The 99,342-nt window shown below is 68.5% G+C and carries 94 protein-coding genes; 50 read left to right on the top strand and 44 right to left on the bottom strand.

Going from position 1 to position 99,342, the window contains the following annotated elements:
• Window positions 1-175: 175 nt before the first annotated feature.
• The 7 genes from ACFXK0_RS14765 to ACFXK0_RS14735 all read right to left on the bottom strand — a co-directional run bounded on the left by ACFXK0_RS14765 (window position 176) and on the right by ACFXK0_RS14735 (window position 7,723).
• Window positions 176-2,425, bottom strand: coding sequence for an MMPL family transporter (locus tag ACFXK0_RS14765; RefSeq protein ID WP_379410683.1), 2,250 nt, complete (start codon window positions 2,423-2,425; stop codon window positions 176-178).
• A gap of 134 nt (window positions 2,426-2,559) precedes the next feature.
• Window positions 2,560-2,736: a hypothetical protein gene (locus ACFXK0_RS14760; RefSeq protein WP_379410682.1), complete on the bottom strand. Its 177-nt coding sequence runs from the start codon at window positions 2,734-2,736 to the stop codon at window positions 2,560-2,562.
• Between the two features lie 53 nt (window positions 2,737-2,789).
• Window positions 2,790-3,977: a fumarylacetoacetase gene (gene fahA / locus ACFXK0_RS14755; protein WP_379410680.1), complete on the bottom strand. Its 1,188-nt coding sequence runs from the start codon at window positions 3,975-3,977 to the stop codon at window positions 2,790-2,792.
• Window positions 3,974-5,176 carry a homogentisate 1,2-dioxygenase gene (locus ACFXK0_RS14750; protein ID WP_379410679.1) on the bottom strand — a complete coding sequence of 401 codons (1,203 nt, stop codon included), beginning with the start codon at window positions 5,174-5,176 and terminating at the stop codon, window positions 3,974-3,976. The genes fahA and ACFXK0_RS14750 overlap by 4 nt, the downstream gene beginning before the upstream one ends.
• A 63-nt stretch (window positions 5,177-5,239) precedes the next feature.
• Window positions 5,240-6,055, bottom strand: a complete 816-nt coding sequence (locus ACFXK0_RS14745; protein ID WP_379410678.1) for an exodeoxyribonuclease III — start codon at window positions 6,053-6,055, stop codon at window positions 5,240-5,242.
• A gap of 3 nt (window positions 6,056-6,058) precedes the next feature.
• Window positions 6,059-7,024, bottom strand: coding sequence for a GNAT family N-acetyltransferase (locus ACFXK0_RS14740; protein ID WP_379410676.1), 966 nt, complete (start codon window positions 7,022-7,024; stop codon window positions 6,059-6,061).
• A gap of 111 nt (window positions 7,025-7,135) precedes the next feature.
• Window positions 7,136-7,723, bottom strand: a complete 588-nt coding sequence (locus tag ACFXK0_RS14735; RefSeq protein ID WP_379410674.1) for a peptide deformylase — start codon at window positions 7,721-7,723, stop codon at window positions 7,136-7,138.
• Between the two features lie 182 nt (window positions 7,724-7,905).
• Here ACFXK0_RS14735 and ACFXK0_RS14730 point away from each other — a divergent pair, with 182 nt between their 5' ends.
• From ACFXK0_RS14730 to ACFXK0_RS14710, 5 genes are all read left to right on the top strand, one after another.
• Entirely contained in the window at window positions 7,906-8,208 is a 303-nt protein-coding gene (locus ACFXK0_RS14730; RefSeq protein ID WP_379410673.1) for a DUF3263 domain-containing protein, read from the top strand.
• A 42-nt stretch (window positions 8,209-8,250) separates the two neighbouring features.
• On the top strand, window positions 8,251-8,820 hold the full coding sequence (locus ACFXK0_RS14725) for a LytR C-terminal domain-containing protein (protein ID WP_379410672.1): 570 nt from the start codon (window positions 8,251-8,253) through the stop codon (window positions 8,818-8,820).
• A 90-nt stretch (window positions 8,821-8,910) separates the two neighbouring features.
• On the top strand, window positions 8,911-9,597 hold the full coding sequence (locus tag ACFXK0_RS14720; protein ID WP_379410671.1) for a superoxide dismutase family protein: 687 nt from the start codon (window positions 8,911-8,913) through the stop codon (window positions 9,595-9,597).
• Between the two features lie 10 nt (window positions 9,598-9,607).
• Window positions 9,608-10,750, top strand: coding sequence for a glutamate--cysteine ligase (locus tag ACFXK0_RS14715; RefSeq protein ID WP_379410670.1), 1,143 nt, complete (start codon window positions 9,608-9,610; stop codon window positions 10,748-10,750).
• A gap of 137 nt (window positions 10,751-10,887) precedes the next feature.
• A complete protein-coding gene (locus ACFXK0_RS14710; RefSeq protein WP_379410711.1) occupies window positions 10,888-12,165 on the top strand; it encodes a DUF5933 domain-containing protein in 1,278 nt (425 codons plus the stop codon).
• An 81-nt stretch (window positions 12,166-12,246) separates the two neighbouring features.
• Here ACFXK0_RS14710 and mnhG read toward each other — a convergent pair whose 3' ends face one another.
• The 8 genes from mnhG to ACFXK0_RS14670 all read right to left on the bottom strand — a co-directional run bounded on the left by mnhG (window position 12,247) and on the right by ACFXK0_RS14670 (window position 21,786).
• On the bottom strand, window positions 12,247-12,570 hold the full coding sequence (mnhG, locus tag ACFXK0_RS14705) for a monovalent cation/H(+) antiporter subunit G (RefSeq protein WP_379410669.1): 324 nt from the start codon (window positions 12,568-12,570) through the stop codon (window positions 12,247-12,249).
• Entirely contained in the window at window positions 12,567-12,827 is a 261-nt protein-coding gene (locus ACFXK0_RS14700) for a monovalent cation/H+ antiporter complex subunit F (protein ID WP_379410667.1), read from the bottom strand. The genes mnhG and ACFXK0_RS14700 overlap by 4 nt, the downstream gene beginning before the upstream one ends.
• Complete coding sequence (locus ACFXK0_RS14695; RefSeq protein ID WP_379410710.1) at window positions 12,824-13,357, bottom strand: Na+/H+ antiporter subunit E; 534 nt, start codon at window positions 13,355-13,357, stop codon at window positions 12,824-12,826. Before ACFXK0_RS14695 ends, ACFXK0_RS14700 begins: the two co-directional genes overlap by 4 nt.
• A gap of 8 nt (window positions 13,358-13,365) precedes the next feature.
• Window positions 13,366-14,961 carry a Na+/H+ antiporter subunit D gene (locus ACFXK0_RS14690; RefSeq protein WP_379410666.1) on the bottom strand — a complete coding sequence of 532 codons (1,596 nt, stop codon included), beginning with the start codon at window positions 14,959-14,961 and terminating at the stop codon, window positions 13,366-13,368.
• Window positions 14,958-15,338, bottom strand: coding sequence for a Na(+)/H(+) antiporter subunit C (locus ACFXK0_RS14685; RefSeq protein ID WP_379410664.1), 381 nt, complete (start codon window positions 15,336-15,338; stop codon window positions 14,958-14,960). Before ACFXK0_RS14685 ends, ACFXK0_RS14690 begins: the two co-directional genes overlap by 4 nt.
• Window positions 15,335-18,121: a Na+/H+ antiporter subunit A gene (locus ACFXK0_RS14680; protein ID WP_379410663.1), complete on the bottom strand. Its 2,787-nt coding sequence runs from the start codon at window positions 18,119-18,121 to the stop codon at window positions 15,335-15,337. The genes ACFXK0_RS14685 and ACFXK0_RS14680 overlap by 4 nt, the downstream gene beginning before the upstream one ends.
• A 116-nt stretch (window positions 18,122-18,237) precedes the next feature.
• A complete protein-coding gene (locus tag ACFXK0_RS14675) occupies window positions 18,238-19,512 on the bottom strand; it encodes a hypothetical protein (protein WP_379410662.1) in 1,275 nt (424 codons plus the stop codon).
• Between the two features lie 54 nt (window positions 19,513-19,566).
• Window positions 19,567-21,786: an AAA family ATPase gene (locus tag ACFXK0_RS14670; protein WP_379410661.1), complete on the bottom strand. Its 2,220-nt coding sequence runs from the start codon at window positions 21,784-21,786 to the stop codon at window positions 19,567-19,569.
• A gap of 95 nt (window positions 21,787-21,881) precedes the next feature.
• Here ACFXK0_RS14670 and ACFXK0_RS14665 point away from each other — a divergent pair, with 95 nt between their 5' ends.
• Entirely contained in the window at window positions 21,882-22,256 is a 375-nt protein-coding gene (locus tag ACFXK0_RS14665) for a hypothetical protein (RefSeq protein ID WP_379410659.1), read from the top strand.
• A gap of 3 nt (window positions 22,257-22,259) precedes the next feature.
• Here the strand turns inward: ACFXK0_RS14665 and ACFXK0_RS14660 are convergent, their stop codons facing one another.
• From ACFXK0_RS14660 to ACFXK0_RS14640, 5 genes are all read right to left on the bottom strand, one after another.
• Entirely contained in the window at window positions 22,260-22,607 is a 348-nt protein-coding gene (locus ACFXK0_RS14660; RefSeq protein WP_379410658.1) for a UBP-type zinc finger domain-containing protein, read from the bottom strand.
• 187 nt (window positions 22,608-22,794) lie between these two features.
• Window positions 22,795-24,231 carry an ATP-binding protein gene (locus tag ACFXK0_RS14655; RefSeq protein WP_379410656.1) on the bottom strand — a complete coding sequence of 479 codons (1,437 nt, stop codon included), beginning with the start codon at window positions 24,229-24,231 and terminating at the stop codon, window positions 22,795-22,797.
• An 8-nt stretch (window positions 24,232-24,239) separates the two neighbouring features.
• Entirely contained in the window at window positions 24,240-25,907 is a 1,668-nt protein-coding gene (locus ACFXK0_RS14650) for an FAD-dependent oxidoreductase (protein ID WP_379410655.1), read from the bottom strand.
• 30 nt (window positions 25,908-25,937) lie between these two features.
• The gene (locus tag ACFXK0_RS14645; protein WP_379410653.1) at window positions 25,938-26,129 is read right to left on the bottom strand and encodes a hypothetical protein; all 192 of its coding nucleotides are present in this window, start codon (window positions 26,127-26,129) and stop codon (window positions 25,938-25,940) included.
• Window positions 26,130-26,316: 187 nt separating this feature from the next.
• On the bottom strand, window positions 26,317-27,345 hold the full coding sequence (locus ACFXK0_RS14640) for a beta-ketoacyl-ACP synthase III (RefSeq protein ID WP_379410652.1): 1,029 nt from the start codon (window positions 27,343-27,345) through the stop codon (window positions 26,317-26,319).
• Between the two features lie 238 nt (window positions 27,346-27,583).
• On the opposite strand from ACFXK0_RS14640, the gene ACFXK0_RS14635 reads away from it, so the two are divergent.
• From ACFXK0_RS14635 to ACFXK0_RS14615, 5 genes are all read left to right on the top strand, one after another.
• Window positions 27,584-27,856, top strand: a complete 273-nt coding sequence (locus ACFXK0_RS14635; protein WP_379410650.1) for a GlsB/YeaQ/YmgE family stress response membrane protein — start codon at window positions 27,584-27,586, stop codon at window positions 27,854-27,856.
• Window positions 27,857-27,926: 70 nt separating this feature from the next.
• Complete coding sequence (locus tag ACFXK0_RS14630) at window positions 27,927-28,640, top strand: phosphatidylserine decarboxylase (protein ID WP_379410649.1); 714 nt, start codon at window positions 27,927-27,929, stop codon at window positions 28,638-28,640.
• Window positions 28,637-29,512: a CDP-alcohol phosphatidyltransferase family protein gene (locus ACFXK0_RS14625; protein ID WP_379410648.1), complete on the top strand. Its 876-nt coding sequence runs from the start codon at window positions 28,637-28,639 to the stop codon at window positions 29,510-29,512. Before ACFXK0_RS14630 ends, ACFXK0_RS14625 begins: the two co-directional genes overlap by 4 nt.
• A 14-nt stretch (window positions 29,513-29,526) precedes the next feature.
• Entirely contained in the window at window positions 29,527-30,402 is an 876-nt protein-coding gene (locus ACFXK0_RS14620) for an RNA polymerase sigma-70 factor (protein ID WP_379410646.1), read from the top strand.
• Window positions 30,403-30,486: 84 nt separating this feature from the next.
• On the top strand, window positions 30,487-31,569 hold the full coding sequence (locus ACFXK0_RS14615) for an NAD(P)/FAD-dependent oxidoreductase (protein ID WP_379410645.1): 1,083 nt from the start codon (window positions 30,487-30,489) through the stop codon (window positions 31,567-31,569).
• A 208-nt stretch (window positions 31,570-31,777) separates the two neighbouring features.
• On the opposite strand, the gene ACFXK0_RS14610 is transcribed toward ACFXK0_RS14615, so the two are convergent.
• Window positions 31,778-32,866 (bottom strand): hypothetical protein, encoded by a 1,089-nt coding sequence (locus ACFXK0_RS14610; protein ID WP_379410643.1) that lies wholly within the window; start codon window positions 32,864-32,866, stop codon window positions 31,778-31,780.
• Window positions 32,867-32,937: 71 nt separating this feature from the next.
• Here ACFXK0_RS14610 and ACFXK0_RS14605 point away from each other — a divergent pair, with 71 nt between their 5' ends.
• The 4 genes from ACFXK0_RS14605 (at window position 32,938) to ACFXK0_RS14590 (ending at window position 36,319) form a co-directional block, all read left to right on the top strand.
• A complete protein-coding gene (locus ACFXK0_RS14605; protein ID WP_379410642.1) occupies window positions 32,938-33,669 on the top strand; it encodes a Clp protease N-terminal domain-containing protein in 732 nt (243 codons plus the stop codon).
• A gap of 243 nt (window positions 33,670-33,912) precedes the next feature.
• Window positions 33,913-35,538 (top strand): chaperonin GroEL, encoded by a 1,626-nt coding sequence (gene groL, locus ACFXK0_RS14600; RefSeq protein ID WP_379410640.1) that lies wholly within the window; start codon window positions 33,913-33,915, stop codon window positions 35,536-35,538.
• 107 nt (window positions 35,539-35,645) lie between these two features.
• Complete coding sequence (locus ACFXK0_RS14595; protein WP_379410639.1) at window positions 35,646-35,984, top strand: hypothetical protein; 339 nt, start codon at window positions 35,646-35,648, stop codon at window positions 35,982-35,984.
• Window positions 35,978-36,319: a type II toxin-antitoxin system PemK/MazF family toxin gene (locus ACFXK0_RS14590; protein WP_379410637.1), complete on the top strand. Its 342-nt coding sequence runs from the start codon at window positions 35,978-35,980 to the stop codon at window positions 36,317-36,319. Before ACFXK0_RS14595 ends, ACFXK0_RS14590 begins: the two co-directional genes overlap by 7 nt.
• A 15-nt stretch (window positions 36,320-36,334) precedes the next feature.
• On the opposite strand, the gene ACFXK0_RS14585 is transcribed toward ACFXK0_RS14590, so the two are convergent.
• Window positions 36,335-37,132, bottom strand: coding sequence for a DUF6585 family protein (locus ACFXK0_RS14585; protein ID WP_379410636.1), 798 nt, complete (start codon window positions 37,130-37,132; stop codon window positions 36,335-36,337).
• A gap of 150 nt (window positions 37,133-37,282) precedes the next feature.
• On the bottom strand, window positions 37,283-38,251 hold the full coding sequence (locus ACFXK0_RS14580) for an SMP-30/gluconolactonase/LRE family protein (protein WP_379410634.1): 969 nt from the start codon (window positions 38,249-38,251) through the stop codon (window positions 37,283-37,285).
• 114 nt (window positions 38,252-38,365) lie between these two features.
• Between ACFXK0_RS14580 and ACFXK0_RS14575 the strand changes: the two genes are divergently transcribed.
• On the top strand, window positions 38,366-38,815 hold the full coding sequence (locus ACFXK0_RS14575) for a MarR family winged helix-turn-helix transcriptional regulator (protein WP_379410633.1): 450 nt from the start codon (window positions 38,366-38,368) through the stop codon (window positions 38,813-38,815).
• A 54-nt stretch (window positions 38,816-38,869) separates the two neighbouring features.
• On the opposite strand, the gene ACFXK0_RS14570 is transcribed toward ACFXK0_RS14575, so the two are convergent.
• A complete protein-coding gene (locus tag ACFXK0_RS14570; protein WP_379410709.1) occupies window positions 38,870-39,322 on the bottom strand; it encodes an SRPBCC family protein in 453 nt (150 codons plus the stop codon).
• A gap of 306 nt (window positions 39,323-39,628) precedes the next feature.
• On the opposite strand from ACFXK0_RS14570, the gene ACFXK0_RS14565 reads away from it, so the two are divergent.
• From ACFXK0_RS14565 to ACFXK0_RS14555, 3 genes are all read left to right on the top strand, one after another.
• Entirely contained in the window at window positions 39,629-39,751 is a 123-nt protein-coding gene (locus ACFXK0_RS14565) for a hypothetical protein (protein WP_379410632.1), read from the top strand.
• Between the two features lie 104 nt (window positions 39,752-39,855).
• Window positions 39,856-40,488 (top strand): TetR/AcrR family transcriptional regulator, encoded by a 633-nt coding sequence (locus ACFXK0_RS14560; RefSeq protein WP_379410630.1) that lies wholly within the window; start codon window positions 39,856-39,858, stop codon window positions 40,486-40,488.
• Window positions 40,488-41,354 (top strand): alpha/beta fold hydrolase, encoded by an 867-nt coding sequence (locus tag ACFXK0_RS14555; protein ID WP_379410629.1) that lies wholly within the window; start codon window positions 40,488-40,490, stop codon window positions 41,352-41,354. The genes ACFXK0_RS14560 and ACFXK0_RS14555 overlap by 1 nt, the downstream gene beginning before the upstream one ends.
• On the opposite strand, the gene ACFXK0_RS14550 is transcribed toward ACFXK0_RS14555, so the two are convergent.
• The gene (locus tag ACFXK0_RS14550; RefSeq protein ID WP_379410708.1) at window positions 41,355-43,508 is read right to left on the bottom strand and encodes a prolyl oligopeptidase family protein; all 2,154 of its coding nucleotides are present in this window, start codon (window positions 43,506-43,508) and stop codon (window positions 41,355-41,357) included.
• 170 nt (window positions 43,509-43,678) lie between these two features.
• Between ACFXK0_RS14550 and ACFXK0_RS14545 the strand changes: the two genes are divergently transcribed.
• The 5 genes from ACFXK0_RS14545 to narI are packed head-to-tail and all read left to right on the top strand — an operon-like array spanning window position 43,679 to window position 51,635.
• Window positions 43,679-44,875, top strand: coding sequence for an MFS transporter (locus ACFXK0_RS14545; RefSeq protein WP_379410627.1), 1,197 nt, complete (start codon window positions 43,679-43,681; stop codon window positions 44,873-44,875).
• 11 nt (window positions 44,876-44,886) lie between these two features.
• Window positions 44,887-48,573: a nitrate reductase subunit alpha gene (locus tag ACFXK0_RS14540; protein WP_379410626.1), complete on the top strand. Its 3,687-nt coding sequence runs from the start codon at window positions 44,887-44,889 to the stop codon at window positions 48,571-48,573.
• A complete protein-coding gene (gene narH, locus ACFXK0_RS14535) occupies window positions 48,573-50,216 on the top strand; it encodes a nitrate reductase subunit beta (RefSeq protein WP_379410625.1) in 1,644 nt (547 codons plus the stop codon). Before ACFXK0_RS14540 ends, narH begins: the two co-directional genes overlap by 1 nt.
• Complete coding sequence (gene narJ / locus ACFXK0_RS14530; RefSeq protein ID WP_379410624.1) at window positions 50,213-50,887, top strand: nitrate reductase molybdenum cofactor assembly chaperone; 675 nt, start codon at window positions 50,213-50,215, stop codon at window positions 50,885-50,887. The genes narH and narJ overlap by 4 nt, the downstream gene beginning before the upstream one ends.
• Window position 50,888: 1 nt before the next feature.
• Window positions 50,889-51,635, top strand: a complete 747-nt coding sequence (gene narI / locus ACFXK0_RS14525; RefSeq protein ID WP_379410622.1) for a respiratory nitrate reductase subunit gamma — start codon at window positions 50,889-50,891, stop codon at window positions 51,633-51,635.
• Window position 51,636: 1 nt separating this feature from the next.
• Here the strand turns inward: narI and ACFXK0_RS14520 are convergent, their stop codons facing one another.
• Window positions 51,637-52,167 (bottom strand): hypothetical protein, encoded by a 531-nt coding sequence (locus ACFXK0_RS14520; RefSeq protein WP_379410621.1) that lies wholly within the window; start codon window positions 52,165-52,167, stop codon window positions 51,637-51,639.
• Window positions 52,168-52,303: 136 nt separating this feature from the next.
• On the opposite strand from ACFXK0_RS14520, the gene ACFXK0_RS14515 reads away from it, so the two are divergent.
• Window positions 52,304-53,272, top strand: a complete 969-nt coding sequence (locus ACFXK0_RS14515) for a dipeptidase (protein WP_379410620.1) — start codon at window positions 52,304-52,306, stop codon at window positions 53,270-53,272.
• Between the two features lie 80 nt (window positions 53,273-53,352).
• Here the strand turns inward: ACFXK0_RS14515 and ACFXK0_RS14510 are convergent, their stop codons facing one another.
• Both ACFXK0_RS14510 and ACFXK0_RS14505 read right to left on the bottom strand, forming a co-directional pair.
• A complete protein-coding gene (locus ACFXK0_RS14510) occupies window positions 53,353-54,372 on the bottom strand; it encodes an NADP-dependent oxidoreductase (RefSeq protein ID WP_379410618.1) in 1,020 nt (339 codons plus the stop codon).
• Between the two features lie 193 nt (window positions 54,373-54,565).
• Window positions 54,566-55,678: an AraC family transcriptional regulator ligand-binding domain-containing protein gene (locus ACFXK0_RS14505; protein ID WP_379410617.1), complete on the bottom strand. Its 1,113-nt coding sequence runs from the start codon at window positions 55,676-55,678 to the stop codon at window positions 54,566-54,568.
• 130 nt (window positions 55,679-55,808) lie between these two features.
• Here ACFXK0_RS14505 and lpdA point away from each other — a divergent pair, with 130 nt between their 5' ends.
• The 4 genes from lpdA to ACFXK0_RS14485 all read left to right on the top strand — a co-directional run bounded on the left by lpdA (window position 55,809) and on the right by ACFXK0_RS14485 (window position 59,462).
• A complete protein-coding gene (gene lpdA, locus ACFXK0_RS14500) occupies window positions 55,809-57,212 on the top strand; it encodes a dihydrolipoyl dehydrogenase (protein WP_379410616.1) in 1,404 nt (467 codons plus the stop codon).
• 431 nt (window positions 57,213-57,643) lie between these two features.
• A complete protein-coding gene (locus tag ACFXK0_RS14495; protein ID WP_379410615.1) occupies window positions 57,644-58,138 on the top strand; it encodes a L,D-transpeptidase in 495 nt (164 codons plus the stop codon).
• 58 nt (window positions 58,139-58,196) lie between these two features.
• The gene (locus tag ACFXK0_RS14490) at window positions 58,197-58,901 is read left to right on the top strand and encodes a polysaccharide deacetylase family protein (protein WP_379410614.1); all 705 of its coding nucleotides are present in this window, start codon (window positions 58,197-58,199) and stop codon (window positions 58,899-58,901) included.
• A 174-nt stretch (window positions 58,902-59,075) separates the two neighbouring features.
• Window positions 59,076-59,462: a hypothetical protein gene (locus ACFXK0_RS14485; protein ID WP_379410613.1), complete on the top strand. Its 387-nt coding sequence runs from the start codon at window positions 59,076-59,078 to the stop codon at window positions 59,460-59,462.
• A 3-nt stretch (window positions 59,463-59,465) separates the two neighbouring features.
• Here the strand turns inward: ACFXK0_RS14485 and ACFXK0_RS14480 are convergent, their stop codons facing one another.
• Entirely contained in the window at window positions 59,466-59,843 is a 378-nt protein-coding gene (locus ACFXK0_RS14480) for a VOC family protein (protein WP_379410612.1), read from the bottom strand.
• Between the two features lie 89 nt (window positions 59,844-59,932).
• Entirely contained in the window at window positions 59,933-60,478 is a 546-nt protein-coding gene (locus ACFXK0_RS14475; RefSeq protein ID WP_379410611.1) for a carboxymuconolactone decarboxylase family protein, read from the bottom strand.
• A 203-nt stretch (window positions 60,479-60,681) separates the two neighbouring features.
• Between ACFXK0_RS14475 and ACFXK0_RS14470 the strand changes: the two genes are divergently transcribed.
• Window positions 60,682-61,560 (top strand): nuclease-related domain-containing protein, encoded by an 879-nt coding sequence (locus ACFXK0_RS14470; protein WP_379410610.1) that lies wholly within the window; start codon window positions 60,682-60,684, stop codon window positions 61,558-61,560.
• Window positions 61,561-61,564: 4 nt separating this feature from the next.
• Here the strand turns inward: ACFXK0_RS14470 and urtE are convergent, their stop codons facing one another.
• The 5 genes from urtE to urtA all read right to left on the bottom strand — a co-directional run bounded on the left by urtE (window position 61,565) and on the right by urtA (window position 66,388).
• On the bottom strand, window positions 61,565-62,257 hold the full coding sequence (gene urtE / locus ACFXK0_RS14465; RefSeq protein ID WP_379410609.1) for an urea ABC transporter ATP-binding subunit UrtE: 693 nt from the start codon (window positions 62,255-62,257) through the stop codon (window positions 61,565-61,567).
• Window positions 62,250-63,056 (bottom strand): urea ABC transporter ATP-binding protein UrtD, encoded by an 807-nt coding sequence (gene urtD / locus ACFXK0_RS14460; protein WP_379410608.1) that lies wholly within the window; start codon window positions 63,054-63,056, stop codon window positions 62,250-62,252. Before urtD ends, urtE begins: the two co-directional genes overlap by 8 nt.
• Window positions 63,053-64,192: an urea ABC transporter permease subunit UrtC gene (urtC, locus tag ACFXK0_RS14455; RefSeq protein ID WP_379410607.1), complete on the bottom strand. Its 1,140-nt coding sequence runs from the start codon at window positions 64,190-64,192 to the stop codon at window positions 63,053-63,055. Before urtC ends, urtD begins: the two co-directional genes overlap by 4 nt.
• Window positions 64,189-65,073: an urea ABC transporter permease subunit UrtB gene (gene urtB / locus ACFXK0_RS14450; protein ID WP_379410606.1), complete on the bottom strand. Its 885-nt coding sequence runs from the start codon at window positions 65,071-65,073 to the stop codon at window positions 64,189-64,191. Before urtB ends, urtC begins: the two co-directional genes overlap by 4 nt.
• 64 nt (window positions 65,074-65,137) lie before the next feature.
• Window positions 65,138-66,388 carry an urea ABC transporter substrate-binding protein gene (gene urtA, locus ACFXK0_RS14445; RefSeq protein WP_379410605.1) on the bottom strand — a complete coding sequence of 417 codons (1,251 nt, stop codon included), beginning with the start codon at window positions 66,386-66,388 and terminating at the stop codon, window positions 65,138-65,140.
• A gap of 353 nt (window positions 66,389-66,741) precedes the next feature.
• Between urtA and ACFXK0_RS14440 the strand changes: the two genes are divergently transcribed.
• A complete protein-coding gene (locus ACFXK0_RS14440) occupies window positions 66,742-68,571 on the top strand; it encodes an acyl-CoA dehydrogenase (RefSeq protein ID WP_379410604.1) in 1,830 nt (609 codons plus the stop codon).
• Between the two features lie 148 nt (window positions 68,572-68,719).
• On the top strand, window positions 68,720-68,998 hold the full coding sequence (locus tag ACFXK0_RS14435) for a CopG family ribbon-helix-helix protein (protein ID WP_379410603.1): 279 nt from the start codon (window positions 68,720-68,722) through the stop codon (window positions 68,996-68,998).
• Between the two features lie 13 nt (window positions 68,999-69,011).
• On the opposite strand, the gene ramB is transcribed toward ACFXK0_RS14435, so the two are convergent.
• Window positions 69,012-70,418 carry an acetate metabolism transcriptional regulator RamB gene (ramB, locus tag ACFXK0_RS14430; RefSeq protein ID WP_379410602.1) on the bottom strand — a complete coding sequence of 469 codons (1,407 nt, stop codon included), beginning with the start codon at window positions 70,416-70,418 and terminating at the stop codon, window positions 69,012-69,014.
• Between the two features lie 94 nt (window positions 70,419-70,512).
• On the opposite strand from ramB, the gene ACFXK0_RS14425 reads away from it, so the two are divergent.
• Genes ACFXK0_RS14425 through ACFXK0_RS14405 form a run of 5 tightly spaced genes read left to right on the top strand, consistent with a single transcriptional unit; the run spans window position 70,513 to window position 74,644 of the window.
• A complete protein-coding gene (locus ACFXK0_RS14425) occupies window positions 70,513-72,027 on the top strand; it encodes an ATP-dependent DNA ligase (RefSeq protein ID WP_379410601.1) in 1,515 nt (504 codons plus the stop codon).
• A gap of 54 nt (window positions 72,028-72,081) precedes the next feature.
• Window positions 72,082-73,266 carry an anion permease gene (locus ACFXK0_RS14420; RefSeq protein WP_379410600.1) on the top strand — a complete coding sequence of 395 codons (1,185 nt, stop codon included), beginning with the start codon at window positions 72,082-72,084 and terminating at the stop codon, window positions 73,264-73,266.
• A 21-nt stretch (window positions 73,267-73,287) separates the two neighbouring features.
• Window positions 73,288-73,560 (top strand): hypothetical protein, encoded by a 273-nt coding sequence (locus ACFXK0_RS14415; protein ID WP_379410599.1) that lies wholly within the window; start codon window positions 73,288-73,290, stop codon window positions 73,558-73,560.
• Window positions 73,561-73,571: 11 nt separating this feature from the next.
• Window positions 73,572-73,928 (top strand): DUF3349 domain-containing protein, encoded by a 357-nt coding sequence (locus ACFXK0_RS14410; protein WP_379410598.1) that lies wholly within the window; start codon window positions 73,572-73,574, stop codon window positions 73,926-73,928.
• 56 nt (window positions 73,929-73,984) lie between these two features.
• Entirely contained in the window at window positions 73,985-74,644 is a 660-nt protein-coding gene (locus ACFXK0_RS14405; RefSeq protein ID WP_379410597.1) for a TetR/AcrR family transcriptional regulator, read from the top strand.
• A gap of 72 nt (window positions 74,645-74,716) precedes the next feature.
• Here the strand turns inward: ACFXK0_RS14405 and ACFXK0_RS14400 are convergent, their stop codons facing one another.
• The 3 genes from ACFXK0_RS14400 to ACFXK0_RS14390 form a co-directional block, all read right to left on the bottom strand.
• Window positions 74,717-75,733, bottom strand: a complete 1,017-nt coding sequence (locus ACFXK0_RS14400) for an alpha/beta hydrolase (protein ID WP_379410596.1) — start codon at window positions 75,731-75,733, stop codon at window positions 74,717-74,719.
• Between the two features lie 268 nt (window positions 75,734-76,001).
• Window positions 76,002-77,015 carry an XdhC family protein gene (locus ACFXK0_RS14395; protein WP_379410595.1) on the bottom strand — a complete coding sequence of 338 codons (1,014 nt, stop codon included), beginning with the start codon at window positions 77,013-77,015 and terminating at the stop codon, window positions 76,002-76,004.
• A 14-nt stretch (window positions 77,016-77,029) separates the two neighbouring features.
• Complete coding sequence (locus ACFXK0_RS14390; RefSeq protein WP_379410594.1) at window positions 77,030-77,626, bottom strand: NTP transferase domain-containing protein; 597 nt, start codon at window positions 77,624-77,626, stop codon at window positions 77,030-77,032.
• Between the two features lie 126 nt (window positions 77,627-77,752).
• Between ACFXK0_RS14390 and uraD the strand changes: the two genes are divergently transcribed.
• The 9 genes from uraD to puuE all read left to right on the top strand — a co-directional run bounded on the left by uraD (window position 77,753) and on the right by puuE (window position 88,199).
• The gene (gene uraD, locus ACFXK0_RS14385) at window positions 77,753-78,244 is read left to right on the top strand and encodes a 2-oxo-4-hydroxy-4-carboxy-5-ureidoimidazoline decarboxylase (protein WP_379410593.1); all 492 of its coding nucleotides are present in this window, start codon (window positions 77,753-77,755) and stop codon (window positions 78,242-78,244) included.
• Window positions 78,241-78,558: a hydroxyisourate hydrolase gene (gene uraH, locus ACFXK0_RS14380; RefSeq protein WP_379410592.1), complete on the top strand. Its 318-nt coding sequence runs from the start codon at window positions 78,241-78,243 to the stop codon at window positions 78,556-78,558. The genes uraD and uraH overlap by 4 nt, the downstream gene beginning before the upstream one ends.
• A gap of 7 nt (window positions 78,559-78,565) precedes the next feature.
• Window positions 78,566-79,459 carry a factor-independent urate hydroxylase gene (gene pucL, locus ACFXK0_RS14375; RefSeq protein ID WP_379410591.1) on the top strand — a complete coding sequence of 298 codons (894 nt, stop codon included), beginning with the start codon at window positions 78,566-78,568 and terminating at the stop codon, window positions 79,457-79,459.
• On the top strand, window positions 79,447-80,817 hold the full coding sequence (locus tag ACFXK0_RS14370) for an 8-oxoguanine deaminase (RefSeq protein WP_379410590.1): 1,371 nt from the start codon (window positions 79,447-79,449) through the stop codon (window positions 80,815-80,817). Before pucL ends, ACFXK0_RS14370 begins: the two co-directional genes overlap by 13 nt.
• A 157-nt stretch (window positions 80,818-80,974) precedes the next feature.
• The gene (locus ACFXK0_RS14365) at window positions 80,975-81,820 is read left to right on the top strand and encodes an FAD binding domain-containing protein (RefSeq protein WP_379410707.1); all 846 of its coding nucleotides are present in this window, start codon (window positions 80,975-80,977) and stop codon (window positions 81,818-81,820) included.
• Window positions 81,821-82,007: 187 nt separating this feature from the next.
• The gene (locus ACFXK0_RS14360) at window positions 82,008-85,082 is read left to right on the top strand and encodes a molybdopterin-dependent oxidoreductase (protein WP_379410589.1); all 3,075 of its coding nucleotides are present in this window, start codon (window positions 82,008-82,010) and stop codon (window positions 85,080-85,082) included.
• On the top strand, window positions 85,079-86,329 hold the full coding sequence (locus ACFXK0_RS14355; protein WP_379410588.1) for a DUF6986 family protein: 1,251 nt from the start codon (window positions 85,079-85,081) through the stop codon (window positions 86,327-86,329). Before ACFXK0_RS14360 ends, ACFXK0_RS14355 begins: the two co-directional genes overlap by 4 nt.
• Window positions 86,326-87,297 carry an allantoicase gene (gene alc / locus ACFXK0_RS14350; protein WP_379410587.1) on the top strand — a complete coding sequence of 324 codons (972 nt, stop codon included), beginning with the start codon at window positions 86,326-86,328 and terminating at the stop codon, window positions 87,295-87,297. Before ACFXK0_RS14355 ends, alc begins: the two co-directional genes overlap by 4 nt.
• Entirely contained in the window at window positions 87,294-88,199 is a 906-nt protein-coding gene (gene puuE, locus ACFXK0_RS14345; RefSeq protein ID WP_379410586.1) for an allantoinase PuuE, read from the top strand. The genes alc and puuE overlap by 4 nt, the downstream gene beginning before the upstream one ends.
• A 34-nt stretch (window positions 88,200-88,233) precedes the next feature.
• Here the strand turns inward: puuE and ACFXK0_RS14340 are convergent, their stop codons facing one another.
• Together ACFXK0_RS14340 and ACFXK0_RS14335 are read right to left on the bottom strand one after the other, a co-directional pair.
• Window positions 88,234-88,521 (bottom strand): hypothetical protein, encoded by a 288-nt coding sequence (locus tag ACFXK0_RS14340; RefSeq protein WP_379410585.1) that lies wholly within the window; start codon window positions 88,519-88,521, stop codon window positions 88,234-88,236.
• Between the two features lie 37 nt (window positions 88,522-88,558).
• A complete protein-coding gene (locus ACFXK0_RS14335) occupies window positions 88,559-88,996 on the bottom strand; it encodes a MarR family winged helix-turn-helix transcriptional regulator (protein WP_379410584.1) in 438 nt (145 codons plus the stop codon).
• A 70-nt stretch (window positions 88,997-89,066) separates the two neighbouring features.
• Here ACFXK0_RS14335 and ACFXK0_RS14330 point away from each other — a divergent pair, with 70 nt between their 5' ends.
• The gene (locus ACFXK0_RS14330) at window positions 89,067-89,894 is read left to right on the top strand and encodes an alpha/beta fold hydrolase (protein WP_379410582.1); all 828 of its coding nucleotides are present in this window, start codon (window positions 89,067-89,069) and stop codon (window positions 89,892-89,894) included.
• Window positions 89,895-90,078: 184 nt separating this feature from the next.
• On the opposite strand, the gene ACFXK0_RS14325 is transcribed toward ACFXK0_RS14330, so the two are convergent.
• The gene (locus ACFXK0_RS14325) at window positions 90,079-91,233 is read right to left on the bottom strand and encodes an alpha/beta hydrolase family protein (RefSeq protein WP_379410706.1); all 1,155 of its coding nucleotides are present in this window, start codon (window positions 91,231-91,233) and stop codon (window positions 90,079-90,081) included.
• Between the two features lie 491 nt (window positions 91,234-91,724).
• Here ACFXK0_RS14325 and aceA point away from each other — a divergent pair, with 491 nt between their 5' ends.
• The 3 genes from aceA (at window position 91,725) to metE (ending at window position 96,918) form a co-directional block, all read left to right on the top strand.
• Complete coding sequence (gene aceA, locus ACFXK0_RS14320) at window positions 91,725-93,014, top strand: isocitrate lyase (protein WP_379410581.1); 1,290 nt, start codon at window positions 91,725-91,727, stop codon at window positions 93,012-93,014.
• Window positions 93,015-93,198: 184 nt separating this feature from the next.
• Entirely contained in the window at window positions 93,199-94,059 is an 861-nt protein-coding gene (locus tag ACFXK0_RS14315) for a 3-hydroxybutyryl-CoA dehydrogenase (protein ID WP_336087620.1), read from the top strand.
• Window positions 94,060-94,614: 555 nt separating this feature from the next.
• Complete coding sequence (gene metE, locus ACFXK0_RS14310) at window positions 94,615-96,918, top strand: 5-methyltetrahydropteroyltriglutamate--homocysteine S-methyltransferase (protein WP_379410580.1); 2,304 nt, start codon at window positions 94,615-94,617, stop codon at window positions 96,916-96,918.
• A gap of 156 nt (window positions 96,919-97,074) precedes the next feature.
• Here the strand turns inward: metE and ACFXK0_RS14305 are convergent, their stop codons facing one another.
• Both ACFXK0_RS14305 and ACFXK0_RS14300 read right to left on the bottom strand, forming a co-directional pair.
• Window positions 97,075-97,806, bottom strand: coding sequence for a ZIP family metal transporter (locus ACFXK0_RS14305; RefSeq protein ID WP_379410579.1), 732 nt, complete (start codon window positions 97,804-97,806; stop codon window positions 97,075-97,077).
• A gap of 3 nt (window positions 97,807-97,809) precedes the next feature.
• Complete coding sequence (locus ACFXK0_RS14300; RefSeq protein ID WP_379410578.1) at window positions 97,810-98,994, bottom strand: AI-2E family transporter; 1,185 nt, start codon at window positions 98,992-98,994, stop codon at window positions 97,810-97,812.
• Window positions 98,995-99,342 lie beyond the last annotated feature (348 nt).

Raw genomic sequence — 99,342 nt, 5'->3', positions numbered from 1 at the left:
CGCGCCCCCCGGTTGGGGAGCGGGTGTGGGGTGCGTTCTGAGCCCTCTGGCCCCCCCCCCCTCCCCCCCTCCCATCGGCGGGACGGCCGCGAACCGCCGCTGCGCGGCGGGCCCCTCCTCGTGGTCGGGGCGTGCGTGGACCGTTAGCAGTGTAGGGCGTCGGAGCAGTCCGGCACTACCGCGCGTTGACCTTTTCCCGTTCCGGCGTCGGGTGCGGTTCCTCGGATTCAGACAGCCCGAACCGGTTGTGCAGGGCGACCAGTGGCTTGGGCGCCCACCAGTTCCAGCGGCCCATCATCCGCATGAGTGCCGGCGCGAGCAGCCCGCGGATGACGGTCGCGTCGCTGATCACCGCCAGCGCGCAGCCGAGGCCGAACAGCTTCATCATCGACACGCCGGAGGTCGCCACGCCGAGGAACACGATGCTCATCAGCAGCGCGGCGGCGGTGAAGATGCGGCCGGTGCGGGCCACGCCCATCGCGACGGCCTCGGTATTGCCGTCGGTCGTCTTGGGGCCGGCCAGCCATTCCTCGCGGATACGCGAGAGCAGGAACACCTCGTAGTCCATCGAGGCGCCGAAGGCGAGGCTGAACATCAGGATCGGCATGGCCAGGTTGAGCGTGCCGGTGGCGGTGAAGCCGAGCAGGCCGGACAGGTGGCCTTCCTGGAAGATCCACACCATCGCGCCGAAGGTGGCCGCCAGCGACAGCATGTTCAGCGCCAGCGCCTTCACCGGCAGCACCACACTGCCGGTGAACAGGAACAGCAGCACCAGCGTGGTGATCGCGATGAGCGCGCCGGCCAGCGGCAGTTTGCCGACGATCGCGTCGACGGAGTCCTGGTTCAGCGCGGCGGGGCCGGTGATCAGGGCTTTCGACGGCGCGGGGACGGCACGCAGGGTGTCGAGCTGGTCGGCGCCGGCATCGGAGTAGGGGTCGAGGGTGGTGCCGACCGACAGGAACGATCCGGCCTGCGCGTCCGACATCTCGGGCACGCCTGCGGCGATCCGCAGCCCGTTGCGATAGACGGCCGCGCTGCTGAGCACCGCGGGCACATCGGGCACCTTGGACAGCTCGCGGGCGTAGGCGTCCAGCTCGGCCGGGGTGCCACGGAACTCGGGCAGCACGATGGTCGCGCTCGAAGCCATATCGGCGTCGAACTGGGTGCGCAGCACATCGCCGACCTCGCGACTGGCCACCTCGGTGGGCAGCGAGCGGTCGTCCGGATAGCCGAACTGGACACCGAGGAACGGCGAGCCGAGCAGCAGCAGGAACGCGGTGGTCGCCAGTGCGATCGGCAGCGGCCGCTTCATCACCGCGACGACGAGCCGGTACCAGAACGTCTGCTGCGGTTCCTTTTCCTGGCGGGCAGGCCGCCGCAGCAGCTTGCGCAGCGGGGCGCGCAGGTCACCGGCGTTGATCCGGTCACCGACCAGGATGAGCAGCGCGGGCAGCACGATCACCGCGGCCGCGGTGGCCGCCGCGACGACCGCGATCCCGGCATAGGCGAACGACTTGAAGAAGTACTGCGGGAACACCAGCAGCGCCGACAGCGACAGCGCCACCACCAGCGCGGAGTACACCACCGTGCGCCCGGCGGTCTGGATGGACCGGATCACCGCCGCGGTCGGGGTGGCCCCGGCCGCGAGTTCCTCGCGATACCGGCTGACGATGAACAGGCTGTAGTCGATGGCCAGCGCCAGGCCGAGCGCGGTGGTCATGTTCAGCGCGAAGATCGACACGTCAGCCACCGAGGTCAGCACCCGCAGGATGCCGAGCGCGGCTGCGATCGCGAACAGGCCGATGGCGATCGGCAGGGCGGCCGCGACGACGCTGCCGAACACCAGCGCCAGCAGCAGGCCGGTCACCGGGATGGCGATCGCCTCGGCGATGACCAGGTCCTTGCTGATCTGGGTGTTGATATCGGCGAACGAGGCGGCCAGACCGCCCGCGCGAATCGTCACCGGCCCGTCGACCTGGATCTGTTCGGTGAGCTCGGCCGCGCGCACCGGCAGCTCGGCGTCGTCGCCTTCGATGCTGGCCAGGATGAGCGCCTGCTGGTTGTCATTGCTGACCAGCGCCTGCCGCAGATCGGGCCGCGCCTCCCAGTACGACTGGACGCCGCTGACCCAGTCGTGGGTGCGCAACTCGGCGATGGCCTGGTCGGCGGCCGCGCGGGCGGCGGGCGAATCGGGCCCGTCCGGGGCGGTGACCAGCAGGACGTAGTTGGGCTCGCTGCCCGGGAAATGCTCGCTCAGATACTGGCTGGCCTGCACCGAATCGAGATCCGCGGTGACGAATCCGCCCGATTTCATGTGCGAGTGCACGGTGGCGCCGATCGCGCCGCTCAACACCATCAGCAACAACGCCACCGCGACCACCAGGCGTGGCCGGGCCACGGCGGCGTGGGCGATTCTCGTCAACATCGTCGGGCTCTCTCTCGGTGAACGTCGAACGTCACCGTAGCCCGCCACGGAATCTCGCCGATACCACCTCGGGGCGGAGGTAGGCCGAGTACTATCTCCGCCCCTGGGTGGATGCCGGACCGGGCCGGGCCCGGCTACCGGGTGGACGTTCCGTCGAACGGTGCCTGCCCGGACCTGGCCGGGACAGGGTCGCCCGATTCGGTCGCGCACGGCACCGGACGCGGTCCGCATTCCGCCCCGGCGGGCGTGGTCATCGGGAGCTGCGCGAGTGCGAGGGCGATACCGCCGAGGACGGCCAGGCGATAGGTCATGCGGTCACCATAAGGCGCGCCATGGTGGCGGGGCAGACCGGAGTTCTTGGGGGCTAGGTGTTGTGGGCAGCGAGAATACGGCCACGGACCTCGCCGAGACCGATCGGTCGACCCGCTGTTCCGGGGGCGGTCGCGGTGATCGTCACCTCGTCGCCGTCGGCGAGGAAGGTCCTGGAATCATCGCCGACGACAACGGGTTCGGCTCCACCCCAGGATAATTCGATGAACGAGCCGCGCTGGTCCGGCTCGGGACCGGAGATGGTGCCCGAGGCGTAGAGGTCGCCGGTGCGGATCGAGGCGCCGTTGGCGGTGAGGTGGGCGAGCATCTGCGCGGGTGACCAGTACATGCGCGCATAGGGCGGCCGCGTGACGACCTCGCCGTTCCAGGCGACCGTCAGGTCGATATCCAGGCCCGCGTCGTCGGTTCCGTGCAGGTAGGGCAGCGGCACGGGGTCCTGGTCGGGCAGCGGCACCCGGGCGTGCGCGAGCGCTTCCAGCGGGGTGATCCACGCCGACAGCGAAGTGGCGAAGGACTTTCCGAGGAACGGCCCGAGCGGCTGGTACTCCCAGGCTTGGATATCGCGGGCGGACCAGTCGTTGACCAGGGCCACGCCGAATACGTGCTCGGCGAACGCTTCGACACCGACGGGTTCGCCCTGGCGTGACGGCGCACCGACGACGAAACCCAGCTCGGCTTCGATATCGAGCCGCTGCGACGGCCCGAACTCCGGTGGTGCCGTACCGATTCGGCGCTGTCCACTGGGCCGGATCACCGAGGTGCCGGAGACGACGATCGTGCCTGCCCTGCCGTGATATCCCACCGGCAGATGCCGCCAATTCGGCAGCAGTGGTTCGCTGTCGGGCCGAAAGAGCCTGCCCAGGTTGCTCGCGTGATCGATGCTCGCGTAGAAGTCGACGTAGTCGCCGATCTGTACCGGAAGTACTGTGCGGACCGAGTCCAGGTCGTGCACGGCATCGGTGGGCAGCGGAGTTTCAGCGAGTTCACGTAGCCGGTCACGCACCGCGCGCCAGCGGCTCGGCCCCTGGGCGAGAAAGGAATTCAGCTCACCGCGCGCGAACACCGGATCATCCAGTAGCACCGCCAGGTCGAGGACGGAATCAGCCAGCCGCACGCCGACGCGGAATTCGCCACCGGGCGGCGCGAAAACACCGTAGGGCATGTTCTCCGGCCCGAACAACGAGTCCGCCGCGACCTCGACGCGCACCGTCGCGCCGCTCATCGAGCGCTCTCCGGGCCGCGGCCCGACCAAGTCCAGGCATAATCGGGATCCTCGCAGGCCAGCGCCCCTTCGCCGAGCAGCAGCGGCCGGAAGGTATCCACCATCACCGCCAGCTCGTCGAAGAATTCCGCCCCGATACTGCGCTCGTAGGCGCCCGGCTGCGGTCCGTGCGCGTAACCGCCCGGATGCACCGACACCGACCCCTGCGTGATGCCCGAACCCTTGCGGGCCGCGTAATCACCGCCGCAATAGAACATGATCTCGTCGGAATCCACATTGGAGTGGTAATAGGGCACCGGGATCGAAAGCGGGTGATAGTCGACCTTGCGCGGCACGAAATCGCAGATCACGAAATTGACCGCCTCGAAAGCTTGATGCGCCGGCGGTGGCTGGTGCACGCGGCCGGTGATCGGCTCGAAATCGCCGATATCGAAACGGTACGGATACAGGCAGCCGTCCCAGCCGACCACATCGAAAGGATGTGTCGCGTACAGCATTCGGGTGCCGACCACTTCGCTGCCCGGCCGGTGTTTCACCAGAACTTCGATATCGGTGCCGTCGGCGAGCAGCGGCTCGGTGGGGCCGTGCAGGTCCCGTTCGCAATAGGGCGCGTTCTCCAGCAGTTGCCCGAATTTCGACAGATAGCGTTTCGGTGGCGTGATGTGACTGGACGCCTCGATCACATACGTGCGCAGGGGTTCTTCGCCCACCGGCAACCAGCGGTGCGTGGTGGCGCGCGGCATGATCACCTGATCGCCCTGGCCGACCGTGAGCGCACCGAACACGCTTTCCACCACGGCCGCACCGGATTCCACATAGACCAGCTCGTCGCCGATCGCATTGCGGTACAGCGGTGACGCGCCCTTGGCGACCACATACGAGATCCGCACATCGGCATTGCCGAGCAGCAGCCTGCGACCGGTCACCGGGTCGGACGCGGCCGCGGTATCGCCGGGGAACAGTTCGGGCAACCGCAGATGCCGGTGGTGCAGTGGATGATTCGGGGTCAGGGTTTGGTCGGGGAGTTTCCACACCGTCGCGTCGACGATCGCAGGTGGCAGGCCGCGGTGATAGAGCAGCGAGGAATCACCGGAGAACCCCTCCTCGCCCATCAGCTCCTCGTAATAGAGGTGGCCGCGATCATCGCGGTGTTGCGTGTGCCGTTTCGGTGGCACCGCTCCCACGCGCCGATAGAACATAGCGCACACCTCCCGCTGAGCAGGGCGGATAGTCCTGCCACCACGGTACCGCTGTGGGGGTGGTCAGTCGGTGAACTCGGCGATGACCGGGGCGTGGTCGCTGGCGCCTTTGCCTTTGCGTTCCTCGCGGTCGACGTGGGCGTCGGTGACCTGGTCGGCCAGGGCGGGGGAGGCCAGGACGAAGTCGATGCGCATGCCCTCCTTGCGGGGGAAACGCAGCTGGGTGTAGTCCCAGTAGGTGTAGACGCCGGGGCCGGGGGCGAAGGGGCGCATCACGTCGCGGTAGCCGGTGTCGAGCATCGCCTGGAAGGCGGCGCGCTCCGGGGCCGAGGTGTGGGTCTTGCCCTCGAACAGTTCCGGTGCCCACACATCGTCGTCGGTGGGGGCGATGTTCCAGTCGCCGACCAGGGCGATCTTCGCCGCCGGGTCCTCGGTCAGCCAGCCGCTCGCCTGCGCACGCAGGGTCGAGAGCCAGGCCAGCTTGTAGGTGTAGTGCGGGTCGTCGAGCGCGCGGCCGTTGGGCACGTACAGGCTCCACACCCGCACCCCACCGCAGGTCGCGCCGATCGCCCTGGCCTCGACCACTGGTGAATCGAGCAGCGAAGCTCCGGCGTTCTTGTCGAAACCGGGCTGCTCGGGAAAGGCGGTCTCGACGTCGTCGAGGCCGACCCGCGAGGCGATGGCGACCCCGTTCCACTGGTTGAGCCCCACATGCGCCACCTCGTAGCCCGCGGCGTCGAACTGCTCGAACGGGAACTGGTCATCGCGGCACTTGGTTTCCTGGATGGCCAGCACGTCGATGTCGTGCCGGTCCAGAAACGCCGTCACCCGGTCGACGCGGGAGCGGATCGAATTGACGTTCCACGTGGCCAGACGCATGGGTCAGGTCCTTTCCGGTCCAACACTGGGCGGGGCGGTGTAGCGGTAGGTGTGGTGTTCGAGGAAACCCAGGTCGCGGTACAGGGCGAGGCCGGCGGCATTGCCTACCTCCACCTGGACGTAGGCGTGGGTGGCGCCGTGGTCGGCGCCCCAGCGCAGCAGTTCGGCGCACAGCAGCGCGGCCAGGCCGTTGCGGCGGTGCGCGGCCGCCACCGCGACACAGGTGAGGCCGACCCAGCGGCGGCCGTCGGGGGCAGTGGTCACCGCGCCGCGGCCGATCGCCAGTGGTTCGGGCAGGCCGAGGGCGGCGAAGCCGAGGGCGCCGTCCTGGACCGCGGTGAGGACCGAGCGGTCCGGCACGCGCACCGCCGGGTCGACCGGGATCTCGCCGCGATAGCGGTGCGCCGTCAGCCAGCCGTCATCGGGGGCATCGCTGATCCGCACCATCGACGGGCCTTGCGGCAGCACGAAATTCGCGATGTCGAGCCCGAGGACGACGGTCTCGCTCCAGGTGTTCCAGCCCGGCGGGACCGGTGCGAGCCGGTCCGGCAGTTGCAGCAGCAGCGGCAGCCCGTGCTCGGTGTACCAGTCCGCGATCTTGTGCATGGTGTCGATGGAGAGCACCGCGGGCATGCCGGACTCACCCAGTGGCACCGCCGAATTCGCGCGCCCGGTGTAACCGTTGCCCGCGCGCACGAGCCAGCCGTCGATCCACCCGTGCGTGTGCCCCGGCCAGGCCGCGGCCGCCGCCGCCTCCAGGTACCTGATCTCCTTGGTCCGGATCGGCCTGGGCCCCAATGCTTTCAGCGCGACGACCTTCTCCGCGGCGACCGTCACCAGCTCCCCGTCGGCGGTCCGCACCGACGGCGGGGTCATCGAGACCAGTTCGCCGATCACATCGGTGAGCGGCTGGGGATAGCCCTCGGGGAGCTGGTACCGCATGACTACGCGGCGACCGAGTGGGATCATCGTTCCCGGCCGCCTCGGCCTGGACTGAGCGGAGGGTGCGACGAAGGAGTGCCCGGAGGGAGGGAAGGCCGAGGGAACAGGCCGGGAACGCGCGGCGCCAGCCGCCATGTCTCAGTCATGGCCGAAGGGGTCGGGGACGGTGCCGGGGATCCAGCTCAGGCCCGGTGTGCCCCAGCCGTTTCGCTTGATGGCCTTCTTGGCGGCGCGGGCGTTGCGGCCGATCAGCACGTCGACGTAGAGGAAGCCGTCGAGATGGCCGACCTCGTGCTGCAGCATCCTGGCGAAGAAGCCGGTGCCCTCGAGTTCGACCGGCTCGCCGTTCTCGTCGGTGCCGGTGACCTTGGCCCAGTCCGCGCGGCCGGTGGGGAACTGCTCGCCCGGCACGGACAGGCAGCCTTCCTCGTCGTCGTCGGGATCGGGCATGGTCTCGGGGATCGCCGAGGTCTCCAGCACCGGGTTGACCACCACACCCTTGCGGCGGATCGGCGTGCCCGCGGCATCGAAGTCGGGGCAGTCGTAGACGAACAGCCGCTTGCCGACGCCGACCTGGTTGGCCGCGAGGCCGACACCTTTGGACTCGGCGAGCGTGTCGTACATGTCCGCGATCAGCGGGGCCAGCTCCGCGGGCGTCTCCGTCACCTTGGCGGTGGGGTTGTGGAGAACGGGGTCACCGACGATCACGATCGGGAGAATTGCCATGACGGCCATTATCGCCGGTTGCGCGTCCGCGCGAGCGGCGGCCCCTGGTGGCCCGCGACACCCTGCTGGCCGCCGGTCAACACGCCGGGACATCACTCGGACGATCCGGTAGCCGCATGGTTGAATGATCCGCGACGTGCAAGCGTCATTTTTCATCTCGTGATACTCGGCGAGGGAGCAAGATGGACGGCGCAGCGGCTCGCAATATCGAGGAATCGTCGGTCGAGGACGAGACCGGCCTGAGTCGCCGTGAGCTCGACATCCTGGACTTCGAACGCAAGTGGTGGAAGTACGCGGGCGCCAAGGAAGACGCGATCCGCGAACTGTTCGCCATGTCGGCCACCCGGTACTACCAGGTGCTCAACGCGGTCGTGGACAAGGAAGAAGCGCTGGCGGCCGACCCGATGCTGGTCAAGCGTCTGCGCAGGCTGCGGGCCAGCAGGCAGAAGGCCCGCGCCGCCCGCCGACTCGGTTTCCAGGTCTGACATGAACCTCACGCACTCGACGATGCGACTAGGGTTGCGCGGGTGAGCAACCCGAATCCCACCCCCGGCGGCCCACCGCTGCGCGCGCTGGCGATGGTGTTGATCGCGCTGGCCATCGTTTTCGCCGGCCTGGGTGCGATGTCGCTGTCGAACTCCGAATCCGGCGCCACCGACGCGGCCGAGCAGACCGAGACCACCACCTCCAGCGCGGTCGCGCAGGCGCCGGTCAGCTCCGCGGCCCCCACGACCACCAGCACGGCGGAATCGACGACGACTTCCGTCGCGCCGACCACCACCACCTCGGCCACGCCGACCACCACGCCGACCACCGCGGACGGCGTGGACCAGAGCGTCCCGGTGCGGGTACTGAACAACAGCCTGGTGGCCGGTCTGGCCGCGCGCACCGCGAGCGAACTGACCTCCGCGGGCTGGAGCAATGTCAGCACCGGCAACTACAGCGGCGCCAACCTGACCACCACCACCGTCTTCTACGGCGGCGGCAGTGGCGACCGGGCCGCGGCCACCGAGATCGCGCAGGAGATCGGCGCCACGGTGGCACCCAAGGAAGGCGACACGTCGCCGGGTGTCGTGGTGGTACTGACCGGTCGCTGAACAAGGCTCGGCACGCGGTGCCGGGTGCGGTCCCGGCGCTGTGGCATCATCTTGAGCGGTACAGCCCTGTCCACGAAGGAGAGTTTCCCGATGGCCACGTCGACCACTCGTCGCCCGTCCTGGCGCACTGTGACCCCGGTTCTCGCGGTCGCCGTGTTCGGGCTCGCTGCCTGCACCAACAGCCAGGAGTCGACCGACGTCAAGGGGACCACGCCGCCGGTGTGGACCAGCTCGCCCGCCCCCGCGGGCAGCGCCGAAGGCGGTCACGGCGGCGGCCACGGCGCGCCGACCACCGAGGCCGAGGACCACGGCACGCCTGCCGCGGGTGGCCTGAAGGCCGAGCTGAAGAACGGTTCCGGCGCCTCCGTCGGCACCGCGACCATCGCCTCCGAGGGCGGCCACCTGGTCGTCACCGTCGAGGCGCACGGCCTGCAGCCCGGCTTCCACGGCCTGCACTTCCACCAGAACGGCACCTGCGAGGGCGATTTCAGCTCCGCCGGTGGTCACCTGCAGGTCGGCGCCGCCAACGCGCATCCGTCCAGCGGCGACCTGGCCTCGCTGCAGGTGCTCGGCGACGGCACCGCCAAGCTGGTCACCCAGACCGACGCGATCACCCTGGACCAGGTCAAGGGCAAGGCGCTGATCGTGCACTCCGGTCCCGACAACTTCGGCAACATCCCGCCGCGCTACACCCGCGAGGGTGGCACCGGCCCGGACGAGACCACATTGTCCACCGGTGACGCCGGCTCGCGCGTCGCCTGCGGCGTCGTCGGTTAGCGAGACGCGAATGGCCGGGGCGATCCCATCGGTGGCGTTCCACGGATCGCCTCGGCCCACGATCGGGATCGAATGGGAGATCGCGCTCGTCGACAAAGTGTCGCGCGATCTGTCCAATACCGCGTCGGCGGTCTTCGATGCCGTCGGTGATCGGCGGGCCCACGACGGGACGCCGCAGGTCACCAAGGAATTGTTGCGCAACACCGTCGAATTGGTGACCGGTGTGCACGACACGGTCGGCGGGGCGGTCGAGGATCTGCGCGACACCATGGACGCGGTGCGCCGGGCCGCCGACCCGCTCGGCGTCGACCTGTTCTGCGCGGGCACCCATCCCTTCGCGCCGTGGTCGACCCAGCAGCTCACCCGCTCACCGCATTACGACGAGCTGATCGAGCGCACCCAGTGGTGGGGCCGCCAGATGCTGATCTGGGGCGTGCATGTGCACGTGGGAGTCTCGCACCGGGACAAGGTCTTTCCGATCCTGAACTCGTTGCTGCTGTCGTATCCGCATCTGCTCGCGCTCTCGGCGTCCTCGCCGATGTGGTCCGGTGACGACACCGGTTACGCCAGCAATCGCGCGCTGATGTTCCAGCAGTTGCCGACCGCCGGGCTGCCGTTCCAGTTCGAGAACTGGGGCCAGTTCGAGGGTTTCGTGCACGACCAGCTCAAGACCGGGGTGTTCGAGCAGCTCGGCGGCATGCACTGGGACATCAGGCCCGCGCCCAAGTGGGGCACGATCGAGGTGCGCGTCTGCGACGGGCTGTCCAGCCGGGCCGAACTGGCCTCGGTGGCCGCGCTGATCCACTGTCTCATCGTCGATCTGGAGCGCAGGCTCGACAACGGCGAGGTCCTGCCGACACTGCCGCCGTGGCATGTGCAGGAGAACAAATGGCGGGCCGCGCGCTACGGGCTCGACGCCATCGTGATCGTCGACGACGACAGCAATGAGCGTTTGGTCACAGACGATTTGATGGATCTGCTGACCAGGCTGGAGCCGACCGCCAAACGGCTGGGCTGCGTCGACGAACTCGCCGCGGTCGCCGATATCCCGCGCAATGGTGCCTCCTACCAGCGGCAACGTCAGGTCGCGGCGCGATCACAGGGCGATCTCGTCGCCGTGGTCGACGCGCTGGTTCGGGAGCTCGATCAGTAGCGTTCAGCTACTCGGCGGGCCGGTGTTCACCGGCCGTTTACGATGTTTGGATGCTTGTCGAACATCCGCGCATCGTGGCGGGGGATGGGTCCCTGCGCTCGCGGTTGCGCGAACCACGCACACTCGCGGTGCTCGCGATGTGCTCGGTGCTGGCGCTGCTGATCGCCCTGCAGGTCGCGGCCTGGATCAACGACTTCGACGGACCGCTGGCCAGCCTGGCCCGCGACTACATCGGCACCCCGAAATCGATGTCGGTGCCGTGGGCTGGTCTGCTGCTGGCGCTGGTCGGGGTGAACGCGCGACGCCGGCTGTTCGCGCTGGCGGCCGCGATCGGGATCGACGCGGTGTGGGGCGCGCTGCGGCTGCTCGACGGCAATCCGTTCACCGTCGGCAACGGGCCGACCATCGTGCTGACCGCGCTCGCGGTGACCGCGGCGGTGCGCTGGCAGGGCCGCGAACGCAGTGACGCGCTGAAGGCCGCGGCGCTGGGCGCGCTGCTGGTGCTGGCCACCAAGGTCGGCGATGTGTGGTTGCACGTCACCTCGGCGGTGCACCCCTCCGTACTCGACGAATATCTGGTGCTCGCCGATCACGCGCTCGGTGACCCGTCCTGGGTGCTCGGGCGGGTGCTCGATGTGCTCGGGCCCGAGGTGTACGCGGTGCTGCACTGGGTTTATATCGAGCTGCCGGTGGCGGCGATCGTGGTCGCGGTCTGGCAGTTGCGCCGGGTGGTGCCGAGCGGGCAGTGGCCCACCCATTACCTGGTCCGTACCTTCCTGGTGCTCGGGCTGGTCGGGCCGGTGTTCTATGTGCTGTTCCCGGTGGTCGGCCCGATGTTCGCCTTTGGCGCGGCGGGCGGCGGTTTCCAGGTGGGCGATTTCTGGCCGTCGATGCTGCCGCCGATCAACCACAGCCCGGCCGCGCTGCCCTTCGACGCGTTCACCCCGCGCAACTGCATGCCGTCGATGCACACGGCGTGGGCGCTGTCACTGTTCATCCACACCCGCCGCGATGTCGACGGGTCGCGGGCGCCGGCCTGGCTGCGCTGGGGCGGCGCGTTCTGGCTGGCCGCGACGGTGGCGGCGACGCTCGGATTCGGCTACCACTACGGCGTCGACCTGGTGGCCGGTGCGGTGCTGTGCCTGACCGTGGAGTCGGCGCTGCGGGCGCCCGAACGCGGCTGGGGGATGTTCCGGGTGCGGCTGGTGGCCTTCGGCGCGGTGGTGTTCGCGGGCCTGCTGCTGGCTTACCGCTATCTCGCGGTGCCGATGGCGGAGTATCCGGTGGTGGCGGGCGCGATCGTGATCGGGCTGCTCACCGCCGTCGCGGTCGCCTTCCACGCCACCTGGTTCGCCACCGCCCCGGCCACTGCGGCACACCCCAACACCTCGACCGAACCCGCTCCAGCTACCTGACGACGGATTCCCGGCCGCCTCGCATCCGAGGGGCGAGACGTAACGGCGAAGCCGGAGTATCGCCCCTCGGATGTGAGGCCCTCAGGGCCGGGAATCCCGCGGCCCCGGCCGCAAATCAACCCTGCGCTGTTCGCGGTAAGCCGTGCGGCCGATGAGGTGGGCGATGACGGGGGCGGTGATGATGGTGAACAGGCCGGTGAGGACCAGCATCCAGACGTTCACGTCGTCGCGGATGTCGATGCCGGTGCCGACCAACACCAGCATCAGCCCCACCACCTGCGGTTTGGTCGCGGCGTGCATGCGGGTGAGGGTGTCGGGGAAGCGCACTATGCCCAGGGCCGCGGTGAACGCGAACGCGCAACCGGTGAGGATCAGGACCGCGGAGACCCACTCCCAGAAGCTCATCGGTCGTCCCTGACGCGGAAGCGCGAGACCGCGGCCGACCCGAGGAACCCGACCAGCGCCAGTGCCACGATCGCCGGGATGACGGTGGTGTCGTCGCTGTAGGCGGCCCAGACCGCCAGCCCGGAGGCGGCGATGGCCATCAGCGAGTCGATCCCGACCACCCGGTCCAGGGTGCTCGGGCCTGCCAGCACCCGGTAGCTGGTGATCACGGCGGCGGCGATGAGCAGGATGCCGGCGAGTACGGCGACGACGGTCACGACTGCACCTCCGGGGCGGGATGACGTTCGCCGGGGCGTTCGAAGGCGTTGATCATCAGGCGCTCCAACCGGCGGGTGACACGATAGAACTTCTCGACGGCCTCGTCGCTGCCGACATCGAGGACGTGCACGTAGACGACATTGCGTGGCCGATCCAGCTCCAGCACCATCGTGCCGGGAATGAGATTGAGTAGATCGGCACACATCACCAGCACCAGATCGGACTGGATGTCCAGGTGCACTCGCAGCACGCCGGAGACCGGTGGGCCGGCCCGGCGGATACCGAACCAGGCCACCTGCAGACTCGACTCGAGCGCGTAATAGGTACCGACGACGATCAATTCGAGAAACGACAGCGGATGGAAGCGCCCGGTCACCGGCACCAGCGGCAGCGGCAGCGCGAACACCACCACCAGCGCGACCACCAGTCCGGCGACCAGATTGGCGATGGACAGATCGCCCCACAGCGCCACCCACACGGCGGTCAGCCAGATCAGCACACCGACGCGAAGTGCGTTGTCACGGGTGATCAAGGTGCTCATCGCGGCTCCGGTCCCAGTACCGAGTCGATGTAGACGGCCGGATCGTGCAGGTCGTCGGCCGCGCGTTCGGCGATGCCGAGCACCGGCCCGGCCAGCACGGTGAGCGCGAGCCCGGCCACGATCAGGCTGATGGTGGCGACCGTCATCAGGACCGGCATACGGCCGGGATCGGTGCGGTCCTCGTAGTGCACATCGGTCGAATCCTCCACCAGCGTAGGCAGATTCGCGGCCGTGAGATGACCCTCCGGCGCCTCCTCGCGGGGCCGCCAGAACGCCTTGCTCCACACCCTGGCCACCGCGTACAGCGTCAGCAGGCTGGTGACCACCGAGCCGCCGACCAGCGTCCAGGCCAGCACGCTGCCGTCGGCCGCGCCCGCCTCCAGCAACGCCACCTTGCCGATGAATCCCGAGAACGGTGGGATACCACCGAGATTCAGTGCCGGGATCAGGAACAGGATGGCCAGCAGCGGACTGGCCGCGGCGAGCCCGCCGATGCGGCGCAACGACACCGACCCGGCCTGGCGTTCGATCAGGCCGACGACCAGGAACAGCGCGGTCTGCACCAGGATGTGGTGGGCCACGTAGAACACCGCGCCGGTGAGCCCGGCGGTGGTGGCCAGCCCGATTCCGAACACCATGTAGCCGATATGGCTGACCAGGGTGAACGAGAGCAGCCGCCGGATATCGGACTGCGCGATCGCGCCCAGGATGCCGACCAGCATCGTCACCAGGCCGCTCACCAGCAGGATGTCGTCGAAGGCGCCGTCGGGGAACCACAGACTGTGCGTGCGGACGATCGCGTACACGCCGACCTTGGTGAGCAGACCGGCGAACACCGCGGTCACCGGCGCGGGCGCGGTGGGATAGGAGTCGGGCAGCCAGCTCGACAGCGGGAACACCGCCGCCTTGATCCCGAAGGCCACCAGCAGCACCGCGTAGCAGGCGTTGCGCACGCCGTCGGGGGTGGCGTCCAGGCGCACCGCGAGCTGCGCGAGATTCAGAGTGCCGGTGGCGGCGTAGGTGACGGCGATGCCGATCAGGAAGATCAGCGAGGACACCATCGACACCATCACGTACGCGATGCCGGTGCGGATGCGCGCCTCGGTCGCGCCCACGGTGAGCAGCACGAAAGAGGCCACCAGTAGCACTTCGAAGCCGACGAACAGGTTGAACAGGTCACCGGCCAGGAACGCCTGCGCGACCCCGGCGGTCAGGATCAGGTAGGTGGGCCGGTAGATCGAGGTGGGCTGGTGCTCGTCGCCGTCGGAGATGTTCTGGCCTGCACCGTAGATCGACACCACCAGCAGCACGAACGCCGACACCAGCAGCATCGCGGCGCTGAGCCGGTCGACCACCAGGGTGATCCCGATCGGTGTCGGCCAGCCACCCACCTGTATCGCGGTGGTGCCGTCGCGGTCGGCCAGATACAGCAGCAGCGCGCTGATCACCAGCACGCTCGACAGCGCCAGATGCGAGATCAGCGACTGCAAGCGGGGGCGGCGGCCGAAGACCAGGGTGGCCGCGGCGCCGAGCAGCGGCACCAGCACCGGCAGGGCGGCGATGGCTCCCAGCAGCTCGGGGGACAGGGTCACTGTTCGGGATCCTCGCGTTCGCGGGCGGTGATCTGGGTGTCCTCGGGGTCGTTGCTGACGTCCTCGGTGGTGGTCAGCATGTAGGAGCGGTAGGCCAGCGCGAGCACGAAAGCGGCCAGGCCCATGGTGATCACGATGGCGGTGAGCACCATCGCCTGGGCCAGCGGGTCGGCCATGCCGGTGGGGTCGGTGTCGGAACTGCCCAGGACCGGCGGTTTCCCGTCGGGGCCGCCCATGGTGAGGATCAGCAGGTTCACCGCGTTGCCGAGCAGGATCATCCCGAGCAGCATCTTCGACACCACCCGCTCGAGCAGCAGATACACCCCGCACGCGGTGAGCACACCGATGACGATCAGCAGAATCAGGTTGGCAGTCATGACAATTCCTTGTCCAAGCGGGCGCCGAGGCTGCGCAGCACGTCGAGGACCAGCCCGACGACGACCAGGTAGACGCCGAGGTCGAAGAACGTCGCGGTGACGAGCTTGAGGTGGCCCAGCAGCGGCAGCGTGACCTCGACGATCGCCGAGGACAGCGGCGGCGCGCCCAGCAGCAGCGAGGCGGTCGCGGTGCCCGCGGCGAGGGTCAGGCCGGCGCCGAGCAGATGCCCGGCGTCGACCGGTAGTGCCTCGCCGAGTTCGTAGCGGCCGCCGGCCAGATAGCGCAGGGTCAGCGCGAGACCGGCGATCAGGCCACCGGCGAAGCCGCCGCCGGGGGCGTTGTGACCGGAGAAGAAGAAGTAGACCGACAGCATCATGATGGTGGGGAAGATCAGCCGGGTGGTGATCTGCAGGACCATCGAGCGCTCGCGCCGGTCGACCAGGCGGGCCGCGGGCAGCCAGGTCACCGCGTCGGGGTCGTAGTGCGGGGAGTCGGCGGCGCGCGGCGCGCTGCCGAACCGGCGGCTGCGGAACACCAGCGAGGCGACGCCGGTCGCGGCGACGACCAGCACCGAGATCTCGCCGAGGGTGTCCCAGGCGCGGATGTCGACCAGCAGCACATTGACCGCGTTCTTGCCGCCACCGACCCGGTAGGCCGCGTCCGGGATGGCCCGCCAGATCGGCTCGCTGGTGCGGGCCGCGGTGGCGAAGGCGGCGAGCACCGCGACGGTGACGCCGACCCCGATCGCCAGCAGTGCCCGGCGCACCTTGAACGCCGTCGCGTGATCGTCGGCGATCTCGGCCGGGAACGCGCGCAACACCAGGACGAACACCACCAGCGTGAGGGTCTCGACCAGGAATTGGGTGAGTGCGAGATCGGGTGCGCCGTGCAGCGCGAAGATCACACCGCAGCCGTAGCCGGTGACGCCGACGACGAGCACGCTGGCCAGCCGGTTGCGCAGCACCGTGGCCGCCAGCGCCATCGCCACCATGATCGCCCCGACCCCGGCCTGCAACGGCGAATCCCACAGCCGCAGTTCGACTCCCGTACGGGTACCGAGCGCGAGCAGCACCGTCGGCAGCACGATCAGGGTGCCGAGGATGGCGGCCTGGCTCGCCGGCAGCGAGCCCGACTGCACCGTGCCGGTGATCCGCATCGATAGCCGGTCCATCGCGCGCAGCGCGGCGTCGTAGCTGCGGTCGGCATTGCCCAGGCGTGGCCGCGCGGGTTCGCCGATCCTGCTGCGGATCAGGTACAGCGCGATACCGGCGGCGACGATCAGCACCGTCAGCATCAGCGGCCAGGTGAGGTCGTGCCACAGCGCGAGATGGGTGTCGAGGACGCCGGGCAGCGTCGAGGCGTACGGGCTCAGCCAGCGGTCGACGGACTGGGTGTCCAGGCCACCGGCGAGGCCGGCCACGGCCAGCAGCGCGGGCGGGGCGAGCAGCAACGGGCCCGGCGCGTGCCAGCTCGTCGCGCGGTCCGGATCGCCCGATCCGAAAGCGCCCCGGACGAATCGGATGCTGTAGGCCACGGTGAACGCCGAACCCAGCGCGATCCCGGCCAGCATCGCGAGGCTCACGGGGGTGCTCAGATTCTCCGCCGACCACACCGCGGTCAGCGCGGTCTCCTTGCCGACGAACCCGAGCAGCGGCGGCAGACCGGCCATGCTCAGCGCGGCGGTCACCGCGATCGCGCACAGCACCGGCGCGCGTCGTCCGAGGCCGGACAGTTCGCGCAGATCCCTGGTCCCCGCACCGTGATCGATGATGCCGACCACCATGAACAGGCACGCTTTGAACAGTGCGTGCGCGACCAGCAGGGTGCTGCCCGCCAGTGCCGCGTCGGGGGTGCCGATCGCCATCATCGTCATCAGCAGGCCGAGCTGGCTCACCGTGCCGAAGGCCAGTACCAGTTTCAGGTCGTGCACCTGCATGGCCCGCCAGCCCGCCAGCAGGATCGAGGCGATACCGAGCGGCAGGATCAGCGCGTGCCACGGCGGGGTCTGCGCGAGCGCGGGCGCCAGCCGGGCGACCAGGTAGATGCCGGCTTTCACCATCGCGGCGGCGTGCAGGTACGCGCTCACCGGGGTCGGCGCGGCCATTGCGCCCGGTAGCCAGAAGTGCAGCGGCACGATCGCCGATTTGCTCAGCGCCCCGATCACCACCAGCACCACGCCCACCGAGACCGCGGTTCCGGTCGGCGGGGCGGCCGCCGCCAGCAGATCCGAGAACAGGAAACTGCCGTAACGCAGCCCCAGGATGACGATCCCGACCAGCATCGCCAGCCCGCCCGCCCCGGTCACCAGCAGCGCCTGGATCGCCGCGCGCCTGCTGATCGCGCGTTCGGCGTAGTGGCCGACGAGCAGGAACGACAGCACGGTGGTGATTTCCCAGAACACGTACATCAGCAGCATGTTGTCGCTGACGACCAGCCCGAACATGGCACCGGCGAAGCCGACCAGCTCCGCGGCGAACACCCCGAGCCGGGCTTCGGCGCGCTCGAAATAGCGTCCGCAGTAAGCCAGGATCAGCGCGCCGATACCGAGCACGAGCGTGCACATCACCGCGGCGAGGGAATCGAAACGCAGATCGATGTCCATCGAGATCTGCGGGGCCCAGCTCAGCTGGGTGCGAATCGTGCTGCCCCACTGGGTGATCACCCAGCCGAGACTGCCCAGCGGGACCAGGGCGAGGAGATAGAAAGCGTTGCGTCCCAGGACTCGTACGCACAGCGGGGCCAGCAATGCGGCCAGCGCGTGGGCGAGTAGGACAGCGAGCAAACTCCCCCTCCGTCTGATCGGTAGCGGTCTGATAGCGCGTGGTCGATCCTACGGGCGATCACGGCCGTCGGCGCGGCACCGACGATGTCGCGTCGGCCATGTCGCGGGTAGCGCGGCTATTGCTCGGCGGTGACCGGTGCCGCGGCGGGACGGATCCGGAACAGCAGCGCCAGGCCGAGCGCGACACCGACGGTGATGCCCAATGCGGCGCGACCGGGGATGCTCTCGGACACCGGGGTGCCGCCGACCGGCCAGTTGCGCAGCTCGGTGGGGATCACCCACAGCACCGTCGGCAGATACAGCGCGCCGAGTCCGAGGACCGCGCTGGGCAGATAACTGACCCGGATGGCACCGAAGGCGTACCCGGCGATGAACGCCAGCAGCGCGGTGCCCAGCGTCCAGCTCGCGGTGAACGGCAGATACTCGTCGACGGCCGCGTACCCGCACAGCACCCCGGCTCCGAGCAGCACCAGCCACGGCGAGGACCAGCGCAAACCGATCAGCGCGCCGGCGGCGGCCAAGCCGAGCACCGCGACGATGGTGACGCCCATGTGCCGTGCGTCGGCCAGCGTATCGGCCGAGGCGGACACGGCGACCGCGAGCATCACCCAGGCGCCGTCGCGCGCGGGCAACAGCAACGCGGCGACGAACGCGGCGAGCACCGTGGCACCCGCGGCGGCGGCGATCGGCCAGGAATTGCCGCCGCGCCCGTCGAATTCGTCCGCGAGCCATTCCGAGGCCAGCAGCACCGACAGTGCCAGCACGGTCGCGGCCACGATCGGGGTGATCGGCAGATCGGCGGCGATGCGCGGCAGCGCGGGCAGCATGACGCCGTGCCGGTGCCGCAGGGTGTTCACCACCAGCAGCGCCACCGCGACCACCAGCAGCCAGGCCGGGGTGCGCGCCGCCTGCTCGGCGGTGGGGGAGTTGGAGCTGAACACCGAGATCACTTCGCCGTACACGAAGACCGTCACCGTGCCGACCGCGTAACCGACCGCGGGCCAGCGCCTGCGCAGCGCGCAGACACCCAGCGCGCCGAAGAGCGCACCGCCGCTGAGCGCGTCGATGTAGTTCTGGGTGGTGAGGATGTCGGCGTCGGTGATGTTGCGCCCGATGAAGTAGTTGATCGCCAGTACCAGTGCGGCGAGGGCGGCGGTCAGCCAGACCAGGCCGGGACGGTTGAGCGGGCGCACCAGCACCGCCACCACCACGGCGACGATCAGCCCGAGCGCCGCGGCCCGCGGCACACTGTTGACCAGACTGGTGACCCGGTAGGGCGAGTCGATCGCGGTGGCGGCGCTGAAAGTGAACGGCAGGAACAGCGCCGTCCCCGCCGCGACGGCGCCCGCGAACGCCGTAGCCACGTCGATCCCATCCCCAACTTTGGGCACCTTGACGACGATAGGCGACGACACTGCGCTGAGCTGGGATATCGTCCCCGACCGTCAGGCGCGGCTTTCGGCGTAGCGGCGCAGGGATTCGACCTGGGTGGGGTCGAGGGAGGGGCGGACGGTGCGGCGGGCGGTGGCTACGTCGGCGGCGGTGACGTCGGCCGCGGTCATGTCGCGGCGCAGGGCCGACAGGGCCGCTTCGCGGAGCAGGGCCGAACAGTCGGCGGCGGAGTAGCCGTCCAGGTCGGTGGCCAGGGTGGCCAGGTCGACGTCATCGGCGAGTGGCACCGAGCGGCCCGCAGTGCGCAGAATGTCCAGGCGCGCCTCGGCGTCCGGCGGTGGCACGAACACCAGGCGTTCGAGGCGGCCGGGGCGCAGCAGTGCCGGGTCGATCAGTTCGGGCCGGTTGGTGGCCCCGAGGACGACCACATCGCGCAGTGGTTCGACACCGTCGAGTTCGGTGAGCAGCGCCGCGACCACCCGGTCCGACACCCCCGAATCGCTGCTCTGCCCGCGGCGCGGCGCCAGCGCGTCGACCTCGTCGAGGAAGATCAGCGACGGCGCCGAATCGCGGGCGCGCTGGAACAGTTCACGCACCGCCCGCTCCGAGGAACCGACCCATTTGTCCATCAGCTCAGCGCCTTTCACCGCGTGCACACTGAGCTGGCCGGTGCCGGCGAGGGCCCGCACCAGGAAGGTCTTGCCGCACCCGGGCGGGCCGTAGAGCAGCACACCGCGCGGCGGGTCGATGCCGAGGCGGGCGAAGGAATCGGGGTGGCGCAGCGGCCAGAGCACCGCCTCGGTGAGCGCCTGTTTGGTCTCCACCATGTCGCCGACATCGTCGAGATCGAGTGAGCCGATCGCCAATTCCTCTGTCCCCGAACGCGACAGCGGGCGGATCACCTCCAGCGCGCCGAGCAGATCGTCCTGGTTCAGTTCCGGATCGGCCTGTTCCCGGCTGGCCCGCCCGGCCGCGCGCACCGCCGCCTCCCGGCACAGCGCGGTCAGGTCGGCGACCACGAAACCCGGTGTGCGCGCGGCGATCGCGTCGAGATCGAGCGTGCCTGCGGGCACCTTGCGCAGCAGCTGTTCCAGCAGGGCCCGCCGCACCGCCGCCGTCGGCAGCGGCAGGGCCAGCTCACGATCACAGAGATCGGGGGCGCGCAGCCGCGAATCCACCTGTGCGGGATGGGCGGTGGTGACCAGCAGTGCGACACAGGGCGCGCGCATCGCGGCCCGCAACTGGTCGAGGATGAGCGTGGCGACCGGCTCGGCTTCGACGGGCAGCAGCGCGTCGATATCGGTGATCAGCAGGATGCCGCCCTGCCCGGCGGCCACATCGGCGACGGCTTCGGCGACCGCGCGCAACCTGCTGCCGCTCTCGGTCGCCCCCACACCAGGCCCGTCGAGTTCCACCAGGCGACGCGGCGCGGCGACGGCCCTGGCCAGGGTGGCCTTGCCGACCCCGGCAGGCCCGGTCACCAGCACCCCGAGATGCGCGGGCGCGCCGAGCGTCTTGAGCAGTTCGGGTTCGTCCAGGGCCAGGCTCAGCCATTCGGCCAGCTTGCCCGCCTGACCCTGCACCCCGGCCAGATCCTCCAGCGGGATCGGCGCACTGCCCGAACTCACCGACGGGCCGGGCGGCTCCGGCAGTTCCGGGTCGCCCTCGCGAGCCACCGCGTGCAGTGCGGCAGCCGGGCCGCTGCCCCAGTTGACCGCCGAATTGGGTTGCACGCTCACCGGTCCCGGCATCGGCTCGATCCCGGTGACGGTGAGCAGCTCGGTCGTCCAGGCGATACCGAAGGCCCGCGACAGGGCCTGGGTGGCCGCCGCCGAACTGATGTCGGGCCCGAGATCACGCGGCAGCAGCGACACCGTGTCACCCACGGTCACCACCTTGCCCAGCAGCGCCTGGCGCAGGGTCGCCGCCGGCACGCTCGCGGTCGCGTGCGCCGAACCGCTCAGCGAGATCTGCTTGGCGCCGTAGACGGTCACCGGGGCGATGGTCACCGCCGCGTTCTCCCGCAATCCCACATTCGACAGCGTCACATCATCGAGCAACGCCACCCCCGGCGGACTGCCCGCGGGCGCCTTGGCCACCACCGCCGCGGTCCGCCGCGCGCCGATCAAGGCGATACCGTCCCATTCGCGCAGGCCGAGCGCGGTCAGCGTCTCGGGATGCAACCGCACCACCCCGCGCCGGGCATCGGCCGCCGAGGGATTGAGCCGGGCGGTCAGCGAAAGTTCAGCCACCGTGCCATTCTGCCGGATCATCAGGAATCGATTGGCTCATGGCAAGGCCGATGTCGGTACAGTGCACCGAACACGCCGGAGGTGCCGGCGCACGATCTACCCGGGGAAAGCAGCAGATGAACCGAATCTCCCTAGTCGTCCTCGCCGCCGGGGCGCTCACCCTGACGTTGGCCGGCTGCGGTTCCGGCGACGACTCCACCGATGCCAACGGGCTGCGCAAGGGCACCCCGTCGGCCAGCACGAGCGCGCCGGCGACCACCACCACCTCGGCGGCCCCGACCACGGCCGGCGCGGCCACCATGACCTGCGCCGAGTTCAAGGACCTCGACTCCACCGGCGAGAAGCAGGCCATCGAAGCGATCCTGGCCGCCAACCCCGGCGGGCCGTTCGAAGGCAGCCCCAATGTCGCCCTGGGCACCGCCAAGCTGGTCTGCCTCGCGCCGGGCAACGCCGACAAGACCGTCGCCGAGGCCGCCGGGCTGAAGCCCTGAGGCTCAGTTGATCAGGGACTGCCAGTTCGCGGGCACCCGGTCGGCCGGTCCCGGCACGGACTGACCGATCGGGTGACTGGTCGGGGCCGCGAGCTCGGGACCACCGCTGTACACCTCGCTGGTGGTGAAATTCCAGAACCAGTCCTCGCCGGGTTCGTAGCTCTGGATGAACGGATGCCCGGTCGAGGCGAAGTGCTTGGACGCGTGCCGGCTGGGTGAGCTGTCACAACAGCCCACATGCCCGCACTTCGCGCAGCGCCGCAGATGCACCCACCACCCACCGGCCGCGCTGCACTCCGCACACCCGGGCCCACTGGGCGCCGCACTCACATCGATCCCGTCCTCAGACATACCGACCTCCGTAATGTTGGCGGCTGGTGCCGCGGTTCTGTGTCTATTGGCGGCCGGGGCCGCGGTTCTCGGCCCTTAACCGCCGTCTCTTCCCTCCCTACGGGCACTCCTTCGTCGCACCCTCCGGTCAGTCCAGAGACGACGGGCGGGCCGAGAACAGGGCGTTTGCGGTCCGCGTCATGGGCTATTACTCACCCGATTCTGCCTGGGGGTTCAATGGGAGCCGGACGAGGAACCGCGTGTTGCCCGGTTCGGATTCGACCCGGATGTCGCCGTGGTGTTTGTTGACCACGATCCGGAACGAGATGTCGAGGCCGAGGCCGGTGCCGTCGCCGACCGGCTTGGTGGTGAAGAACGGTTCGAAGATGCGGCCGCGCACCTCGGGGGCGATGCCGGGGCCGGTGTCGCCGATCTCGACGACGGCGCAGTCGTTCTCCCGGTAGGTGCGCACGGTGAGCGTGCCATCGCCCTGCATGGCGTAGACCGCGTTGTCGATGAGGTTGGTCCACACCTGGTTCAGTTCGGCGGCGAAGCAGGGGATCGGCGGCAGGCCGCGGTCGTAGTCCTTCACCAGCTGAACGCCGTCGCCGAGTTTGCGATTGAGCATCACCAGCGTCGAGTCGAGCAGTTCGTGCAGGTCGACCACCTGATACGGCGCGCGATCCATCTGCGAGTACTGCTTGGCGGCGCCGACGAGGGTGGAGATGCGGGTGGTCGAGTCGGCCACCTCGTTCATCAGCAGCTCGGTCTCGATGGTGTAGTTCAGCCAGCGGATCGCGCCCTCGAACACCTGTGCCCGGCAGGATTCCAGCGTCGCGTGCACGCCTTCGAGCCAGTCGATGTCCAGGCCGGCCTGGACGAAGGTGGGGGCCAGGTTCCAGCCGTCGGCGATGCCGTTGGCCTCGAACCAGTCGGCCAGCACGTCCTCGCGGTCGGCCGCTTCGAGCGGGCTCAGGTCGGGGGCCTTGGCGACCTGCTCGGCGGCCTGTTCCTGCAACTCGACCAGCTGCACCAGGGCATCGGCCGGGAACTTGCCCTCGGCCATCATCTTGAGCTTGTGCCGCATACCGGCGACGCGTTCGCGCAGTCCGGCGGTGGCCCGCACCGCCGCCGCGGCCGGGTTGTTGAGCTCGTGGGTGAGCCCGGCCGACAGCGAGCCGAGCGCGAGCAGCCGTTCCCGCTCGGCGATCCGCTGGGTGGCCTTCTGTCCGCCGAAGAACGCGCCCTCGAGCAGATGCACCGCCATCGGGAACCAGTCCTGGACGATTCGCGCGAAATCGTCGGCGGCGAGCACCAGGAACCGCGAACGCCGCGTGACATACATCGATCCGGCGTAGTCCTGGCTCACCCGATCACCGAGGTAGGCCATCCACGCCCCGGCGTACACCCCGCGGTGATCGGTCCGGTTGACCTCGATCTCGATGCCGTTGGACAGCTTCGTCAGCCGGACCTCGCCCTCGATGAGCACATAGAAGCAGGTCGCCGGGTCGCCCTCGTGGTAGACCGGGCCCGGATCGATGTATTCGATCCGGCCGACCTCACACAGCTGGGCGAGCTGGCTGTCGTCGAGCTTCTCGAACAGGAACAGCGTGCGCAGTTCCTCCGGATCGCAGATCAACCCCATGGTCACTCCTAAGCCAGATACCGGTGGACGAGCATGACCGCCATCGCGCCCTCGCCGACGGCGGAGGCGACCCGCTTGGCGGATTCGGCGTGCACGTCACCGGCGACGAACACGCCGGGAACGCTGGTCTCGAGGTGGTGTGGCGGGCGTGGCAGTTCCCAGCCGGCCGGGCGGGCGCCTTCGACCGTGAGATCGGGTCCGGCCAGCACATAGCCCGCCGCGTCGCGGGTGACGACGCCGTCGAGCCAGTCGGTCTGCGGTGCCGCGCCGATGAACAGGAACAGCCGCTGCGCCTCGACCTTGTCCTCGGTGCCGGATCGGTTGTCGCGCAGGATGATCCGCTCGAGGTGGTCGTCGCCGTCGACCCCGGCCACCTCGGTCTCGGTGTGCACGACGATGTTCGGGATCTGCGCGATCTGCTGGATCAGGTAGTGCGACATGGATTTCTCCAGCGAGTCGGCGCGCACCACGATGTGCACGCGCCGGGCATTGCGGGACAGGAACACCGCGGCTTGACCCGCCGAGTTCGCGCCACCGACGATGTAGACGTCCTGCTCGGCGCAATCGGCGGCCTCGGTCATCGCCGACCCGTAATACACACCGCGCCCGGTGAATTCGTCGACGCCCGGCGCCGGATGCCGCCGATAGTCCACGCCGGTCGCGATCAGCACGGTGTGCGCGCACAGCCGCCCGCCGTCGGCGAAACGCACCGTCCGCGCCGAGCCGTTGATCTCCAGGCCGACCACATCGCGGGTGGTGATGATCTCGGCGCCGAACTTGTTGGCCTGGCGGCGGGCCCGGTCGGCCAGCTGCGCGCCGGACAGCCCGTCGGGGAAGCCGAGATAGTTCTCGATCCGGGAGCTCTGCCCGGCCTGACCGCCGGTCGCGGTGCGCTCCACCAGCACCGTGCGCAGGCCCTCGGACGCGCCGTAGACCGCCGCGCCGAGCCCGGCCGGGCCGCCACCGACGACGATCAGGTCGTAGAAGTCCCCGCTGGGTTCCACGGCCAGCCCGACGTTCTCGGCGAGCTCGCTGTCGGTCGGCTGGATCAGGGCCTGGCCCGCGGCGGTGATCACCACCGGACAGGCGTGCGGATCGGCGCCCGCGGCCTCGAGCAGTTTGCCGCCCTCGGGTTCGTCGGCGGGATACCAGCGATACGGCAACTGGTTGCGCGCCAGGAACTCCCGCACCTGCGAGGACCGCGGCGACCACCGATCACCGACCACCTTCGTCTCGTACACCGGCCGCTGCTCGGCGCTGCGCCAGGCGTCCAGCAGCCCGTCGAGCACCGGGTAGAGCTTCTCCTCCGGCGGATCCCACGGCTTGAGCAGGTAGTGGTCGAGGTCGACGACATTGATCGCGTTGATCGCGGCGTCGGTGTCGGCGTAGGCGGTCAGCAGGACCCGGCGCGCGTACGGGTGCAGGTCCATCGCCTGTTCGAGGAACTCGATGCCGTCCATGCCGGGCATCCGGTAGTCGGCGATCAGCACCGCGACCGGTTGCCCGCGCAACTTCATCTCGCGCAAGGCCTCGAGTGCCTGCGGTCCCGATTCGGCCCGCAGGATCCGGTAGTCGGCCCCGTAGCGGCGGCGCAGGTCGCGCACCACCGCCCGGGAGACTCCGGGATCGTCGTCAACGCTCAGGATGGCCGGTTTGGTTACCGCGGGAGTGCTCACCCTACGAGTATCCCCTTCAGCGCCGCGGAGTCAGAGCTGGTTGTGCCGCACCAGGTCGAGCTCGGTGGGGGTGAGCAGGCGTTCGAGGCGTTCCTCGCGTTTGCGGCGGGTGCCACGGGAGACCAGCGCGCTCGGTAGCGAGAAGCTGTCCTCGGGGGCGATGGTGGGCAGCAGGGGGAGGTCGTTGATGTGCCTGCGGGGCAGGAGTGAGCGCAGTTTCACGGCCGATCACCTCGGGTTGACGACGGGAACGCGGGCTGAGCGGCATCGGTCAGCGACGTCGGTAGCGAAAAGTTTGCCAGTATGTCCGAGTTGGTGCAAGCGGGACAAGATGGACACGCCGCGACACCGGTCGGCGACCTGCTTCGGCGCAGGTCACCCCCGGTGTTCGGCGGGTTCGCCCGAGCGGCTAGCGCCAGGCGGGCAGGGTGACAACCTGTGCGGCGTAGGACAGTCCGGCGCCGAAGGCGATCAGCAGGGCGGTGTCGCCCGGCTTCGACTCGCCCTTGCGCAGCAGCGCCTCCATGGCCAGCGGGATCGATGCTGCCGAGGTGTTGCCGGACTCCTCGATGTCATTGGCCAGCGCGCAGTGTTCGGGCAGCTTCAGCACCCGGGCCATGATCTCGATGATCCGGCCGTTGGCCTGGTGCGGAATCATCGCGTCCAGGTTCTCGGTGGTCAGCCCGGCCCGGTCGATGGCGTCGCGGCAGACCTTCTCCAGCGAGTGCGCGGCCCAGCGGAACACCGCGGTGCCCTCCATCGCCAGATAGGGGCGCACCGCGTCGGTGCCCAGCTCGTCGATCTCGGTGAAGAACTCCATCCAGTCCTTGGTCTGGCGGATGGCGTGGTGCTGGGTGCCGTCCGAACCCCACACCGTCGGGCCGATGCCCTGTTCGGCGGCCGGGCCGACGAGGACCGCGCCCGCGCCGTCGGCGAACAGGAACGCCGTGGAGCGGTCGGTGAAATCGACCGCGTCGGTGAGCCGTTCGACCCCGATCACCAGCACGTGCTGTGAGGTGCCCGCGCGCACCAGGTCCGAGGCCATGCCGAGGGCATGACAGAACCCGGCGCAGCCCGCCGAGATGTCGAACGCGGCCGCGCCGGTCATCCCCAGCTCGGTCGCGATGCGCGGCCCGATGGCCGGGGTGAGCAGCAGGTGCGTCGAGGTCGCGACGATGACGCAGTCGACCTGATCGGCGGCCACGCCTGCCGCGGCGATCGCGTCGCGCGCCGCGGCGACACTCATGCTCTGAATGGTTTCCTCCGCCGAGGCGAAGCGGCGGGTCTTGATCCCCGATCTGGTGCGGATCCACTCGTCGCTCGAGTCGATCGGCCCTGCGACCTCGTCGTTCGTGACCACCCGGGCCGGGCGGTAGACGCCCAATCCGAGAATCGCGGTGTGCTCCGCCCCCGTCGTCTGGGCGATTCGAGCAGCCATGGTGCGTCTCCTATGTACCTGTCAACCTGCGGTTGCACCGCCGGGTGTACCCGAAGCATCGAAATCGGTCCCTCATCGCCCGTGGCCCGCGTATGGACAGCATGTGAACGCGAAGACATGAGGCGCCCTCATATTAGCGCGCTGTTGTTGGAAAGTCGTGTCTTCTGTCACAACTGCTCGCGGGTTACCTTGGAGATAAGGCGATTGCTCGCCGGCCCATCGAGGGATCGAGGACAACATGCTCGGACTCGGCATCATCAGCTGGATCATCATCGGCGGTCTCGCCGGATGGATTGCGAGCAAGTTCATGAAGACCGACGCGCAGCAGGGCATCCTGCTCAATATCGTCGTCGGTGTCGTCGGCGGTCTGCTCGGCGGCTTCATCCTGAGCCTCTTCGGCGTCGATGTCGAAGGCGCGGGCTGGATATTCAGTTTCTTCACCTGTCTGGCGGGCGCCTGCGTCCTGCTGTACCTGGTGAAGCTGTTCACCGGACGTCGAGCGGCGCACTGACCACGGGGTGGAAGCGGCACCGTTCCCGTAAGGTGTGAGCGCTGTTGTCGTCACACGAAAGAGGGAGCACGTGGCACGCCGCCCCACCCCGCCCGGCACGCCCGAAACCACCGGTCTCGCCCATGTCGTCGACCTGGTGCGGGCCGCTGTACCCCCGCTACATCCCGCAGGTCTGCCGTTCGTCGCGGCCCCGCTGGCGGTGGCGGTCGTCGGCGGACGGAACAAATGGGTGCGCCGGGCCGGTCTGACCGCCGCCGCCGCCTGCGCCGCGTTCTTCCGGCATCCGCACCGGGTGCCGCCGAACCGGGCCGGCGTCGTGGTCGCCCCCGCCGACGGTGAGGTCGCGCTCGTCGACACCGCGGTGCCGCCCGCCGAGCTCGGCCTGGGTGACCAGCCGCTGCCCCGGGTGAGCATCTTCCTGTCCGTGCTCGATGTGCACGTGCAGCGCGTGCCCGTGTCCGGGACCGTGCGCGAGGTGCTGCACCAGCCGGGGCAGTTCCTCTCGGCCGATCTGCCCGAGGCCTCCGACGCCAACGAGCGCAACAGCATGGTGATCGACACCGCCGCCGGTCAGCAGGTCGTCGTCGTGCAGATCGCCGGACTGCTGGCCCGGCGCATCGTCTGCGACGCGCGCGCGGGCGATGTGCTCACCATCGGTGACACCTACGGCCTGATCCGCTTCGGCTCCCGCGTCGACACCTATTTCCCGGTCGGCACCGAACTGCTGGTCGCCCCCGGCCAGCGCACGATCGGGGCCGAAACCGCGCTGGCTGTGCTGGGATGATCGAACAGGCCGCCCGCCGTAAGCGCCCGCGCTCGGTGCGGTTGCTGCCGAGCGTCGTCACCATCCTGGCGCTGTGCGCCGGCCTGTCGGCGGTGAAGTTCGGGCTCGACGGCGAGCTGGACGTGGCGCTGGCCATGGTCGGTGCCGCTGCCGTGCTCGACACCCTCGACGGCAGGCTGGCCAGAATGCTGGACGCGACCAGCAAGATGGGCGCCGAACTGGACTCGCTCTCGGACGCGATCTCCTTCGGCGTCGCGCCCGCGCTGGTCCTCTACGTCACCCTGCTCGACGGGTACAGCGCGGGCTGGATCGTCGCGCTGCTGTTCGCGGTGAGCCTGGTGCTGCGGCTGGCCCGGTTCAACACCCTGCTCGACGACGACTCCCGCCCGAACTGGGCGCGCGAGTACTTCGTCGGGGTGCCCGCGCCCGCGGGCGCGCTGATCGCGCTGGTCCCGATCGCGCTCAAGGTGCAGTTCGGCGACGGCTGGTGGGACGGCTTCGCCTTCGTCGCCGCCTGGACGATCTTCGCCGCGCTGCTGTGCGTGAGCACCATCCCGACACTGGCGATGAAATCGGTGTCGGTGGCCCCGCAGGCCGCCGCGGGACTGCTGGTGCTGACGGCACTGGCCGCCGCCCTGCTGGTGACCTACCCGATCGTGCTGCTGCTGATCCTGGTCGCGCTGTACCTGGCGCACATCCCGTTCGCCTGGCGCTCGGCGCGCTGGGTCGCGGCCCGGCCGGAGACCTGGCAGCACAAACCGTCCGAGCGCCGCGCGCAGCGGCGGGCCCAGCGACGCATGCCGCAGATCCGCCGCCCGGCGATCCGCGGATCCGCCCGCCTGCGGCTGCGTCGTCCGCGCGAGGACGACTAGGGTCTGGGGCACAGGTGGAATCCGACGGCGTCGACGAGTTTCTCGCGCATCGGCCGCGGCTGTTCTCGCTCGCGTACCGCATGTTCGGTGCCGCGACCGAGGCCGAGGACGCGGTGCAGGAGGCCTACCTGCGATGGGCGCTCGCCGACCGCGCGGACATCGTCAACCCCGAAGCGTGGTTGACCACCGTCACCGTGAATCTGTGCCGCACCCAGCTGGTCTCGGCGCGGGCCCGGCGCGAAACCTATGTCGGGCAGTGGCTGCCCGAGCCGCTGCCGACCGGCGATGGCGCGCTCGGTCCGCTGGCGACCGTCGAGGAACGCGAGTCGCTCTCGCTGGCCGTGCTCACCGCGATGGAACGGCTGAGCCCGGTCGAGCGCGCCGTGTTCGTGCTGCGCGAGGCCTTCGGCTACTCGCATGCCGAGATCGCGGACATGCTCGAGCTCACCGTCGCCAACTCCCAGCAGATCTTCCATCGGGCCGGGCAGCGGGTGCGCACCGGTAAGCAGCGTTTCGTGGTCTCGGCCGAGCACGCGCGCACGATGATCGAGAAGTTCCTGCACGCGGCCACGACCGGGGACGTGGCCGGTCTGCGCACCTTGCTCGCCGACGATGTGGTGTCGATCGCCGATGGTGGTGGCCGGGTCGTGGCGGCCAAGCGTCCGGTGGTCGGCGGCGATGTGGTCGCGCGCTACCTGTCCAACCTGCGGCGCTTCCTGAACGCCACGTCGCGGTTCGAATTCGCCGAGATCAACGGCGAGACGGCCCTGATCCTGATCCAGGACGACGTCCCGGCCGGCGTGCTCGTCTTCGACTTCGACGAAGCGGGCACGATCGCGGCGGTGCGCACGGTGGTGAACCCGGTCAAGCTGGCCGCCGTCACGGTGTGAGCCAGATCACTGTGGAGACCTGTCAGGAACTCGGCGGCTGATCGGTCTGGTGGGTGTCGGCATTTCGGGAGAAGGAGCCACACCATGACCGGACAGCATCGGATCGTCGTCCTCGGCGCCGGGTACGCGGGACTCACCGCGGCCCGCACCCTCGCGAAGAAGGCTCGCGACACGCAGATCACCGTCGTGGACGGTCGCGCGGAATTCGTGCAGCGGGTGCGTCTGCACCAGGCCGCCGCCGGGCAGCCGGTCAAGCGGCTCGACCTGCGGAAGTCGCTGGCAGGCAAGGGCATCGAATTCATTCAGGCGCAGGTCACCGACCTGGACCCGGAGCGCAAGCTCGTCGCTGTCGACGGAGAGTGGACGCTGCACTACGACACCCTCGTCTACGCGCTGGGCAGTCACGCCGACCGCGATGCCGTGCCCGGTGCGGCCGAGCACGCGAAGTTCGTCGCCACCGCCGAGGACGTGACGGAGCTGTCGGGTCAGATCGTTGTCGTCGGATCGGGTCCGACCGGCATCGAACTGGCTACCGAACTCGCTGAGTCGCACCCGGATTCGCGGATCAGCCTGCTCGGCACCGAAGACCCCGGCGCCTGGCTCTCGCGCCGCGCGCACCAGGCGATCGGTGCCGCGCTCACCCGGCTGGGCGTCGAAATCCGTTCCGGCGTCAAAGTGGTCGAGGTGCTGGCCGATGCGGTCCGGCTCGCGGACGGCACCCTGGTGCCTGCCGCGACCACCGTCTGGACCACCGGCTTCACCGTCCCCGACCTGGCGCGGCGCGCGGGTCTGGCGGTCGCCGCCGACGGCCGGATCCGCACCGACGAGACACTGCGCTCGGTATCGCACCCCGACATCTACGCCGTCGGCGACGCCGCGCTGATGGCCGGGGTCGACGGGCGCCCGCTGCGGATGGCCTGCGCGACCGCGATTCCCGCCGGTCAGTACGCGGCGGGGGCGATCACCGCACGGGCGCGTGGCCGCGAACCGGAGCCGATGAACGGCCGCTACCTCGCCCAGTGCATCAGCCTCGGCCGCCGCGACGCGGTGCTACAGGTCGTCAAGGCCGACGACACCCCGACGAATACGGTGTTCACCGGCCGGATCGGCGTGGCGCTGAAGGAGCTGATCGTGCGCGGGACTGCGTTCACGGTGGGTCTGCGATAAGGGATGGACTGGCGTAATCGTGCAATTCGTCATCGCTCAGTCGGAATACTGACTGCGGAGGGACGGATTGCACGATTACGCCGGCGGGTACGGACCAGGCGGCTCGAGGGCAGCGCCCAGGGCGCGATCGCGATCAAAGCCAGGATGCTCAGCCACGGCAGCCGCCACCACCAGCGGATTCCGGCGTCGACGGTGGTCGGCTCGCCGGTCAGCAGCCGGGCGGTCGCCGACCACACCACGAAGGCGTCACCGATCGGTACCAGGCCGAAGGCGTAGCGCTTGGTGCTGGGCAGGCTGATCGGCAGGCCCAGTAGTTCGCCCTCGGACCCGATCGCCGCGGCGAGTTCGGCGTCGCCGTTGACCCGGGCCGCGCCGAGTCCGACCACGGTGGCGGACAAGCTGATTCCCGCCACCAACGGGCCGGAATCGATATCGCCCCTCCCGTCGACGCCGTGCGGGAACTCCGCAGCGCGGGCCCGAAACCGCCGGGGTAGGCGAGGAACTGGTCGCGGTAGGTCGCGTACTGCTGCCGGGCGAACGCCGGATCGATCTCGGGCAGGAAGCGCAGGATCACCGTCTGCGAGGTGGCCCGGGCCCCGGTGCGCGGCGAGCCGTCGGCGGCGGAAACCTGGTGCGGCAGTAGTCCGGTGGCCGGGTCGAGGTGTGCGCGTGCCGCACCGACCCACTGCTCGACCACCGTCGCGAACCGCGCGTCGAAGAGGGTGTCGTGCAGTCGCAGCGAGGCGATGGCCACCGTGGAATCGACCGGCCATGCCTGCCCCGGATAGGCCTGGAGAAACGGGGTCGGCGATGCCGTGAAGGCTTGCGCGAGCTCGGCGCTGCGGTCCGAAAAGGCCCGCACCTCAGCGGGATCGCTCCGGTCGAGGGTCAGGATCGCCCCGCGTAGCCAGTTGCTCCACCCGGCCCAGAACACCCCGTACGCGGGTGCCAGCCGTGGGCTGAACACCGCCCGTCCCTCGTCGGACTCCACCCGTGCCAGTGCCCATCGGGATTCGCGCAGTGCCGGTTCACGCAGGTCGGGATCGGTGTGCGCGGCCTGTACCCAGGCCAGCCCGTAGAGCGCATTCAGGAAGACGTAGCCCTCCGGGAACATCCCCTGCGCGGCGGTGTCGGCGCCGTCGTCGAGCGCGTCGCGGACGAAGGCCAGCTGGCGTTGCGTCGATCCCGGCTGGTCCGCGATCCCCGGTTGCGGCAGCAGGAACCGGCCCGCCGCCACGACGCAGACCAGCGTGATGCCGACCCCCACGATGCGCAGCGCCCATCGGATTCTCCCCATACGCACACTCTGCCAGACCAATCGTCAACCAATGGTTGACGTAGAACGCATCGTCAACCTACAGTTGACGCATGAGTGCACCGAACTTCCGCCTCGACGATCTGATCGACGGCATCAAGAAGGCCCGTCCCGACAACGTCCTCGACCAGCTCAACGACGCCGTGGTCGTCGCGGGCAACCTCGGCGAGACCGCCGATCACCTGATCGGCCACTTCGTCGACCAGGCCCGCCGCTCCGGCGCCTCCTGGACCGAGATCGGCGCCAGCATGGGCGTCAGCAAGCAGGCCGCGCAGAAGCGGTTCGTCCCCAAGCAGCCCGGTGACGCGGCCGCCATGGACCCGCAGGCCGGGTTCGCGAAGTTCACCGACCGGGCGCGACAGGTGGTGGTCGGCTCCCAAGAGGCGGCCAGGTCGGCGAGCAACAGCCAGATCACCCTCGGTCACCTCATCCTCGGCCTGATCGGTCAGCCCGAGGGGCTGGCCGCCCGGGAGATCATCGCCAAGGGCATCACCTTGGAGTCGGTCGCGCAGGCCGCCAATACCGCGCTGCCGCCGGCGGCCGCCGAGGTCCCCGCGCTCATCCCGTTCGATGCCGAGACCAAGAAAGTCCTCGAACTGACCTTTCGCGAGGCGCTGCGCCTCGGCCACGACTACATCGGCACCGAGCACATCCTGCTCGCGCTGCTCGAGCAGGAGAACGGCGCCGGCGTGCTCAGCGACCTCGGTCTGGACAAGGCTGTGGTAGAGGCCGACCTCGTCGCCGTGCTGAATCAGATCCTGGCAGCGTCGCAGGACGAGGCCTGACCCACGGGGCGCGCCCGGTGTGCTCCTCCGCGCCGGGTGCGACCTTGCACTCTCGTCACCCGAGTGCTAAAAATGCTTTGGCACTCTCGTCTGTTGAGTGCCAGGTCGGGACGGTGAGGCCGGGATCCATCGACACCCTCGGTCGTCCGTCGCGGGCACCGCACCTGGCCAGCGTACTTTGGGGCGATCCAACCTGTGGTCGTCTCGTGTGTCAGCCATAGACATGTGGAGGATCTCAACGCAATGGCCAAGACAATTGCGTACGACGAAGAGGCCCGTCGCGGTCTCGAGCGGGGTCTGAACGCCCTCGCCGACGCTGTCAAGGTGACGCTGGGCCCGAAGGGTCGCAACGTCGTGCTCGAGAAGAAGTGGGGCGCCCCCACGATCACCAACGATGGTGTGTCCATCGCCAAGGAGATCGACCTCGAGGACCCGTACGAGAAGATCGGCGCCGAGCTGGTCAAGGAAGTCGCCAAGAAGACTGACGACGTCGCGGGCGACGGCACCACCACCGCTACCGTGCTCGCCCAGGCGCTGGTGCGCGAAGGTCTGCGCAACGTCGCGGCCGGCGCCAACCCGCTGGGTCTCAAGCGCGGCATCGAGAAGGCCGTCGAGGCCGTCACCGCCAAGCTGCTCGACACCGCCAAGGAGATCGACACCAAGGAGCAGATCGCTGCTACCGCTGGTATCTCCGCCGGTGACTCGGCCATCGGCCAGCTCATCGCCGAGGCGATGGACAAGGTCGGCAAGGAAGGTGTCATCACCGTCGAGGAGAGCAACACCTTCGGGCTCCAGCTGGAGCTGACCGAGGGTATGCGCTTCGACAAGGGCTACATCTCCGGTTACTTCGTGACCGACCCCGAGCGTCAGGAAGCGGTCCTCGAGGATCCGTACATCCTGCTGGTGTCGTCGAAGATCTCGACCGTCAAGGACCTGCTGCCGCTGCTGGAGAAGGTCATCCAGGCCGGCAAGCCGCTGCTGATCATCGCCGAGGACGTCGAGGGCGAGGCCCTGTCGACCCTGGTCGTGAACAAGATCCGTGGCACCTTCAAGTCCGTCGCCGTCAAGGCGCCCGGCTTCGGTGACCGTCGCAAGGCCCAGCTGGCCGACATCGCCATCCTCACCGGTGGCGAGGTCATCAGCGAAGAGGTCGGGCTGTCGCTGGAGACCGCCGGTATCGAGCTGCTCGGCACCGCGCGCAAGGTCGTCATCACCAAGGACGAGACCACCATCGTCGAGGGCGCGGGCGACGCGGAGGCCATCAAGGGCCGCGTGGCGCAGATCCGCACCGAGATCGAGAACTCGGACTCGGACTACGACCGGGAGAAGCTGCAGGAGCGCCTGGCCAAGCTGGCCGGCGGTGTCGCGGTGATCAAGGCCGGTGCCGCCACCGAGGTCGAGCTCAAGGAGCGCAAGCACCGCATCGAAGATGCCGTGCGCAACGCCAAGGCCGCCGTCGAAGAGGGCATCGTCGCCGGTGGTGGCGTGGCTCTGCTGCAAGCCGCGCCTGCGCTGGAGGGCTTCGATGGCCTGACCGCCGACGAGGCGACCGGTGTCAACATCGTGCGCGTCGCGCTGTCGGCCCCGCTGAAGCAGATCGCCTTCAACGCGGGTCTGGAGCCCGGCGTCGTCGCCGAGCGCGTGTCCAACCTGCCCGAGGGTGAGGGCCTCAACGCCGATTCCGGCGTGTACGAGAACCTGCTGGCCGCCGGCGTCGCCGACCCGGTCAAGGTCACCCGTTCGGCCCTGCAGAACGCGGCCTCCATCGCGGCCCTGTTCCTGACCACCGAGGCTGTCGTCGCCGACAAGCCGGAGAAGGCGGCCCCCGCGGCCGACCCGACCGGTGGCATGGGCGGCATGGACTTCTGATCCGCCGGATCGGTTAGTCACCGCAAGTCACGAAGGCCGGTCCACCCTCCAAGGGTGGGCCGGCCTTTGCGTTTGACTGCGAAGGGACACCGGGCCACACTGGGTGTATGACATCTGTAAGACAGGATGCCGGCAAGCGGGCGGCCAGGAAGAAGAACGCGGCGAGCCGAACTGCGGCGACCTCGCTGGGCCCCAGCCGTCTGGCACAGGTCAGGCTTCGTGGCGACGAGGTGCTGGCCCTGCAGGAGGTCATGCGGACACTGCGGCTCGATTCGACCTCGGATGCGTTGCGAGAAGGTTTGCGGCTGCTGGCGCGGGAGGCGGCGGAGGTGGGCGCGGCCGAAGAGATTCGCGCGTTCTACGCGGACCGGCAGGCCCCGCTGCCCGAAGGCGTCGTCGAACCGAGTGATTCCGAGCTCGCCGCGGTGGACGAGATGCAGTGGTAAGCCCCGGAACGGCGCTTCGGGGCGAAGTCTGGACTTGCGCGCTGCCGCAGCCGGTGGGTCCACACCCGGTGGTCGTCCTGACTGTCAATCGCATCGCCGAGCCGTTGGCCGCCGTCACGGTGGTCCTGATCACCGGCACCGCTGGTCCCGAGGTGACTCATGTGCCGGTCGGACCGGATTCCGGACTGACGAAATACAAAGAGTCATACGTGAATTGCGCAGATCTGCACACCGTGGCGAAGCCGCGGCTACGGCGCAAGCTCGGGGTGCTGGCGCCGGTCGAGCTCCGCCGGGTGGAAAGTTCGGTGCGGCTGATCCTCGGCCTGCAGCCCTGAATTCACGCCCGAACGTCAGCCGACCGGGGTGAGGCGGAGGCGTTCGGCGAGTTCGTTGAAGATGTAGAAGTTGGGGATGGTGCTGACGGGGGCCAGGGCGCGCCAGGTGCCGGTGTGTTTGATCCGGAGGTGGCCGCTGTGGGCGTCGATGAGCTGGATCTGCTCCCAGGGGAAGGTGTCGCCGCGGTGGGTGAGGGCGTCCAGGGAGAGGCCGAGTTCGCCGAAGGCGACGGTGTCGCCGTTGTCGATGGCGGTGACGGCGGTGGGGAGCTGGGTCGCGGTGATCGCGGATTGGATGGCGCGCGCCCAGTCGCGGGCACGGGCGAAATCCTGTTCGTCGACGGTGGCTTCGGCGCCGGGGCCGGACAGGGTCAGCCGGTAGGTGACCGCGGCCGTGTCGTGGAAAGGAATCGTCTGCTGCCGGACTTCGGTGCTGTCCCAACGGAACCCGGCGACCCGCTGGCCGGACCGGTAGACGGTGACGCCGTGGTCGAACAGGTCGATGCGGGCCGCGCGGTCGCGCCGGTTGATCAGCCCGCGGCGCATCGCGAGCAGCACCGGCAGCGCGGCCATCACCAGCAGCGCGATGCCGCCCTGCCAGGCGCCGACGCCGAGACAGATGACGCCGATGGTGGCGATGGTGCCCGCGACGATGCCGCAGCCGCGCACGAAGGTGTCGTCGGCCGGGGCGGCGCGGAAGGTGTCGCGGTGCGCGCCCAGCTGCTGATACTCCGCCATCAGGTGTATCAATTGGGTCAGCGGCACGGTGTGCCGGACTTCGGCTACGTCCTCCGGCCTGTTCGGAGTGATCACTTGTCCCTCCAAGAGGCGTTTCATCCGCGGCGAAGCGTATTCGACGCGACCGATTACCGCCACCGTTGCACGTCCGGGCCCCGGCCCCGGCCCGGAATACGCTGCTACGCGGGGCGAACGCGGCCGTAGAGGGGGTCTGACAAAGGCTGCTCAGATTCCGTCGACCGCGGTCACCACGAAGGTCCCCGGCGTCCCCTCGTCACCCATCGGCCCGCCTTTGTCGAATTGCGAGGACACGATCAGCGCGCGATCGCCGACGTGCACCATCGTGGTGGGGATGTTCAGTGCGGGATCGTGGAATTCGCGCTCCCGCGTCGCCGTGGCGCCCTGGTCGGTGAGGGTCCAGCGGCTGATCGTGTTCGCGGCGTTGTGTACCACCCAGAGCGTGTCGCCGCGCAGTTCCATGCCGTCGCCGTGGCGCATGTCGCCGCCGGTCAGCGTCACCGCGCGGATCGGGTCGGGGCCACCGGCCAGGTCGATGCGGTACAGCTCGCCCGCCGACATCGCCACCACGAGCAGATAGCCTGCGGCCCGATCGGCGACGATCCCGTTGAGCGCGAGCGCGTCCGCCGCGCGCCCGCCGAGTACCGGGCTCAGATCGAAGGCGACCGCGAGTTCCCCACTGCCGGACCGCCGCTGCTCGGGCGATACCCGGTAGACCACATTGCGCACACTGTCGGTGAGATAGGCCGATCCGTCGGCGCCGAAGTCGAGGTCGTTGACGAAGCGTGGTCCGTCGCCGGGGACCGCGAACCGGCCGAGCAGTGCCCGCGAGCCGGTGTCGTAGACCGCGACGCCCACCCCCGAGTCGATCACCCACAGCCGCCCGTCCGCGTCGACCTTCACGCCGTTGGCGGTTTTGCGCCCGTTCGCCCCGGCGGGCAGGAACACCTCGGCGCGGGTTGCCCCGGCGCTTGCCCGGTAGACGGCCCCGTCGCGGAACGAGCCGACGTAGGTGTCACCGGTGCGGGCGTCGAGCCCGATGCCCTCGGGATATACCGCGCTGCCGGGCAATTCGTAGGCCGTGCGCAGCGTGGCGGCGGTCGGTTCGTCGGTGCCACAGGCCGTCGCGGTGAGGCAGACGGCGGCCAGGGCGAACACGGCACTGGTCCTGATCATGATAAAGCCTCTCAATGAAGTAATGTCAGACATCAAGTGATGTGCAGAAACATAGATTAGAACCTTTATGATCGTCAAGGGCATTACTAGATGACGAGGGGATACCATGCAGTCATGACGTCCTTGCCTGCCGCCGACCGGCTCGGTTCGTACATCAAGCGCGCCGAACAGGCCCTGATGGCGACGAAGACCGCCGCGCTCAAACCGGCAGGCCTGACCGTCCCTCAGTACAGCGCGCTGCTGCACCTCGCCGAGCACCCCGGCATCTCGGCAGCCGCGCTGGCCCGCCTGGTCGGGGTGACGCCGCCGACCATGAACACCGTCCTGACCAACCTGCAGGACCGCGGCCTGGTCGAGCGCACGCCGCACGAATGGCACAAGAACATCCTGGAGACCCGGCTCACCGAGGCGGGCCGGGAACTCACCGACGCGGCCGACCTGCGCGCCGTCGCGGTCGAACGCGCGCTGGCCGAGCGCTTCACCGCGGCGGAATTCGCCTCGCTCACAGCCCTTCTCACCCGCACGGCCGAGGCGCTCGACGAGATCCGCGCCGATCTGGCCTGAGAAACGCCGAGAGCCCGCCGGAATATCCGGCGGGCTCTCGAGAAAAGCGGTGGGTCAGCGCTCGGCGGCGGTCTTCACCCGGGCGAGCGTCTCCTGCATGCCCGAGACCAGCGCGGCCTCGAACTGCTCCTCGGTGCCCAAGGCCGCGCTGACTACGGCGCGCACCGGCGCGGGGATGCCCTTGGGGTCGACGGTGCGGGTCTCGACCAGGTGGGTGCCGTTCGCGGTCGCGGTCAGTTCATAGCGCCAGACGGTGCGGTTCTCGTTCATCCGGAAGGCGACGGTCTTGTTCGGCTCGAAGGCGACGATGCGCGAGGAGGTCGGCCAGACCCGCCAGCCGTCCTTGTTGACATTGATGGTGAACGTGCCGACGCGGACGCCGCCGAGCGCGATCACCTTCCAGGTGGTCGGGCTGAACTCGGGCATCCGCCGCAGGTCGGCGAGCACCGACCACACCTTCTCCGGCGATGCGGCGATATCGATGCTGGCTTCGAGATTGTTCGGCAACACTGCCTCCGGGATCATGTGACGTTCGGTAACGCTCAGCATAGGCACCGATATCGGGCCGTTCCTCCGCCCCCGGGTGGATTTTCGCGCACCGTGCGCGCGCGTACTGGGTACACTCACGTTTCACATTGCGGCGCCGTGCTGCGGAGCCGGCGCGCCACCCTGATATCGGGGGCTTGTGAACGCCGACAAAAAATTCTAGAAAATTCCTCTAAAACACCCCCGCTTCAGATTTGACTCGGTATCGTCCGAGGTGGCAAATGGCCAGTGACGAAGAAGTCACAAAGCATCAACTTGGAGTGGCACATGCTTTACAACATCACCGACAACAGCAGCGGCAGCAGTGGCGACGGCAGCATCCTGAGCCTGCTGCTCGGCCTCCTCAGCAGCTCGATGAGCACCGGCTCGGCCCAGGCCTCCGGCAACTGAACAGACTGCAGCCAACTTCCGGCTAACGCGCGGTAAGCCGGGAGGGCAGCCGAAGGGCCCGATCCATGACGAGGGGATCGGGCCCTTCGGTATTGTCAGCGACAATGTCACAGGATGCGAATACGGGACGAATGTATGCCGGGCAGCCCGTAGAGGACCGGCAACGCCAGCGGCGTGCGCGTTTTCTGGAGTCAGGCCTGACGGTCTTCGCGCGCGACGGGTACGCCAACAGCTCGGTCGGGGCCATCTGCAAGGACGCGGGACTGTCGTCCCGGCAGTTCTACGAGGAGTTCACCGGCCGCGAATCGCTGTTGCTGGAGCTGTACGAGCAGATCGACAGGCAATCGCGGGAAGCGGTGGCCGCCGCTCTCGAAGCCAGCACCGAGGCCACCGTGCTCGAGCAGATCGACGTCGCGGTGCGCGCCTATGTCGAGGCCATCGGCACCGATCCGCGCAAGGCGCGGGTCGCGCTGGTCGAGGTGGTCGGCGCCGGACCGAAGGTCGAGAAGTTCCGGCTCGAGCTGCGCCGGGTGTGGGGATCGCTGCTGGCCAGCGCCGCCGAGGACGCGGCCATGCACGGCGAGATCCCCGCCGGTGACTACGAATTGCGCGTGCTGGCCATCATCGGCGCGGTGAACTACGTCGTCGACGGGTGGAGTGGCGCGGAGCCGCGACCACCGCTCGACGAGGTGATCAAGGTGCTGAGCCGGGTGATTCTGGGTGCGGTAGGAGCCTGATGGCCCGGGTCGAGATCGTCCCGATCCAGGTACCCGACGGCAGCACCCTGCCCGTGCGGCTGCTGCCTGCGCGCGGTCCGCACCGGCACCCGATCACGCCCGACGCGCCACGGCCGGTGGTCGTCATCGTTCCCGGCCTGGCCGTGCCCGGCGAGTTCTACGAATACTTCGGCGGGCAGCTGGCCGCCCGCGGATTCGACGTCGCCATCGGCGAATTGCGCGGCAACGGCGACTCGCGCAGGCCCGACACCGAGAGTGCCTACGGCTACCACGAACTGGCCTCGGTGGACTTCCCGGCGATGCTGCAGGTCGTACGCGACCGTTTCCCCGGCAGCACCCCGTATCTGCTCGGCCACAGCATGGGCGGCCAGCTCGCCGCCATGTATGCCGCCCGCGTGCGCGGCAGGCTCGGCGGGCTGATCCTGATCGCCTCCGGCACACCGTATTTCCGCGGCTATCGCGGCGTGCTCAGCCCAGGCATGCTGGTCGGCACCGCCGCGGTGGCCGTCGCCTCCAACCTGGCCGGATTCTGGCCCGGCGACCTACTCGGCAAGCGGGCTTACGGCAGGCAGTCGAAGGTGCTCATGTCGGACTGGGCGCGGCTGGCGCGCACCGGCCGCTTCGTCCCGGTCGGCGCCGATATCGACTACGAACAACGGTTGACCCGGCTGAAGTTCCCGGTCCTGTCGATCACCATGGCCGGTGACGAACTGGCCCCCCAGAGCTCCGCCGACCACCTGCTGAGCAAACTGCCCGCCGCCCAGATCACCCGGTGGTTCCAGCCGGAGGCCCTGGGGCACAACGGCTGGATCACCGACCCGGACTCCACCGTCGCCGAGGTGGAGAAATGGCTGCGCGACCGCTGATCAGGCCGAGCGCCTGCCCTCCATCAGCATCTGTGTGAAGAACTCGTAGACCAGCGCCGACAGGTATGCCTGCTGCTTGTTGTCGGCCGCGCCGCCGTGTCCACCCTCGATGTTCTCGTAGTACCAGACCGTGCGGTCCTGGGATTCCAGCAGCGCCGCCATCTTTCGCGCGTGCCCGGGGTGCACCCGGTCGTCGCGGGTGGAGGTGGCCAGCAGGATCGGCGGGTACTGCTTGTCGGTATCGGTGTTCTGATACGGCGAATACTCGCTGATGTAGGCCCATTCCTCCGGCTTGTCCGGGTCACCGTATTCGGCCACCCAGGACGCGCCGGCCAGCAGCAGGTGATAACGCCGCATATCCAGCAGCGGCACCTGGCAGACGATGGCGCCGAACAACTCCGGGTAGCGGGTGAGCATCACACCCATCAGCAGCCCGCCGTTGCTGCCGCCGCTCGCGCCGAGCCGATCCGGCGTGGTGATGCCGCGCGCGACCAGGTCGCGGGCGATCGCGGCGAAATCCTCGAAGGCGCGGTGCCGGTGCTCTTTCAACGCGGCCGTGTGCCATTCGGGCCCGTATTCGCCACCGCCACGAATATTCGCCAGCACATAGGTGCCGCCGTGTTCGAGCCACGCCATGCCTGCCGCGCCCAGATACACCGGGGTGCGCGACACTTCGAACCCGCCGTAGCCGTTCATGATGGTCGGCCCAGGCGTGCCCCTTCGGTCACGGTGACGAATCACGAAGTAGGGCACGGCTGTTCCGTCGTCGGAGGTCGCGAAGAACTGCTCGGTCTCGATTCCGGTGGCGTCGAAGTAGCCGGGCGCCTGTTTGAGGACGGTGGTCGACTCGCCCACCGCGCCGCTGAGCAAGGTCGTCGGAGTGGTGAAACCCGTGGTGGTGAGCATGAATTCGTCACCACCCTCGAGCGGGTCGAGGTTGTTCACCGACGAGCTCGACATGGTGGGCGAGTCCGCCAGCTCGGAACCGGCCCAGCCGTCCGGGCCGGGAGTGAGCACCCGGAAGCCGGTCTGCACATCGCGCAGAGTGGTGAGGATCAGGTGGTTCTCGGTCCAGCCCCACGTTTCCAGCGCGGTGTGTGCGTCGGGGGTGAACAGCACCTCGAATTCCCGGCCACCGTCGAGGAATTCGTTGATATCGGTGACCAGCAGGCTGCCCGGAGCGAAGGTGGTCGAACCCGGCGTCCACTCGGTCTTCAGCCGGACCAGCAGCCAGTCGCGGTACCAGTCGACATCGGCGTCGGTCGGGGTTTCGATCAGCCGCCACTCGCCGTCGTCGAGCAGCGACACCTCGCTGTTGAAGAAGTCGGTCGACCGGTGCAGGTAATGCCGTTCGAAGCCGGGATGCCGGTCGTAGCCGACGCTGATCGACACATCGCTCGGCTTGCCCTCGAACATCATTTCGGCGGTGGACAATTCCGTACCGCGATGCCAGCGCTTGGCCACGCGCGGGTACCCGGAATCGGTGAGCGAGCCCGGCCCGAAATCCGTACCGACATAGACGGTGTCGGCGTCGATCCAGCCGATGCGCGACTTGGCCTCCGGCAGGAAGAAGCCGCCGTCCTCGGGCGCGATGAATTGCCGTGTGCGCAGGTCGAATTCGCGTTCGACGGTGGCGTCGGCGCCGCCCCGGGACAGGTGGATGATGGCGCGTTCCTGCGACGGCCGCAGCACCGCGGCGCCGCCCCACACCCAGTTCTCCCCATCGGCCTCCGCCAGCGCGTCGACGTCGATGAGCACATCCCAGTCCGGCTCATCGGTGGCGTAGGACTCGTGCGTGGTACGCCGCCACAGCCCGCGCGGATGCTGCGCATCGCGCCAGAAGTTGTAGAGCCACGGCCCGCGCCGCCCGGGATGGGCGATCTTGGTGTCGTCGTCGAGCATCGCCAGGATGCGCGCTTCCAGCGCGGTGAAACGGTCGGTCGCGGCGAAGCGCTGCCCGACCACCTCGTTACGAGCGCGCGCCCAGTCCAGCGCGGCCTCGTCGGTCACTTCTTCGAGCCAGAGATAGGGATCGGTCACGTTCTGCTCAACGCCGCTCATGCTCTGATTATTGCGGCTGGTGCCGCGGGTTCTCGGCCTGTTCCCTTGATCTTCCCTCCCTCCGGGTACTCCTTCGTCGCACCCTCCAGTCAGTCCAGATCAAGGCGGCCGAGAACCGGAGCAGATGCCGTACCGGGATTTGCCGGGTCGTCGGCACTGGAGAAGTTCCGGGGGAAAGTGGAGTTCACAAGGTTTTACCGGTAGTTGCCGCATCGTTGCGTGTTCACCGGCCCCGGCGGTGTCCGGTGTGGTCTCCTGGTCGGGTGACCTCGCTACAGACAGCGGTACGCGTCGGGTCTCCGACCCTCAACCTTGCCCTGGCCACGTGGGTGTCGGCCATCAACTTCTGGGCGTGGAATCTCATCGGCCCGCTCTCGCCGAACTACGCCGACAAGATGGCACTGAGCAGCATGGCGGCCTCGATCATGGTCGCCATGCCGATTCTGGTCGGCTCGCTGGGCCGGATCGTCTCCGGCGCGCTCACCGACCGTTTCGGCGGCCGGACGATGTTCATCGGGGTGTCGCTGGCCGCGATCGTGCCGGTGATCGCGGTCGGCATCGCAGGCCAGATCGAGTCCTATCCGCTGATGCTGGTGTTCGCGTTCCTGCTCGGCATTCCCGGCACGATCTTCGCCGTCGGCATTCCGTTCGCGAACTCCTGGTACGTGCCTGCCCGGCGCGGGTTCGCGACCGGTGTGTTCGGTGCGGGCATGGTCGGCACGGCGGTGTCGGCGTTCTTCACTCCGCGTTTCGTCGACTGGTTCGGGCTGCTGCCCACCCACCTGATCGTGGCTGCGGCGCTGGCGGTGACCGCGGTGCTGTGCATCCTGTTCATGCGCGACTCCCCGGAGTTCACGCCGAACACCGACCCTGTGCTGCCGAAGCTGCGCGCGGCGATGAAACTCGGTGTCACCTGGGAGATGTCGTTCCTGTACGCGGTGGTGTTCGGCGGGTTCGTCGCCTTCAGCTCGTACCTGCCGACCTACATCAAGAACGTCTACTACTTCTCCGCCGTCGACGCGGGCACCCGCACCGCCGCCTTCGCGCTCGCCGCGGTGATCGCGCGGCCGATCGGTGGGGCCCTCTCGGACCGGATCGCACCCAAGTACGTCGTGGTCACCTCGCTGGCCGGTACCACGGTGATGGCGGTGGTCGCGGCGTTCAAACCACCGGCGGACATCGCCTCGGCGTGCACGTTCATCACGCTGGCGCTGTTCCTGGGGATCGGCACCGGCGGTGTGTTCGCGTGGGTGGCGCGCCGGGCGCCGGGTTCGAAGGTCGGCAGTGTCACCGGCATCGTCTCGGCGGCGGGCGGTCTGGGCGGCTACTTCCCGCCGCTGATCATGGGCGTCACCTACAACGAGACCGCCCACACCTACACGATCGGGCTGGTGTTGCTCGCGGCCACCGCGCTTGCCGCACTGGTCTACACCGTCCTGAAACTGCACGCCGTCGAATAGAAGGAGACGCAGTGGCACGCGCAGCGCATATCGGCGGACCCGTCGAAGACCTGCTGGTTCGCAGTGGCCGGTTCTTCACGCCCGGCGTGGAATCGCCCGACCGGCGTGCCGTCACCCGGGCAGGCGGGCGCGAGGGCGACATCTTCTATCGCAACCGGTGGAGCCACGACAAGGTGGTGCGCTCCACTCACGGCGTGAACTGCACCGGATCGTGTTCGTGGAAGGTCTACGTCAAAGACGACATCATCACCTGGGAGACCCAGGAACTGGACTATCCGTCCGCGGGTGCCGACCGCCCCGACTACGAGCCGCGCGGCTGCCCGCGCGGCGCCGCCTTCTCCTGGTACACCTACTCGCCGACCCGGGTGCGCTACCCGTACGCACGTGGCCTGCTGGTGGAGATGTATCGCGAGGCCAAGTCCCGGTTGCGCGATCCGGTGCTGGCCTGGGCCGATATCCAGGCCGATCCCGAACGCCGCCGCACCTACCAGCGGGCCAGGGGCATGGGCGGACTGGTGCGGATCAGCTGGGACGAAGCGGTCGAGATGATCGCCGCGGCGCACGTGCACACGATCAAGGAGTACGGCCCCGACCGGGTGGCCGGGTTCTCGCCGATCCCGGCGATGTCGATGGTGTCCTTCGCCGCGGGCTCGCGCTTCGTGGAACTGCTCGGCGGCGTGATGACCTCCTTCTACGACTGGTACGCCGACCTGCCCGTCGCCTCCCCGCAGGTCTTCGGCGACCAGACCGACGTGCCCGAGTCCGGCGACTGGTGGGACGCCTCCTACCTGATGATGTGGGGTTCCAACGTCCCCGTGACGCGCACGCCCGACGCGCACTGGATGGCCGAGGTGCGCTATCGCGGCACCAAGGTCGTCACGATCAGCCCCGACTACGCCGACAACACCAAGTTCGCCGACGAGTGGATGCCGTGCGCGGCGGGCACCGACGGCGCGATGGCCATGGCGATGGGGCATGTCATCGCGACCGAGTACTTCGTGCGCAAACGCGAACCGTTCTTCGTCGACTACGTCCGCCAGTTCACCGACCTGCCGTTCCTGATCAGCCTCGACGAACGCGACGGGCAGCTCGTGCCCGGCAAGAACCTCACCGCCGCCGACCTCGGCGACACCTCCGAGAACGCCGCGTTCAAACCGGCGATCCTCGACAGCGTCACCGGCGCGCCCGCGATCCCGCACGGCTCGCTCGGCTTCCGTTTCGGCGAGGAGGGGGTGGGCCGGTGGAATCTCGACCTCGGTGACCTGCAGCCCGCGCTGACCGTCGCCGATGTGACCGGTGGCGACAGCGCCGTGGTGACCCTGCCGCGCTTCGACACCGTCGACGGGCACGGCGAGACGATCGATCGCGGGGTGCCGGTGCGGGTGGTCGCCGGTCGCCGGGTGTGCACGGTCTTCGATCTGCTGCTGGCGCAGTACGGTGTCGCGCGGCCGGGGCTGCCCGGGCACTGGCCCAGCGGGTACACCGATCCCGATTCGCCGGGCACGCCGGCCTGGCAGGAGGCCATCACCGGTGTCTCCGGTGAGCAGGTCATCCGGATCGCCAAACAGTTCGCCGACAACGCCGTCGATTCCGGCGGCCGCAGCATGATCATCATGGGCGCGGGCATCTGCCAGTGGTTCCACGGCGACGCCACCTACCGCGCGATCCTGGCGTTGCTGCTGCTCACCGGTTCGATGGGCCGCAACGGCGGCGGCTGGGCCCACTATGTCGGCCAGGAGAAGTGCAGGCCGGTGACCGGCTGGAGCGCGCTGGCCATGGGCACCGACTGGTCGCGACCACCGCGGCTGATGGCCGGCACGTCCTACTGGTACGCGCACACCGATCAGTGGCGCTACGACGGCTACCGTGCCGATGTGCTCGCCGCCCCGACCGGTCGCGGCCTGTTCCGCGACAAGCACACCATGGATGTGCTGAGCTCGGCGGTGGCGATGGGCTGGACGCCGTTCTTCCCGCAGTTCGACCGTTCCTCGCTGGACCTCGCCGCGGAGGCGCAGTCCGTCGGCGCCGATCCGGTGGCCTACACGGTCGACCAATTGCATTCCGGCGACCTGCGATTCGCGGTCCAGGACCCCGACAACCCGCGCAACTGGCCGCGCGTGCTCAATGTCTGGCGCTCCAATCTGCTCGGCTCCTCGTCGAAGGGCAACGAGTACTTCCTCAAACACCTGCTCGGATCGGCCTCGAATGTGCGCAACGAACAGGCGGCGCCGGACCGGCGCCCGGTCGATGTCGTCGCACCCGACCCGATACCCGAGGGCAAGCTCGATCTGCTCATGTCGATCGACTTCCGGATGACCTCCACCACCCTGTTCTCCGACATCGTGCTGCCTGCGGCGACCTGGTACGAGAAGGTCGACCTGTCCAGTACCGATATGCACCCGTTCATGAACGCCTTCACCGCGGCGATCGACCCGGCGTGGGAGGCCCGCTCGGACTTCGACGCCTTCGGCACGATCATCCGGGCCTTCGCGCCGATGGCGGCCCGGCATCTGGGCACCCGCACCGATGTCGTACTCGGCACGCTGCAACACGACACTCCGGGCGCGATGGCCTATCCCCATGGCACCCAGTCGAATTGGCAGACCACCGGCGAGGTCCCGGTGCCGGGCAAGACGATGGGTCCGCTGGTCGTGGTCGAACGCGATTACGCGAGGGTCGCGGAGAAATGGGCGGCGCTGGGTCCGCTGGTGGAACAGGCCGGGCTCACCACCAAGGGCGTCACCGTGTTCCCCGATCAGGAGGTGCTCGAGCTCGGCCACCTGCACGGAGTGATGAATTCCGGTGTGGCGGAGGGTCGTCCGGCCCTGGATACCGCCGAGAAGATGGCCGAGTCCATCCTCATGCTCTCCGGCGCCACCAACGGCAGGCTCTCGGTGGCCGGATTCGAGGAACTGGACCGGCGCACCGGCCGCTACATGGTGAAACTCGCCGAGGGCAGCGAGGAACGCCGGATCACCTTCGCGGAGACACAATCCCGGCCGGTGCCGGTGATCACCAGCCCCGAATGGTCGGGCAGCGAAACCGGTGGCCGACGCTACGCGCCGTTCACCCAGAACATCGAATACCTCAAACCATTCCACACCCTCACCGGCCGCATGCATTTCTACGTCGATCACGACTGGCTCGAGGAACTCGGCGAGGCGCTGCCCATCTACCGGCCGCCCCTGGACATGGCCAAGCTCTACGGCGAACCGGGCATCGGGGAGCAACGCGACGGCCTCGGCCTGACCCTGCGCTATCTCACCCCGCATTCCAAATGGTCGATCCATTCCGAATATCAGGACAACCTGCTGATGCTGTCGCTCTCGCGCGGCGGACCGACCATGTGGATGAGTCCGGGCGACGCCGCGGAAATCGGTGTGCGCGACAACGAATGGGTCGAGGCAGTGAACCGCAACGGTGTGCTCGTCTGCCGCGCCATCGTCTCCCAGCGCATGCCGCGCGGGGTGGTGTACGTGTACCACGTCCAGGAACGCACCATCGATGTCCCGCTCGCGGAAACCACCGGAACCCGTGGCGGCATCCACAATTCGATCACCCAACTGCTCATCAAACCCACCCATCTGGCGGGCGGCTACGCCCAGATCTCCTTCGCGTTCAACTATCTCGGCCCGACCGGAAATCAGCGCGACGAAGTGACCATGGTCCGTCGCCGTAGCCAGGAGGTGACGTACTGATGAAAGTCATGGCGCAGTTGGCGATGGTGATGAACCTGGACAAATGCATCGGCTGCCACACCTGTTCGGTGACCTGCAAACAGGCCTGGACCAATCGCAGTGGCACCGAATACGTCTGGTTCAACAATGTGGAAACCCGTCCAGGACAGGGTTATCCACGCACCTACGAGGATCAGGAGAAATGGCGCGGCGGCTGGACGCTGAAGAACGGCAGGCTGCGGCTGCGCGGCGGTGACCGGTTCGCCAAGCTGGCCAATATCTTCGCCAACCCGAAAATGCCGTCGATGTCGGACTACTACGAGCCGTGGACCTACGACTACGAGAACCTGATCAACGCCCCGCTGTCGGACCAGATCCCGGTCGCCGCGCCGCGCAGCCTGCTCACCGGCGACCGGATGAAGATCAACTGGTCGGCCAACTGGGACGACGATCTGGCCGGCTCACCGGAGATCCTGCCCGGTGATCCGGTGCTGGCCCAGGTCAGCGAGAAGGTCAGGACCGAGCTCGAGCAGACGTTCATGTTCTATCTGCCGCGCATCTGCGAGCACTGCCTGAACCCGGCGTGTGTCGCCTCGTGCCCGTCGGGGGCGATGTACAAGCGCACCGAGGACGGCATCGTGCTCGTCGACCAGGACAAGTGCCGTGGCTGGCGCATGTGTATCTCCGGATGCCCGTACAAGAAGGTGTATTTCAACCACAAGACCGGCAAGGCCGAGAAGTGCACCTTCTGCTATCCGCGCGTGGAGGTCGGGCTGCCGACGGTGTGCGCGGAGACCTGCGTCGGCCGGTTGCGCTACATCGGGCTGATCTTCTACGACGTGGACAAGGTCCTGGACGCGGCCTCGGTCGCCGACGACCGCGCGCTCTACCAGGCGCAGCTGGATGTGCTGCTCGATCCCGCCGACCCGGAAGTCGTCGCGGGCGCGCGCGCCTCGGGCATTCCCGACAGCTGGATCGAGGCCGCGCAGAAGTCCCCGATCCACACGCTGATCAAAGACTTCCGCGTCGCACTGCCGCTGCATCCGGAATACCGGACCATGCCGATGGTCTGGTACATCCCGCCGCTGTCGCCGGTGGTCGACGCGGTCGCCCGCGACGGGCACGACGGCGAGGACCTCGGCAATCTGTTCGGCGCACTGGAATCACTGCGTATTCCCTTGGAATATCTCGCCGGACTGTTCACCGCGGGCGATACCGAAACCGTCGCGCTGGTGCTGCGCAAGCTCGCGGCGATGCGCTCGTACATGCGCGATATCAATCTCGGACGCGAACCGCAGGAACATATTCCGGCCGCGGTCGGGATGACCGAGGAACAGATCTACCGGATGTACCGGCTGCTCGCGCTGGCGAAAATCGATGAGCGGTATGTCATTCCGTCGGCCTACGCCGAACAGGGCCATCAGCTCGAGGAATCGGTGGCCGACTGCGCCCTGGATTTCGACGGCGGGCCAGGCATGTACGACCAGGCCTCCGGCCCGTTCGGGGAGACCAGCGGCAAGCCGGTGCCGGTCGCGGTGGAAACCTTCCACGCGCTCAAACAGCGCCAGACCAGCGAGTCGGCCGGTGGCCCGTCGCGGGTCAACCTGCTGAACTGGGACGGCAAGGGCGCTCCCGATGGCATGTTCCCGGGCGGCCGCCGATGATGCGCGGGCGGACCGCGCGCCGCACCGCCGAGCACCGGCTGGTCTGGCAGGCGGCCTCGCTACTGCTGGCCTATCCGGACGACGAGCAGAGCGCACGCCTCGACCTCGTCACCCAGCTGTGCGCGCACCTACCGCCGGAACGTGCCCGGCCGCTGCTGTCGGTGGCCGATGCCCTGCGTGCTATTGCGGAAAATGTTGCGGCACAACAGTATGTGGAGACGTTCGACCTGCGCAGGCGAGCCACCCTGCTGCTCACCTACTGGACCGACGGCGACACCCGCAATCGCGGCATGTCGATGCTGGCGTTCACCGAGGCCTACCGGGGCGCCGGCGTGACCCCGCCGGACAACGAAGTGCCCGACCATCTTCCGGTCGTGCTGGAATTCGCGGCCACCGTCGACCCGGTCGCCGGTGCCGCGCTGCTCACCGCCTACCGGCGCGCGATCCACGCCATCGGGCTGGCACTGGCCGACGAGGACTCGCTCTACACCCCGGCACTGGCCGCCGTCACCGCCACCCTGCCGCCCGCCACCGAGCAGGACCTCGGCTGGGCCCGCCGCCTGGTCGACGCGGGCCCGGCCGCCGAGGCGGTCGGCCTGGCCCCGTTCACCCTGACCGTGCCGCCGCGCCGCGACGCGCGGGAACCCGCTGTAGCGAAAGGACTTCGGTGACATGGCTGCTGACAGTGTCTCGGCGGGCGAGATCTTCTGGGACATCGTCCCGTACGTGAGTCTGGCGATCCTGATCGTCGGCAGCTGGTGGCGCTACCGCTACGACAAATTCGGCTGGACCACGCGGTCCTCGCAGCTCTACGAGAGCAGGCTGCTGCGCATCGGCAGCCCGCTGTTCCACTACGGGATGCTGGTGGTGATCGTCGGCCACATCATCGGCCTGGTCATCCCCGAATCCTGGACCGACGCCATCGGGATGAGCCAGCACGTCTATCACATCCAGGCCATCGCGCTGGGCAGCATCGCCGGCGTCGCCACCCTCACCGGCATCGTGCTGCTGATCTACCGGCGCCGCCGCAACGGGCCGGTGTTCACCGCGACCACCCGCAACGACAAGATCATGTACGTGGTGCTGGTGTGCGCGCTGGTCACCGGGCTGGCGACCACGTTGATCGGTTCCGGCGCGATCGGCCCGGAACACAACTACCGGGAGACGGTCTCGCCGTGGTTCCGTTCGATCTGGATCCTGCAACCGCGCGGAGACCTGATGGCGCAGGCGCCGCTGTCGTTCCACATCCACGTGCTGATCGCGCTGACCCTGTTCGCGCTGTGGCCGTTCACCCGGCTGGTGCACGCGTTCAGCGCGCCGCTGAGCTACTTCTACCGCCCCTACATCGTCTACCGGTCGCGGTCGAGCGCCAAGCCCGACGAGCTCGTCGGCTCGCGGCCACAACGGCCCGGGTGGTGAGTCACCAGTGGTGCGCGACGTCGATCACCACGCGGGCCGGGTGGTCGAGGGTCAGCACGCGGAACGGGAGCCGGGCGCGCACCCCGAGGCCGAAACCGGTGCGGCCCTCGAACGACCCGGCCCAGGCGAGCTGGCGGAAGGTGTCATAGCCCGCCACGTTCACCACTTCACCGGGTTGCGCGGGACGGAAGGTGGCATTGCCTGCGTCGTCGTAGGCGGGCGCCTGCACCGTCACGTGCAGGAAAGCGCCACCACGCAGCGGTACCGGGAGACCGGAGCCGTCCATGGTGACCTGGTCGACATAGCCGACGTGATAGCCGGCGGCCGGGCCGCTGAGGTCGACCACCATGCGGTCGAAGCAGGCGTGGCGGCCCACACGAACATTCTCGACGGTGGCGCGGGCATAACCGGACGCCGATTCGTCGAGCGAGCCCCAGACGAGTCCACAGGAGGACGGACCGGCCGCGACCGGGGCGGCCCACAGGCCGGCGCCCAGCGCGAGTGAGGCGAGGAGGATCAGCAAGCGACGCATGTCGCACCGCCTTCGGGCAGGAAATGAAGTCACTGGTTAATCGGGCAGATCGGACATCGCGTTAGCGACGATCCGATTCCGGATCCATTGCGAAACGTAGGATCGCCGGTAACGGACGACGAAGGGGAGATGGTCGATGTTCCTGTGGGAGCAGCACTGTTGTCTGCCGTTGCGGCACACCGCCAGGATCGCCGAGCTGGCCAGGTATCCGCTCGGTTCGTACCTGTCGGTGAATGTGGGCTATTCGCCACAGCGCAAGGCGGATTCGCTGGCACTGCTGGACCAGTTCCGGGCCGAGGCCGCCGCCGACCCCCGCTTCCGTCTCGTCACGACCGCCGAGGAGGTCGGCGACCCCGAGGTGCTCACACTGGCCTTCGATCTCGAGGATTCCGCACCACTGGACGGCGACCTCGACAATGTCGAACTGTTCTACTCCCTGGGCGTGCGCTCCCTGGCACCCACCTACAACCACGCCAACCCGGCGGGCTGCGGCTGCCTCGACACCGAGGACACCGGCCTGTCCGCCTACGGGAAAGACCTGGTGCGCAAGCTCAACGAGGTCGGCATGTTCGCCGACGGCTCGCACTGCTCGCGCCGCACCGGACTCGACCTGTCCACCCACACCACCGCCCCGATGATCTACAGCCACTCCAATTTCGCCGCGCTGTGGGCACATCCGCGCAATATCACCGACGACCAGGCCCGCGCCTGCGCCGCGACCGGCGGCGTGGTCGGCATCAACGGCGTCGGAATCTTCCTGGGCCACAACGACCCCGACGACCGCGCCGCCCGCGTCGCCGCCATGGCCGACCACATCCGCTACGGCGTCGACCTGGTCGGCATCGACCACATCGGCATCGGCTCGGACTACTCCTTCGACGGCCAGCAGTTCAACGACGAGATCCGCGACACCCCCCACGCCTTCTCCGAGGTCTACACCAAGTGGGGCCCCTTGCAATGGACCCCACCCGAAGACCTCCTGGGCGACGCCGATGTCCCCGGCCTCGACACCCACCTCGCCACCCGCGGCTTCACCCCCAGCGAACGCGCCGCCCTCTTCGGCGGCAATTTCGCCCGCCTCGCGGCCCAGGTCTGGCGGAACTGAGCTGGACGGTTGATCACCAGGCCACCAGGGATTTCCCTTCTCGGCCGTTGTCTCCCTGAAGGCCTGGTGATCTTGATCGGTCATTCGAGACGCACGAGCATCTTGCCGGTATTGGCGCCGGTGAGGACGCCGAGGAAGGCGGCGGGGGCCTGGTCGAGGCCCTCGTAGACGGTTTCGGCGGTGCGGAGGGTGCCGTCGGCCAGCCAGCTCGCCGCTCGCGGGATGTATTCGGCGAAGAGTGGGAGGTAGCTGGTCACCAGGAGGCCGCGGAGGGTGAGTTCCTTCGTCGCGGCGAGGTAGAGGTCAGGGGCCGGCCGGTCGGTGTCACCGTTGTAGCCGCTGATCGCGCCGACCAGGGCGATCCGGCCGTGCTGGTTCATGGCTTCGACGGCGGCCCGCAGGTGCTCGCCGCCGACGCTGTCGAGGTAGACGTCGATGCCGTCGGGGGCCGCGTCGGCGAGCTGCTCGGTGAGATCGCCTCCGCGGTAGTCGATGGCGGCGTCGAAACCGAAGACGTCGAGCAGCTTTCGGGCCTTCACCGGCCCGCCGGCCGAGCCGATCACCCGCTTCGCCCCCAGTGCCCTGGCGATCTGGCCGGCCACACTGCCCACCGCGCCGGCGGCGGCCGAGACGAACACGGTGTCGCCGGGACGCACCGGCGCGGCGTCGGTGAGTGCCGCGTAAGCGGTGAGTCCGGTGGTGCCGAGCACGCTCAGGAACTGATACGGGGCAGCCAGTTCCGGATCGATCGGGGTCGCGGTCGCCGCGTCGACGATCGCGTGTTCGCGCCAGCCGGCGAAATGCGAGACCAGCGTGCCGACGGCGATCGTGGCGGCGCGGGACTCGATCACCTCCCCGACCGCCGAACCCTCCAGTGCCGCACCGAGTGCGAACGGCGGAATGTAGGAGGGCGCGTCGTCCATCCGGCCGCGCATGTACGGGTCCACCGACATCCAGGTATTGCGCACCAGGATCTCCCCGTCGGCCAGTGGCGGCAGTTCGCGCTCGACGAAAGCGAAATCTGTCGCGACCGGGGCGCCGACCGGGCGGGCGGCCAAGTGGATCTCGCGGGTGTGGGTGGGGCGCGCGGTGTTCGTCATGATCGAGCCTTCTTTCCAGGTCAACCGGGGTTTTCTCCGGTATCGACCACGGTATGGCGGCGGTGACGGCGTCCCCAGGTCCGCGCACGCCTGCACCCGGTCCATTCCCGCCAGGCCGTACTTCATCGAGACCGAGCTCGGTAATTCGGTCGAGGCGCGGTGAGGGTACGCACGCTGGTGGTGTGGGCCGTGGTCAGCGGGTGGCGGCCGGCGATGCGCCGGTCCAGCGGTGGAAGGCTTTCCGGAGGGCGCGGTCGTCGGTGAAGGCCAGTCGCTGGGCGACCGCCGCGGTGGTGAAGCCCTGTCCCAGTAGGGCTTCGGCGCGTTCGTGGCGGAGCACATCGAGTTCTTGACGCCAGGAAGTGCCGTGTTCGGCGAGATGCCGTTGCAGGGTGCGCGGGCTCATGGCCAGGGCGGTGGCGACGCGGGGCAGGGCCGGGTCGCCTGCGTCCAGCGCGGTGGCGAGGGCGACGCGGAACGGGTCGAGTGGACCGGCGATCGGGCGGGCGGAGGCGAGGACCAGGTCGGCGTGGCTGCGCAGCAGGTCGGCCAGTATCGGGTCGGCGCGGGGGAGCGGGGCGTTCGCGTCGTCGGCATGGAAGGTGATGGCGTCGGCGGCGGCGCCGAACTCGATCTCGTCGGTTCCGAACGCGGCGACCAGGTCGGCGTGGTCGGCCGGCGCGGGATGGCCGAAACTCACCCTGGCCGCGACCAGCGGCCGGCCGGTCGCCTCGCGGGCCCGGCGCAAGTAGTAGGCCAGCACGTACTCGTTGACCACCGCGGCGACCGCCGGATCCCCCGCGCTGGTGCGGTAGCCGACGGTCAGCTCGCCCTCCCCGGACAGGTCGAAGCCCTCGGCGGCCGCGGTGACCAATCGGTGGAAAGGCTGGGCGGCGCGCAGCGAATCGGTCAGCGTGGCGCCGGTGGTCACCAGGTAGTCCCAGGTGGTCAGCGTCCCGAGCGGCGCCGCGGCGGCGATCGCCAACCCTGCCCCTTGGCCCGGTCGCGCATGAGCGATCAACTCCCACAACCCCAGTAGCGAGCTCATCGGAATCCGGTGCAGTTCACCACCGAGCAGGACAGCATCGGTGCCCGGGATCCGGTCGAGCTGGTCTTCGGGCACTCCGGCCTGCCGCGCGGCCCGCACGAGCAGTCGCATCAGCGGTGTCGAGACCGTGCCGTCGAGCCTGCTGCCGATTCGCGCCCCCGCCCCGATGGTTCCCCCCGCGTATTCGGCGGGGGCGCCGTTCGGCAGGTCGTGCGCAGTTTCGGCGATCGTCGTGTCGCTGATCGCCCGGACGCTCACCACGTCGACAGTACCGGCGTACCCGGGCCGGCGGGTGGGCGTGCGAAGGCGCTGGGTGGGGTGTGCGCGCATCTCACGTAAGTGGGGGACGGGTGGGTGAAGTGTTGGAAACAGAGTTAGGCTCGGGGTCGTGACTTCCCACTACGATGTCGTCGTTCTCGGCGCTGGTCCCGGCGGATATGTCGCCGCGATCCGTGCCGCTCAACTCGGCCTGCGAACAGCGATTGTCGAGCAGAAATACTGGGGTGGCGTGTGCCTGAACGTGGGCTGCATCCCGTCCAAGGCACTGCTGCGCAACGCCGAGCTGGCCCATATCTTCCACAAGGAGGCCAAGACCTTCGGCATCTCCGGTGAGGTCAGCTTCGACTTCGGTGCCGCCTTCGATCGCAGCCGCAAGGTGGCCGACGGGCGCGTCAAGGGCGTGCACTTCCTGATGAAGAAGAACAAGATCGACGAGTACGACGGCCTCGGCACCTTCACCGGCCCGAACTCCCTGGACGTCGCCCTCACCAAGGGCGGCGCCGAGTCGATCACCTTCGACAACGTCATCATCGCCACCGGCACCACCACCAAACTGCTGCCGGGCACCCAGCTCTCCGCCAACGTGGTCACCTACGAGGAGCAGATCCTCACCCGTGACCTGCCCGGCTCCATCCTCATCGTGGGCGCGGGCGCCATCGGCATGGAGTTCGCCTACGTCCTCAAGAACTACGGCGTCGACGTGCGGATCGTGGAATTCCTCGACCGCGCGCTGCCCAACGAGGACATCGACGTCTCCAAGGAGATCACCAAGCAGTACAAGAAGCTCGGCATCACCATCACCACCGGTGCGGCCGTGCAGACGATCGACGACGACGGCTCCAAGGTCACCGTCCAGATCAAGGACAACAAGTCCGGTTCGGTCGAGACGGTCACCGTCGACAAGGTGCTGCAAGCAGTCGGCTTCGCGCCGCGGATCGACGGCTACGGGCTGGAGACCACCGGTGTCGCGCTCACCGACCGGGGCGCCATCGCGATCGACGACAACATGCGCACCAATGTGGGGCACATCTACGCGATCGGTGATGTCACCGCCAAGCTGCAGCTCGCGCACGTCGCCGAGGCGCAGGGTGTGGTCGCCGCCGAGACCATCGCCGGCGCCGAGACGCTGACACTGGGCGACTACCGGATGATGCCGCGAGCCACCTTCTGCCAGCCGCAGGTCGCCAGCTTCGGGCTCACCGAGGAACAGGCTCGCGACGAGGGCTACGACGTGAAGGTCGCGACCTTCCCGTTCACGGCCAACGGCAAGGCGCACGGGTTGGCCGATCCGACGGGGTTCGTGAAGCTGATCGCGGACAAGACTCATGGTGAGCTCATCGGTGGGCATCTCATCGGGCCCGATGTTTCGGAGTTGCTGCCTGAGCTGACGTTGGCGCAGAAGTGGGACCTCACTGTCAATGAGCTGGCTCGGAATGTGCACACGCATCCGACGTTGAGTGAGGCTTTGCAGGAGGCTATTCATGGACTGGCTGGGCACATGATCAACTTCTGAGTTGTGTGGTGGGCCCGGTGTCGCTGGTTGGCGGCACCGGGCTTTTTTGTTTGCGGTCCCAGGATGGTTTGACGGGCTGTGTTTGTTGGAGCGCTGGCGCGCTCGAGGTCGCGGCCCCTGGGGGCCGCCGGGGTCGGGATGTGCGGGGGTGGGAGTGCGGGAGGCTGCGGTCTTTGGTGGTGAGGTGTGGCTGGGAGTGCGGGAGGTTGCGGTGCTTGTATTTCTATTCGGCCAAGTTGTGGGCGTTGATTTGGTGAATCGCGTTCTATGGCCCATGATCTGAGCAGTTCTTCTCGTGAGTACATGGGTAATTCGCCGGGCACGCCCACAAGCTGACTTCCTCGTGACCGCCAGCCCGGCAACGCGCTGTCGTCGTACCTACGGCCGGCAAAAGGCGCGTAGAGGCGGACAGAGAGGTTACGAACTCGATGGTGAGCAAGCGCATTCTCGGTTGGGCCGCCCGGGTGGCCGCGGTGGTCGCGGTGGCGGGGTTCGGTGTCACGGGGCCCGCGATGGCCGAGCCGCTTTTCCCTGGTGGACCTGATATTCCCGGTGTTCCCGCGATTGTTCCGACGGCGTCGCCGTGCCCGGTGGTGGAGGCCAGGGCCTGTCTGCGGCTGTCGACGAACGAGGCGTGGCTGGTGGACAACGGACGGGTGGTCTTCGGGCCGACGCCGATTTCGCACGGTATGCCGGGATTCGAGACGCCGCCTGCGGTGACGCGGATTTCGTTCAAGCGCGAATTCCACTGGAGCACGATGCATAATGCGCCGATGCGCTGGGCCACGTTCTTCAATGGGGATATGGCGTTCCATGTGGGGCCGGTGGACTCGAAATCGCACGGCTGTGTCCGGATGACCGAGGACGGCGCGCACCGATTCTTCGATTACCTGAACCCGGGCGACATCACCCAGGTGATTCCGTAGCGATCGCACAACCGACACCACGCACTACTCTGGCCGGAGGATCCGGAGAGGCAGACGTGTGCGCAAGTGGTTGACGGGGCTCGGTATCGGCATTGTCGTGGTGGTGACGGTGGCCGCCGGGCTGTATGTGCTGATGAATTCGCGGACGTATCAGGTGGCCGGGCGGCTGGTGGATCGGGTCGAGACGAACGAGAAACTGGTCGCCCTCACCTTCGATGACGGGCCCACCGACCGCACCCCGGAAATCCTGCGCGTCCTGGGCGAACTCCAGGTGCCCGCGACCTTCTACCTGGTCGGCGAGGACCTGGCCGCGCACCCGGAGTACGGTGCGGCCATCGCGGCGGCAGGCCACGAGATCGGTAATCACTCGTACACGCATCGCCGGCTGGTCCTCGTCTCCGGAGACACTGTGCGCGCGGAGATCGAGCGCACCGACGCCGAGATCCGCCGCACCGGATTCCCTGGCCCGATCACCTTCCGCCCGCCCTACGGCAAGAAACTGTGGACGTTGCCGCACTACCTGTCCGAGCACGATCGCACCGCGGTGACCTGGGATGTCGAACCGGATTCGGCGGGCGGGGCCAGTCAGAAAGCGATCGTCGCCGAGACGCTGGCCGGCACCCGTCCCGGTTCGATCATCCTGCTGCACGTCATGCACGGCACCACCGAGCCGGCCACGCTCCCGGACATCGTCAACGGCCTGCGCGCGCAGGGCTACCGCTTCACCACGGTCTCCGACCTGCTCGCCAAGGGCACCGGCTAGCGCCGCCCGGTATTCGACGCGCGGCGCAATGGCCTCTAGCACCTCGCGATGGACCGGTCCTGGAGCAGCGGTAACCACTGCGACCGCCGCCCTGGGTGACGGTGATCGTCGCGTCCGCCGCGCTGGCGTGACGCCGAGGGTGGGCCGGCGGGGGCTCTGTGGCACAGTGCGGGGGTGGCTGCTATCGAAACCCCGCGTCGCCGGACGCATACCTACCTGAGCGGACTGCTGTTCGTGGCAGGCGTCCTGCACTTCGTCGTGCCGAAGCTGTACGACGCCACTATCCCGCCCAAGCTCCCCGGCGACCCGCGCACCTACACCTACGCCTCCGGTGTCGTCGAGTTCGGTGTGGCGACGGCGCTGGCGGTGCCGCGGACCCGGCGTTTCGGTGGCTGGCTGGCCGCGGCGCTGTTCGTCGGGGTTTTCCCCGCCAATATTCAGATGGCCGCTGATGTGGTCGGCAATCCGAAGGCGTCGCCGGTGTTCAAGGCTGGTGTGCTGGCCCGGCTGCCGTTGCAGATTCCGATGATCCTGGCGGCACTGCGGGTCGCGCGCCGCTGAGCGTCACACCCACTGGACGAGCTGGATGACGATCCCGTTGGGATCGGTCATCTGGAAGTAGCGCTCGCCCCATTCCTCGGTCTCGATCGGTGTCTCGATCGGGACGCCCGCCGCGCTCAGCCGCGCGTACTCGGCGTCGATATCGTCGACCACGAACACCACCAGCAGGCCGTCACCCGCGCTGCCCGCGATCCGCGCGGGCTTGAAGGTGGCCAGCCCGGTGCGCAGGTAGATGATGTTGACGCCACTGTCGGCGCGGTTCAGCGAGACGAAACCGTCGGCGGCCATCTGCTCGGTGAAGCCGAGGTGGTCGATCAGGAACTGCGCCGAGGCTCGCGGATCGGCGACATTGAGCGACAGGGCGGTACCGGTGATCTGCATGGGCTCTCCTCGATGGCGATGAACTCCGTACGTTGTACGCCTTAACTGTGGGAGCTTCCGTGGCTGTCCGCTGTATGACCTGGGTCACATCAGAAGGTGTCACGCGCGATCCGCAGGGTGGTGATGGTGGCGGCCAGGCCCTCGTACTGGTTGATCAGCAGCACGATCTCGATCTGCAACCGCTCGTCGAAGTGCGCGGCCAGCCCGGTCCAGGCGGCATCGTCGACATCGCGGGTGGTCACCAGCTGATCGACCACCGCGAGCAGTGCCCGCTGCCGTGGCGTCCAGCCCTCGGCCTCGGGGCCCGCGCCGACCCGCTCGATCTCGTCGGCGGTCAGCCCGGCTTTGCGGCCGAGGCGGCGATGGTGGTCGGTTTCGTAGTCGCAGTCGCGCAGGTGCGCGACGCGCAGGATCACCAGTTCGGCCTCCGCGCGGCGCAACCGTCCACCTGGCATGAGCTTGCCGGAGAAATGCAGCCAGCCACGGAACAGGCCGCCGGTACGGCCGAGCGTGCTGAACAGGTGGGCGTCCTCGGTTCCCGAAGCGCGCGAAAGCACCTGCCAGACAACCCAGTTGATCGGCCCGAGTTCACCGAACCGTCCCGGAGAAATGCGTGGTAGGGGCGCTGAAGTCATCTCGTGTCCACCTGTCTGCTCGACGTCGCCCGGCCGGGTCGTCAGCGTACTCGCCGGTATCGGATTCCGGTGCCGAGTGCGGTCGCCGAACTGTTTTTCTTTGAGTTCCAGTGGTTTTCGGAACAGTTGCGCGTCATGATCGGTGGGTACCGCAGCGCGCAGCGGCGGTGTGAGGTCGCAGCACTGGTAGGGGAACATCGACAATGCTGGTTCGGATCAGGCCGGAGGCGGAGCTCACCGGCGCCGAGCGGGAGTTCGTGGAATGCCTGCGCGCCTATCCGAGCACGGGGTTGGCCCTGGTCGACTGCCGGGTCGGTGATCGCAGGCTCGGCGCGGTGATCGTGACGCCGCGGGGGATCACCGTCGTCGAGGTCAAGGGATTCCGGCGACGGCAGAGCGGCCTGCTCGCGGTCTCGCCCGACGGTTCGTGGACGATCAGCGACAGCCCGCTCGACCTGGACGCCGAGCCGTCGACCGGACTCACCGATCGCCTCGAGCACGGGGTACACGCGGTGCGGGTGGCGCTGGAGCAGGCACTCCAGGACAGCAGGTACGTGTGCGGCGCGGTCGTGCTCGTCCCGTATCGCGGCGTGGTGGTCCGGCCCGCGCGCACAGCACTGCGGCCGGGGCTCGACGTGCTCGTCGCCAACACCATCGACGCGCACGAACTGCGGATCTACCTGGAGGGCTTCTCCGCAGGCCCGCGCGAATGGACCGTCGACCGGGTGCTGCACACCTGTTCGGCACTCGGGCTCACCGCGCCGGACCGGGCCGAACTGCTCGAGGAGGGCTTCGACGAGAACCGCCCGCCGTCGAACCCGATCCCGGCGCCGAGCAAGTTCACCCCGCCGGTCCAGGCGCCGCCGCCGATCGAGCCGGGCCCGCGCGGGAAGCTGGCCGCACTGGCCGTCTTCGTGGCCGCGGTGCTCGGGGTGTTCCTGGTGCTGCTGATCGTGGTGCTGGCGCTGCTGCGCGATTCCCCGCATCCGCGGCCGGTGTCGGAGACCTCGCAGAGCACCACCACCCGCGCACCGACCACTCAGCGCCCGGTCGAGTGCTTCCCGTTCCAGAACGGCTGCTGAGCCTTCAGATCGCCATGGCCGCGCGGACTGCGGACTCCGCGTCCGCACCACCTGTCCCGGTCGAGCCGATCTGGCCGGAATGCAGCACGTAGTAGTGCTGGGCGGCTTGCAGCGCGAAGCCGATGTGCTGTTCCACCAGCAGCACGCTCAGCCCGCCGCGCTGGGTGAGATCGATGATGGTGCGTTCGATCTCGGCCACCACCGACGGCTGGATGCCCTCGGTCGGCTCGTCGAGAATGAGCAGCTTGGGCTCGGTGATCAGCGCCCGCGCGATGGCCAGCTGCTGACGCTGACCGCCGGAGAGCAGCCCGGCCTTGCGGGTGAGCAGCTCACGCAGCGCGGGGAACAGCTCGAGCGACTCCTCGATCAGCGCCTTGCCCCGCTTGCGCCCGTCGGCGACGACCTGCAGATTCTCGGCTGTGGTCAGCTGGGGAAAACTCTGCTGCCCCTGCGGCACATAGGCGATACCGCGCTTGACCCGCTGCGACGGGGAGAGCTTGGTGATCTTCTCCCCGTCGAAGGTGATGGTGCCCGATTTGGTGGGCAGCAGGCCGACGGCGGTGCGCAACAGGGTGGTCTTGCCCGCGCCGTTGTGGCCCATGACGGCGACCACGCTGTCGTCGGGCACGGTCAGACTCGCGCCGTGGATCACCTCGGTGCGCCCGTAGCCCGAGTGGATGTCGTGTAGTTCAAGCATCGGCCGGTTCCTTGTCTGTCGCAGCCAGATTCGCGGTGCCGAGGTAGACCTCCTGCACCTTCGGATCGGCCTGCACCTGTTCGACGCTGCCCTCGCTGAGCACCTTGCCGCCCGCGAGGACGGTGACCGAGGTGGCGAAGGAGCGCATGAAGTCCATGTCGTGCTCGACGACGACGACCACGCGGTCACCGCCGATGCGGCGCAACAGGTTTCCGGTCTCCTCCCGTTCCTCGGCACTCATGCCCGCGACCGGTTCGTCGAGCAGCAGCACCGAGGCGTTCTGCACCAGCAGCATGCCGATCTCGAGCCACTGCTTCTGCCCGTGCGCCAGCACGCCGGCCGGCTTGTCCCGCAGCGCGGTGAGACCTGTTGTCTCCAAAGCCTCTTCGATTCGCGGCAGCACCGACTTGCGCGCCCGCAGCAGCGACAGCGCCGAACGACCCGCGCCCGCCGCGATATCCAGGTTCTGCAACACGCTGAGCTGCTCGAACACACTCGCGGTCTGGAAGGTGCGGCCCACACCGAGGCGGGCGATCTGGTGCACCTTCTTGCCGAGCAACTCGGTGCCCGACTTCTGCGCCGAGCCGGTCGCCGGGACCAGGCCGGTGATGGCGTCGATCAGGGTGGTCTTGCCCGCGCCGTTGGGGCCGATCAGGAACCGCAGGTCGCCCTGCAGCACCGTCAGATCGACGTCGGTGACGGCCTTGAAACCGTCGAAACTCACCGAGAGGCCACGGATTTCGAGGTAGTCGCTGTCCATGCCGGCGTTGCCGCCTGCTTTGGGCTCGTGTGTGGTCATCGCGCGGCCACCTTCTCCTCGGTATCGACGACGGGTTCGGCGGACGGGGCGGGCGGCGGCGGAGTGCTCGCGCGCCGGGCGCGGATCCGGTCGCGCAGCAGCGGCCACAGTCCGGCGAGCCCCGCCGGGATGAAGCCGACCACCACGATGAACAGGATGCCCTGCAGGTAGGTCCAGCCCGACGGGAACGACTCCGACAGCGAGGTCTGCGCCCAGGCCACGCCGATCGCGCCGAGGATCGGGCCGAGCAGCGTGGTGCGGCCACCGATCGCGACGCCGATCAGGAACGCGATCGACGGAATGACGCCGATATCGGCCGGGGAGATGATCCCGACGATCGGGGTGAACAGCGCACCGGCGATCCCGGCCAGGAACGCCGCCACCACATAGGCGACGATCTTGATATTGGCCGGGTCGTAGCCGAGGAAACGCACCCGCTCCTCCGCGTCGCGCACCGCGACCAGCAGTTCGCCGTAGCGGCTGCGGTTGAGCTGACGGATCAGCGCGACCACCACCAGCAGCGTGCCCGCCGCGATGAAGAACAGCATCTGCCGGTTCACCGGGTCGGAGAGCTTGAAGCCGAAGAACGCGCGGAAGTCCGACAGGCCGGTGTAGCCACCGATGGCCTGCTGGCCGGTGAGCAGGATGGCCAGCGCCGCGGCCAGCGCCTGACTCAGGATGGCGAAGTAGGCACCGCGCACCCGACGCTTGAACACGCCGTAGCCGAGCACCGCGGCCACCAGGCCGGGCAGTACCAGGATGGCGATGATCGCGACCGGTCCCGAGGCGAAGGGCTGCCAGAATCCCGGCAGCTCGCTGATCCCGGAGATCTCCATGAACTCCGGCACGTCGTTGCCCAGGCGCGCGGCGTCGGCCAGCTGCATGTGCATGGCCATGATGTAGGCGCCGATGCCGAAGAACACACCCTGGCCGAGGGTGAGCATTCCGCCTCGGCCCCACGCCAATCCGATACCGGCGGCCACGATGGCGAAGCAGAGGAACTTGGCGAGCAGGTTCAGCCGGAAGTCGCTGAGTACCGCGGGCGCCACCGCGAACAGCAGGATCGCCGCGAGGGCGAATCCCGCGAGCGGCGTCAGGCGCGGATAGGCGCGCAGACGTTCGGTGAGTGCGCTCATGCCAGGCTCCTTGTCCGCACGGTGAACAGACCCTGCGGGCGGACCTGCAGGAAGATGACGATCAGCACGAACACGATGACCTTCGCGATGGAGGCGGTGGTCGAGTATTCGATGAAGGAATTGAGCAGGCCGAGTGCGAAGGCCGCGATCACCGTGCCCTTGATCTGGCCGAGGCCGCCGATCACGACCACCAGGAACGCGTCGATCAGATAGCTCTGGCCGATGGTGGGGCTGGTCGAGCCGATGAGGGTGAGCGCCACCCCGGCGACCCCGGCCAGGCCGGACCCGATGAAGAAGGTACTGATATCGGTGAATCGTGAAGAGATACCGGAGGTTTCGGCCAGGCCACGGTTCTGCACGACGGCCCGGATCCGGCGCCCCAGCGGGGTGGTCTTGAGCACGGTGGCCAGCGCGGTCACCGCGACGATCGCCAGTACCAGGATGAAGATGCGGGTCTTGGGGACCACCGCGCCCGCGATGGTGATGCCGCCACTGAGCCATTCGGGGACCAGCACGTTCTTGGCCGGCGCGCCGAAGATGTCGCGCGCGGCCTGCTGGAGTACGAGGCCGACACCGAAGGTGACCAGCAGCGTGTCCAGCGGGCGGTCGTACATGTAGCGGATCAGTCCCATCTCCAGGGCGGCGCCGAGCAGGCCGCCGATCAGGAAGCCCAGCAACAGTGACACGATCAGCGAGACACCCGCCGACGAGAAGACCTGTTGCACAACGTAGGTCGTGTAACAACCGGCCATGATGAATTCGCCGTGCGCCATATTGATGACGCCCATCTGACCGAAGGTCAGCGACAGCCCGAGCGCGGCGAGCAGAAGAATGGATCCCAGGCTCAGCCCCGTGAAGAGCTGGCCGATCAGCACGTCCATTGCAGTGGACTCCTTGGAACTGGGGCGGTGTGGGACGCGCCGCGTCCCACACCGGTCGGGCTGATTACTTGAGGCCCTCGGCCCAGTCGTAGGACTTCAGGTACGGGTCCGGGCTGATCGGCTTGCCGGAATCCCACACCGTGTAGATCAGGCCGTCCGGGCGGATCTCACCGATGCGGGCGGTCTTGGTGATGTGGTGGTTGGAGCCGTCGATGGTGACGGTGCCCTCGGGGGCGTCGAAGCTGACGCCGTCCGCGGCGGCCTGCACGTCGGCCACGGCGAAGGACTTGGCCTTCTCGACGGTGTTCTTCCACAGGTAGACCGAGGTGTAGGCGGCTTCCATCGGGTCCGAGGTGGGCTTGTCGGCGCCGAAGGCGGCCTTGTAGTCGGCGACGAACTTCTTGTTCGCCGGGGAGTCGACGGTCTGGTAGTAGTTCCAGGCGGTCAGCTGGCCCGCGATGTTCTGCGCGCCGATGCCGGCGACCTCTTCCTCGGCGATGGACACCGAGATCACCGGCATGTCAGCGGCTTTCAGGCCGGCGTTGGTGTACTCGCGGAAGAACGCGACATTGGAATCGCCGTTGAGGGTGTTGAACACCGCGTCGGCGTCGGCGCTGCGGACCTTGTTGACGATGGTGGAGAAGTCGGTCGAGCCCAGCGGGGTGTAGTCCTCGCCCTTGATCTCGATGCCGTTGGCCTCGGCGTAGGCCCTGATCTCGCGGTTGGCGGTCTGCGGGAAGACGTAGTCCGAGCCGACCAGGTAGAGGGACTTGACGCCCTTCTGCTTGAGGTAGTCCAGCGCGGGGACGATCTGCTGGTTGGTGGTGGCGCCGGTGTAGAAGATGTTCTTGGAATCTTCCAGGCCCTCGTACTGCACGGGGTAGTAGAGCAGCGAGTTCAGGTTCTCGAACTTGGGCTTCATGGCCTTGCGGCTCGACGAGGTCCAGCCACCGAAAACCGCGGCGACACAGTCGGAGCTGATCAGCTTCTCGGCCTTCTCCGCGAAGGTCTTCGGATCGGAGGCGCCGTCTTCGAGGACGATCTCGATCTGCTTGCCGAGCACCCCGCCCGCCGCGTTGATCTGGTCGATCGCCAGCTTGGTCGAGTTGGCCACGGTGACTTCGGAGATGGCCATGGTGCCCGAGAGCGAGTGCAGGGATCCGACCTTGATCGTGTCCTTGGTGGTGTCGACACACGATGCCGCGGTCTGGCCGGCGGACGCGTCGTCGCGCGCACCGCAACCGGTGAGCAACAGGCCGGCGACGGCCACCGCGGCAGGCACGACGAGTGCCTTGACCAAACGGGATTCAGACATGGGCGGTTCTCCTCATCAGGTGTAACGGTGACGCCAGACGCGCCACAACGAACACCGCCGCTGCCTGCCCGGAACTGAGGCACGGCAAGTTGTATACCGCGGCGTATTCGTGATTCGGAACAGTAGATGGAACTTGTTGCACTGGAATGTCGCTCGATCACATGCCCGTTTCGTCTGTTTCATCTGTGTGAATTGTTCCTCTCGGCCGTCCTACGGGCCGGTGTGCGCCTACGGTTGCGTAGGTGCTGCCGGTGCGGCAACCTGGCGGTACGTACGACCGCAGTCGATTTGTACGACGTCGAACAGCCCGGATGAGAGCGGCGACGGCCGCGTGGTCTTTCGAGGAGGGCCCAGTGGGGCACTACAAGGCAAACGTGCGCGATATCGAGTTCAATCTCTTCGAGGTGCTGGGGCTCGACAAGCTCCTCGACACCGGCGCCTACGGTGAGCTGGACTCCGAGACGGTGCGCCAGATCCTGGACGAGGTACAGCGGCTGGCCGAGGGCCCGATCGCGGACTCCTTCGCCGCCGCCGACCGCGATCCGGTGGTCTTCCACCCCGAAACCTTCGACATCACCGTCCCCGAGCCGCTGCGCAAGACGGTGGCCGCGGTGCAGGAGGCCGGCTGGTACCGCCTCGGCATGCCGGCGGGTATGGACGGCACCGCCGCCCCGAATGTGCTGATGTGGGCGATCAACGAGCTGATCATCTGCGCCAACCCCGCCGCCAGCTTCTTCAATATGGGCCCGATGATGGGCTCGGTGCTCTACCTGGTCGGCACCGAGGAGCAGCAGCGCTGGGCGCGCGGCGGTTTCGAACGGGGCTGGCAGGGCACCATGGTGCTCACCGAGCCCGACGCCGGGTCCGATGTCGGCGCGGGCCGCACCAAGGCGGTGGCCCAGCCCGACGGTTCCTGGCACATCGAGGGCGTGAAGCGGTTCATCTCCGGCGGCGATGTGGGCGAGGTGGCCGAGAACGTCTTCCACCTGGTGCTGGCCCGGCCGGACGGCGCCGGCCCGGGGACCAAGGGGCTGTCGCTGTTCTACGTGCCGAAGTTCCTGTTCGATCACGAGACCCTCGAGCTCGGCGAGCGCAACGGTGTCTATGTGACCGGCGTCGAGCACAAGATGGGGATCAAATCCTCGCCCACCTGCGAGGTCACCTTCGGCGGTACCGCGGTGCCGGCCAAGGGCTGGCTGGTCGGTGACGTGCACAACGGCATCGCGCAGATGTTCAAGGTGATCGAGAACGCGCGCATGACAGTGGGCGTGAAGTCCTCCGGCACCCTGTCGACGGGGTACCTGAATGCCCTGGAGTACGCGAAGACTCGCGTCCAGGGCGCGGATCTCACCCAGATGTCGGACAAGGCCGCACCGCGCGTCACCATCACCCATCACCCCGATGTGCGGCGCTCGCTGATGCGGCAGAAGGCCTATGCGGAGGGGCTGCGGGCGGTATATCTGTATACCGCCGCGCATCAGAACGCCGACGTGGCGGAGCTGGTGTCCGGCGCCGACGCCGAGCTGGCGCACCGGATCGACGACCTGCTGCTGCCGATCGTGAAGGGCGTCGGTTCCGAACGCGCCTATCAGCTGCTGACCGAATCCCTGCAAACTTTCGGCGGATCCGGCTATCTGCAGGACTATCCCATCGAGCAGTACATCCGCGACGCGAAAATCGACTCCCTCTACGAGGGCACCACCGCCATCCAGGCCCAGGACTTCTTCTTCCGCAAGATCATTCGCGATCACGGCGCGGCGCTGGGGCACGTCAACGCGCAGATCACCGCGTTCCTGGACAACGACACCGGCCGCTTCGGCACCGAACGCGACCTGCTGCGCACCGCCCAGGCCGATATCGGCGCCATGGCGGCCACCCTCACCGGCTACGCCATGGCGGGCCAGGCCGAACCCGCCGAGCTCTACAAGGTCGGCCTGGGTTCGGTCCGTTTCCTGATGGCCGTCGGCGACCTGCTCATCGCCTGGCGCCTCCTGGTGCAAGCCGAGGTGGCCACCGCCGCCCTGGCCGGCGAGGCCACCCCCAAGGACCGCCCCTTCTATCAGGGCAAGGTAGCCGTCGCGAGCTTCTTCGCCAAGAACGTCCTCCCCGAACTCACCGCCACCAAGAACATCCTCACCACCATCGACAACGACATCATGGCCATCCCCGAAGAAGCCTTCTGAATGACGACATTACCTGGGAGGTTTTTCACGCCATGAGGTTGACGGCGAGGGTGGCTGCCGAGGTATACGCACTGGTTGGATTGGTGTTGCCGGTCGTGACCAGGCAGCGGCCGCAACGCGGCGGATGGAGCGGGACGGGGGCTCGGTGATGGCGAAGCGTAGTGCTGAAGAGTACGAAGCAATGGCGGCCGAGTTCGAGAATGGTGACTACGCAGTTGTCGGACCGATCGAGGTGGGGCCTGAGCTGGCTATGGGCCGGCCGGCCGGGGGTGCGCGTGGCGGGAAAAGCCCGGTGCGGACGGTACGGCTCCCGGCTGAGCTGGATGCTCGGCTGACGGCCTATGCCGACGAGGCTGAAACGACGCCGAGTGACATCTTGCGACGAGCGGTTGCCGAGTATCTGGCACGGCATCCGCTCAGCGCTTGACGCTCTCTCAGGGTCACTTGATCAGGTAGGGGGAGACGGAGCTGCGGTGTTCGCTGATGTCGAGGACTTTGCCCAGGGGTGGGAAGGCGCGTTGGGGGCAGTTGGAGCGGACGCAGACTCGGCAGCCGGCACCGATGGGGGTGGCGGAGGCTTCGCCGAGGTCGATGCCGTCGGCGTAGACGACGCGGCCTGCGTGGCGTAGTTCGCAGCCGAGGCCGATGGCGAAGGTTTTGCTGGGCTGGCCGTAGCGGGTGGCGCGGCGTTCGACGGTGCGCGCGACCCAGAGGTATTTGCGGCCGTCGGGCATCTGGGCGATCTGGGTCATGATCTTGCCGGGGTAGGCGAAGGTCTCGTAGACGTTCCACAGCGGGCAGGTGCCGCCGCTCGAGGAGAAGTGGAAACCGGTGGCGGACTGGCGTTTCGACATATTGCCCGCGCGGTCCACCCGGACGAAGGAGAACGGGACGCCGCGCAGGGTGGGGCGTTGCAGGGTCGAGAGGCGGTGGCAGATGGTTTCGTAGCTCTGCGAGAAGAAGGCCGAGAGCCGTTCGATGTCGTAGCGGAAGTCCTCGGCCACTTCGTGAAAGTGCGTGTAGGGCAGCACCGTCGCGGCCGCGAAATAGTTGGCCAGGCCGAGCACGGCGAGTTTGCGCGAGGCCTCGGAGGCGAAATTGCCCTCCTCGACCAGCTTGTCGAGCAGCGGTCCGCATTCCAGATACGCCAGTTCGGCGGCGAGTTTGAAGGTGCGCTGCCCGCCGGACAGGTGCGGGGAGATCTCGAGCTGCTTGGTCTCGGGGTCGTAGCGGTGCAGCACGCCCTCGCCGAGGTCGATGCGCTCGAGGATCCGTACACCGTGCGCGCGCAGCAACCGCACGATCTCGGTGCTCACCTCACCACCGTGGAACCGGATGCGGGTGGTGAGATCCTCCGCGGCGGTGTCCAATTCGTGGATGTAGTTCTGCCGCTGATAGAAGTAGTCGCGCACTTCCTCGTGCGGTTTGGAGATCGCGGCGCTGCCCGAACCGTCGGAGAAGCGGTCCTCGGTGGCGGCGGCCAGCTGCGCGCTGGTGTTGCGGTAACGGTTGTGCATGGCGACCAGGGCCCGCGCCATCGACGGATGCGCCGAGACCATGTCGGCGATCTCCTTGGTATCGGCCTCGATGCCCAGCTCGGCGTCCATCACCACTTCGGAGAGTTCGGCGATGAGCCGGGTGTCGTCATGGGTGGAGAAGAAGGCGGGATCGACGCCGAAGACCTCGTTGATCCGGGCGAGCACCGGCACCGTCAGCGGGCGCACATCGTGCTCGATCTGATTGAGATAGCTGGCCGAGATCTCCAGTTTCTGGGCCAGCGATACCTGGCTCAGGCCGCGCTCGGTGCGGAGCTGGCGCAGCCGCGCACCGACATAGGTCTTGGCCATATGTCCAGTTTAGGGGCGCTTTCGCAGCCTTGCCAATGGATTCTTAACAGCGTGGCCTGAGCGATGTGTCACACCGGGGAGTTACTTTCGACTGGTGCTGTTCAGCGAGGTGGTCGCGGCGTCGGCCGCGGTGCGGGAAACCCGGTCGCGCAAGGCGAAGATCGCCGCGCTGGCCGAGCTGTTCCGTGCCGCGAGCGCGACCGAGATCGGCGTTGTGGTGTCCTGGCTGTCCGGCGAGCTGGTGCAGGGCCGGATCGGGGCGGGCTGGCGCACGGTGACCGCACTACAGACGCCACCCAGCGCCGCACCGAACCTCACCGTCGGCGCGGTCGATGCCGTCTTCGACCAGCTGACCGGCCTCAGCGGCGCGGGCTCCACCCTGCGCCGCCGCACCCTGCTGACCGAGCTGTTCACCGCCAGCACCGCCGACGAGCAGTCCTTCCTGATCCGCCTGCTCACCGGCGAACTGCGCCAGGGCGCCCTCGCCGCCGTCGTCGTCGAGGCGCTGGCCGCCGCCACCGGCATCCCCGTCGCCGTGGTGCGCCGGGCGCACATGCTCTCGGGCCGGCTGCCCGAGACCGCGGTCGCCGCGCTCACCGGCGGCGACACCGCGCTCGCCGCCTTCCGGCTCGAACTGGGCCGTCCCGTCGCGCCCATGCTCGCCTCGCCCGGCGGCTCACTCGACGAGGCGCTGGCCGAGCTGGGCCCGCAGGTGAGCGTCGAACACAAACTCGACGGCGCCCGCATCCAGGTGCACCGCGACGGCGAACGGGTGTGGGTGTTCACCCGGACCCTGCGCGACATCACCGCGAGCGTGCCGGAACTGGTCGAGCTGGTCCGGGGACTGGACTGCGTCAGCGTCGTCCTCGACGGCGAGACCCTCGCCCTCACCGACGCGGGCCGCCCGCGCCCGTTCCAGGAGACGATGAGCCGCTTCGCCACCGTCGACGCAGGCGAGCTGCTGCTGCACCCCTATTTCTTCGACTGCCTGCACATGGACGGGCGCGACCTGCTCGACGAGCCGCTACGGGTCCGGCGCGCGCTGTTGGAGCGGGTCGCGGGCGAGCACGTCATCGCGGCGCTGACCGCGCCCGACGCGGCGGCGGCCGCTGAGTACTACGACAACGCGCTGGCCGTCGGCAACGAGGGCATGATGATCAAATCCCTCGACGCCCCGTACGCCGCAGGCAGGCGCGGCAAGGCCTGGCTGAAGATCAAACCCGCGCACACCCTCGACCTGCTGGTGATCGGCGCGGAGTGGGGATACGGCAGACGCACCGGATTCCTGTCCAATCTGCACCTGGCCGCGCGCGACCCGGACACCGGCGAGCCGGTGATGGTCGGCAAGACGTTCAAGGGCCTCACCGACGAATTGCTGCGCTGGCAGACCACGGAGTTCCCGCGCCACGAAACCCACCGCGACGCCCAGACCGTCTATCTGTCTCCGGCGCTGGTGGTGGAGATCGCACTCGACGGTGTTCAGGCCAGCACCCGCTATCCGGGCGGTGTCGCGCTGCGTTTCGCCAGGGTGGTGCGATACCGGCCGGACAAGGAGCCGGCCCAGGCCGACACGATCGACGCGGTCCGGGCCTTACGCCCCAGCTCATGAGATTTTCCCGCAACGGTTTGGCAATCCGGCGCCGGCATACGACACACTGTTCGGGTGAGCGCCGAATTATTGGTCCTGTTGATCGTCATCGTTACAGCCCTCGCATTCGACTTCACCAACGGATTCCATGACACCGCCAATGCCATGGCGACCTCGATCGCCACCGGTGCGCTCAAGCCGCGGGTGGCGGTGGCGCTGTCGGGTCTGCTGAATCTGATCGGCGCGTTCCTGTCGGTCTCGGTGGCGGCGACGGTGGCCAAGGGCATCGTCCAGCTGAACGAGGTGAGCGGGCAGGACCTGCTGGTCATCGTGTTCGCGGGCCTGGTCGGCGGCATCCTGTGGAATCTGCTCACCTGGCTGCTCGGCCTGCCGTCGAGTTCCTCGCACGCGCTGTTCGGCGGTTTGATCGGTTCGACGATCGCGGCGCTGGGCTGGAACGGGGTGATCTGGGCCTCGGGGTCGGAAGGTGTGCTGATCAAGATCGTGGTGCCCGCCATCCTCGCGCCGGTCATCGCGGCGCTGGTCGGCGCGATCGGCACCTTCCTGGTGTACCGGGTCACCCGCGGTGTCGACCAGGACAAGGCCGCCGAGGGGTTCCGCTGGGGCCAGGTCGGTTCGGCCTCGCTGGTCTCGCTGGCGCACGGCACCAACGACGCGCAGAAGACGATGGGCGTGATCTTCCTGGCCCTGGTCGCCTACGGCTCTGTCGACAAAGACGACCACCTGCCACTGTGGGTGATGGCCTCGTGCGCGATCGCGATCGCGCTGGGCACCTACCTCGGCGGCTGGCGGATCATCCGCACCCTCGGCAAAGGCCTGGTCGAGATCGAGTCGCCGCAGGGTCTGGCCGCCGAATCGACCTCCGCGGCGATCATCCTCACCTCCGCGCACTTCGGCCTGCCGCTGTCGACCACCCAGACCGCGACCGGCGCGATCCTGGGCACCGGCATCGGCAAAGGCGCCGAGGTGCGCTGGCGGGTGATGGGCCGGATGGCGGTGGCCTGGCTGCTCACCCTGCCGATGGCGGGCATCGTCGGCGCGCTGTGCTGGGCGCTGGCCACGGTGATCGGCGGCCTGCCCGGTGTGCTGGTGGTGTTCGCCGTGCTGATCGCCGGCGCGCTGGCGATCTATCTGCGGTCGCGGCGTGATCCGGTCGGCACCCACAATGTGAACGAGTGGCCCGAGGGCCAGCCTGCCGCGACGCCGCAGTCGTCGATCGAACAGAACCACGCCGGGTAGAAGGAAACGACTGTGCAGACCGTGATCACCAATTTGACCTCCCTGTGGGAAGTGGTGCTGGCCGCGCTGGTCTTCGGCGTCGGTGTGCCCACCGTCTTCGCGTTCGCCGTGCGCTGGTGGGCCCAGGCCGAGACCGTCGGCGCCGACGGCCAGGTACGGCGTAACTATCCGGCGCTGGCCGGGGCGCTGATCTGCCTGGTCGTGATCGTCGTCGTGGTGATCACCGGCATCTTGTTCACCGCCAAGGCGTTCATCGCCCATCAGTTCGGCATCCACCTGTTCGGCACCGCATGAGCGAGGACCCCATGACCGAGTCTCCTGATACTCCTGCCGTCCGCCGTAATCTGCTTTCGCGGGTGCTCGGCTGGCTGCGCGCCGGCTATCCGCAGGGTATTCCGCAGTCCGATTACGTCGCGCTGTTCGCGGTGCTGCACCGGCATCTCACCGACTACGAGGTGGTGGTGATCGGCGAGAAACTGATCGAGGCCAACCCGAACCGGGAAGCGATCAGTGAGGCCGAAATCGAGGCGGCGATCGCCGATTTCGCCAAGCAGCAGCCCGCCCCTGACGACGTCTCCCGGGTCGCCTCGATTCTGGCCGCCGGTGGCTGGCCGCTGGCCGAACCGCTCGACGACGCCGAACCCGCCGCCGAACAGGATTGACAATTCCCGCTGGGCCAAGGGAATTCATGGCATAGCATGCATTCGTGGTTCGGCGTGTGAATGAAACCGATAGTGGTCGCAGTTACGGTGGATTGTCGCGCCAGCAACGAGTCGCGTTGCGCCGCAGCCGGTTGACCGACGCGGCCCTGGAACTGTTCGGTACCCAGGGATATTCGGCGACCTCGATCGAGCGCTTGTGCGCGACAGCGAATGTGTCGACCCGCAGTTTCTACGAAGATATCGGCAGCCGCGAGGCCTTGCTCATCGCCCTGGTCGACCGGCTCAATTCGGCTGCCCTGCGCCGCCTCGACGAGGTTCTCGAGCGCACCGCCGAGGAACCGCTGGCGGTGCGCGTGGTGGAGAGTTTCCGCGCGTTTCTGGCGGTGACCTGCCGGGATCGGCGCGCTGCCCGGGTGTTCTATGTCGAGGTGGTCGGGGTGAGCCCGGCGGTGGAGGAATGGCGGCGGGCGCAGCGGCGCACGATCATCGGGTTGCTCACCAGGGAGGCGCAGCGCGCGGCCGAACGCGGTGAAGCGGAATCGCGGAGCCTGCATCTGTTCGGGCTCGCGGTGATCGGCGCGGTGAATTCCCTGGCGCAGGAGATGGTGCACTCCAGTGTGCCGGGCGAGGCCATTTCCGTGGACGAGATCTGTGACGAGATCGGCTACTTCATCGGGTCCGGATTGTCGGCGCGCACGGCCCTGCCGGCAACCTGATCCGACGACCCGACCCGACGAAAAAACGGGCGGCATCCGGATTCGGATGCCGCCCGTTTCTGCTGCGGGAGATCAGATACCCATGCCCTGGGCGAGCAGCGGCCACGACTCGTGCAGCGCCTGCTCCCAGTACGGCCAGTAGTGGGTGCCCATCGGGGTGAACTGGTAGGTCGCCGGGATGCCCAGCGAATCCAGCTTGGCCTTCAGGTTGTGGCTGCAGGCGTTGGTCGCCGCTTCGATGCCGATACCGAGGCCGAGGTTGATCACGCCCATCGGGCCGGGCGCGCCGTTGAGGTAGTACGCGACGTCGGCGTTGGTCGGCATACCGCTACCGCTGGAGATGTAGAGGTTGGTGCCGCGCAGCTTCTCGGCGTTGATGACCGGGTCGTTCTCGACCCAGGCCGGGTCGTTGTCGGGGCCGTACATGTTCACGGTCTTGCCGCCCGCCCAGGTCTCCACGGAGAACTTGACGGCCTGCTTGCCCATCGGGTCGGCGATCTGGGCGCAGCCGCTGTAGGCGGCGACGGACTTGAACAGCCCCGGCTTGGCCTCGGCCAGCTGCAGCACCGAGGTGCCGGAGGTGGACAGCCCGGCCAGCGCGTTGAGGCCGGTCGAGTTGAGGGTGGCGTCGAGCAGTGGCGGCAGCTCCTGGGTGAAGAAGGTGGTCCACTTGTTCAGGCCCAGCCGCGGGTCTTCCTGCTTCCAGTCGGTGTAGTAGCTGCCGCGGCCACCGATCGGCTGGATGACATTGACCTGCTTGTCGGCGAGGAAGTCGAGCGCGTTGGTCTGCGCGGCCCAGCTCGCCGAGCCCTCACCGGCGTCGAGGCCGTTGAGCATGTAGAAGTTGGGCGCCGGGGCCGACTCGTCGACCGGACGCTGCACATCGATGGTGATGTCCTTCTTCATCGCCGCCGAGTACACCTTCAGATGCCAGGTGCGGCCCTCCTTGACCACCGAGGTCACGGCCGAGGGCTTCTCGGGGTCGGCGGATGCGGCGCCACCGGTGATCACGGCCACCGACAGGGCGGCGGTCAGTGCCACGGCGGTGGTGCGCAGGGCGGCCACGTTACGTAGTGCAGAGAGCTTCATCGAACAGTCGGTTCCAGTCCACGGGCCCTGTTGGCCCGTCATCGCAGTGCTTCCCCTCACCACCGGGCGGGCTGTCGGCCCGGGCGGTGTAGAGGCTGTCAGATCCTGTCGACACTCTATGTCCTCCGCGGGGCCCGAATTGTTACCGGTGGCGATTTTCACCGACGGCGACAGCGCGGAAATGGGCGCAATACCGCGGCTGAATCGGAAATATCGGCCAATCGAGCGCCCGAATTGGTGTCGACGGGGTATCGGGCGGAGAAAACTCCTAGATCGCCAGGCCGACCGCTGACTCGTAGTCGCGGCGGGCGGACAGGCGCAGTCCGGCCCGCGCGGCGAGGAAATCGGCGGTGACGAAGACGGCGGTCTCGGCCGGGGTACGCGGGCCCGATTCGAGCCCGGCGGGTACGTGCAGGCGGGCCAGGGTCGGCTCGTCGAAACCGCCGGCGCGCAGGTCGTCGAGGCGGCGGGCCTGATCGGCGGGGGAGCCGAGCGCGGCCAGATAGCCCAGCTCGGGCAGCCGCAGCGCGACGGTGAGCAGCGGGATCTCGAAGCGCGGCTCGTTGGCCAGCACCACGATGCCGGTGCTGCTGTCGATCTCGCCCGCGGCCGAGAGGGTGTTCAGGTAGCGGTGCGGCCAGTCGACGACGACCTCGGCGCCCGGGAACGAACCGGGGTCGGCGAATTCCGGACGCGAATCGCAGATGCTGACCCGGTAGCCGATCATCCGCGCCTGCGCGGCCAGGGTGGCGGCGTAGGCGTTGGCGCCGAAGATGAGCAGCCGCGGCGGCGGGCAGTAGGAGGCGACGAACAGGTCGGATTCGGGCAGCGCGACGAGTTCGGTGGCGTGCTTGCGATCGGTGACCAGATGCTGGCCGATGACATCGGGGTCCTGATTCCACACCACGGTGAACACCGTGACCCGGCGATGGGCCTGGATGTCGGCGGCGATGGCGGGGAATTCGGGGAAATCGCGGCAGGAGAACGGCTCGACGAAGATATCGACGAGCTGGCCGTCGTCGGATATCGATTCCATTCCGGTGATCAGGCTGTAGCGACGTAGTTGCCGTACCCCGGTCTGCGCGGCTTCCAGTGCCGCGGCGTAGACGGTTTCCTCCAGCCGCCCCGAGGCGATGGAGCCGAAGATTCCGCCATTGGGGGTGACGAGCATGCCCGACCCGATCGGCAGCGCGTTCGTGCCGATGGTACGGACCACGGTGGCGAGGCCGCCGGTACGGCCCGAATGCCACACTCGCAGAAGGTCATCGACGATATCGCGCATATCTCAAACTCCGATCACCGTGCGCCGACTCCCGGGAAATCGCGATCGGCCCCTGTCGCCAAGTCGTCGCACGTGACGCACACCATATCCTGTCTACCGCCCAAATAGGAACCTGCTCCCGCATCGCCTACGGCGGCAGCGGAAATGGCCTCCCAGTGCTTGTTCTCGATCACAGCCGGGTGCCCAGGTGTGGCGGAGAACACAGCACGGGCCAGTCCGCTCTCGCTCGCTCTGGCCGCCGCGAGCACCCGCGCGACGACATCGGCGCCGATATCGGGAACGTCGACGGGCAGGAAAGCCACGTAGCGGGTGTCCGCCTCGGCGGCCGCGCGCAAGCCGGCGCGCACCGTCGCGGCGAGCCCGCTGGCCCAGTCCGCGACCCAGCGCCACTGGGTGCCCGGCGGCAGTGCGGCGGCGGCCGGATCGGGCCCCGTCGCGCCGAGCAGGACGATCACCGGAGCGCAGCCACCGTCCCGCAACGTGGTGATCGCCGCGCGCAGCCAGGCGCCGTCCTCGGCGAGTGCCTTGGGTTTGCCGTAGCGGCTACCCGCGCCCGCCGCGAGGACGATGCCTGTGCACGCGGACGGCGTGACCGGCTCGTTCGGGGGCATGGCGCCGAAACTAATTGCGCAATGTTGCCGCCCGATTACGGCCGGGCGGCGCGAGGACGACGACACGCCGACGCGACCGATCGCGCATCGGTGGCGGGTGCCCTGACTTGGGGCGATGCTGGACCGATGACGAGCGAAGCGATCGGCCTCGCGGGTTTCAACGAGCTGCCCGCGGCGGCCGCCGAGCAGGCGCTACTCGCCTGTTGTTGCGTGCCGAGCTGGGCGAAGACGCTGGGCGCGGGCAGGCCCTACGCCTCGGTCGAGGCGCTGCTGGGCGCCGCCGACACCGCGCTGGCCGCCCTCGACGAGGCGCAGATCGACGCGGCGCTGGCCGGTCACCCGCGTATCGGCGACCGGTCGGCCGCCGCGGCGTCGGTCCGTGAGCAGGCCGGTGTCGAGGACGAGGTGCGCGCGGCGCTGGCCGCGGGCAATCGCGCCTACGAGCGGAAATTCGGTCATCTCTACCTGGTCTGCGCGGCGGGCCGCAGCGGTACCGAACTGCTGGCGGCGCTCACCGCCCGCCTGGGCAACGATCCGGCAACCGAAAGGCAGGTCATGCGAACCGAATTGGCGAAGATCAACCGTCTGCGCCTGGCGCGGCTGGTGGCGGCGTCGTGACCGGGTTGAGTACGCACGTGCTCGATGCCGTGCGCGGGCTGCCCGCCGCCGGGGTCGCGGTGTGGTTGACGCGCGGCGAGCAGCGGCTCACCGAGGCGCTCACCGACGCCGACGGCCGGGTGAAAGAACTTGCCGCCGGGCTGAATCCGGGCGATTACCGCCTGTTCTTCGATACCGGCAGCTACTTCGCGGCACAGGGTACGGAGACTTTCTATCCGGAAGTCTGTGTCGCGTTCACGGTGGGTGAGCAGCCGCATCTGCATGTGCCGCTGCTGTTGTCGCCGTTCGCCTATTCCACCTACCGAGGGAGCTGAGCCGGCGATGCCATTGAGCGGCCCGATCGTGCTGACCGACAACCGATACGGCAAAGCCGAGAACCGGGTGGTGCGCTTCGTCAAGGAGAACGCGCGCCACGAGATCCGCGATGTGAACGTCTCCACCACGCTGCGTGGTGATTTCGCGGCGGCCTACACCGACGGTGACCAGCGTCATGTCCTGCCCACCGACACCCAGAAACACATGGCGTTCGTCTTCGCCAAGCGGCCGGGCCTGGACACGATCGAGGACTACGCGCTCGGGCTGGCCCGGCATTTCGTCGACACGGTCGAGCCGGTGTCCAGTGCCCGCATCGATGTGGAGTCCTATGGATGGCAACGTGTTTCGATCGACGGTGTCGAACACGAGCACACCTGGGTGCGCAGCGGGCCCGAGGTGCGTACGGCGGCGGTGACCGTCAGCGGGGACGGCGCCTGGGTGATCGGTGGGATCAAGGATCTGGTGCTGCTGAAGTCGACCGGTTCGGAGTTCGCCGGCTTCCTCACCGACGAGTACACGACCCTCGCCCCGACCCGGGACCGGGTGCTGGCGACCGCGCTGGTCGCGCAGTGGCGATTCGCCGAGCACAGCGGTTTCGAGTGGGACGAGGTCTACGCCGGTGTCCGGGCCACCCTGCTCGAACTGTTCGCCCAGACCTACTCCAAGGCGATGCAGCAAACCCTCTATGCGATGGGAACCGCTGTACTGGAACGGTTTCCGATGCTGGCCGAGATCCGGCTCGAGGCGCCGAACAAGCACCACTTCGGCTACGACCTGGCCCAGTTCGACATCCTCAACGCCGACGAGGTGTTCTGGGCCGCCGACCGGCCCTACGGGTCCATCCATGCCACACTGGCGCGCGCCGACGCGCCCGGCGCGGGGATCGCGTGGCAGCCGTGAGCGGCCCCGACCTGGTGATCGACGGGTGCGCGGTGGTGACCGTCGACGCGGCGGGCACCGAATACCGCGAGGGCTGGGTGACGGTGCGCGGCAATGTCATCGAGGCGGTGGGCGCGGGCAGGCCACCGGCGTTCGGCCCGCCGACCCGGCGCATCGACGGCCGTGGTTGCCTGCTCACACCGGGCCTGGTCAACACCCACCACCACCTGTACCAGTGGATCACCCGTGGCCTGGCCGCCGACAACACCCTGTTCGAATGGCTGACCGCGCTGTATCCGGTGTGGGCGCGCATCGACGAGAAGTCGGTGCGGGTGGCGGCGACCGGTGCGCTGGTGTCGCTGGCGCGCAGCGGCTGCACGACGTCCTCGGATCATCACTATGTGTTCCCGCGCGGTGGCGGTGACCTGCTCGGTGCCGAGATCGGCGCGGCCGCGGCGGTGGGGTTGCGGTTCCATCCGGCGCGCGGATCGATGGATCTGGGCAGCAGCGACGGCGGTCTGCCACCGGACGAGGTGGTCGAGCCGATCGACGCCATTCTCGCCGCCAGTGCCGCCGCCATCGAGCAGTGGCACGACCCGTCCTTCGACGCCATGGTGCGGATCGCGCTGGCGCCCTGCTCGCCGTTCTCGGTGACCGCGGACCTGATGCGCGAATCGGCGGCGCTGGCCCGCGCGACCGGCACCCGGCTGCACACCCACCTCGCCGAAACCCTCGACGAACAGGACTTCTGCCGCGAGAGCTTCGGCTGCACACCGGCGGAGTACATGGAGCGGCTGGGCTGGCTCGGCGACGATGTCTGGTTCGCGCACGCGGTCCACCTCGACGATCCGGCGATCGCCGCTCTGGCACGCACCGGCACCGGCGTCGCGCACTGCCCGACCTCCAATGGCAGGCTCGGTGCAGGCGTCGCGCGGACCGCCGATCTGCTGGCCGCCGGGGTGCCGGTGGGGCTCGGTGTCGACGGCGCGGCCAGCAACGAGTCGAGTTCGATGATCGAGGAACCGCGCAATGCGCTGCTGTACGCGCGGGCTGTCGGCGGGCCGCGCGCGATGACGGTGCGGTCTGCGCTGGAACTGGCGACGCTCGGCGGTGCCAGGGTGCTGGGCCGGGCCGGGGAGATCGGCTCGATCGAGCCGGGCAAGCTGGCCGACCTGGCGCTGTGGCGGCTCGACACTCCCGCGCACGCCGGGATCGAGGATCCGGTGGTCGCGCTGGTGCTCGGGTCGGCGCCGCCGCTGGCCGCGCTGCTGGTGAACGGGCGCGAGGTGGTGCGCGACGAGGTGGTCACCACGGTGGACGAGGCGGCCGTCGGCGCCGACGTGGCACAGGCCCAAGCCACGCTACTGGCCGGAAGTTGATCTTGCCTGGGCGCGCTGAACAGCGGTTCCGGCTGATCCGGCGCACACTGGAGACGAGGTACATCGGGTTAACCGCGGCGCAATACCGCGCCGTTGTCGCGCAACATCGTGGCAACTCCCGGCCCCTACTGTGGCCGGTGAGGTGAGCGAGGTGAACGTGGATCTGGATACCGTCCGGGAGGTGGTTCTCGCCCGCGATCGCGCCGACCTGGCACAGGTGGGCGCGGGCAGTGCGGTCCTGGCGGGCGGCACCTTCCTGTTCTCCGAGCCGCACGACCAGCTGCATCGGCTCGTCGACATCACCACCCTCGGCTGGACCCCCTTGCTCGAGCGCTCCGATGGCCTGGAGATCGCCGCGACCTGCACGCTGGCGGAGTTCGCCGGCGCCCGCCCCGGCCGCGAACTCGGCGCGCCCACCCTGCGCCCGGAGTGGCCGGGCACCGCGCTGTTCGCGCAGTCCTGCCGGGCACTGCTGGCCTCGCACAAGATCTGGCGCACCGCGACCGTCGGCGGGAACGTCTGCCTGTCGCTGCCCGCCGGCGCGGTACTCGGCGCACTGGTCGCCCTGGACGCGACCGCCGTGATCTGGCCGCGCGGCGGCGGCGAACGGCGGATTCCATTGCGCGACTTCGTGACCGGGCCGGGTGAGAACATACTGGCCACCGGCGCGGTGGTGCGCTCGTTCCTTGTACCGACAGCGAGCCTGCTGGCACGCACCAGTTTCCGCAAGATCGCGCTGGCGCCACTGGGTCGATCCGGTGCGGTGGTGATGGGCAGGCGCGAGGTGAGCGGCCGCTGCGCGATCACCGTCACCGCGTCGACGGTGCGGCCGGTGGTGCTCGACTTCTCCGCCGTACCAACGGCATTCGATCTCGAGGCCGCGCTGGTGGAGCTCGAACCCGACATCTGGTTCGACGATCCGCACGGTGCGCCGGACTGGCGCAAGCACGTGACCGGGTTACTGGCCGGCGAAGTGGCCGCCGAGCTCAGGAGGTCGTCATGAGCCGGACGACGCCGGAGCGGGGCAGTCCGAACTCGCCCAGGTCTCATCCTGAAGGCATCGCGGGCGTGCAGTACCTGGTCCACGTGGTGTCGCGCCCAGCTCTCGACGGCCAGGGGCTGGGTCTCGCTTCGGCTGGAGGCATTGGGCGTGGCAGCCTCGTGTTCACCCCGTTTTCGGGGGGTGGTTCATGCGGCTGACTGTCGACGGGCGGGTGGTCGAGGTGGCCGCGCGGCCCGGGCAATGTCTGCGGACGCTGCTGCGCGAACAGGGCGAACTCGCGGTCAAGAAGGGGTGCGACTCCGGCGATTGCGGTGCCTGCTCTGTTCTGCTCGACGGTGATCCTGTGCATTCCTGCGTCGTCCCCGCCCACCGTGCCGCAGGCCGCACGGTGACGACCGCCGCCGGTCTCGGCGGAAATGCCGTGCAGCGGAGAATGGTCGAGCACGCAGGCTTCCAATGTGGTTTCTGCACAGCCGGTATGGTCGTCACCGCCAGCGGTCTAGCCGCTGCCCGCAACGCCGATCTTCCAGGTTCCGATGCCGTCGATCTGCCCGCGCACCTGGTCACCGATACCGAGCGTGCGGAGTTGTTGAAGGGCAACCTCTGCCGGTGCACGGGCTACCGCGCCATCGCCGACGCACTCACACCCTGTGCACCACTGTGCACAACTTCCGCCGACACCCCGCAGGCACACCACGTGCCACCGCGAGCGGGATCGTCGCGTGCCTCGCGTACTGGTGCGCAGGGTGCCGGGTGCGGGCCGAGCAGGGACGTCGACGACCCGGCTGACAGCGGTGCGCCGGAAGACGATTTCGCGGCGGGCGGCGGCGCGGAGTCGGTGGTGGCCGAGGGGCCAGGGGTCGGTTCGTTTGTTGGGCGGGGGTCTGAGCCGGAGACGACGTCTGTGGCGGTGGGTGCCGGTCCCGAGGTGGAGGCGGCGCGAGTGCGTGCGGTGGCGGCCGGTGTCGGGCGGCCGTTCGGGGCGGGGCAGGTGGGGGATGGGGTGGGGGCGCCCGGGGGTGAGTGGATCGTGCGCGGTGGGGAGCCGTTCACGATGGATGTGGTTGTGGGGGAGGGGGATCGGCAGCCGCCTGTGGCGCCGTGGCATCTGGCGGTGTTGGGTAGTCCGTACGCGCATGCGCGGATTGTGTCGATCGACGTGGCCGCGGCGGCGGCGGTGCCGGGGGTTCGGCTGGTGCTGACCTCGGCGGATGCGCCTGCGGTGGCGTTCTCCACCGCGCGGCACGAGTTGCGGGAGGACGATCCGGACGACACCTTCGTGCTCGATCGGGTGGTGCGGTTCGTGGGTCAGCGGGTGGCGGCTGTGGTGGGGGAGACCTTGGACGCGGCGCGGGCGGGGGTGCGGGCGCTGCGGGTGGAGTACGAGGTGTTGCCCGCGGTGTTCACACCGGAGGCGGCGCTGGCGGACCAGGCGCCGAAACTGCATGCGGACAAGCCGGTGTCGGCGCGCATCGCCGACGCGCAACGGAACCTGGTCGCCGAGATTCACGGTGGCGTCGGGGATTTCGATGCCGGAATCGCCGCTGCGGCGAAAGTGGTGCGGGGCGTGTGGCATTCGCCGCGTGTTCAGCACGTGCACCTGGAGACGCACGGTGGGATCGGCTGGCTCGACGACGCCGGCAGGCTCGTGGTGCGGACGAGTACCCAGGTGCCGTTCCTGGTGCGCGACGAACTGTGCCACGTCTTCGGGCTCGGCCGGGACCGGGTGCGGGTGTTCGCGACCCGGGTCGGTGGCGGGTTCGGGGCCAAGCAGGAGATGCTGGCCGAGGATCTGATCGCGCTGGCCGTGCTGCGCACCGGGCATCCGGTGCAGTACGAGTTCACCCGCACCGACGAATTCACCTCCGCCACCTGCCGTCACCCGATGCGCGTCGCCGTCACCGCCGCCGCCGACGCGAACGGCCTGCTCACCGCCCTGGCCGTGGACGTACTCGCCGACGCGGGCGCCTACGGCAACCACAGTGCCGGTGTGATGTTCCACTCTGTCGGCGAATCCGTCGCCGTCTACCGCTGCCCGAACAAGCGGGTCGACGGACAAGCGGTGTACACCAACAACATTCCCTCGGGCGCGTTCCGTGGCTACGGATTGGGTCAGGTGATCTTCGGCGTCGAATCGGCCGTCGACGAACTCGCCCGCGAACTCGGCATCGACCCGTTCGATTTCCGCAGGCGCAATGTCGTCGTCCCCGGTGACCGGTTCACCGGTGCCGAAATCGACGAGGGCGACCTGACTTTCGGCAGCTACGGCCTCGACCAATGCCTCGACACCGCCGAGCGGGCGCTCCACCGCGGCAACGGGGCGCCCGTCCCCGGCCCGGACTGGCGAACCGGCGAAGGTATGGCCGTGGCGATGATCGCGACCGTGCCGCCGCGCGGCCACCACGCCGACGCCACCGCGCGCCTGCGCGCTGACAGCACCTACGAAATCGGTGTCGGTACGGCCGAATTCGGCAACGGCACCACCACTGTGCACGCCCAGCTCGCCGCGACCGCGCTCGCCACCACCGCCGCCCGCATCGTGATCCGCCGCTCCGATACCGATGTGGTCGGCCACGACACCGGCGCCTTCGGCTCCACCGGCACCGTGGTCGCGGGCAAGGCCGCCTACGCGGCGGCGCTGGAACTGCACGCGCTGCTGCTGGCCAGAGCCGCCAAGGTGACCGGTCATCCCGAACGCGACTGCGTGCTCGAGGCCGACGGCGTGCGCTGCGGCACCGGCTTCGTGACCACCGCCGAGCTGCTGGCCGACGGCGACCTGATCGCGCACGGCACCCACGCCGGCACCCCGCGTTCGGTGAGTTTCAATGTGCACGCCTTCCGCGTCGCGGTGCAACCGGACACCGGTCTGGTGCGGATCCTGCAGTCGATCCAGGTGGCCGACGCGGGCACCGTGGTCAACCCGGTGCAGCTGCGCGGTCAGCTCGACGGCGGCATCGCCCAGGCACTCGGCACCGCCCTCTACGAGGACATGCGGACCGAGCGGGGCGTGGTCACCACCAGGACCCTGCGTCACTACCACATTCCGCAGTTCGCCGATCTGCCCCGCACCGAGGTCTATTTCGCCGAAACCAGTGACGAGCTGGGCCCGCTGGGTGCCAAATCGATGAGTGAGTCCCCCTACAATCCGGTCGCGCCCGCACTGGCCAATGCGATCCGCGACGCTGTCGGCGTGCGACCGGACCGACTACCGATGACCGCCGATCGCCTGTGGCGGCGCATCCAGAAAGGAACCGCCGGGTGAGCACCCATCTTCCCGAGCACATCCGCGCCCGCATCGACGCCGTGCTCGACAGTGTCGACGCCGACCTGCGGGCCCGCTATCCGGGCCAGGGGAACCGGGTACAGCCCGTGCACACCGCCTACGTCGCCGCCGACCGTGCCACCGCGGACACCCCGGCCGAGTGGGGTGCCACCGCCCTCGAGCTGCTCGACCGCCACACCGGAATCCTCACCGACCTTGACGCCACCGGCTCGCTCCCCGCCGTCCGCGACCGGCTGACCGACCAGCCGATCCAGGACCTGCGTATCGACTTCGAGGACGGCTACGGCTTCCGCGCCGACGACGAGGAGGACGCCGCCGCCGTAGCCGCAGGTGAGGCACTGACGGCCTGGGTCGAAAAGCCGGGGGCACCAACATCATTCGGTGTCCGAACCAAGGGTCTTGCCGCCGGGGAACGCCGACGCGCGCTGCGCACACTGGAACTGGTACTCGAGGGCGCGGGCGGAGTGCCGCCCGGATTCGTGTTCACCGTGCCGAAGATCCGTGCCGCCGAACAGGTCTCGGCGCTGGTCGACCTGTGCTCCGGCCTCGAACGCGGCTACGGCCTGCCCGACCACACCCTGCGCTTCGAACTACAGATCGAGAGCCCGCAGGCGATCATCGCCCCCGACGGGTCGGCACCGATCGCCCGGATGATCCAGCTCGCCGCCGGTCGTTGCAGCGCACTGCATTTCGGCACCTACGACTACACCGCCGCCTGCGGCATCGCCGCCACCGACCAGGCGCTCGACCATCCCGCCGCCGACCACGCCAAGGCCGTGATGCAGGTCGCGGCCGCGCAGACCGGTGTCTGGATCTGCGACGGCTCCACCCAGATCGTCCCCGGCGACGAGCCCGAAGCCGCCTTCCGCAACCATCACCGCCTGGTCGAACGGGCCCTGCGCCGTGGCTACTACCAGGGCTGGGACATGCATCCCGGCCATCTCGTCACCCGCTGGCTGGCTACCTACGACTTCTTCCGCACCGCCACCGACGTGGCCGTCCCGCGCTTGCTGGCCTATCTCGATCGCCGGTCGGGCGGGGTCGTCGACGAGCCGGCCACGGCCGAGGCGCTCGCGACCACGGTGCTGCGCGGCCTGCGCTGCGGCGCGACCACCGCCGACGAACTCGGCACGCGCGCACCGGAACTCAGCGAGCCGGTCCTCGAGGCGCTGGCAGCACGGCAGCCACTGACCACACTGGCAGTACACGAAGAGGAGACACGGTGACCACAGACCACGAAGACTTCACGCTCCTGCCCGATCTGGCGGTCCGCCCGCTCGGCGGTTCGGTGATCTGGGCGAACGACGAGTTCTTCGCGGAGAAGGAGAACCTGGTCAACTCGGGTCCGCCGGAGTATCAGCCGTCGACCTTCGGGCACAAGGGCCAGGTCTACGACGGCTGGGAGACGCGCCGTCATCGGGGCAGGCCCGGTGACGATTCGGCCGTCGTGCGTCTCGGTGTCCCCGGTGTGATCCGGGGGATCGTGGTCGACACCGCGTGGTTCAAGGGCAACTATCCGCCCGAGGTGTCGGTCGCGGCGCTGGAGATCGCGGGCTATCCGCCGGCCGGCGAGATCGCCGCGCGCACCGACTGGGTGCCGCTGCTGGACCGGGTGAAAGTGGGTGGTGACAGCCGCAACCTGTTCGCCGTCGATGACGAGAACCGTTGGACCCATGTGAAACTCACCATGCACCCCGACGGCGGCGTCGCTCGCCTGCGCGTGCACGGCGAAGGTCGTCCCGACCCCGCGCTGCTCGGTCTGGGCCCGCTCGACCTGGCCGCCCTGGAGAACGGCGCCCTCGTCGTCGACTGCTCCAACCGCTTCTACAGCTCACCCAACCAGCTGCTCTACCCCGGCCTGGCCCGGGTGATGGGCGACGGCTGGGAGACCGCGCGCCGCCGCGACGACGGAAACGACTGGGTACGAATCAAATTGGCCGGTCCCGGTGCGATCCGGCTCGCCGAGATCGATACCTCCTGCTTCCTCGGTAACAGCCCCGGCTCGGCCGCGCTCACCGGATTCACCACCGACGGAACCGAAGTCGAGCTGCTGGCGCGCACCGAGCTGCTGCCCGACACCCGGCACCGCTTCGCACTGACACCGGCCGCCGCCTCGGTCGAGGAAGTGCGCCTCGACATCTACCCCGACGGCGGACTGGCCCGACTGCGCCTCTACGGGGAGCTCGGCGGGTGAGCGAGCTGCGTGATTTCGTCGGCTACGGTCCAGCGACGCCCGACCCGCGGTGGCCCGGCGACGCGCGCATAGCCGTGCAGTTCGTGCTGAATTACGAAGAGGGCGGGGAGCACAACGTCCTCGATGGGTCACCGCATTCGGAAACCTTCCTCTCGGAGATGACTCCCGCCGAGGCGTTCCCGAATCGGCACATGAGCATGGAATCGCTCTACGAATACGGATCGCGCGCCGGCCTGTGGCGGCTCCTGCGCGCGTTCGAGCGGCGCGGTCTGCCGTTGACGATCTTCGCTGTCGCCCAGGCCATGCAGCGCAATCCTGAAGCGGTGGCGGCCTTTCGGGAGCTGGGCCACGAGATCGCCAGTCACGGATTGCGGTGGAAGTCCTATCAACTAGTCGACCGGGAGACCGAGCGCGCCGACCTGGCCGCGGCGGTACGCATTCTCACCGAGCTGACCGGGTCGGCGCCGCTGGGCTGGTACACCGGTCGCGATTCACCGAACACCCGCGAATTGGTCGTCGAGCACGGCGGTTTCGTCTACGACTCCGATTCCTACGCCGACGACCTGCCGTACTGGACCGAGGTGTCCGGCCGCCAGCACCTGGTCGTTCCCTACACCCTCGACACCAACGACATGCGCTACGCCTCCCCGGCCGGATTCCCCAGCGGCGAACAGTTCTTCGCGCACCTGCGCGACGCCTTCGACGTGCTGTATCGGGAAGGGGCGGAAGGACATCCGAAGATGCTCTCGATCGGTCTGCACTGCCGGATCGCGGGCCGCCCGGCGCGCACCGCCGCACTGGAACGGTTCCTCGATCACGTCCAGGCGCACGACAAGGTGTGGGTCGCCCGCCGGATCGAGATCGCCGAACACTGGCACCAGGAGCACCCGCCCGTCGGCTGAAGCGCCCCGCGCCGGTGGGCGCGGGGCGGTCGGGTCAGGCAAGGCCGCAGCGTTCGATGTTGTCCAGGGTGATCTGGCGATCGTTTTCCTTGGCCTGCGGGACCCGGTTGTAGGCGCCCATCGAATCCATGTACTCGACGAAGGCGTCCGCGATCTGCTCCGGCGTCGCCTCGGGATTGGTGGCGCGGACGTTGTCGACCAGCGCGCGGGTGGTCTCGCACTGCTCTTCCTGGGTGAAGATCGGCGGTGGGTCGGCATGGGCGAAGGCCGGGGTCAGCAGCACGGCGAACAGGGCCAGGGCGATCGGGCGAACGATTCTCACCTCTGCGACTGTACCGACGCGACGGTGAGTCCCGAAGTCACTGGGGCGCGGCGGCTCTGGGCCTGAGGTGGCGGGCCAGCACTTCGAGCGCGGCGTGTACCTCGCCGAGCGCGGCGTGGTCGGCGGTGGGGAGGGCGGCGGCGAGCGCGTCGTCGATGGTGCTCGCGCGGATGCGGGCGACGCGCTCGGAGATGGTGGCTGCCGGGCGGATGACGGTGCGGCGCCGGTCGCGGGGATCGGTGTCGGTGGTGATCGAGCCCGCCGTCTGCAATCGGGTCACCGCGGTCGAGACCGCGCTCTGTGGCAGGCCGGTGCGGCGCGCGATCTCGCCGACGGTGCTGTCGGGGTGCGCGACGATATCGCTGGTCACGACGAGAACGGGCCGGTGTCCACCACCCAGGCCCTCGGTGGGCAGGGCGTCTTCGCCGATCTTCATCAGTGCCCGGCCGAGCAGGAACAGTTCGACTCCATCCATGCCATCAAGGTACATCACAATTGATACATCAATATTGATGAATCAAGATTGATGGATTAGCGTGGTCGGCATGAGCACGATTCACGCAGACAAACTGCCGGTTCCGGGCGCCGAGATCTACTACGAAGTGCGCGGTGACGGTCCGTTGCTGCTGATCTCGCAGAGCGGGGAGGGGGACGCGGGGCGCAGCGAGGCGCTGGTCCGGCAGCTGGCGGCGGACTTCACCGTCATCACCTACGACCGCCGCGGCCTGTCCCGCAGCACGATCCACGGCGCTCCCGCCCCGTCCATGGCCGCCCACGCCGACGACGCGCACCGGCTCCTGGCCGAGCTCGCCGACGGGCCGGTGGCCATGCTCGGGTGCAGTATGGGCGCGGCGATCGGCCTGCACCTCGCGGTGAACCATCCCGGGCAGCTGAGCACGCTGATCGCGCACGAACCGGTCAGCCCGTGGCTACTCACCGACCCGCACCGTGCCGAGCACCTCGCCGAACTCGCCCAGTGCCAGGCGGTCTTCCACGCCGAAGGCTGGCAGGCGGCTCTGGCTCCGATGGTCCGCACGCTGGGTATCGACCCGGTGCATCAGGACATCGAACCCGGCGTCCAGCTCACCCCGATCACCCCGGAACGCGCCGAGAACTTCGCCTACTTCCTCGCCCACGACTTCACCGCCGTCCGCGAAGACCACCTCGACACCGACCTCCTGCGCGACTCCCCGGTCCACATCGTCCCCGCCACCGGCCGCACCACCCCGCGGCACGTCTTCGACCACCGCTGCGCCGCCGAACTCGCCGCCCTGCGCGCCACCGACCTCGTCGAATTCCCTGGCGGCCACAACGGAAACCTCACCCACCCCACCGCATACGCCGAGGTACTGCGGGGTGTCCTGGACGCCTAGTCGGCAGGTGGCAGTGCTGTGCCCGAGCCCGGTCGCGAGTCGGCGAAGACTCGTCCACTCCACGGCTTACGCCGAAGTGCTGCGGGGCGTCCTGGGCGGCAGGCCGGCGGTGCTGTGCCTGGGCATGGTCGCGAGACGACGAAGACCCGTCCACTGCGGCAGTGGACGGGTCTTCGTCATCGGATCAGGCGAACAGTGACTCGACGAACGGGATCGAGTCGACCAGCGACGCGTTCACGGTGTCGCTGTGGTCGGTGGGGTAGGTGCGGGCGGTGACCGGCTGGCGGTTGGCTTCCAGCACCGCCATGTAGCGGAGGGTTTCGGGGGTGACCACGTCGGTGTCGCGAAGGCCCTGGCCGAGGAAAAGCGGCCGGTCGAAGCCGGATTCGGGCAGGCCCATGTAGCGGGACAGCAGGCCGTGGATGTCCGGGATGCTCGACAGCGGGCGGGCGAACATGCTGCCCACCGCGGGCTTGGCGGCGGCCAGTTCGTCGCCGAGCGGGCCGATGCAGGCGGTCTGGGCGCGGTCGACCCAGCTGCGGCCGGACTCGGTGAGCAGGTCGTCGATGCCGAGGTCGGGGAAGGTGGTGCGCAGGCCGTTGAGGATGTAGAGCACGTAGGCCGTCAGGTGTGAGCTCAGCGCGATCGGGGGCACGCCGGGGCCGACGAGCTGCGCGATGTCCTCGATGTAGGCGGGCACGCCGGTGCCGACCGCGCCGCGGTAGTCGAGCGCTGCACCGCCGAACTCGGTGGCGTAGCGGGCGGTGAACACGGCGGCGCCGCCGCCCTGGGACTGGCCGACCACGGCCCACTTGTTCGACAGCGAGGGATAGTGCGTGGTCGCGGCCCGCACGGCGTCGACCACATTGTGGGCCTCCACCACCCCGTTGAGGTACGGGTGCTCACCCGGGCCGCCCAGGCCCGCGTAATCGGCCGCCACGACCGCGTAGCCCTGCCGCAGCCAGGTGCCCAGGTAGGCCCAGTCGCGCTCGACCGCGCCGGGCCCGGCCACGCTGTAGGCGCAGTCGTCGCCGAGGCCGACGGTGCCGTGCGCCCACGCGATCACCGGCCAGCCACCGGCCGGCGCCTCGCCCGGCGGGAAATAGACCGCGGCGCTCGTCGTGGTCGGGGCGTCGCCCACGGTCGACGAGCGGTAGATCAGGCGCTCGGCGCCGGCCGAACCGGGCAGGGTGGCCGCGTCCGAGAGCGCCTCGACTCCGACCACGCTGCCCGCGTCCTGCCCCGGCTGCGCGCCCGCAGCGGCCGGCACCAGGCTCACCGCGGCCGTCGCCGCGACCACTGCCAGCGCGATCTTCGACAGCGCCGCGATTCTCGTCATTCCCATGGGGTCACCCTCTCCTCGTCGCGGACGAGTGTCCAGTACGTGCTGCCGGGCCGCCACCGCCGGGGTGTCAGTGACGACACGCACAGCGTTCGTCCCCGGCGTGGTGTGTGAATCAACTCACAGAGTGCGAGGGTTGGGTGTGCGGCGAGGCCACCACCCGAAGATCGCTAACAGTACGGGCGTTATGCTAAAACTCCAGGTCAGCACTACTCGCCGGTAGCTTCGGTGCTTGCAATTAGCCTGCAAATTTCGCAAAGTTAGCAAACGCGGCGGCAAACCTAGCTGAGATTCACATAAGCAACAGGTAGACGGCTATTTCCTGGTGTGTCATCGTGTGGAAGTACACCCCTTGGGCCCTAGCTAGTCCTAGCAAGCCTGCAAATTGCTCCAGCAGTACGAATCGCGCAACCGAAAGCGTTCAGCCGCCGGTTGTTTCACGATCGGATCGCCGGAGCACCGACCACACCGAGGAAGTGGAGTCAGAGATGTCGACTGTCGGCACCCCGAAGACCGCTGCGGAGATCCAGAACGACTGGGACACCAACCCCCGTTGGAAGGGCATCACCCGCAACTACACCGCCGAGCAGGTCGTCGCCCTGCAGGGCAACGTCGTCGAGGAGCACACCCTCGCCCGTCGTGGTGCCGAGATCCTCTGGGACCTCGTCAACAACGAGGACTACATCAACTCCCTCGGTGCCCTCACCGGCAACCAGGCCGTGCAGCAGGTCCGCGCCGGCCTGAAGGCCATCTACCTGTCGGGCTGGCAGGTCGCCGGTGACGCGAACCTGTCCGGCCACACCTACCCCGACCAGTCGCTGTACCCGGCGAACTCGGTCCCGTCGGTGGTCCGTCGCATCAACAACGCGCTGCTGCGCGCCGACGAGATCGCCAAGGTCGAGGGTGACACCTCGGTCGCCAACTGGCTGGCCCCGATCGTGGCCGACGCCGAGGCCGGCTTCGGTGGCGCGCTGAACGCCTACGAGCTGCAGAAGGCGATGATCGCCGCTGGTGCCGCCGGTGTCCACTGGGAGGACCAGCTGGCCTCGGAGAAGAAGTGCGGCCACCTCGGTGGCAAGGTGCTGATCCCGACCCAGCAGCACATCCGCACCCTGACCTCCGCGCGCCTGGCCGCCGACGTCGCCGACGTGCCGTCGGTGATCATCGCCCGCACCGACGCCGAGGCCGCCACCCTGCTCACCACCGACGTGGACGAGCGCGACCGCGAGTTCCTCGACGGCACCCGTACCGCCGAGGGCTTCTTCGGTGTGAAGAACGGCATCGAGCCCTGCATCGCGCGTGCCAAGGCCTACGCCCCCTACGCCGACCTCATCTGGATGGAGACCGGCGTGCCGGACCTCGAGGTCGCGCGCAAGTTCGCCGAAGCCGTCAAGTCGGAGTTCCCCGACCAGCTGCTGTCCTACAACTGCTCGCCTTCGTTCAACTGGAAGGCGCACCTGGACGACGCGACCATCGCCAAGTTCCAGCGTGAGCTCGGCGCGATGGGCTTCAAGTTCCAGTTCATCACCCTGGCCGGCTTCCACTCGCTCAACTACGGCATGTTCGACCTGGCGCACGGTTACGCCCGCAACGGCATGACCTCGTTCGTCGACCTGCAGGAGCGCGAGTTCGCCGCCGCCGCCGAGCGTGGCTTCACCGCCGTGAAGCACCAGCGTGAGGTCGGTGCCGGCTACTTCGACACCATCGCCACCACCGTGGACCCGAACACCTCGACGGCGGCCCTGAAGGGCTCCACCGAAGAGGGTCAGTTCCACTGATCCGCCGGGGTTGCTTTGACTAGCAACACCATTCCTCTACTCCGGTAGGGGTGTACGCCCTCCCACGCCGAACAGCCCCGGCGTGGGAGGGCATCCCTATACTCTGGGCCGCAGACCTCCCCAACGGTCTCGGCCCGCCTTTCACCACCCGCGGCGCCAGCCGCCAAAAACACAGGAGCGGGACGTGAGCGAGAAGATTCAGCGCGTCGGGATCATCGGCGCCGGACAGATGGGCGCGGGCATCGCGGAAGTGTGCGCACGCGCGCACGTCGACGTCCTCGTCTACGAGACCAGTCGCGAACTCGCCGCCGCGGGTCGCGCACGGATCCTGCGCTCGCTGGACCGTGGCGTGAGCAGCGGCAAGATCACCGAGCGCGAGCGGGAGCAGGCGGCCTGGCGGCTGCGCTTCACCTCCGATCTCGGCGACTTCGCCGACCGTCAGCTGGTCGTGGAAGCCGTTGTCGAGAACGAAGAGGTCAAGACGGCCATCTTCGCCGAGCTGGACAAGGTGGTCACCGACCCCGACGCCGTGCTCGCCTCCAACACCTCCTCCATCCCGATCATGAAGATCGCGGTCGCCACGGCGAACCCCGAGCGCGTGGTCGGCCTGCACTTCTTCAACCCGGTGCCGGTGCTGCCGCTGGTCGAGCTGGTCACCACGCTCAAGACCAGCGAGCCGGTCGCCAAGCGCGCCGAGGCGTTCGCCGCCGACATCCTGGGCAAGCAGGTCGTGCGTTCGGCCGACCGCTCCGGCTTCGTGGTCAACGCGCTGCTGGTGCCGTACCTGCTCTCGGCCATCCGGATGGTGGAGTCGGGTTTCGCCACCAAGGAAGATGTCGACAAGGCGATGGTGCTCGGGTGTGCGCACCCGATGGGGCCGCTGGCGCTGACCGACCTGGTCGGTCTGGACACGGTGAAGTCCATCGCGGACTCGATGTATGCCGAGTTCAAGGAGCCGCTGTACTCGGCGCCGCCGCTGCTGATGCGGATGGTTGAGGCGGGGCTGCTCGGTAAGAAGACCGGGGCTGGTTTTTACCAGTACTGAGGTTTGGTCGGCCTGACGCAGTGTTGCGGTCTGCCCGGTCGGGACGCTGTTTGAGGTTTGCCTGCCCAGAACGGTGAACGCTGTGTTTTTGGAGCGCTGGCGCGCTCGAGGTCGCGGCCCCTGGGGGCCGCCGGCGACCCGGCCGCGACCGCCGCTTCGCGGCGATCCCTCCTCGGGGTCGGGATGTGCGGGGCTGGGAGTGCGGGAGAGTGCGGTCTTAAGCGGCGTGGTGTGGCTGGGAGTGCGGGAGGCTGCGGACTTCGGGGTGCGGTGTGGCTGGTGGCGCAGCTGCGGCGGACTCGAGAGGTGCGGTGTAGCTGGAAGTGCAGTTGCTGCGGGCTTCGGGAGAGCGGCGTAACTGGTAGTGCGGTTGCGGCGGGCTTCGGGGGTGCGGTGTGGCTGGTAGGGCGGTCATGGCGGATTTTCGGCGGCAGCGCATAAGCTGCATGTTGCCGGTCCGTGAAGTGGGCGGTTGAAGTATCGCGAGCGCAGTATTGCTGGTGGATCCCTGTTATCGAGTGGTCCCTGGCAGGTGATGGAAGGGATGTCCCGTTCATGGTCAACGTCACCGATGGATTCGGGTCGAGCGTTCTCGGTTACCCGAGGATCGGCCCGCACCGCGAGCTGAAGCGTGCCCTCGAGGAGTACTGGCGCGGCTCGCTCGAGCGCGAGGAACTGCTCGCGGTAGGTCGCGACATCCAGGAACGCCAGTTCGACGAGCTGGCCGCGACGGGGCTGACCCAGGTCCCGGGCAACACCTTCTCCTTCTACGATCACGTCCTGGACAACGCGTTGCTGTTCGGCGCGGTGCCGTCGCGGTTCGCCGAGCAGCAGGCGGACATGCATCCGCTGGACTTCTACTTCCTGATGGCGCGCGGCAACCCGGACCTGCCGCCGCTGGAACTGGTGCGTTTCTTCGGCACCAACTACCACTACCGTCAGCCCGAACTCGACGCCGACACCACTTTCTCGCTGCACGCCGAAGCCCTGCTCGACGAGTGGGACCGGGCGATGGCCCGCGGGATCGAACTGCGTCCGGTGGTGCTCGGGCCGGTCTCGCTGCTGCTGCTGTCGAAGGCCGGTCACGTGCCCGGCGAGGCCGAATTCGACACGCTGAGCCTGCTCGACCAGCTGCTGCCGTTCTACGAGGAACTCTTCGAAATCCTCGCCAAGCGCGGGTCGACCTGTGTGCAGCTCGACGAACCCTGCTTCACCGGTGAACGCTCGCCCGCCGAGCTGGCCGCCTTCGAGAAGGCCTACCAGGTGCTGGGCAAGGCGCCGCTGCGCCCGCGCATCCTGGTCACCGGCCAGTACGGCGATTTCGGTGAGGCGCTGCGCATCCTGGCCGCCAGCAATGTCGAGGCGATCGGCCTCGACCTGGCCGGCTACCGGATGACGCCGGAGGAACTGGCCGCGATCCCCGGGATCAGGCGCAAGCGTCTGTACGCGGGCGTGATCAGCGGCACCAATGTGTGGCGCGCGGATCGTTACGTGACGCTGAACTACCTGAACTCGATCGCCGAGGTCTGCCCCGATCTGGTCGTGTCGACCGGCACCACGCTGCTGCACGTGCCCTACGACGTGCTCGCCGAATACGACATCGAGGGCAATGTCGCCGACCGGCTCGCCTTCGCCAAACAGAAGGTGGGCGAGGTGGTCTCGCTGGCCAAGGCGCTCACCGAGGGCCCGTCGGACAACTGGCGCAAGCGGCCCACCGAGGTGCACTTCAAGCAGAAGCACGCGGTACGCCAGCGCGTCTACGCGGTGACCCCGGACATGCGCGAACGCGAGCCGTACTCGGTGCGCCGCAGCGCCCAGCAGGAGCGGCTGAATCTGCCGCTGGTGCCCGCCACCACGCTGGGTTCGTTCCCGCAGAGCGGCAAGCTGCGTCAGGCTCGCCACGAGGTGGCTTCGGGCCGGCTCGACGAGCAGGACTACCGCAAGCAGGTCGAAGCCGAGATCGAGGCGACGATCCGGCTGCAGGAAGACATCGGCCTCGACGTGTTCGTGCACGGTGAGCACGAGCGCAACGACATGATCCAGTACTTCGCCGAACAGCTCGACGGCTTCGCCACCACCCGTTTCGGCTGGGTGCAGGTGTACGGCTCGCGGTGTGTGCGGCCGCCGATCGTCTACGGCGACGTCGCCCGGCCCGCGCCGATGTCGGTGGACTGGACGACCTACGCCCAGTCGCTGACCGACAGGCCGGTCAAGGGCATGGTCACCGGGCCGGTCACCATGCTGGCGCGTTCGTTCGTGCGCCAGGACCAGCCGCTCTACGAGACAGCCGACCAGGTGGCGCTGGCGATTCGGGACGAGGTGGTGGATCTGGAGAAGGCGGGCATCGCCATCATCCAGGTCGACGAACCCGCCATCCGCGAGCTGCTGCCGCCGCGTCCGCAGGGCCGCGAGGAGTACCTGCGCTGGGCGGTCGGCGCCTTCAAACTGGCCACCTCCGGCGTGCGCGCCGACACCCAGATCCACACCCACATCGGCTATTCCGGCCGGACCGAGGTGGTCGACGCGATCGAACAGCTCGACGCCGATGTCACCGCGATCGTGGCCACCCGCTCGATCGAGTGGGTCATGCAGGCCCTCACCGAGGACGTCGCCACCGGCCACGGCCTCAGCCACGGTGTCGGCCCCGGTGTCTACGAGAGCCGCTCGGCCCGCATCCCCGACATCGACGAGTTCGACGACCTGCTCACCAAGGCCGCCGAAGCCGTCACCCCCGAACGTCTCTGGGCCAACCCCGACGGCGGCCTGAAAACCCGCCACTACTGGCAGCTGGAACCCTCCCTCCGCAATATGGTCGCTGCCGCCCGCCGCGTCCGCCGCCGAGCCGAGGCCGCCGAATAGTCCGCAACGGCGATGGGCGCACCGGATTCCGGTGCGCCCATTGTCGTGTTCAGGGTCCGCGTAGGTCTGAGCCCGGCGTATTCGTGCAATCCGCGACGCTCCAGTCAGTAAAACGACTGCGGCGGCGCACTTTGCACGAAAATGCCGGGGGTTCGGTCAGTGGCTGAGGGCGGCTACGCCGAACATGGCGGTGACGCCGGTGAGGGTGCAGAGGAGGGTGAGGCGGGAGGGGTGTTCGGCGTGGGCTTCGGGGAGGATGTCGGCGGTGGCCAGGTAGAGCAGGAAGCCGGCGAAATAGCCCAGGTAGAGGCCGATGAATTGGTCGGGGACGTGGATGAGGGTGCCGAGGACGGCGCCGACCACGGGGGCGATGGCGTCGAGGGCGAGCAGGGTGAGGGCGCGTTTGCGGGCACTGCCGTAGAGGGTGGGGATGGTGAAAGTGTTGAAGCCGTCGGCGAAGTCGTGGCAGATGACGGCGATCGCGACCGAGAGGCCGACGGTGGCGCCCGCCTGGTACCCGATGCCGATACCGAAACCGTCGAGCGTGCTGTGGAAGATCAGGCCGGCGGCGGCGAGCAGGCCGACGGACTCGAATCCGTGGTGGTGGGAACCGAATTCGTCCTCGTGTCCGGTGTGGATGGCCACCGCGCGCTCGATGACGTGCAGACTCAGGAACCCGACGACGGCCGCGATCAGCACCACCGGCACCCCACCCACCTCGCCGGTGGACTGTTCGAGCGCCTCGGGAATCAGGTCGAAGGCGACCAGGCCGAGCATCACACCGGCGGCCAGCCCGAGCACCAGGTGCTTGCGATCGCCGATCCGCATGGCGACGAACCCGCCGAACAAAGTCGACAGCATGGAGACCAGACCGAAGAGGATGGCCATGCGCTACTCGCCCGCGGTGTCGGCGGGAGTCTGCTTGGGCGCCTTGCGTTTTTTCTTCGGCGGCGCGTCCGCATCCTCGGTGACCTCGTAGCGCCGCACATACGCGCCGGCGAAACCCTGCAACGTCGCGGTGACCGGGATGGCCAGCAGCGCCCCGGTCGGCCCGAGTATCGCCGCGCCGGCGATCACCGCGCCGAAGGCCACCGCCGGATGCATGTCCATGGTGGTGGCGGTGATCCGCGGCTGCAGCACGTAGTTCTCGAACTGCTGGTAGGCGATGATGAACAGCAGAATCCACAGCGCGGTGATCGGCTCGTGTACCAGCGCCACCAGCACCGGCAGCGCACCGGCCAGGTAGGTGCCGACGGTCGGGATGAACTGCGAGACCACACCGACCCACAGCGCCAGCGCGAACGCCGACGGTACATCGAACACCCGCAGCGCGATGTAGTGGGCGACCGCCGAACACAGGGCGAGCAGCGCGCGCGAATAGATGTAGCCGCCGGTCTTCTCCACCGCGATGTCCCAGGCGCGCAACACGTGCTTCTGCTGGCGGGGCGGCAGCAGCGAGCACACCCAGCGCCGGAACCGCGGCCCATCGGCGGCGAAGTAGAAGGTGAACAGCAGTACGCCCAGCGACTGGAACAGTGCGCCGATCGCGACAGTGCCGATGCCCCAGACATTTCCGGCGATCCCGACCAGATACTTCTCGATCGTGGAACTCCACTCCGAGGCGTAATCGGTCAGGTCGTCACCGGAGATGTCCTGGTCGAAGGTGGAATTGATCCAGTCGACGACATCCTGCACATAGTCGGGCGCGTTCTGGACCAGCATGGTCACCTGATTGACCAGCAGCGCGCCCAACGTCCAGACGAACGCCACCACCAGCACCAGCAACAGCGCGAACACCACCCCCGTCCCCGCCCCACGCCGAACACCCCGCGCGGCAAGCCAATTCACCGCAGGTTCGATGGCGAACGCCAGAAACAGCGACACCATCAGAATCGTCAGCAGCCCCTGCACCTTGCCCAGCACCCAGAACACCGTGACCAGCCCCGCGACGGCCAGCGCCGTATACAGCAACGCCCGCGGCAACCACCGCGGCGGCCGACGCACCGCCCAACTCGCCGGCAGCCCACTCACCTCCGCGACCGCAGTCCCGGATCTCGCTTCGTCATCGGCAGCCACGAAGTCACGGTACCGAGAGAACAGGACAAGACCACCCCACGGCACGCGACGACAGCCACGACCACATTCCCGACCCCGCACATTCCCCGATATGCGCCCATGACCGCACTACCAGCGCCACCGCCCCTCTGCAGTCCGCCACACCTGCACTCCCCGCCCCACCTCACGACTTGGGACCACCACCTACCGCACTACCAGCCACACCTCACCACTCAAGACCGCAGCCTCCCGCACTCCCGACCCCGCACATCCCGACCTCGAGGAGGGATCGCCGCGCAGCGGCGGTTCGCGGCCGTCCCGTCGATCAGGCGCCGGTGCGTAGGCGACGAAGGAGCAAGCACCGGTGCC

It is taken from the genome of Nocardia sp. NPDC059177, assembly GCF_042755165.1.
GTDB lineage: Bacteria > Actinomycetota > Actinomycetes > Mycobacteriales > Mycobacteriaceae > Nocardia.
The sequence above is the reverse complement of the archived record's forward strand: the minus strand, read 5'-3'. Positions and strand labels throughout refer to the sequence as shown.

Coding starts and splice junctions, on each gene's coding strand:
- ACFXK0_RS14765 (WP_379410683.1), bottom strand. CDS start 2,425: ATGTTGACGAGAATCGCCCACGCCGCCGTGGCCCGGCCACGCCTGGTG.
- ACFXK0_RS14760 (WP_379410682.1), bottom strand. CDS start 2,736: ATGACCTATCGCCTGGCCGTCCTCGGCGGTATCGCCCTCGCACTCGCG.
- fahA (WP_379410680.1), bottom strand. CDS start 3,977: ATGAGCGGCGCGACGGTGCGCGTCGAGGTCGCGGCGGACTCGTTGTTC.
- ACFXK0_RS14750 (WP_379410679.1), bottom strand. CDS start 5,176: ATGTTCTATCGGCGCGTGGGAGCGGTGCCACCGAAACGGCACACGCAA.
- ACFXK0_RS14745 (WP_379410678.1), bottom strand. CDS start 6,055: ATGCGTCTGGCCACGTGGAACGTCAATTCGATCCGCTCCCGCGTCGAC.
- ACFXK0_RS14740 (WP_379410676.1), bottom strand. CDS start 7,024: ATGATCCCACTCGGTCGCCGCGTAGTCATGCGGTACCAGCTCCCCGAG.
- ACFXK0_RS14735 (WP_379410674.1), bottom strand. CDS start 7,723: ATGGCAATTCTCCCGATCGTGATCGTCGGTGACCCCGTTCTCCACAAC.
- ACFXK0_RS14730 (WP_379410673.1), top strand. CDS start 7,906: ATGGACGGCGCAGCGGCTCGCAATATCGAGGAATCGTCGGTCGAGGAC.
- ACFXK0_RS14720 (WP_379410671.1), top strand. CDS start 8,911: ATGGCCACGTCGACCACTCGTCGCCCGTCCTGGCGCACTGTGACCCCG.
- ACFXK0_RS14715 (WP_379410670.1), top strand. CDS start 9,608: ATGGCCGGGGCGATCCCATCGGTGGCGTTCCACGGATCGCCTCGGCCC.
- ACFXK0_RS14710 (WP_379410711.1), top strand. CDS start 10,888: ATGTGCTCGGTGCTGGCGCTGCTGATCGCCCTGCAGGTCGCGGCCTGG.
- mnhG (WP_379410669.1), bottom strand. CDS start 12,570: ATGAGCTTCTGGGAGTGGGTCTCCGCGGTCCTGATCCTCACCGGTTGC.
- ACFXK0_RS14685 (WP_379410664.1), bottom strand. CDS start 15,338: ATGACTGCCAACCTGATTCTGCTGATCGTCATCGGTGTGCTCACCGCG.
- ACFXK0_RS14670 (WP_379410661.1), bottom strand. CDS start 21,786: ATGATCCGGCAGAATGGCACGGTGGCTGAACTTTCGCTGACCGCCCGG.
- ACFXK0_RS14665 (WP_379410659.1), top strand. CDS start 21,882: ATGAACCGAATCTCCCTAGTCGTCCTCGCCGCCGGGGCGCTCACCCTG.
- ACFXK0_RS14660 (WP_379410658.1), bottom strand. CDS start 22,607: ATGTCTGAGGACGGGATCGATGTGAGTGCGGCGCCCAGTGGGCCCGGG.
- ACFXK0_RS14655 (WP_379410656.1), bottom strand. CDS start 24,231: ATGGGGTTGATCTGCGATCCGGAGGAACTGCGCACGCTGTTCCTGTTC.
- ACFXK0_RS14640 (WP_379410652.1), bottom strand. CDS start 27,345: ATGGCTGCTCGAATCGCCCAGACGACGGGGGCGGAGCACACCGCGATT.
- ACFXK0_RS14635 (WP_379410650.1), top strand. CDS start 27,584: ATGCTCGGACTCGGCATCATCAGCTGGATCATCATCGGCGGTCTCGCC.
- ACFXK0_RS14625 (WP_379410648.1), top strand. CDS start 28,637: ATGATCGAACAGGCCGCCCGCCGTAAGCGCCCGCGCTCGGTGCGGTTG.
- ACFXK0_RS14615 (WP_379410645.1), top strand. CDS start 30,487: ATGACCGGACAGCATCGGATCGTCGTCCTCGGCGCCGGGTACGCGGGA.
- ACFXK0_RS14610 (WP_379410643.1), bottom strand. CDS start 32,866: ATGGGGAGAATCCGATGGGCGCTGCGCATCGTGGGGGTCGGCATCACG.
- ACFXK0_RS14605 (WP_379410642.1), top strand. CDS start 32,938: ATGAGTGCACCGAACTTCCGCCTCGACGATCTGATCGACGGCATCAAG.
- groL (WP_379410640.1), top strand. CDS start 33,913: ATGGCCAAGACAATTGCGTACGACGAAGAGGCCCGTCGCGGTCTCGAG.
- ACFXK0_RS14595 (WP_379410639.1), top strand. CDS start 35,646: ATGACATCTGTAAGACAGGATGCCGGCAAGCGGGCGGCCAGGAAGAAG.
- ACFXK0_RS14580 (WP_379410634.1), bottom strand. CDS start 38,251: ATGATCAGGACCAGTGCCGTGTTCGCCCTGGCCGCCGTCTGCCTCACC.
- ACFXK0_RS14575 (WP_379410633.1), top strand. CDS start 38,366: ATGACGTCCTTGCCTGCCGCCGACCGGCTCGGTTCGTACATCAAGCGC.
- ACFXK0_RS14565 (WP_379410632.1), top strand. CDS start 39,629: ATGCTTTACAACATCACCGACAACAGCAGCGGCAGCAGTGGCGACGGC.
- ACFXK0_RS14560 (WP_379410630.1), top strand. CDS start 39,856: ATGTCACAGGATGCGAATACGGGACGAATGTATGCCGGGCAGCCCGTA.
- ACFXK0_RS14555 (WP_379410629.1), top strand. CDS start 40,488: ATGGCCCGGGTCGAGATCGTCCCGATCCAGGTACCCGACGGCAGCACC.
- narH (WP_379410625.1), top strand. CDS start 48,573: ATGAAAGTCATGGCGCAGTTGGCGATGGTGATGAACCTGGACAAATGC.
- narJ (WP_379410624.1), top strand. CDS start 50,213: ATGATGCGCGGGCGGACCGCGCGCCGCACCGCCGAGCACCGGCTGGTC.
- narI (WP_379410622.1), top strand. CDS start 50,889: ATGGCTGCTGACAGTGTCTCGGCGGGCGAGATCTTCTGGGACATCGTC.
- ACFXK0_RS14520 (WP_379410621.1), bottom strand. CDS start 52,167: ATGCGTCGCTTGCTGATCCTCCTCGCCTCACTCGCGCTGGGCGCCGGC.
- ACFXK0_RS14515 (WP_379410620.1), top strand. CDS start 52,304: ATGTTCCTGTGGGAGCAGCACTGTTGTCTGCCGTTGCGGCACACCGCC.
- ACFXK0_RS14510 (WP_379410618.1), bottom strand. CDS start 54,372: ATGACGAACACCGCGCGCCCCACCCACACCCGCGAGATCCACTTGGCC.
- ACFXK0_RS14480 (WP_379410612.1), bottom strand. CDS start 59,843: ATGCAGATCACCGGTACCGCCCTGTCGCTCAATGTCGCCGATCCGCGA.
- ACFXK0_RS14475 (WP_379410611.1), bottom strand. CDS start 60,478: ATGACTTCAGCGCCCCTACCACGCATTTCTCCGGGACGGTTCGGTGAA.
- ACFXK0_RS14470 (WP_379410610.1), top strand. CDS start 60,682: ATGCTGGTTCGGATCAGGCCGGAGGCGGAGCTCACCGGCGCCGAGCGG.
- urtE (WP_379410609.1), bottom strand. CDS start 62,257: ATGCTTGAACTACACGACATCCACTCGGGCTACGGGCGCACCGAGGTG.
- urtD (WP_379410608.1), bottom strand. CDS start 63,056: ATGACCACACACGAGCCCAAAGCAGGCGGCAACGCCGGCATGGACAGC.
- urtC (WP_379410607.1), bottom strand. CDS start 64,192: ATGAGCGCACTCACCGAACGTCTGCGCGCCTATCCGCGCCTGACGCCG.
- urtB (WP_379410606.1), bottom strand. CDS start 65,073: ATGGACGTGCTGATCGGCCAGCTCTTCACGGGGCTGAGCCTGGGATCC.
- urtA (WP_379410605.1), bottom strand. CDS start 66,388: ATGTCTGAATCCCGTTTGGTCAAGGCACTCGTCGTGCCTGCCGCGGTG.
- ACFXK0_RS14435 (WP_379410603.1), top strand. CDS start 68,720: ATGGCGAAGCGTAGTGCTGAAGAGTACGAAGCAATGGCGGCCGAGTTC.
- ramB (WP_379410602.1), bottom strand. CDS start 70,418: ATGGCCAAGACCTATGTCGGTGCGCGGCTGCGCCAGCTCCGCACCGAG.
- ACFXK0_RS14410 (WP_379410598.1), top strand. CDS start 73,572: ATGACCGAGTCTCCTGATACTCCTGCCGTCCGCCGTAATCTGCTTTCG.
- ACFXK0_RS14400 (WP_379410596.1), bottom strand. CDS start 75,733: ATGAAGCTCTCTGCACTACGTAACGTGGCCGCCCTGCGCACCACCGCC.
- ACFXK0_RS14395 (WP_379410595.1), bottom strand. CDS start 77,015: ATGCGCGATATCGTCGATGACCTTCTGCGAGTGTGGCATTCGGGCCGT.
- ACFXK0_RS14390 (WP_379410594.1), bottom strand. CDS start 77,626: ATGCCCCCGAACGAGCCGGTCACGCCGTCCGCGTGCACAGGCATCGTC.
- uraD (WP_379410593.1), top strand. CDS start 77,753: ATGACGAGCGAAGCGATCGGCCTCGCGGGTTTCAACGAGCTGCCCGCG.
- pucL (WP_379410591.1), top strand. CDS start 78,566: ATGCCATTGAGCGGCCCGATCGTGCTGACCGACAACCGATACGGCAAA.
- ACFXK0_RS14360 (WP_379410589.1), top strand. CDS start 82,008: ATGCGGCTGACTGTCGACGGGCGGGTGGTCGAGGTGGCCGCGCGGCCC.
- ACFXK0_RS14335 (WP_379410584.1), bottom strand. CDS start 88,996: ATGGATGGAGTCGAACTGTTCCTGCTCGGCCGGGCACTGATGAAGATC.
- ACFXK0_RS14330 (WP_379410582.1), top strand. CDS start 89,067: ATGAGCACGATTCACGCAGACAAACTGCCGGTTCCGGGCGCCGAGATC.
- ACFXK0_RS14325 (WP_379410706.1), bottom strand. CDS start 91,233: ATGACGAGAATCGCGGCGCTGTCGAAGATCGCGCTGGCAGTGGTCGCG.
- aceA (WP_379410581.1), top strand. CDS start 91,725: ATGTCGACTGTCGGCACCCCGAAGACCGCTGCGGAGATCCAGAACGAC.
- metE (WP_379410580.1), top strand. CDS start 94,615: ATGGTCAACGTCACCGATGGATTCGGGTCGAGCGTTCTCGGTTACCCG.
- ACFXK0_RS14305 (WP_379410579.1), bottom strand. CDS start 97,806: ATGGCCATCCTCTTCGGTCTGGTCTCCATGCTGTCGACTTTGTTCGGC.